The sequence below is a fragment of the Candidatus Blochmanniella pennsylvanica str. BPEN genome (genome assembly GCF_000011745.1).
GTDB classification, from domain to species: Bacteria; Pseudomonadota; Gammaproteobacteria; order Enterobacterales; family Enterobacteriaceae; genus Blochmanniella; species Blochmanniella pennsylvanica.
On record NC_007292.1, the window covers coordinates 230,685 to 346,027 of the forward strand.

108 protein-coding genes, 5 tRNA genes and 1 rRNA gene (2 of these 114 cut by a window edge) are annotated in these 115,343 nt (G+C 29.4%); 86 read left to right on the forward strand and 28 right to left on the reverse strand.

Going from position 1 to position 115,343, the window contains the following annotated elements; translation table 11 throughout:
• Positions 1-23 carry the end of a 3-deoxy-7-phosphoheptulonate synthase gene (locus BPEN_RS00900; RefSeq protein ID WP_011282728.1) on the forward strand. 1,063 nt of this gene lie to the left of the window's left edge, so only the last 23 of its 1,086 coding nucleotides appear in the window; its start codon lies off the left edge, out of view; its stop codon occupies positions 21-23.
• Entirely contained in the window at positions 20-1,147 is a 1,128-nt protein-coding gene (gene tyrA / locus BPEN_RS00905; protein ID WP_011282729.1) for a bifunctional chorismate mutase/prephenate dehydrogenase, read from the forward strand. The genes BPEN_RS00900 and tyrA overlap by 4 nt, the downstream gene beginning before the upstream one ends.
• Before the next feature lie 247 nt (positions 1,148-1,394).
• Here the strand turns inward: tyrA and BPEN_RS00910 are convergent, their stop codons facing one another.
• The gene (locus BPEN_RS00910; protein WP_148168675.1) at positions 1,395-2,273 is read right to left on the reverse strand and encodes a prephenate dehydratase domain-containing protein; all 879 of its coding nucleotides are present in this window, start codon (positions 2,271-2,273) and stop codon (positions 1,395-1,397) included.
• A gap of 233 nt (positions 2,274-2,506) precedes the next feature.
• Complete coding sequence (gene bamD, locus BPEN_RS00915; RefSeq protein WP_011282731.1) at positions 2,507-3,250, reverse strand: outer membrane protein assembly factor BamD; 744 nt, start codon at positions 3,248-3,250, stop codon at positions 2,507-2,509.
• Positions 3,251-3,374: 124 nt separating this feature from the next.
• Here bamD and rluD point away from each other — a divergent pair, with 124 nt between their 5' ends.
• The 4 genes from rluD (at position 3,375) to BPEN_RS00935 (ending at position 9,555) form a co-directional block, all read left to right on the forward strand.
• Complete coding sequence (rluD, locus tag BPEN_RS00920; protein WP_083754335.1) at positions 3,375-4,352, forward strand: 23S rRNA pseudouridine(1911/1915/1917) synthase RluD; 978 nt, start codon at positions 3,375-3,377, stop codon at positions 4,350-4,352.
• A gap of 288 nt (positions 4,353-4,640) precedes the next feature.
• The gene (gene clpB / locus BPEN_RS00925) at positions 4,641-7,217 is read left to right on the forward strand and encodes an ATP-dependent chaperone ClpB (RefSeq protein ID WP_011282733.1); all 2,577 of its coding nucleotides are present in this window, start codon (positions 4,641-4,643) and stop codon (positions 7,215-7,217) included.
• 328 nt (positions 7,218-7,545) lie between these two features.
• Positions 7,546-8,583, forward strand: coding sequence for a UDP-N-acetylmuramate dehydrogenase (gene murB / locus BPEN_RS00930; RefSeq protein ID WP_011282734.1), 1,038 nt, complete (start codon positions 7,546-7,548; stop codon positions 8,581-8,583).
• A 156-nt stretch (positions 8,584-8,739) separates the two neighbouring features.
• The gene (locus BPEN_RS00935; RefSeq protein ID WP_011282735.1) at positions 8,740-9,555 is read left to right on the forward strand and encodes a biotin--[acetyl-CoA-carboxylase] ligase; all 816 of its coding nucleotides are present in this window, start codon (positions 8,740-8,742) and stop codon (positions 9,553-9,555) included.
• A gap of 148 nt (positions 9,556-9,703) precedes the next feature.
• On the opposite strand, the gene coaA is transcribed toward BPEN_RS00935, so the two are convergent.
• A complete protein-coding gene (gene coaA, locus BPEN_RS00940) occupies positions 9,704-10,645 on the reverse strand; it encodes a type I pantothenate kinase (protein ID WP_011282736.1) in 942 nt (313 codons plus the stop codon).
• 267 nt (positions 10,646-10,912) lie between these two features.
• On the opposite strand from coaA, the gene BPEN_RS00945 reads away from it, so the two are divergent.
• The 32 genes from BPEN_RS00945 (at position 10,913) to rplQ (ending at position 26,134) form a co-directional block, all read left to right on the forward strand.
• Positions 10,913-10,985 (forward strand) — tRNA-Thr (locus BPEN_RS00945).
• A 13-nt stretch (positions 10,986-10,998) separates the two neighbouring features.
• A tRNA-Tyr gene (locus BPEN_RS00950) sits at positions 10,999-11,080 on the forward strand.
• A gap of 72 nt (positions 11,081-11,152) precedes the next feature.
• Positions 11,153-11,224, forward strand: a tRNA-Gly gene (locus BPEN_RS03340).
• Positions 11,225-11,245: 21 nt separating this feature from the next.
• Positions 11,246-11,322: transfer RNA gene (locus BPEN_RS00955), tRNA-Thr, on the forward strand.
• A gap of 148 nt (positions 11,323-11,470) precedes the next feature.
• Entirely contained in the window at positions 11,471-11,941 is a 471-nt protein-coding gene (gene bfr, locus BPEN_RS00960; protein ID WP_011282737.1) for a bacterioferritin, read from the forward strand.
• 319 nt (positions 11,942-12,260) lie between these two features.
• Positions 12,261-12,572, forward strand: coding sequence for a 30S ribosomal protein S10 (gene rpsJ, locus BPEN_RS00965; RefSeq protein WP_011282738.1), 312 nt, complete (start codon positions 12,261-12,263; stop codon positions 12,570-12,572).
• Positions 12,573-12,677: 105 nt separating this feature from the next.
• Positions 12,678-13,331: a 50S ribosomal protein L3 gene (gene rplC / locus BPEN_RS00970; protein WP_011282739.1), complete on the forward strand. Its 654-nt coding sequence runs from the start codon at positions 12,678-12,680 to the stop codon at positions 13,329-13,331.
• Complete coding sequence (gene rplD, locus BPEN_RS00975; protein ID WP_011282740.1) at positions 13,332-13,964, forward strand: 50S ribosomal protein L4; 633 nt, start codon at positions 13,332-13,334, stop codon at positions 13,962-13,964. It begins immediately after the preceding gene.
• Positions 13,961-14,263 (forward strand): 50S ribosomal protein L23, encoded by a 303-nt coding sequence (gene rplW, locus BPEN_RS00980; protein WP_011282741.1) that lies wholly within the window; start codon positions 13,961-13,963, stop codon positions 14,261-14,263. Before rplD ends, rplW begins: the two co-directional genes overlap by 4 nt.
• A gap of 23 nt (positions 14,264-14,286) precedes the next feature.
• Positions 14,287-15,114 (forward strand): 50S ribosomal protein L2, encoded by an 828-nt coding sequence (rplB, locus tag BPEN_RS00985; protein ID WP_011282742.1) that lies wholly within the window; start codon positions 14,287-14,289, stop codon positions 15,112-15,114.
• Between the two features lie 26 nt (positions 15,115-15,140).
• Positions 15,141-15,422 (forward strand): 30S ribosomal protein S19, encoded by a 282-nt coding sequence (gene rpsS, locus BPEN_RS00990; RefSeq protein ID WP_011282743.1) that lies wholly within the window; start codon positions 15,141-15,143, stop codon positions 15,420-15,422.
• A gap of 49 nt (positions 15,423-15,471) precedes the next feature.
• Positions 15,472-15,801 carry a 50S ribosomal protein L22 gene (rplV, locus tag BPEN_RS00995; RefSeq protein WP_011282744.1) on the forward strand — a complete coding sequence of 110 codons (330 nt, stop codon included), beginning with the start codon at positions 15,472-15,474 and terminating at the stop codon, positions 15,799-15,801.
• Positions 15,802-15,834: 33 nt separating this feature from the next.
• Positions 15,835-16,545 carry a 30S ribosomal protein S3 gene (gene rpsC, locus BPEN_RS01000; RefSeq protein WP_011282745.1) on the forward strand — a complete coding sequence of 237 codons (711 nt, stop codon included), beginning with the start codon at positions 15,835-15,837 and terminating at the stop codon, positions 16,543-16,545.
• 11 nt (positions 16,546-16,556) lie between these two features.
• Positions 16,557-16,961: a 50S ribosomal protein L16 gene (gene rplP, locus BPEN_RS01005; protein ID WP_011282746.1), complete on the forward strand. Its 405-nt coding sequence runs from the start codon at positions 16,557-16,559 to the stop codon at positions 16,959-16,961.
• The gene (rpmC, locus tag BPEN_RS01010) at positions 16,961-17,173 is read left to right on the forward strand and encodes a 50S ribosomal protein L29 (RefSeq protein ID WP_011282747.1); all 213 of its coding nucleotides are present in this window, start codon (positions 16,961-16,963) and stop codon (positions 17,171-17,173) included. The genes rplP and rpmC overlap by 1 nt, the downstream gene beginning before the upstream one ends.
• A 14-nt stretch (positions 17,174-17,187) precedes the next feature.
• Positions 17,188-17,442, forward strand: coding sequence for a 30S ribosomal protein S17 (rpsQ, locus tag BPEN_RS01015; protein WP_011282748.1), 255 nt, complete (start codon positions 17,188-17,190; stop codon positions 17,440-17,442).
• 122 nt (positions 17,443-17,564) lie between these two features.
• On the forward strand, positions 17,565-17,936 hold the full coding sequence (gene rplN, locus BPEN_RS01020; protein ID WP_011282749.1) for a 50S ribosomal protein L14: 372 nt from the start codon (positions 17,565-17,567) through the stop codon (positions 17,934-17,936).
• A gap of 15 nt (positions 17,937-17,951) precedes the next feature.
• Positions 17,952-18,272 (forward strand): 50S ribosomal protein L24, encoded by a 321-nt coding sequence (gene rplX, locus BPEN_RS01025; RefSeq protein WP_011282750.1) that lies wholly within the window; start codon positions 17,952-17,954, stop codon positions 18,270-18,272.
• 12 nt (positions 18,273-18,284) lie between these two features.
• Positions 18,285-18,824, forward strand: coding sequence for a 50S ribosomal protein L5 (rplE, locus tag BPEN_RS01030; protein ID WP_011282751.1), 540 nt, complete (start codon positions 18,285-18,287; stop codon positions 18,822-18,824).
• A gap of 32 nt (positions 18,825-18,856) precedes the next feature.
• Positions 18,857-19,162, forward strand: coding sequence for a 30S ribosomal protein S14 (gene rpsN / locus BPEN_RS01035; RefSeq protein ID WP_011282752.1), 306 nt, complete (start codon positions 18,857-18,859; stop codon positions 19,160-19,162).
• A 31-nt stretch (positions 19,163-19,193) separates the two neighbouring features.
• On the forward strand, positions 19,194-19,589 hold the full coding sequence (gene rpsH, locus BPEN_RS01040) for a 30S ribosomal protein S8 (RefSeq protein WP_011282753.1): 396 nt from the start codon (positions 19,194-19,196) through the stop codon (positions 19,587-19,589).
• Entirely contained in the window at positions 19,579-20,145 is a 567-nt protein-coding gene (gene rplF / locus BPEN_RS01045) for a 50S ribosomal protein L6 (protein WP_011282754.1), read from the forward strand. Before rpsH ends, rplF begins: the two co-directional genes overlap by 11 nt.
• Before the next feature lie 31 nt (positions 20,146-20,176).
• Positions 20,177-20,530 (forward strand): 50S ribosomal protein L18, encoded by a 354-nt coding sequence (gene rplR / locus BPEN_RS01050; protein WP_011282755.1) that lies wholly within the window; start codon positions 20,177-20,179, stop codon positions 20,528-20,530.
• 15 nt (positions 20,531-20,545) lie between these two features.
• The gene (rpsE, locus tag BPEN_RS01055) at positions 20,546-21,070 is read left to right on the forward strand and encodes a 30S ribosomal protein S5 (RefSeq protein WP_011282756.1); all 525 of its coding nucleotides are present in this window, start codon (positions 20,546-20,548) and stop codon (positions 21,068-21,070) included.
• 182 nt (positions 21,071-21,252) lie between these two features.
• On the forward strand, positions 21,253-21,687 hold the full coding sequence (gene rplO / locus BPEN_RS01060) for a 50S ribosomal protein L15 (RefSeq protein ID WP_011282757.1): 435 nt from the start codon (positions 21,253-21,255) through the stop codon (positions 21,685-21,687).
• Between the two features lie 13 nt (positions 21,688-21,700).
• Positions 21,701-23,035 carry a preprotein translocase subunit SecY gene (gene secY, locus BPEN_RS01065; RefSeq protein ID WP_187145672.1) on the forward strand — a complete coding sequence of 445 codons (1,335 nt, stop codon included), beginning with the start codon at positions 21,701-21,703 and terminating at the stop codon, positions 23,033-23,035.
• Between the two features lie 38 nt (positions 23,036-23,073).
• Positions 23,074-23,190 (forward strand): 50S ribosomal protein L36, encoded by a 117-nt coding sequence (rpmJ, locus tag BPEN_RS01070; RefSeq protein ID WP_011282759.1) that lies wholly within the window; start codon positions 23,074-23,076, stop codon positions 23,188-23,190.
• Between the two features lie 48 nt (positions 23,191-23,238).
• Entirely contained in the window at positions 23,239-23,604 is a 366-nt protein-coding gene (rpsM, locus tag BPEN_RS01075; RefSeq protein ID WP_011282760.1) for a 30S ribosomal protein S13, read from the forward strand.
• Between the two features lie 31 nt (positions 23,605-23,635).
• Complete coding sequence (gene rpsK / locus BPEN_RS01080) at positions 23,636-24,028, forward strand: 30S ribosomal protein S11 (protein ID WP_011282761.1); 393 nt, start codon at positions 23,636-23,638, stop codon at positions 24,026-24,028.
• A 37-nt stretch (positions 24,029-24,065) separates the two neighbouring features.
• A complete protein-coding gene (rpsD, locus tag BPEN_RS01085; RefSeq protein ID WP_011282762.1) occupies positions 24,066-24,689 on the forward strand; it encodes a 30S ribosomal protein S4 in 624 nt (207 codons plus the stop codon).
• Positions 24,690-24,723: 34 nt separating this feature from the next.
• The gene (locus tag BPEN_RS01090) at positions 24,724-25,716 is read left to right on the forward strand and encodes a DNA-directed RNA polymerase subunit alpha (protein WP_011282763.1); all 993 of its coding nucleotides are present in this window, start codon (positions 24,724-24,726) and stop codon (positions 25,714-25,716) included.
• A 40-nt stretch (positions 25,717-25,756) separates the two neighbouring features.
• Complete coding sequence (rplQ, locus tag BPEN_RS01095) at positions 25,757-26,134, forward strand: 50S ribosomal protein L17 (protein ID WP_011282764.1); 378 nt, start codon at positions 25,757-25,759, stop codon at positions 26,132-26,134.
• A 60-nt stretch (positions 26,135-26,194) separates the two neighbouring features.
• Here the strand turns inward: rplQ and fmt are convergent, their stop codons facing one another.
• Both fmt and def read right to left on the reverse strand, forming a co-directional pair.
• Complete coding sequence (gene fmt / locus BPEN_RS01100) at positions 26,195-27,163, reverse strand: methionyl-tRNA formyltransferase (RefSeq protein WP_011282765.1); 969 nt, start codon at positions 27,161-27,163, stop codon at positions 26,195-26,197.
• A gap of 10 nt (positions 27,164-27,173) precedes the next feature.
• Positions 27,174-27,695 (reverse strand): peptide deformylase, encoded by a 522-nt coding sequence (gene def, locus BPEN_RS01105; RefSeq protein WP_011282766.1) that lies wholly within the window; start codon positions 27,693-27,695, stop codon positions 27,174-27,176.
• A gap of 429 nt (positions 27,696-28,124) precedes the next feature.
• Here def and BPEN_RS01110 point away from each other — a divergent pair, with 429 nt between their 5' ends.
• The 3 genes from BPEN_RS01110 to rrf all read left to right on the forward strand — a co-directional run bounded on the left by BPEN_RS01110 (position 28,125) and on the right by rrf (position 29,878).
• Positions 28,125-28,667 carry a Sua5/YciO/YrdC/YwlC family protein gene (locus BPEN_RS01110; protein WP_041567534.1) on the forward strand — a complete coding sequence of 181 codons (543 nt, stop codon included), beginning with the start codon at positions 28,125-28,127 and terminating at the stop codon, positions 28,665-28,667.
• A 27-nt stretch (positions 28,668-28,694) separates the two neighbouring features.
• Positions 28,695-29,570 carry a shikimate dehydrogenase gene (gene aroE, locus BPEN_RS01115; protein ID WP_011282768.1) on the forward strand — a complete coding sequence of 292 codons (876 nt, stop codon included), beginning with the start codon at positions 28,695-28,697 and terminating at the stop codon, positions 29,568-29,570.
• A gap of 192 nt (positions 29,571-29,762) precedes the next feature.
• Positions 29,763-29,878 (forward strand): 5S ribosomal RNA (gene rrf, locus BPEN_RS01120).
• A 367-nt stretch (positions 29,879-30,245) separates the two neighbouring features.
• Here the strand turns inward: rrf and gloB are convergent.
• Positions 30,246-31,001, reverse strand: a complete 756-nt coding sequence (gene gloB, locus BPEN_RS01125; protein ID WP_011282769.1) for a hydroxyacylglutathione hydrolase — start codon at positions 30,999-31,001, stop codon at positions 30,246-30,248.
• Between the two features lie 300 nt (positions 31,002-31,301).
• Positions 31,302-31,757, reverse strand: a complete 456-nt coding sequence (gene rnhA, locus BPEN_RS01130; RefSeq protein WP_011282770.1) for a ribonuclease HI — start codon at positions 31,755-31,757, stop codon at positions 31,302-31,304.
• 58 nt (positions 31,758-31,815) lie between these two features.
• On the opposite strand from rnhA, the gene dnaQ reads away from it, so the two are divergent.
• From dnaQ to BPEN_RS01145, 3 genes are all read left to right on the forward strand, one after another.
• The gene (dnaQ, locus tag BPEN_RS01135; protein ID WP_011282771.1) at positions 31,816-32,565 is read left to right on the forward strand and encodes a DNA polymerase III subunit epsilon; all 750 of its coding nucleotides are present in this window, start codon (positions 31,816-31,818) and stop codon (positions 32,563-32,565) included.
• A gap of 217 nt (positions 32,566-32,782) precedes the next feature.
• Positions 32,783-33,370 (forward strand): D-sedoheptulose 7-phosphate isomerase, encoded by a 588-nt coding sequence (gene lpcA / locus BPEN_RS01140; protein ID WP_011282772.1) that lies wholly within the window; start codon positions 32,783-32,785, stop codon positions 33,368-33,370.
• Positions 33,371-33,574: 204 nt separating this feature from the next.
• Positions 33,575-33,648 (forward strand) — tRNA-Thr (locus tag BPEN_RS01145).
• A gap of 127 nt (positions 33,649-33,775) precedes the next feature.
• On the opposite strand, the gene BPEN_RS01150 is transcribed toward BPEN_RS01145, so the two are convergent.
• Positions 33,776-34,378 carry a peroxiredoxin C gene (locus BPEN_RS01150; RefSeq protein WP_011282773.1) on the reverse strand — a complete coding sequence of 201 codons (603 nt, stop codon included), beginning with the start codon at positions 34,376-34,378 and terminating at the stop codon, positions 33,776-33,778.
• Between the two features lie 1,479 nt (positions 34,379-35,857).
• Here BPEN_RS01150 and tgt point away from each other — a divergent pair.
• The 8 genes from tgt (at position 35,858) to BPEN_RS01190 (ending at position 43,484) form a co-directional block, all read left to right on the forward strand.
• Positions 35,858-36,964: a tRNA guanosine(34) transglycosylase Tgt gene (tgt, locus tag BPEN_RS01155; RefSeq protein WP_011282774.1), complete on the forward strand. Its 1,107-nt coding sequence runs from the start codon at positions 35,858-35,860 to the stop codon at positions 36,962-36,964.
• Between the two features lie 72 nt (positions 36,965-37,036).
• A complete protein-coding gene (gene yajC, locus BPEN_RS01160) occupies positions 37,037-37,384 on the forward strand; it encodes a preprotein translocase subunit YajC (protein WP_011282775.1) in 348 nt (115 codons plus the stop codon).
• 34 nt (positions 37,385-37,418) lie between these two features.
• Positions 37,419-39,278: a protein translocase subunit SecD gene (gene secD, locus BPEN_RS01165; protein WP_011282776.1), complete on the forward strand. Its 1,860-nt coding sequence runs from the start codon at positions 37,419-37,421 to the stop codon at positions 39,276-39,278.
• 61 nt (positions 39,279-39,339) lie between these two features.
• Positions 39,340-40,257: a protein translocase subunit SecF gene (secF, locus tag BPEN_RS01170; protein ID WP_011282777.1), complete on the forward strand. Its 918-nt coding sequence runs from the start codon at positions 39,340-39,342 to the stop codon at positions 40,255-40,257.
• A 465-nt stretch (positions 40,258-40,722) separates the two neighbouring features.
• Complete coding sequence (gene ribD, locus BPEN_RS01175) at positions 40,723-41,862, forward strand: bifunctional diaminohydroxyphosphoribosylaminopyrimidine deaminase/5-amino-6-(5-phosphoribosylamino)uracil reductase RibD (protein ID WP_011282778.1); 1,140 nt, start codon at positions 40,723-40,725, stop codon at positions 41,860-41,862.
• Positions 41,863-41,966: 104 nt separating this feature from the next.
• A complete protein-coding gene (gene ribE / locus BPEN_RS01180) occupies positions 41,967-42,443 on the forward strand; it encodes a 6,7-dimethyl-8-ribityllumazine synthase (RefSeq protein ID WP_011282779.1) in 477 nt (158 codons plus the stop codon).
• Positions 42,444-42,470: 27 nt separating this feature from the next.
• Positions 42,471-42,905 carry a transcription antitermination factor NusB gene (gene nusB / locus BPEN_RS01185; RefSeq protein WP_011282780.1) on the forward strand — a complete coding sequence of 145 codons (435 nt, stop codon included), beginning with the start codon at positions 42,471-42,473 and terminating at the stop codon, positions 42,903-42,905.
• 87 nt (positions 42,906-42,992) lie between these two features.
• Positions 42,993-43,484 (forward strand): phosphatidylglycerophosphatase A family protein, encoded by a 492-nt coding sequence (locus BPEN_RS01190; protein WP_011282781.1) that lies wholly within the window; start codon positions 42,993-42,995, stop codon positions 43,482-43,484.
• Positions 43,485-43,580: 96 nt separating this feature from the next.
• On the opposite strand, the gene dxs is transcribed toward BPEN_RS01190, so the two are convergent.
• Complete coding sequence (gene dxs, locus BPEN_RS01195; RefSeq protein ID WP_011282782.1) at positions 43,581-45,455, reverse strand: 1-deoxy-D-xylulose-5-phosphate synthase; 1,875 nt, start codon at positions 45,453-45,455, stop codon at positions 43,581-43,583.
• Positions 45,456-45,490: 35 nt separating this feature from the next.
• The gene (gene ispA / locus BPEN_RS01200) at positions 45,491-46,411 is read right to left on the reverse strand and encodes a (2E,6E)-farnesyl diphosphate synthase (protein WP_011282783.1); all 921 of its coding nucleotides are present in this window, start codon (positions 46,409-46,411) and stop codon (positions 45,491-45,493) included.
• A 287-nt stretch (positions 46,412-46,698) separates the two neighbouring features.
• Here ispA and thiI point away from each other — a divergent pair, with 287 nt between their 5' ends.
• Positions 46,699-48,159 carry a tRNA uracil 4-sulfurtransferase ThiI gene (gene thiI / locus BPEN_RS01205; protein ID WP_011282784.1) on the forward strand — a complete coding sequence of 487 codons (1,461 nt, stop codon included), beginning with the start codon at positions 46,699-46,701 and terminating at the stop codon, positions 48,157-48,159.
• Between the two features lie 329 nt (positions 48,160-48,488).
• Here thiI and BPEN_RS01210 read toward each other — a convergent pair whose 3' ends face one another.
• The 6 genes from BPEN_RS01210 to cyoA form a co-directional block, all read right to left on the reverse strand.
• Positions 48,489-49,610 carry an MFS transporter gene (locus BPEN_RS01210; protein WP_238374069.1) on the reverse strand — a complete coding sequence of 374 codons (1,122 nt, stop codon included), beginning with the start codon at positions 49,608-49,610 and terminating at the stop codon, positions 48,489-48,491.
• A gap of 199 nt (positions 49,611-49,809) precedes the next feature.
• Complete coding sequence (gene cyoE / locus BPEN_RS01215) at positions 49,810-50,694, reverse strand: heme o synthase (RefSeq protein ID WP_011282786.1); 885 nt, start codon at positions 50,692-50,694, stop codon at positions 49,810-49,812.
• Between the two features lie 19 nt (positions 50,695-50,713).
• Positions 50,714-51,016 carry a cytochrome o ubiquinol oxidase subunit IV gene (gene cyoD / locus BPEN_RS01220; RefSeq protein WP_011282787.1) on the reverse strand — a complete coding sequence of 101 codons (303 nt, stop codon included), beginning with the start codon at positions 51,014-51,016 and terminating at the stop codon, positions 50,714-50,716.
• A gap of 3 nt (positions 51,017-51,019) precedes the next feature.
• Positions 51,020-51,592 (reverse strand): cytochrome o ubiquinol oxidase subunit III, encoded by a 573-nt coding sequence (gene cyoC / locus BPEN_RS01225; protein ID WP_049749214.1) that lies wholly within the window; start codon positions 51,590-51,592, stop codon positions 51,020-51,022.
• Positions 51,585-53,546: a cytochrome o ubiquinol oxidase subunit I gene (cyoB, locus tag BPEN_RS01230; RefSeq protein WP_011282789.1), complete on the reverse strand. Its 1,962-nt coding sequence runs from the start codon at positions 53,544-53,546 to the stop codon at positions 51,585-51,587. The genes cyoC and cyoB overlap by 8 nt, the downstream gene beginning before the upstream one ends.
• A gap of 75 nt (positions 53,547-53,621) precedes the next feature.
• Positions 53,622-54,506 carry a ubiquinol oxidase subunit II gene (gene cyoA / locus BPEN_RS01235; RefSeq protein WP_011282790.1) on the reverse strand — a complete coding sequence of 295 codons (885 nt, stop codon included), beginning with the start codon at positions 54,504-54,506 and terminating at the stop codon, positions 53,622-53,624.
• Between the two features lie 1,044 nt (positions 54,507-55,550).
• On the opposite strand from cyoA, the gene BPEN_RS03345 reads away from it, so the two are divergent.
• The 3 genes from BPEN_RS03345 to clpX all read left to right on the forward strand — a co-directional run bounded on the left by BPEN_RS03345 (position 55,551) and on the right by clpX (position 58,758).
• A complete protein-coding gene (locus BPEN_RS03345) occupies positions 55,551-55,691 on the forward strand; it encodes a hypothetical protein (protein ID WP_187145671.1) in 141 nt (46 codons plus the stop codon).
• 1,042 nt (positions 55,692-56,733) lie between these two features.
• The gene (gene clpP / locus BPEN_RS01240) at positions 56,734-57,360 is read left to right on the forward strand and encodes an ATP-dependent Clp endopeptidase proteolytic subunit ClpP (protein ID WP_011282791.1); all 627 of its coding nucleotides are present in this window, start codon (positions 56,734-56,736) and stop codon (positions 57,358-57,360) included.
• Positions 57,361-57,498: 138 nt separating this feature from the next.
• Positions 57,499-58,758, forward strand: a complete 1,260-nt coding sequence (gene clpX / locus BPEN_RS01245) for an ATP-dependent Clp protease ATP-binding subunit ClpX (protein WP_011282792.1) — start codon at positions 57,499-57,501, stop codon at positions 58,756-58,758.
• Between the two features lie 180 nt (positions 58,759-58,938).
• Here the strand turns inward: clpX and BPEN_RS01250 are convergent, their stop codons facing one another.
• The 5 genes from BPEN_RS01250 to metK all read right to left on the reverse strand — a co-directional run bounded on the left by BPEN_RS01250 (position 58,939) and on the right by metK (position 64,225).
• A complete protein-coding gene (locus tag BPEN_RS01250; protein WP_011282793.1) occupies positions 58,939-59,193 on the reverse strand; it encodes an oxidative damage protection protein in 255 nt (84 codons plus the stop codon).
• Between the two features lie 71 nt (positions 59,194-59,264).
• A complete protein-coding gene (gene mutY / locus BPEN_RS01255) occupies positions 59,265-60,314 on the reverse strand; it encodes an A/G-specific adenine glycosylase (protein ID WP_011282794.1) in 1,050 nt (349 codons plus the stop codon).
• 942 nt (positions 60,315-61,256) lie between these two features.
• A complete protein-coding gene (gene ruvX, locus BPEN_RS01260) occupies positions 61,257-61,691 on the reverse strand; it encodes a Holliday junction resolvase RuvX (RefSeq protein ID WP_011282795.1) in 435 nt (144 codons plus the stop codon).
• On the reverse strand, positions 61,684-62,247 hold the full coding sequence (locus tag BPEN_RS01265) for a YqgE/AlgH family protein (RefSeq protein WP_041567557.1): 564 nt from the start codon (positions 62,245-62,247) through the stop codon (positions 61,684-61,686). The genes ruvX and BPEN_RS01265 overlap by 8 nt, the downstream gene beginning before the upstream one ends.
• A gap of 808 nt (positions 62,248-63,055) precedes the next feature.
• On the reverse strand, positions 63,056-64,225 hold the full coding sequence (metK, locus tag BPEN_RS01270) for a methionine adenosyltransferase (RefSeq protein WP_011282797.1): 1,170 nt from the start codon (positions 64,223-64,225) through the stop codon (positions 63,056-63,058).
• 752 nt (positions 64,226-64,977) lie between these two features.
• On the opposite strand from metK, the gene speB reads away from it, so the two are divergent.
• The 4 genes from speB to rpiA all read left to right on the forward strand — a co-directional run bounded on the left by speB (position 64,978) and on the right by rpiA (position 69,740).
• Complete coding sequence (gene speB, locus BPEN_RS01275) at positions 64,978-65,898, forward strand: agmatinase (RefSeq protein ID WP_011282798.1); 921 nt, start codon at positions 64,978-64,980, stop codon at positions 65,896-65,898.
• 495 nt (positions 65,899-66,393) lie between these two features.
• Positions 66,394-67,578 (forward strand): phosphoglycerate kinase, encoded by a 1,185-nt coding sequence (locus BPEN_RS01280; RefSeq protein WP_011282799.1) that lies wholly within the window; start codon positions 66,394-66,396, stop codon positions 67,576-67,578.
• A gap of 84 nt (positions 67,579-67,662) precedes the next feature.
• Entirely contained in the window at positions 67,663-68,745 is a 1,083-nt protein-coding gene (gene fbaA / locus BPEN_RS01285) for a class II fructose-bisphosphate aldolase (RefSeq protein WP_011282800.1), read from the forward strand.
• Between the two features lie 338 nt (positions 68,746-69,083).
• Positions 69,084-69,740, forward strand: a complete 657-nt coding sequence (gene rpiA, locus BPEN_RS01290) for a ribose-5-phosphate isomerase RpiA (RefSeq protein WP_011282801.1) — start codon at positions 69,084-69,086, stop codon at positions 69,738-69,740.
• 239 nt (positions 69,741-69,979) lie between these two features.
• Here rpiA and BPEN_RS01295 read toward each other — a convergent pair whose 3' ends face one another.
• Together BPEN_RS01295 and zapA are read right to left on the reverse strand one after the other, a co-directional pair.
• Complete coding sequence (locus BPEN_RS01295; RefSeq protein WP_011282802.1) at positions 69,980-70,591, reverse strand: 5-formyltetrahydrofolate cyclo-ligase; 612 nt, start codon at positions 70,589-70,591, stop codon at positions 69,980-69,982.
• A gap of 141 nt (positions 70,592-70,732) precedes the next feature.
• A complete protein-coding gene (gene zapA / locus BPEN_RS01300) occupies positions 70,733-71,077 on the reverse strand; it encodes a cell division protein ZapA (protein ID WP_011282803.1) in 345 nt (114 codons plus the stop codon).
• Between the two features lie 855 nt (positions 71,078-71,932).
• On the opposite strand from zapA, the gene ubiH reads away from it, so the two are divergent.
• Positions 71,933-73,123: a 2-octaprenyl-6-methoxyphenyl hydroxylase gene (gene ubiH / locus BPEN_RS01305; RefSeq protein WP_011282804.1), complete on the forward strand. Its 1,191-nt coding sequence runs from the start codon at positions 71,933-71,935 to the stop codon at positions 73,121-73,123.
• Positions 73,124-73,146: 23 nt separating this feature from the next.
• Positions 73,147-74,370 (forward strand): FAD-dependent monooxygenase, encoded by a 1,224-nt coding sequence (locus BPEN_RS01310; protein WP_011282805.1) that lies wholly within the window; start codon positions 73,147-73,149, stop codon positions 74,368-74,370.
• Positions 74,371-74,422: 52 nt separating this feature from the next.
• On the opposite strand, the gene ygfZ is transcribed toward BPEN_RS01310, so the two are convergent.
• Complete coding sequence (gene ygfZ / locus BPEN_RS01315) at positions 74,423-75,415, reverse strand: tRNA-modifying protein YgfZ (protein ID WP_011282806.1); 993 nt, start codon at positions 75,413-75,415, stop codon at positions 74,423-74,425.
• 496 nt (positions 75,416-75,911) lie between these two features.
• Here ygfZ and prfB point away from each other — a divergent pair.
• The 6 genes from prfB to recC all read left to right on the forward strand — a co-directional run bounded on the left by prfB (position 75,912) and on the right by recC (position 86,015).
• Positions 75,912-77,025 (forward strand): peptide chain release factor 2 gene (gene prfB, locus BPEN_RS01320; protein WP_238374070.1). Its coding sequence is split into 2 segments (ribosomal slippage): positions 75,912-75,968 and positions 75,970-77,025, totalling 1,113 coding nucleotides; the frame shifts between segments, so codons are not numbered across the junction.
• The gene (gene lysS / locus BPEN_RS01325) at positions 77,018-78,547 is read left to right on the forward strand and encodes a lysine--tRNA ligase (protein ID WP_011282808.1); all 1,530 of its coding nucleotides are present in this window, start codon (positions 77,018-77,020) and stop codon (positions 78,545-78,547) included. Before prfB ends, lysS begins: the two co-directional genes overlap by 8 nt.
• Before the next feature lie 179 nt (positions 78,548-78,726).
• The gene (lysA, locus tag BPEN_RS01330) at positions 78,727-80,016 is read left to right on the forward strand and encodes a diaminopimelate decarboxylase (protein ID WP_011282809.1); all 1,290 of its coding nucleotides are present in this window, start codon (positions 78,727-78,729) and stop codon (positions 80,014-80,016) included.
• Between the two features lie 629 nt (positions 80,017-80,645).
• Positions 80,646-81,122: an RNA pyrophosphohydrolase gene (gene rppH, locus BPEN_RS01335; protein ID WP_011282810.1), complete on the forward strand. Its 477-nt coding sequence runs from the start codon at positions 80,646-80,648 to the stop codon at positions 81,120-81,122.
• A 182-nt stretch (positions 81,123-81,304) separates the two neighbouring features.
• Positions 81,305-82,150 carry a prolipoprotein diacylglyceryl transferase gene (lgt, locus tag BPEN_RS01340; RefSeq protein ID WP_011282811.1) on the forward strand — a complete coding sequence of 282 codons (846 nt, stop codon included), beginning with the start codon at positions 81,305-81,307 and terminating at the stop codon, positions 82,148-82,150.
• A 463-nt stretch (positions 82,151-82,613) separates the two neighbouring features.
• Entirely contained in the window at positions 82,614-86,015 is a 3,402-nt protein-coding gene (gene recC, locus BPEN_RS01345) for an exodeoxyribonuclease V subunit gamma (RefSeq protein WP_011282812.1), read from the forward strand.
• Positions 86,016-86,139: 124 nt separating this feature from the next.
• On the opposite strand, the gene recD is transcribed toward recC, so the two are convergent.
• The 4 genes from recD to map all read right to left on the reverse strand — a co-directional run bounded on the left by recD (position 86,140) and on the right by map (position 94,175).
• On the reverse strand, positions 86,140-88,047 hold the full coding sequence (recD, locus tag BPEN_RS01350; RefSeq protein ID WP_011282813.1) for an exodeoxyribonuclease V subunit alpha: 1,908 nt from the start codon (positions 88,045-88,047) through the stop codon (positions 86,140-86,142).
• 283 nt (positions 88,048-88,330) lie between these two features.
• A complete protein-coding gene (gene recB / locus BPEN_RS01355) occupies positions 88,331-91,894 on the reverse strand; it encodes an exodeoxyribonuclease V subunit beta (protein WP_011282814.1) in 3,564 nt (1,187 codons plus the stop codon).
• Positions 91,895-92,119: 225 nt separating this feature from the next.
• Entirely contained in the window at positions 92,120-92,941 is an 822-nt protein-coding gene (gene dapD, locus BPEN_RS01360) for a 2,3,4,5-tetrahydropyridine-2,6-dicarboxylate N-succinyltransferase (RefSeq protein WP_011282815.1), read from the reverse strand.
• A 451-nt stretch (positions 92,942-93,392) separates the two neighbouring features.
• Positions 93,393-94,175: a type I methionyl aminopeptidase gene (gene map, locus BPEN_RS01365; RefSeq protein ID WP_011282816.1), complete on the reverse strand. Its 783-nt coding sequence runs from the start codon at positions 94,173-94,175 to the stop codon at positions 93,393-93,395.
• A 326-nt stretch (positions 94,176-94,501) separates the two neighbouring features.
• On the opposite strand from map, the gene rpsB reads away from it, so the two are divergent.
• The 18 genes from rpsB to tilS all read left to right on the forward strand — a co-directional run.
• Entirely contained in the window at positions 94,502-95,188 is a 687-nt protein-coding gene (rpsB, locus tag BPEN_RS01370) for a 30S ribosomal protein S2 (RefSeq protein WP_011282817.1), read from the forward strand.
• Positions 95,189-95,273: 85 nt separating this feature from the next.
• Complete coding sequence (gene tsf, locus BPEN_RS01375) at positions 95,274-96,092, forward strand: translation elongation factor Ts (protein WP_011282818.1); 819 nt, start codon at positions 95,274-95,276, stop codon at positions 96,090-96,092.
• 205 nt (positions 96,093-96,297) lie between these two features.
• A complete protein-coding gene (gene pyrH, locus BPEN_RS01380) occupies positions 96,298-97,023 on the forward strand; it encodes a UMP kinase (protein ID WP_011282819.1) in 726 nt (241 codons plus the stop codon).
• 85 nt (positions 97,024-97,108) lie between these two features.
• The gene (gene frr, locus BPEN_RS01385) at positions 97,109-97,675 is read left to right on the forward strand and encodes a ribosome recycling factor (RefSeq protein WP_011282820.1); all 567 of its coding nucleotides are present in this window, start codon (positions 97,109-97,111) and stop codon (positions 97,673-97,675) included.
• Positions 97,676-97,769: 94 nt separating this feature from the next.
• Positions 97,770-98,963: a 1-deoxy-D-xylulose-5-phosphate reductoisomerase gene (gene ispC, locus BPEN_RS01390; protein WP_011282821.1), complete on the forward strand. Its 1,194-nt coding sequence runs from the start codon at positions 97,770-97,772 to the stop codon at positions 98,961-98,963.
• Positions 98,964-99,119: 156 nt separating this feature from the next.
• Positions 99,120-99,872, forward strand: a complete 753-nt coding sequence (gene uppS / locus BPEN_RS01395; RefSeq protein WP_011282822.1) for a polyprenyl diphosphate synthase — start codon at positions 99,120-99,122, stop codon at positions 99,870-99,872.
• 31 nt (positions 99,873-99,903) lie between these two features.
• Positions 99,904-100,764, forward strand: coding sequence for a phosphatidate cytidylyltransferase (locus BPEN_RS01400; RefSeq protein ID WP_011282823.1), 861 nt, complete (start codon positions 99,904-99,906; stop codon positions 100,762-100,764).
• A gap of 35 nt (positions 100,765-100,799) precedes the next feature.
• Positions 100,800-102,173: a sigma E protease regulator RseP gene (gene rseP, locus BPEN_RS01405; protein WP_011282824.1), complete on the forward strand. Its 1,374-nt coding sequence runs from the start codon at positions 100,800-100,802 to the stop codon at positions 102,171-102,173.
• 71 nt (positions 102,174-102,244) lie between these two features.
• Complete coding sequence (bamA, locus tag BPEN_RS01410) at positions 102,245-104,641, forward strand: outer membrane protein assembly factor BamA (RefSeq protein WP_238374072.1); 2,397 nt, start codon at positions 102,245-102,247, stop codon at positions 104,639-104,641.
• A 79-nt stretch (positions 104,642-104,720) separates the two neighbouring features.
• A complete protein-coding gene (locus BPEN_RS01415) occupies positions 104,721-105,221 on the forward strand; it encodes an OmpH family outer membrane protein (RefSeq protein WP_011282826.1) in 501 nt (166 codons plus the stop codon).
• 3 nt (positions 105,222-105,224) lie between these two features.
• Positions 105,225-106,256 carry a UDP-3-O-(3-hydroxymyristoyl)glucosamine N-acyltransferase gene (gene lpxD / locus BPEN_RS01420; protein WP_011282827.1) on the forward strand — a complete coding sequence of 344 codons (1,032 nt, stop codon included), beginning with the start codon at positions 105,225-105,227 and terminating at the stop codon, positions 106,254-106,256.
• A 99-nt stretch (positions 106,257-106,355) separates the two neighbouring features.
• A complete protein-coding gene (fabZ, locus tag BPEN_RS01425) occupies positions 106,356-106,811 on the forward strand; it encodes a 3-hydroxyacyl-ACP dehydratase FabZ (protein WP_011282828.1) in 456 nt (151 codons plus the stop codon).
• 4 nt (positions 106,812-106,815) lie between these two features.
• Positions 106,816-107,604 carry an acyl-ACP--UDP-N-acetylglucosamine O-acyltransferase gene (lpxA, locus tag BPEN_RS01430; protein WP_011282829.1) on the forward strand — a complete coding sequence of 263 codons (789 nt, stop codon included), beginning with the start codon at positions 106,816-106,818 and terminating at the stop codon, positions 107,602-107,604.
• A 23-nt stretch (positions 107,605-107,627) separates the two neighbouring features.
• Positions 107,628-108,770: a lipid-A-disaccharide synthase gene (gene lpxB / locus BPEN_RS01435; RefSeq protein WP_041567559.1), complete on the forward strand. Its 1,143-nt coding sequence runs from the start codon at positions 107,628-107,630 to the stop codon at positions 108,768-108,770.
• Positions 108,767-109,420 carry a ribonuclease HII gene (gene rnhB, locus BPEN_RS01440; protein WP_011282831.1) on the forward strand — a complete coding sequence of 218 codons (654 nt, stop codon included), beginning with the start codon at positions 108,767-108,769 and terminating at the stop codon, positions 109,418-109,420. Before lpxB ends, rnhB begins: the two co-directional genes overlap by 4 nt.
• Positions 109,421-109,466: 46 nt before the next feature.
• A complete protein-coding gene (gene dnaE, locus BPEN_RS01445) occupies positions 109,467-112,958 on the forward strand; it encodes a DNA polymerase III subunit alpha (protein WP_011282832.1) in 3,492 nt (1,163 codons plus the stop codon).
• An 18-nt stretch (positions 112,959-112,976) separates the two neighbouring features.
• Entirely contained in the window at positions 112,977-113,936 is a 960-nt protein-coding gene (gene accA, locus BPEN_RS01450) for an acetyl-CoA carboxylase carboxyl transferase subunit alpha (RefSeq protein ID WP_011282833.1), read from the forward strand.
• Between the two features lie 155 nt (positions 113,937-114,091).
• Positions 114,092-115,343 carry the 5' portion of a tRNA lysidine(34) synthetase TilS gene (gene tilS / locus BPEN_RS01455; RefSeq protein ID WP_011282834.1) on the forward strand. Its footprint extends 281 nt past the window's final position, so only the first 1,252 of its 1,533 coding nucleotides appear in the window; the start codon lies at positions 114,092-114,094; its stop codon lies beyond the right edge, outside the window.

The following is a 115,343-nucleotide window of genomic DNA, read 5'->3' on the forward strand; positions in this document are numbered from 1 at the left end:
TATCAGGAGCTGGAATGGTATGACAAAGGAACTAAATATTTTGCGAAACAGCATCGATAAAATAGATCAGAATTTATTAAAGTTATTATCTAAACGACTTTCTTTAGTCTCTGAAGTAGGAGAAATAAAAAGTCGTTATGGATTATTTATTTATTCACCAGATAGAGAAGAAATGTTGGTTGCCTGTAGGAGGCGAGAAGCATTAGAATTGGGTATTTCTCCAGATTTAGTAGAAGATATATTGCGTCGTATTATAAGTGAATCTTATTATAATGAAAATGAAAAAGGATTTAAAACGTTGCATCCAAATTTAGGCCCAGTCGTTATAATTGGTGGAAAAGGGCGAATGGGGCAATTTTTTTCTAAAATGTTGACTTTATCTGGATATAAAATAAGAATTTTAGATAAAGATGACTGGGTACATGCAAAATCAATGCTGACAGATGCCGGTATGGTGATAATCAGCGTTCCTATTCATTCAGTTACTGATGTAGTTGGTAAATTATCATATTTACCTCCAAACTGCATTATAGTAGATTTATCATCTGTAAAAAAAATATCCTTAAATGCTATATTAGCTATGCATAGTGGTCCAGTATTAGGATTACAGCCTATGTTTAACCCAGACCATGGAAGTATGGTAAAACAAGTAGTAATTTACTGCGAAGGACGTTATCCAGAATCGTATCAATGGTTATTAGAACAAATACAATTGTGGGGCGCAAGGTTACATTTCTGCAATATAACAGAACATGATCAATATATGAGCATTATGCAAGGATTATGTTATTTTATTACTTTTGTAACTGGATATTATTTTTCAAAAGAAAACGTTAATTTAAAACAAATGCTGTCTATTTCTTCACCAACATTTCGATTAAAACTAATAACAATAGGGAGATTATTTGCTCAAGATCCTCAGTTATATGCAGACATCATCATGAATTCCAAAAACAATCTTATATTAATTAAACGTTATTATAGGAGATTAGGTAGGATTTTGACATTATTAGAACGGAATAAAAAACAAGAATTTATTGATCAATTTAAAAAAATTCAAAATTGGTATGGTTCATATACCGATCTTTTTTTTGAAGAAAGTCGTAAAATATTGCGTCAAATTAATAATTATAAAGATAATTTATAGCGTAAATAATAATTTTTAATAATTATTGTAATTATATTTAATAATTTTTGATTAAATCTATTTATTTAGATCCAAGAGTTTTCTATATAAGATAATTTTTTAATTTAAATATTATTTTGTATACTAATATGTGTATTTGTTTTTAATATTGTTGAAATAATACTATATGATCACATATTTATTATTTTCTGTATTTAGCTTTTGAATAATATAGTTAACAACATATAATTGTGATAATTTTTTTATTCTAATGGAAAACTACATTAGAAGGCGGCGTCACTTGATAACAACCTAATATTTTCAATGAATAGGCAATTTTTTGTAATTCTCTAAGAATATGTTGTATGTATACATTATTTATGTGTGCCATCATTTCAATAATAACTATGTTTCTCGGTCTCTCGTATGATAAAAGACGTGGTCTTAAATAAGTTATTTTAGTATTGTAAAAGTGTAATACTTTTAATATTTCGCATAATTTCTCTGATTGCTCTTGAACAGAAATAATAAGAATAGTTTTTGTGGTTATAGAATGATTAAAAATTGCAATATTTGTATTTTTTAAAATAATAAATCTAGTTGTATTTTTATGAGAATTAGAGAGATTATATGTCGATAGTGAATGCAATCCATAAAATTGGCCTCCTTGTTTATTTCCTAAAGCTCCTAAATTAGATTGATTTAATTTAGATACTATTTCCATGGCAACTGCGCTACTTTCACAGAATACAATTTTCCATGTCGAGAAATGTTTTAAAAATTCACTGCATTGTTGAACGGGTTGAGGATGACTGTATATAATTTGAATTTGATTTATATCAGTATGATTATTGACTAAAATACAATGCTTTATAGGAATAGTAATTTCATCTACTAACGACAATCGGGTGTTTAGTAATAAATCGCCTATTTCATCAATTAATCCAGAATTAGAATTCTCGATGGGAACTACACCATATTCTGCATGATCACATTCTACTAAATTAAAAATATCATCAAATCTTCGACAGCTATGTTCTACTACTTGATTAAAATGACGGCTACTAGCATATTGCATAGCGGCAATGTGAGAATATGATCCCTTAGGACCCAAAAATGCTATATGCACTGTAGATTTATAAATCATAATAAAACTCATTACCGTAATATTTAATATTCAAATATAACATTTTTAGATAATTGCAGTTGCCGTAGCGTCAACAGTATCATTATAAATTAATATTTATTTATATGGATGAATATTACATTCCTTATGTATATTATATTATTAATTTAATTAATACATGTTTTAAACATTGTATCAATCATATTGATATCTACAAAAATAGATATAGATATCATATTTATAAAAGTATATATTTAATATACTGGATTAGCAGCAATGATTTTTGCTACTTTGTTAGCTTGATCTGGCAAATATATATTTTGATAAGCTTGCTGCATATAATACAGTGCTTTACGAGTTGCTTGAGTATCTGGAAAGTGATATAACATTTTTTCTACACGAGCTATTACTGATATATAAGCATGTTTTTTAGAATAAAATTTCACAATGGAAAGTTCATATTCAGCTACTCTATTTTTTAAAAAAATTAAACGTTTGTAAGCGTCTAAAGAATATTGACTATCTGGATATTGGCGTATAAGTCTTACAAAGGTATGGAATGCTATACATGCATACATGGGATTACGATCAAACCAGTTTATATTTAAATATTTTATTAATTTTTTATTATCTTCATCTAAGCACATGTTGATTACGCCATGCATGTATAATACATAATCAAAATGTTTATGATTAGGATATAATTTAAAGAAATGTTCTATATAATTATTTGCAGATTTTAAATCGTTTAATTTGTAATAAGCATAAATTAAGTCTAAATAAATTTGTTGCGGACAAGGATCTAATAGATATAAATTTAGTAAATTTATCAAATCCTGTGTAGCTTCTTTATAATCAGCGTTATACAATTTGTTTTGAGCGGATTTGTAAAGATTATAAGTAGCATCATTTACAATGTTAACAGAAGCAGAGGCATAAGAAATCATAATGATACTAATAATTAATATTGTCATTATATAGTATTGAATACGTCTCATAAAACTTTTTATTAATACTCCTTAGTAGTATGTAAATATTAGCAAATAATATGTATGTACGTTTATTTAAATGAATGCAGCATACAACAATTTGGTTGAATTTAGTATTCAACCGCATATCAATATGATAGCACCTGAATCTTACATTATAAAACCTATGATTGTGCAGGAATCTCAATCTGGAAAACGATTAGATTGTATTCTTTCTGAATTACTACCAAATTATTCACGTTCTAAAATAAAATGTTGGATCCTTTCTAAAAAAGTAAACGTTAATAATCAGACGGTTATTATACCTAAAAAAAAAATGATGGGCGGTGAATTCATTGAAATAAAAGATATTGTTAATATCGATAATAATAATATAGTTCCTCAAGATATTCCTCTTGATATTGTATATGAAGACGATGATATTGTAGTAATAAACAAAGCAAAAAATATGGTAGTTCATCCTGGTGCTGGCAACCATTCAGGTACTATACTAAATGCTTTGTTATATAAATATCCAGCTATCACAGAAGTATTCCGATCAGGTATTGTTCAACGGTTAGATAAGGACACCACTGGTTTAATGGTCGTCGCTAAAAACATGATTGCATATCACAGTTTGTTACGATTATTCAAAAAAAGAAAAATTATTAGGGAATATGAAGCGGTAGTTCTAGGAAATTTTTTGCATAATGAAGGGACAATCAATCAACCTATTCGAAGACATGCTGTTCATCGTACTCGCATGACAGTTAATCCTATGGGAAAATCGGCCATAACTCACTATTCTATTATAGAATCATTTGGCATGTATACCAGAATTCGTGTACGTCTTGAAACTGGAAGAACTCATCAAATTCGTGTACATATGGCTTACATTAATCATCCATTGCTAGGAGATCATAAATATGGAAAATCAACTTATTTCATTAAAGGTATATCTGATACAGTCAATGACTGTTTACATGTTTTAAATCGCCAAGCATTACACGCAGCTACATTGCAATTATGTCATCCTATTACTAGAATAAAAATGAAATGGGATGTGCCTTTACCAAAGGATATTATAAAATTAATAAATATATTAAGAAAAAATGAAAGACATGTTAAATAGCATTATTATATATCTTATGATAGAGATTTTTTGTGTACAATCGTTACTGAATATAGTCCTGGACTTGTAATTTTTCGCTCGAAAATCACATCCTAAACTCACTGTAGTGAAATACCATATATTTATAAATTTATAGTTGTATTGCTCTTTAGGCAAATAAAAATATATTTTTATTCCAGTGGTTTAGATGCTTGAATTTTAAGTACCTAATCGCCATATCGATAGGCATATACTGGACTACAGGTATGAAATTGTTTTTATATTATTTATAAGAGGAAAATGAATATTATGCGGTTGGATCATTTTACTCATGATTTTCAATTAGCTATTTCTGATGCTCAATCCATAGCACTTAGAAAAGATAATCAATTTGTTGAACCCATTCATGTGATGCTCGCTTTCTTAAAAGAAAAAAATGGATCAGTATATCAGATACTGGAGCGTGCGGGGTTTAATATGTCTCAGTTCACTATATTAGTTGAAGAGGCATGTGATCGTGTGCCAAAGGTAGAAGGTATTGGGGGAGATATTCAATGTTCTCATGATTTAATTAGAATATTAAATTTATGTAATAAATTAGCACAAAAACATAATGATACTTTTATTGCGTCAGAAATGTTCGTTCTAGCAGCCATTGAATCTAATGGAACATTAAATGATTTATTAAAAAAATCCGGAGTATCTCCAGAAAATATAAAAAAATCAACAAGCTATATACGCAATAATCACTTAGTCGATAATCAACAATCAGAATCTCAACGTCAAGCATTACAAAAATTTACTGTAGATATAACTAAATTTGCAGAGCAAGGCAATCTTGATCCTGTTATTGGTCGAGATGAAGAAATTCGTCGTACTATTCAGGTGTTACAGAGACGTACCAAAAATAATCCTGTTCTTATCGGACAACCTGGAGTAGGAAAAACTGCTATTGTGGAAGGATTGGCGCAACGTATTATTAATGGTGAAGTTCCGGAAGGACTAAAACATAGTCGCATATTAGCTTTAGATATGGGAGGACTATTAGCAGGAACAAAATATAGGGGAGAGTTTGAAGAGCGTTTAAAAAGCGTATTAAGTGATGTATCTAAAGAAGATAGTAATATCATTTTATTCATTGATGAATTGCATACTATGGTTGGAGCAGGTAAAACTGATGGCGCAATGGATGCAAGTAATATGCTTAAACCAAGACTATCTAGAGGTGAGTTGCATTGCGTAGGAGCAACTACACTTGATGAATATAGTAAATATATTGAAAAAGATGCAGCTTTAGAAAGACGTTTTCAAAAAATATTCGTTTCTGAGCCTAGCGTGGAAGATACTATAGCTATTCTTCGTGGGTTAAAAGAACGTTACGAATTGCATCACAATGTTCATATTACTGATCCAGCAATAGTGGCTGCTGCAATTTTATCACATCGATATATTTCTGATCGTCAGTTACCTGATAAAGCCATTGATTTGATTGATGAAGCTGCTTCTAGCATTCGCATACAAATAGATTCTAAACCAGAAGAATTAGATAGATTAGAACGGCGTATTATACAGTTGAAATTAGAACAACAAGCATTAAAAAAAGAATCAGATGATGCTAGCATGAAACGATTAAATCTTTTAACTACTGAGTTAATTCAGAAAGAACAAAATTATATTAATCTTGAAAAAGAATGGAAAAAAGAAAAAGTTTCTTTATCTAACGCTCAAAGCATTAAATCGGATTTAGAACAAGCAAAAATTGCTATTGACCAAGCACGCCGTGTCGGTGATTTAGCTCGTATGTCTGAATTACAATATGGTAAGATTCCAGAATTAGAAAAAAAATTATCTACAATCTTGCAATCTAATTATAAAAAGATACGTCTTTTACGAAATCGTGTTACTGATATAGAAATTGCCGCAGTATTATCTCGTTGGACTGGTATTCCCGTGTCTCGCATGTTAGCAAGTGAAAAAGATAAATTATTAGATATGGAACATTCTTTGCATCAATTAGTTGTTGGGCAACACGAAGCAGTAAAGGCAATATCTCATGCTATTCGTCGGAGTCGTTCAGGGTTATCAGATCTTAAACGTCCAATTGGTTCGTTTATGTTTTTGGGGCCTACTGGAGTAGGAAAAACTGAATTGTGCAAGGCATTGTCTATCTTTCTTTTCGATACCAATAATGCAATGGTGCGTATTGACATGTCTGAATTTATGGAAAAGCATTCTGTATCAAAATTGTTAGGAGCTCCTCCTGGTTATATTGGATATGAATCAGGAGGATATTTGACTGAATCAATACGTCGTAGACCGTATTCTATTATTTTGTTAGATGAAATAGAAAAAGCGCATTCAGAAATTTTTAATGTACTATTACAAGTCTTAGATGATGGACGATTAACAGATGGACATGGACGTACGGTACATTTTAATAACACTGTCATCATTATGACATCTAATTTAGGGTCAGATTTCATTCAAAAACGTTTTGGGATTGTAGATTATCAAGAAGTTAAAGTTGCAGTATTAAACATAGTTAATCAACATTTTCGTCCAGAATTTGTTAATAGGATAGATGAAATAGTAGTGTTTCATCCACTTAGCACTGAACATCTTATGAAAATTGCTAGTATTCAACTACAGCGCTTATGTGATCGTTTAGAAGAAAAAGGATATCCGAATACTAATATTACTAACGCAGTCTTGGTATTTTTATCAAAAATTGGATTTGATCCAGTATACGGTGCACGCCCATTAAAGCGTGCTATACAACAACATATTGAAAATGCATTATCTCAAAAGATAATATCTGGGCAATTGCTGCCAGGTAAAAAAATTACTTTAGATATTGTAAATAATACAATCGTCTTTATTCAATGAAATTTTAAAAATTTCTAACATGAAATTATTTAAGAAATTTTAAATAATTTTAATAAGCAACCATATATACATTGATATATATATGCTCGTTTTTCATGTTTTCGTATATATAGTATATATCTTTATTCATAATTTATGTTGCAAACTATAAGTTAAATGATTATTTTTTTAATCATAAAAAGATAAGAATCAAGATTCTACAGCAACTGAAAAATAAAATAATACAATTATATTTTTAGTATAATTGAAATTATGGATCGATGTGTGAATAAAACTCAATAATTATTATAAAAATAATATATCAAATATTTTTGTTTAAAATAAATAAATGTATGAGCATCCTTTTCAATTAAAATCATTAAATACCTTTTCAGTTAACGCATTTGCTAAAAGTGTAGTAACAGCACATCATGAACATACGTTATTAAAGTTTTGGAGGAAAGCTTATCGAAAAGGAAAACCTGTTCTTATTTTAGGAGGCGGTAGTAATATTTTATTTTTAGAAAACTATTCTGGAACAATATTATTAAATAGGATAAAGGGTATTTTTATTACAGAAAATGAAACGGCATGGCAACTACATGTTGGAGCTGGAGAAAAATGGGACGAATTAGTAGTTCATACTATCAAAAAAAATATACCGGGGCTAGAAAATTTAGCATGTATTCCAGGGTATGTGGGGGCTGCTCCAATTCAAAATATTGGGGCTTACGGCGTTGAGTTATCTCAAATATGTGAGTATGTAGATGCTATAGATTTATATAGTGGAAAAAAAATTCGGTTTACTTGTTCTGAATGTGATTTCAAATATAGAGATAGTATTTTTAGAAATTGTTTGGAGAAATATGCTATTGTATCTGTAGGATTAAGATTATGTAAAAAGTGGAAACCCATATTAGATTATCATGAATTAGCTCATTTAGAAAAATTTCATATTACCCCCCGTCAAATTTTTAACTTTATTTATATAATTAGACATAAAAAATTACCAGATCCTGTTTTAGTGGGAAATGCTGGTAGTTTTTTTAAAAATCCAATAATAGATATTAAAACAGCACGCTGTTTATTTCAAATTTATCCAAATATGCCTTATTTTTATCAAAAAGATGGTAGAATAAAATTATCAGCAGGATGGTTAATAGAATATTGTCAACTAAAAGGTTATATTTTTGGGGAAGCAGCAATATATCCTAAACAGGCATTAGTATTAATTAATAGCAAAAAAATAGCTACTGGCACTGAAATTGCCGCATTAGCTCTTTACATATATAATAAGGTTGCAGATCAGTTTAATATTTATTTACAACCTGAAGTTAGATTAATTGGTAATTATGGAGAAATAAATCCAAAAAAATTGTTCATGTAGTAAATAATTGATATATAAATTTTATTTAATAAATTTGAAATTAAATATATTTCTAATAATTTTTATCTTAAAATAGAATTAAAAATATATTTACGTAGTATACTGCAATGGAATTAAATATAAATATTAATTTATTTTTTTGGAGATTTAAAAACCTTGTTAAGGGATAATGAAAATTATAGTTTTCCCGTATTTTACCCTTTCTTAAATGAATCTAAGATTTTAACACAATTATCCGAAGGCAGGGTAGTTGTGTTAAATAGAGTTAATTCAACCAATCAATATATAATCGACAACATTCCATATATAAAATCGGGTGATGCTTGTGTTACAGAACACCAAACCCAAGGCAGAGGAAGACGTGATAAAATTTGGGTGGCGCCTGTTGGAGAAGGTATTTGCTTATCTATTTATTGGAAATTGAATAAGATTCCTTCAACGATGATTGAATTTAGTTTAATGATAAGTATTGTTGTGGCAAAGATATTAAAGAATTTAGGCGCATCCCAGATTAAAATTAAATGGCCTAATGATTTGTATATTCATGGACGAAAATTAGCAGGAATTTTAATCGAAATTATAACAAGAACTGATAATATTACTCATATAATAATAGGTATTGGTATTAATTTATCTATACGCACGCATGCAACATTAAATACTAAAATTGGTAAGAATTGGATTAATTTAATGGATATTGGCATCATGATTGATCGTAATATTTTAGTCGCCACGCTTATTAATGTATTACGTAAGAAATTAAAAGATTTTATGCTTTTTGGGTTTACTCCATTTATTACATATTGGAAATTTTTTGATTGCTTATATAATAAACCAGTCACATTATTAGTTGGGAATCGTACAATATGCGGCACAGCTCTTGGGATAAATATACATGGAGCTTTAATAGTGGATCAAATAAGTTCAGTATGTTATTACTCGGGAAATAATATTTCTGTTTATACATCTTAAAAATTATATTAACTATAACAATAACCGTTTGATTAACGTAAATCCCATGCTTATTGTAATATAATATGATTAGCTCCAAACGTTTCAGTAATAAAAATCGATACTCATAATAACTGTAAAGAAAAAATTATTATTTTCATAATCGTTTTTATTTTCTTAATTGAATGTTGTTTATGATATGATTCACGTCTTTTTTCAAAATTAAATTTGCGCGTTCCCGGGTCGGTAAGATATTTTCTTGCAAATTCAGTCTATTTATTTTAGTCCATAATTGCGAAGCAATAGAAGTTATATTTTTTTTAGATAATTGAGTATAACGATAAAAATAAGAATCAGGATAGGAAAAAGTAGTGTAACAAAATTTCAAAAATCTATTGATATACCATTCTTGTAATAAATATTCTGGAGCATCAACATAAATAGAAAAATCAATAAAATCAGATACAAAAACACAAGGTAAGTTATGATGGTAATCGTGATTAGTTTGTAAAACATTTAATCCCTCCAAAATAAGAATATCTGGTTTATAAATTACCTGTTGAACATTAGGAATAATGTCATATATTATGTGAGAATATACAGGAATTGTCATCGATTGAACTCCAGATTTAACTTTGGAAACAAAATTTACTAAACTAGTCATATCATAAGATTGTGGAAAACCTTTTTTTTTCATTAAATGTCGTTTTTCTAATACTTTATTAGAATACAAAAATCCATCAGTTGTTACTAATTCTACAACACGGTGTTCAGTCCATCTACTGAGCAGTGCTTGTAAAACTTTAGCTGTAGTGCTTTTCCCTGCAGCAACACCACCAACGATACCAATAATATATGGTATATGTTGGTTTTGAATACTTAAAAATTGTTTTAAAGTATTTTGTCGTTTTATATGCGAACAAATATATAGATTAAGCAATCTAGATAATGGTAAATAAATTTCTATTACTTCATTCATAGAAAGATTATCATTTATTCCTCTTAAATTTAGGATTTCTCTTGAAGATAATGTTAATGATACCTTCTCTTGAAGAGATGACCATTCCTTGCGATTGAAAGTTAAAAATGGAACAGATGAAACATGTAGCATATTGTTCTATTATCATAGATAAATACTTATCTTATAGAATGAAATTTCATGTAAATACTTGATCAAAGTAAAAGATTTAATTATAATTATGTATTATAATGGAAGCTTACGAAATAACTAATAATTTTAGTTTTATTAAAGTAAATTTATTTTTACAAATGTTTTAAATAATTGTATTATCTCAAAAATATTAGTTTAATGAAGTTTGTTTCAAAAAATGTGTTTCTAAGAAAGAATCAATGATTATTTTAATAATATTAAAATGATGCCGGTGTAGCTCAATAGGAAGAGCAACTGATTTGTAATCAGTAGATCAAAGGTTCGAATCCTTTTACCGGCATCTGCAACTTTTTGATGGGGTTCCCGAGCGGCTAAAGGGAGCAGACTGTAAATCTGTCGTCGTAGACTTCGAAGGTTCAAATCCTTCCCCCATCATTTTAATTATACATAAACAACAAATACCATATATTCTTGTAATATCAGGAATACGGATTTTACTATGTAGTAGTGGGCATCGTATAATGGTTATTACCTCAACCTTCCAAGTTGATGATGTGGGTTCAATTCCCACTGTCCACTTATATAATGTAATTGAATTATGCTGATATAGCTCAGAAGGTAAGAGCGCGCCCTTGGTAAGGGTGAGGTCAGCAGTTCGAATCTGCTTATCAGCACCAGCGTACGTCGTATACCTATCTTCTTATTAAAAATAAGAAGATAGGTATAATCATGGATAGCTATACTAGCTATGATTTTTTAAATATTTAATTTATAATTTAAAGTTAAACAATACAATGTATGTGGATACATATCTAAGGAGATGTTATGAAAGGAGACGATCACATTATTACCCATCTTAATAATTTGTTGAGCGATGAGTTGGTCGCTGTAAACCAATATTTTTTACATTCTAAAATTTTTAATAATTGGGGATTAGAACGCCTTAACAAGATAGAATATCAAGAATGCGTGGATGAGTTAGATCATGCGGATCTTTATGCAAAACGTATTTTATTTTTAGAAGGTATGCCTACCTTGAGGAAATTTGATCCATTAAACATTAAAAAAAATGTTGAAGATATTTTACGTGCTGATCTTAGTTTAGAATTTCATAGTATTGAAAATTTACGCAAAGGCATCAAATACGCTGGTTCAATACAAGATTATGTATCTAGGGATATAATGATACAAATTCTTAAAGACGAAGAAAAGCACATTGATTTTTTAGAAACAGAGCTAAATCTCATGATAAAAGTTGGTATGCATAATTATATACAATCACAGTTGAAAAAATAATTTTATACTTATCAAAATGATATACATTGTTTATAATATTTTTAATATTAAAATTTTCTAGTAATAATTTGAATTTTATTCTTGTTAGCCTTGTTTTTTATTTGTTTATTGGTACACTAAGTTTATGTGATGTTTTATTGCAGAAAATAATAACAAAATTAATTGGCATGTTCGATAGGAATAAAAAACAGTTTTACATTTTGAATGTGTGTGATACGAAGATGTTTTAGATGTTCATTTAACGCTTTCGGGTGAAACATACAAAAGGTTTGTGTAGAGTTGTTTATGAATAACTAATTTTTAGGATCTATTTTAGGTTATGCAAAATCAAAGGATCCGCATTCGTTTGAAAGCATTTGATCATCGGTTGATAGATAAGTCGACCGTAGAAATTGTAGAGACTGCTAAACGTACTGGCGCTCAAGTACGAGGCCCTATTCCATTGCCTACTAGAAAAGAACGATTCACTGTTTTAATTTCTCCGCATGTAAATAAAGATGCGCGGGATCAGTATGAAATACGAACTCACAAACGGTTGATTGATATTGTTGAACCTACCGATAAAACGGTAGATGCTTTAATGCGTTTAGATTTAGCGGCAGGAGTAGACGTACAAATTAGTCTCGGTTAGCAAATAGAAGGATGCATCGTAATAGGCATTAATTTGTATTTTATGTGTAAAATACAAATTAATAATTTTTGTATTAAAGGTAATAGAGAGGTTATATCCATAATCATGAAAGGTCTGATTGGTCAAAAATTGGGTATGACTCGTTTGTTTGATAAAGATGGAGTATCTATCCCTGTAACTATGATTGAAATCACACCGCATCGTGTGACGCAAATAAAAAATATTGAAAACGATGGGTATTGCGCAGTTCAAGTAACTACTGGCATGAAAAACTTTAAACATATTAATAGACCAGAAACAGGGCATATGATAAAGTCAGGGGTTGATGCTGGCCGCGGTGTGTGGGAGTTTCGTTGTGAAGAAGCAGGGATGCCACAGTTATCATTAGGAGATATTATTACTATACAGATTTTTAAAAATGTTAAAAAAGTTGATATTACAGGCATTTCTAAAGGTAAAGGTTTTGCAGGTACAATAAAACGTTGGAATTTTCATATGCAAGATGCAAGTCATGGTAATTCACTGTCACACAGAGCACCTGGATCTATCGGTCAAAATCAAACTCCTGGTAGAGTATTTAAGGGCAAAAAAATGGCAGGGCAATTGGGAAATTATAAAGTTACGGTACAAAATTTAGATGTTGTTAATGTAGATGTAAAACTTAATTTATTATTAGTTAAAGGTGCTGTTCCAGGAACAATTGGCGGTAATTTATCTATTAAAAAGTCCGTTAAAATAAATATTAGAGAGAAAATGTAAATGGAATTAGAAGTCAGGGATTTTACAACAGAAATTAATATTCTAGATTCAGAGAAGTTTTCTGTATCTGATGAAATTTTTAAGTGTCCTTTTAATCAGGCATTAATACATCAAGTAATTTCTACTTACTTAACTAATTCTCGTCAAGGTACTCGATCGCAAAAAAGTCGATCAGAAGTTTCGGGTTCTAATAAAAAACCGTGGCGTCAAAAGGGTACCGGTCGCGCACGTTCTGGATCGGTAAAAAGTCCTATTTGGCGTTCTGGCGGAGTGACCTTCGCGGCTAAACCTAAATTATATGCTCAAAAAATAAATAAAAAAATGTACAGAGGGGCAATAAGAAGCATTTTATCTAAATTAGTTTGTGATAATCGTTTATTTTTAGTAAGAAATTTGTTTATAAAAGAACCAAAGACTAAATTATTATTAGAAAAATTAAGAACAATAACTTCAAAAAAAAGTATATTGATTTTTACTGATTTTTTGGATAAAAATTTGCTTTTAGCATCACGTAACGTTCATAAAATAGAGGTGCGTACCGCAACGCATATAGATCCAGTAAGTTTAATAAATTTCAACGTTACTTTAATTGCCGATAACGTGATCAAGAAAATTGAGAAACAGTTAGTATGATTTACCAAGAACGTTTATTAAAAATACTGAGATCTACACATATCTCTGAAAAAACGTCCATTATATTGGAACGCCACAATGCTTTTTCTTTTAAAGTAGCGAAATATGCAACTAAAACAGATATTAAAAATGCTATCAATATGTTGTTTTCTGTGAAAGTAAATACTATAAACACTATGATAGTAGCAGGAAAATCTAAAAGAAAGGCTAATAAAATTGGTCGCTGTAGCAACTGGAAAAAAGCATATGTTGTTTTAGATAAAGGCCAAAAAATTGATTTTATCAATACAGTAGAATAGATGAATACGGAAGATTAAAAGAGATGCCAATTATTAAATGCAACCCAACCTCACCGGGTAGACGGCATGTGACTAAATTAGTGAACCATGATTTATATAAAGGGAATCCTTTTTCTTCATTATTATCCAATAAAATTAATAATAGATCAGGAGGACGCAATAATTACGGTCGTATTACTGTGCGACATATAGGAGGGGGGCATAAAAAACGTTATAGAATCATTGATTTTAAGCGTAATAAGGATGGGATTTCCGCTGTAATTAAACGCTTAGAATATGATCCAAATCGTTCAGCAAATATAGCATTGCTTTCATATAGGGATGGGGAGTATCGTTATATTTTAGCTCCAAAAGATGTAAAAATAGGAGATTTTATAAGTTCTGGAGCGAATGTTCCAATAAAACCAGGCAATGCTTTACCTATGAGTAATATTCCGATAGGATCTATTATTCATAATGTAGAAATGAAACCAGGAAAAGGCGGGCAATTAGCCCGGTCTGCAGGATCTTACATACAAATTGTAGCTCGTGATGGGGAGTATATGATACTTCGTCTGCGATCTGGTGAAATACGAAAGATTCGCTGTGAGTGTCGCGCAACCGTAGGAGAGGTTGGTAATGCTGAACATATGTTACGTATGCTAGGTAAAGCTGGAGCCAATAGATGGCGTGGCAATCGTCCTACTGTACGTGGAACAGCCATGAATCCAATCGATCACCCTCACGGAGGCGGGGAAGGCAAAAATTTCGGAAAACATCCCGTGTCTCCTTGGGGAATACAAACCAAAGGCAAAAAAACTCGTAGTAATAAACGTACTAATAAGTTTATATTGTCTCATCGTAATAAATAAAATTTGAAGGATTAGGAATACAGTATATGTCGCGTTCTATTAAGAAAGGGCCATTTATTGACTTGCATCTTCTAAAAAAAGTGGAAAAAGCAATAGAAACAGGTGATAAAAAACCTATTAGGACTTGGTCACGGCGGTCAACAATATTTCCAAGAATGATCGGTTTAACTGTAGCAGTGCATAACGGACGTCAACATATACCCATATTCATATCAGATGAAATGGTTGGGCATAAATTAGGTGAATTTGCTCCAACTCGTACGTATCGTGGTCATTCAGTTGATAAGAAAATAAAAAAACATTATTAAAATATGATTATGATCTTAAAATAAGATGTGCTATAGAGGGAATTTTGGTATGAGAACAATTTCTAGATGCCGTTATATTCGTTCTTCTGCTCAAAAACTTCGTTTAGTAGTTAATACAATACGAGGAAAAAAAGTATCTCAGGCGCTTGATATCTTAAAGTATACCAACAAAAAATCCGCCGAATTAGTAAAAAAAACCTTAGAATCGGCTATTGCTAATGCGGAACATAACGATAATTCAGATATTAATAATTTAAAAATTATTAAAATTTTTGTCGATAGCGGTCCTATTATTAAAAGAATTATGCCACGTGCTAAAGGGCGATCAGATAAAATTATGAAACGAACAAGTCATCTTACTATAGTAGTGTCTAATTAAAAAATTATATTTAAACGGACGGAGTATTTAAAAATGGGTCAAAAGGTACATCCGAATGGTGTGCGTTTGGGTATTACTAAGACGTGGCATTCTACCTGGTACGCAAATAACAAAGATTTTTCTGACAATTTAGGGAATGATTTTAAAGTACGTCATTTTTTGATGCAAAAACTTTCGAAAGCTTTAGTATCCCGTATAATTATTGAGCGTCCTGCTAAAAGCATAAGAGTAACTGTTTATACAGCTAGACCTGGTCTTATAATTGGAAAAAAAGGGGAGGATATTGAAAAATTACGTAAAAATATAGCAAGGATTTCTGGGGTTCCAACGCAACTCAATATTGCTGAAGTGCGTAAACCGGAATTAGATGCCAAGCTGTTAGCTGATAATATCGCATCTCAATTAGAACGTAGGGTAGTATTCAGGAGGGCAATGAAACGCGTGGTACAAAACGCTATGCGTTTAGGAGCTAAAGGAATTAAAGTAGAAGTAAGCGGGAGACTAAGCGGAGCTGAGATTGCTCGTACTGAATGGTACAGAGAGGGACGAGTTCCATTACATACTTTACGTGCCGATATTGATTATAGTCTTTCAGAAGCACGTACTACATATGGTATAATTGGAATTAAGGTATGGGTTTTTAAAGGGGAAATTTTAGGAGATGTGTTACTACTGAATACAGGATATTCATCAGATCAAACGATTAATAATTCTAGCAAGAAAAAACATAAAACTCGCATATAAAGGATAATATGATGCTTCTGCAACCAAAGCGCACAAAATTTCGTAAAATGCATAAAGGGCGTAACCGGGGAACAAAAGTAAACGACAATATTAGTTTTGGGCAATTTGCTTTAAAAGCTATTAGCCGTGGGCGATTAAAATCTTGTCAAATTGAAGCAGCACGACGCGCCATCAGTCGTGCTATAAAACGTCAAGGAAAAATCTGGATTCGTGTGTTTCCAGATAAACCTATTACTAAAAAACCTCTCGAAGTACGCATGGGGAAAGGAAAAGGTAATGTAGAATATTGGGTAGCGCTAATACAACCAGGAAAAATATTATATGAAATAAATGGAGTACCAAAAGAACTAGCGTATAATGCTTTTAAATTAGGCGCATCAAAATTACCCGTTAAAACCACTTTAATAGGAAGATAATGAACAACATCGTCAAATTATTAAATCAAAAAAAAAATGACACTATTAGTGTTACATTGCTTCAGTCAGAATTAGTAAAGGTATTACGTGAACATTTTAATTTACGTATACAAGCAAAATCAGGTCAATTAAAACAATTGCATTTATTAAAAAAAGTACGTCGCAATATAGCATCTATTAAACATTATTTATCTAATAATAAAAAAGTATAAAAGGAGAATATTCCATGAGTGATAGGATTCGCATCCTACTAGGTCGTGTATGTAACAAAAAAATGAATAAATCTGTCGTTGTTTCTATAGAGAGATTAATTAAGCATTCAACATATGAAAAATTTATTAAACGTACTACTAAACTGCATGTACATGACCCTAATAACGAGACTAATGTTGGAGATCTTGTTGAAGTACAAGAATGCCGTCCTATTTCTAAAACAAAATCTTGGATACTAACTTCTATTATCAAAAAATCTAATTTTTAAAAAGATAATAATCATATGAATTAGTGGTAATCTATTTAATTAAAACTAATAAATCAAAATATATAACCATATATATATATCTTTTAAAGATTTAAATTCAATCATTACTTTGGAGTAATTGTGTGATTCAAGAACGCACTATTTTAAATGTTGCCGATAACTCTGGTGCACGATATGCAATGTGTATTAAAGTGTTAGGTGGCTCTGGTCGTCGTTATGCTAATATAGGCGACGTTATTAAAGTTGCTATTAAAGAAGCAGTACCACGCGCTAAAGTGAAAAAGGGCGATGTATTAAAAGCTGTTGTAGTACGTACGAAAAAAGGTGTACGTCGTTTAGATGGATCTATTATTAGATTTGATAATAATGCTTGTGTATTATTAAATGACACCAACGCCCAACCTATAGGTACTCGTATTTTTGGGCCGGTAACTCGCGAATTACGCAACGAAAAATTTATGAAGATTATTTCTTTAGCCCCTGAGGTACTTTAATGGAGAATATTATATATGGCAGCAGCTAAAATTAAACGTAACGATGAAGTTATTGTATTAAGTGGAAAGGATAAAGGAAAAAAGGGGAAAGTAAAGTGTGTTTTTTATAATAAAGGCAGGGTTATAGTAACAGGAATAAATTTAGTAAAAAAACATCAAAAACCTATCCCCAATAAAAATCAACCAGGAGGCATTATTGAAAAAGAAGCGTCCGTTGATTTATCTAATATTGCAATATTTAACCCTACTTTAAATAAAGCAGATCGTATAGGTTTTACAATACAAAATGGTAAAAAAATACGTATATTTAAGTCTAATGGGGATATAGTTAAATGATTGGAATAATATATGACTAAATTATATGATTATTATAAAAATAATATAATACAAAATTTAATGCATAAATTTAATTATCGATCTATTATGCAAGTGCCTAAAATTAAAAAAATTACTATTAATATGGGAGTAGGTAAATCTGTTACCAATAAAAAGCTTTTAGAAAAAGCAACAGAAGATTTAATGGTAATTTCAGGACAAAAACCAGTAATTACTACAGCACGCAAATCTATCTCGAGTTTCAAAATTCGTCAAGGTCAACCAATCGGCTGTAAGGTAACTTTACGAGGTTCGCGTATGTGGGAATTTCTGGAAAGATTTATTTTTATTGCTATGCCTCGTATTCGTGATTTTCGCGGGTTATCTATTAAATCTTTCGATGGGCATGGTAATTATAGTATTGGAATCCGCGAGCAAATTATCTTTCCAGAAATTGATTATGATACCGTGGATGATATGCGAGGAATGGATATTACTATTACTACTAGCGCCATTTCTGATAATGAAGCGTATGCTTTATTAACTGCATTTCGATTTCCATTTAGAAAATAATCGTATTACTTCAAATAGAAGGAGCGTTAATTATGACCAAGGAATCTATAAAGGCACGTGAAATAAAGCGTTTAAAATTAGTTAATAAATATTATACACAACGTATTTCTCTAAAAAAAATTATTATTGATCAACGCATTCCTAATGAGGAGCGTTGGAATGCGGTTTTAAAATTACAGACTTTACCACGTGATTCTAGCCCATCTAGACGACGTAATCGTTGCCGTCATACTGGACGTCCTCACGCTTTTTTAAGAAAATTTGGATTGAGCCGTATGAAGGTACGCGAAGCTGCCATGCGCGGCGAAATACCTGGTTTAAGGAAAGCTAGTTGGTAATTGTAACAATATTTTATTGCTTGGAGCTATAATGAGTATGCAAGATTCAATCGCGGATATGTTAACTACTATCCGTAATGGGCAAATTTCTAAAAAAGAAAAAGTTTGCACTCCATCTTCTGCAATGAAAGTAGCAATTGTTCATGTATTAGTAGAAGAAGGATTTATACAGAAATATAATATTAAAGATAGCATCAAACCAACTCTAGAAGTATTTTTAAAATATTATCAAAAAAGAAAACCCGTCATAGATATCATAAAACGTATTAGTCGGCCTGGATTACGTATCTATAAAAAGAGAAAGGAACTACCTCAGGTAATGTCTGGTATGGGTATTATTATAATTTCTACTTCTAAAGGTGTAATCACAGATAATAGAGCTCGTCAGCTTAATGTTGGTGGGGAGATTATATGTTATGTGTCTTAATACCAAGATATTTCCGCGTCATATATGTAAAACGATAATTTCTATTCCTAAAACAATAACCGTAAATATAATAGTAGAAAACCATAGCATTTCTATTACAGGTACACTTGGTGTATTGACTCTTATATTACACAAATTGGTTAATGTACAATTGCATGATGCATCAAAACTGATGGTCTATAGCAACAGTTTTGATGTTAAAAACAAAGCTTTGATAGGAACAACCTGTGCATTAATTAATGGAATGATTACTGGAGTTACAAGAGGGTTTACTAAGACACTGCAACTAGTAGGAATAGGTTATCGCGTATCTATTCAAGATAATATCATCAACCTAATCATAGGTTTATCTCATTCCATTGACTATATACTACCTACTGAAATCGCAGCAACGTGTCCAAGTCAAACCGAAATTATTCTAACAGGAATAAATAAACAACTTATCGGCCAAGTTGCTGCAGACCTGAGAGCACTTCGCCCTCCTGAACCTTTTAAGGGAAAAGGTATTCGTTATATCGATGAAATAGTGCATAACAAAGATACTAAGAAAAAATAATTATTATCAATTATATAGAGAATCATGTAACATGAATAAAAAAGATGCTCGTATCAAAAGAGCTGTGAAAACACGAAAAAAGTTGTATAAATTAGATGCTATAAGATTAGTGATACATCGAACTTGTCGGCATATTTATGCACAAATAATTGCAAAAGATAATTCTAACGTCTTAGTTGCAGCTTCTACTACGGAAAAATTAATTTCTAGTCAACTAACAACAACCAGTAATAAAAAAGCTGCAGCTATAGTAGGAAAAATTATTGCGGAACGGGCGATAAAAAAAGGTATTATAAATGTATCTTTTGATCGTTCTGGATTTAAATATCATGGGAGAGTGAAAATGTTGGCTGATCGCGCTAGGCAAACTGGGTTAAGCTTTTAAAACAAGGTAAATAATATGAAATATACTGATAAACAGCCTGGTGAATTGCAAGAAAAATTAATTACAGTAAATCGAGTATCCAAGACGGTTAAAGGTGGTCGTGTGTTTAGTTTTACAGCTCTAACTGTGGTAGGAGATGCAAATGGTCGGGTAGGGTTTGGTTACGGTAAAGCTCGTGAAGTTCCATCAGCAATTCAAAAGTCAATGGAAAAAGCTCGTCGTAACATGGTAATTATTTCCTTATATAAAGGTACTTTACAACACGCAGTTAAGGGGGTATACACAGGTTCTCGTATTTATATGCAACCTGCTTCTGAAGGAACTGGAATTATTGCCGGCACTACAATGCGTGCTATACTAGAAGTGGTTGGAATACATAATGTATTAGCAAAAGCTTATGGATCTACAAATCCTATTAATATAGTACGTGCGACTATAAATGCGTTACAAAGCATGAAATCTCCTGAAATGATTGCAGAAAAAAGAGGTAAATCTATTAGTGAAATTTTAGGTTATTATAATTATGTTAAACATTATTAATCTTATTCGGATTGGAGCTTTATCAGAGAAAGCTGATATCCCAAGCATAAGCACTCACTGTATATGGTGGTTTGAGAAGGGATTGCGCCGTTATTAAAAATGTTGTTGAAATCATTGATGTACCGCCATCCGTGGTATAATTAACTTAAATTAATTACACGGTCAAAGTGGAGTAGTAAATCATGTATCTTAATACCATTTCTCCGTCCAGAGGATCTAAACATTTAAGTAAACGAGTAGGTCGAGGCATAGGATCTGGATTGGGTAAAACAGGAGGTCGTGGACATAAAGGACAAAAATCACGTTCTGGAGGTAAGGTGCGTCTTGGATTTGAGGGAGGACAGACTCCTTTATATCGTAGATTACCAAAGTTTGGATTTATATCTCGAAAGGCTATGGTTACCCAGGAAATTAGGTTATCCGATTTATCTCGTGTTTCAGACAAAGTAATAGATTTAAATGTTTTAAAAACCTATAATATTATTAGTCGCAAAATTAAGTTTGTTAAGATTATAATGTCTGGAGAAATTAAACGTCCTATCACGATACGTAAATTACGCGTTAGTAAAGGAGCGCGTGCTGCAATTCAATCTATAGGCGGTCAAATAGAGGAGTAATTGAATTAAAATGATGACAATTACTAATAAACAACGATCTAGATCTACTTTTCAAAGTATCAAAGGAGGATTAGGTGACTTGAAACGTAGAATTATGTTTGTGATTGGCGCTTTAATCATTTTTCGTATGGGATCATTTATTCCAATTCCAGGAGTAGATTTGATTGTTTTGGCACAAATTATTGAACAACAACATGGCACTATTATTGAAATGTTTAATATGTTTTCTGGAGGATCTTTAAGTCGTGCTTCTATTTTTAGTTTAGGGATTATGCCATATATTTCAGCTTCAATTATTGTTCAGCTATTAACTGCGGTACACCCTGCTTTAATAGAAATTAAAAAAGAAGGAGAAAGTGGCAGGAGAATAATTAACCAGTATATTCGTTATGGAACTTTAATACTTGGAATACTACAATCAGTAGGCGTTGTCACTAGTTTACCTAATGTATCGGGGTTAGTGATTAATCCAGGATTTTCCTTTTATTGCATAGCAATTATCAGTCTTGTTTGTGGTACTGTTTTTTTAATGTGGTTAGGTGATCAAATCACTAGTAGAGGTATAGGAAATGGTATTTCAATTATTATTTTTTCAGGGATAATTGCCGGGTTGCCACTGGCTATAGGCCATACCATAGAACAAGTGAGACAAGATGAGTTACATTTTTTTATATTAATTTTAATTATTTTCTTGGTATTGAGCGTTACTTTTTTTGTTGTATTTATGGAGCGGGGACAACGTCGCATTCTAGTACATTATGCTCAACGTCAACAAGGTCGTCGTATTTATGCTGCTCAAAGCACACATTTACCACTGAAAGTAAATATGGCTGGTGTCATTCCTGCTATTTTTGCTTCTAGTGTCATCTTGTTTCCGGGTACTGTAATTTCTTGGTTCGGCAGTAGTACTAATTGGCAATGGTTAGCTATTATTTCTTTATATCTACAACCAGGTCAGCCATTATATATTTTACTTTATGCGGCAGCTATTATGTTTTTTTGTTTTTTTTACACATCTTTAATTTTTAATCCTCGCGAAACAGCTGAAAATTTAAAAAAATCGGGAGCATTTGTTCCTGGAATTAGACCGGGAGAACAAACTGCAAAATATATTAATACAATTATGATTCGTTTGACTTTCATTGGTGCAATGTACGTTACATTTATTTGTTTAGTACCAGAGTTTATGAGAATTGCTATGAAAGTTCCTTTCTATTTTGGAGGAACATCTTTACTTATTGTAGTTGTAGTAATTATGGATTTTATGGCGCAAATACAAACTTTAATGATGTCTAGTAAATATGAATCTGTGCTTAAAAAAGCAAACCTGAAACATTTTAATCATTGATTAAAAAAAATCATATACATATGATTATAGGAAACATTATGAAAGTACGTACGTCAGTGAAAAAATTATGTCGTTATTGTGAAATTGTGAAGAGACATAACGTTATTCGTGTAGTTTGTCGTGCGGATCCAAAGCATAAGCAACGACAAGGATAATGGTTGTTCAGTATAGGATAATTAATTAACTTTTAGGAGTGAAAAATAGTGGTACGTATAGCAGGCGTCAATGTTCCTGATAGAAAACATGCCGTTGTTGCTTTAATGTCTATTTATGGCATTGGAAAGTCCCGTGCTCGCTCAATTTGTTTGAATACAGGTATAGATGAGCATGTACAACTTTGTAAATTGTCTGAAATTCATATAGATAAATTACGTGATGCGGTTGATGAATATATCGTAGAAGGGGATTTACGCCGAGAAGTAACTCTAAATATCAAACGTTTAATTGATCTTGGTACTTACCGAGGATTACGTCATCGTCGTAATTTACCAGTACGGGGGCAAAGGACTAGAACAAATGCTAGAACTTGTAAAGGTCCTCGTAAGTCAATGAACAAACAATTTAAATAAGTATTAATAAATAAAAAAGCACAAATATAAAATGATTAAATCATCCAATCTTCGAGCGCGCAAGCGGCTCAAAAAACAAATTTTAGACGGTGTAGCTCATATACATGCATCTTTTAATAACACTATTATCACTATTAGTGATAAGCAAGGTAATACTTTAGGATGGGCTACAGCTGGGGGCTCTGGATTTAGAGGATCTCGAAAATCTACACCGTTTGCCGCGCAAATAGCAGCAGAGCGTTGCGCTGAAATAGTTCAAGAATATGGGGTAAAAAATTTAGAAGTTATGGTTAAAGGGCCAGGACCAGGACGTGAATCAGCGGTACGAGCTTTAAATGCAGCAGGATTTCATATTACCAGTATTACTGATGTCACCCCAATTCCTCATAATGGTTGCCGTCCTTCTAAAAAACGCCGTGTCTAAAGAAGATTTATTAGTTTATTTTCAAGGAATAAAAAATATGGCTAAATATTTAGGACCTAAACTTAAATTAAGTCGTCGTGAGGGTACAGATCTTTTTTTAAAATCTGGAATTCGTGCTATTGATTCTAAATGTAAACTTGATCAACCTCCCGGGCAACATAATATGCGTAAATCTCGTTTTTCAGATTACGGAATACAGTTAAGAGAAAAACAAAAAGTTAGACGTATATATGGTATCTTAGAGCGTCAGTTCTCTAATTATTATAAGAGAGCTGCACGTATTAAAGGTAACACTGGTGAAAATTTATTAAAATTATTAGAAAGCAGATTAGATAATACTGTGTATCGTATGGGATTTGGAGCAACACGTGCTGAGGCCCGTCAGTTAGTAAGTCATAAATCCATTATGGTTGAAAACCGTATTGTTAATATAGCTTCATATCAAGTTGTTCCCAATACTGTTATTAAAATACATAAAAAATCACATAAGCAATCTAGGATTCGCGCTTCTTTAGAGCTTTCTGAGCAGCAAAGAGAAAAACTAGCATGGATTGAAGTAGATCCCATTAAACTACAAGGTCTATTTAAACGTTATCCAGAGCGTAGTGAATTATCCGCAAATATCGATGAACATTTGATTATTGAATTATATTCAAAATAAGTAAAATTTGTGAAATAGTAAAAAGAGAGGAAACATGCAGAATTCTGTAATAGAATTTTTAAAACCACGCTTAGTAGATATTGAACAAATTACTGAAACACGTGCTAAAGTTACTCTGGAGCCGTTAGAACGAGGGTTTGGCCATACTTTAGGAAACGCTCTACGTCGTATCTTACTTTCTTCAATGCCTGGATATGCTATAACAGAGGTTGAAATTGACGGGGTATTACATGAATATAGTACAAAAGAAGGTATACAAGAAGATGTTCTAGAGATTTTACTCAATTTAAAGAAATTAGCTATTAGAATTGAAGGAAAAGATAGCGTTACTTTAACTTTAAAAAAATCCGGTATTGGTCCTGTAATCGCAAATGATATTTTGTATGATAGTAATAGCGTAAAAATTGTTACCCCTAATCATATTATATGTCATATAACTGACAAGAATACATCTATTAGTATGAGTATTAAAGTGCAGCGCGGACGAGGTTACGTTCCAGCTTCTTCTAGGTTTCATTCTGAATCAGATATCTTACCAATTGGTCGGTTATTATTGGATGCATGTTATAGCCCGGTAGAAAGGATTTCTTATAATGTAGAAGCTGCTCGCGTTGAGCAACGTACAGATTTAGATAAACTAATTATTGATATGGAAACGGATGGAACTATAGAACCTGAAGAAGCGATTAGGCGGGCAGCAACAATTTTATCTGAACAACTTGAAGCATTTATTGATTTAAGAGATATACATCAACCAGAACATAAAGAAGAAAAACCAGAATTTGATCCAATCTTATTACGTCTTGTTGATGACTTAGAACTGACTGTACGTTCTGCTAATTGTCTAAAAGCAGAATCTATTCACTATATTGGAGATTTAGTACAACGAACAGAAATAGAATTATTAAAAACCCCTAATTTAGGAAAAAAATCTTTGACAGAGATAAAAGATGTATTAGCATCTCGCGGATTGTCTTTAGGAACACGTTTAGAAAATTGGCCTCCTACGAATATTTTAGATAATTAATCATAGATAATTTAATATTTAAAACAAAGGATAATTTATTATGCGTCATCGAAAAAGCGGTTCTAAACTAAACAGAACTAGCGCACATCGTAAAGCTATGTTTAAAAACATGGTTGTTTCATTGGTAATGCATAAAATAATAAAAACTACTTTATCTAAAGCTAAGGCATTGCGTCGTATTATTGAACCGTTGATTACGCGTAGCAAAGTGGATACGATTGCAAATCGTCGTCTAATTTTTTCTAAAACTAGAAATAATGATGTTGTTACAAAATTGTTTACACAAATTAGTCCATATTTTTATAATAGACCTGGAGGATATACTCGTATACTAAAATGTGGATTACGTAAGGGAGATAACGCTCCAATGGCATATATAGAACTAGTGGAACGATCTAAAATAAAACAAAAAATATAAAAAATAATATAGAGATATATAATTAAGTTTAGTAATGAATACAAACATATCTCGATCTTGCTACTCTAACACAGAGTTAGGTTTGAACCATTCTTTGTATGCATTGAGAAGATCGCGCACAGATGTTATTTTTTTTCCTGAAATTTGTAACATAGTAAGTATTAATATTCCAGAACCAGTGACAACATAAATACCGTTTGGATGAGCTGCTAGTATGGTACCAGGTAATATAGATGTCGACGACGAGTAGTTATTGATGTTTTGATTGCTTACTTCGGCATCCCATACTCTAATGCGGTCATTTTTTATTTGAAAAAAACTAATTGGCCATGGATTAAAAGCTCGGATACATCGTTCCAATTGGATTGCTGATAAATTCCAATTGATACGTGCTTCTTGTTTATTTAATTTATGCGCATATGTAGCATAAGTTGAGTCTTGAGGTATCAAAGTAAATGTACCCAATATAAACTGATCCAGTACTTGGGATAACATGGCAGATCCAATATTCACTAATCTATTAGAAAGAGTGCAACTAGTGTCTTTTGGAAAAATTTTGCAAGGCATAATATGCAAAATATCTCCAGTATCTATTCCTAAATCCATTTGAATAATGGTTATTCCTGTAATGGAGTCACCATATTCTAATGCACGTTGAATGGGTGCTGGTCCGCGCCAACGAGGCAATAATGAACCATGTACATTAATACAGCCTAGTCGTGGTATATTTAATATTTCTTGCGGTAAAATTAATCCATAAGATACAACTACTATCAAATCCACGTTAATTTTTTTAATAATATAAATAATATCAGAAATAGATAAAGTACGAGACTGGAATAATGATATATTATATTTTTTCGCTATTTTATGTAAAGATAAAAAGGATTTACATGTGGATATCTGTATCTCTTGAGTAAACACTGCTATTATCTGATGCGTAGATAAGTGAGCCAGTGTATGTAAATGCCACGCTGCAAAACTTGTAGTTCCAAAAAAAGCAATACGCAATGATTTTGAGTGTACCATAATATATATATCAAAGAGGAAATTGATTCTTTTTAAATGTTTTAGATAATTTTTTTATTTTCTTATGAATTTTTTTAATTTTTAATGGAGACAAATGATCAATAAAAAGTTTTCCAAACAAATGATCTACTTCGTGTTGAATGCAAATTGCTAATAAATTATTAGCTTCCATTTCAAATTTATTGCCGTATTGATCTAATGATTGAATGGTTATTTTTTCTGAACGTGGAACAATTTCGTATATTTGAGGAATAGATAAACAACTTTCAGGAATACTAATAATACCTGTTTTTTTTGTAATAGAAGGATTAATAAAAACTAAACGTTGTTTATTCTTTTTATAAAGATCAATAACAATAATTTGTTGGTGAATATTAACTTGTGTTGCAGCTAAACCAATACCTTTTTTAAAATACATAGTATCAAACATATCATTTATAATTTGATTAGTATCATCAGATACCGCAACAACAGGATCAGCGATTGTTCTAAGACGTTTATCTGGATAATACAGTATTTCTAATATCGACATAAAATAAAAAATTATTACATTAAATTTTTAATTCCATATATTATCTAGTGACTTACGAATATAATCAAGATATGATATAGATATTTTATATTCATAATGATAATATACGGAAATAAAAATTTATTACTTAATTAAGTAATTGAATAAATATTCAACGCGTACTAAATACATACAGAAACCGCGTACACTGCACTACAAAATGCTTAATAAAAATATATAACTAAAATATTTTGTTAATAAAAAATCATTGATATATAAGAATCTTAAATTGTTATAGATATTACATATAGATTTTGAAGTTACCCAATTAATACTTGAAAATTTATTATTTTTAAATATCGATTTAAATAAAAGAATATTATATGTTAATTTTTAATAAATAATTAATTGGAATTATTATCTACAATAAGGATATTTTCTTCACCAAATATGAAAGATTTACTTATACAGCTAAGTCAAGGGAAAGTAATTATTTATCCAACAGAATCAGTGTTTGGTTTAGGGTGTGATCCTGATAATAAAAACGCAATATCTACTTTACTAAAAATAAAAAATAGATCTTGGAAAAAAGGTTTAATTTTAGTTGCTGCCAATTATACACAATTACTTAAGTATATTGATGATAGTTGCTTAAATGAAACCCAACGATCACGAGTTTTTTCTACTTGGCCTGGACCGATGACATGGGTATTTCCGGCACAAGCTAATAGATCATATTGGTTAACAGGTCAATTTTCTTCCGTAGCAGTACGAGTCAGTCATTTTGAACCAATTCAACGTCTTTGCTTGGCTTTTGGAAAACCCTTGGTATCCACTAGCGCGAATTTATCTGGACAGCTTCCTGCGCGTACTATTGAAGAAGTACATGATCAACTCGGGTATAAGATACCTATCATGCATGAAGATATACTTGGGAGACCCAATCCTTCAAAAATTAGAGATGTTATGACTGGTAAACTAATTCGTGAATAATTTTTTATTATTCAAGGAGATAAATAGATGAATTCTTTTGCTGTTTTTGGTAATCCGATTAGACATAGCAAATCAGCAGAGATTTACGCATTATTTGCACATGAAATTGGAATATCAAAAGAATACAACCTTAAATTGGCAGTACAAGATAATTTCAATTATTTATTACATAATTTTTTTAAGTTAGGTGGATTAGGAGCAAATATTACTTCTCCATTTAAAGAAAATGCATATTTTTTGTGTAATCAATTAACTGAACGAGCTGAAAAAGCTCGTTCAGTTAATACGATAAAAAAATTAAAAAATGGTACTTTGCTGGGAGATAATACAGATGGTATAGGATTTATTAGCGATTTAAAACGGCTTAATTGGTTAGATAATAATAATCAAATCATTTCTAACGACGCACCTATACCCATGGTAACGAACATTCTGTTAATTGGCGCTGGGGGCGCTGCAAAAGGAATTGTTCCTATATTATTAACGACTATAACAACATGTCACATAAATATAGTAAATAGAACGTTTTCTAGGGCACAGGAACTGACATCTTATTATCAGGAAATAGGATATAAAAATATATCATGCTTACCTTTATACAAATTACGTTATGACACCAATAAATATAGTTTAATTATTAATGCTACAACCAGCAATATACATAATACTATTCCAAAAATACCATATTTTCTTATTACTCCTGACACTAAATGTTATGATTTATTTTATACAAAACAAGACACGTTGTTCATAACATGGTGTAAAAAAAACGGGGCAAATTATTGTGCAGACGGATTAGGTATGTTAGTAGGACAAGCGGCTCATTCATTTTTATTATGGCATAATACATTTCCTACTATTAATCCTGTGATAGATCATTTAAGATCTGCATTTTATATGTAAAATTGTATTGATTTGATAACGAAATAAATATAGGGTATAATTCTTTCATAAAATATTTGCTATTATTAAAAAGTATATTGCGCAATTGAAGTCTATAATTTTTAGAATTTATTTTGATTTTTAAAAAAATCATATATAATATGAAATATTGCTTTGATTTATTGATATTTGCTTGATTATGAAAAAATAATACTTGGTGGCATTAGCGCGATAGTACCACCTGATTCCATTTCGAACTCAGAAGTGAAATGTCGTAGTACCGATGGTAGTGTGGGGTGTCCTCATGCGAGAGTAGGGGGCTGCCAAGTATTTAAATGCAATGGGAATCTAATCATCGAAGCTATAAAACAATTAAAAACAATACAGATGAATTTATTTTTTTATGTTTTTCTGATAGAAAAGAAAAAATAATTAGCGAGTTTTTATCTGTTTATAGAAAATAAAAATATAACTCAACATCAATATAATACTGCGATTTGAATTTTTTTAAATATTCTATTATTTGTTGTTTCAATAGTATTGAAAAGCAATTATCACCACAATGAGAACTAATGTGCGTGTGAGATTGAAATTCAAAAAAGTTTTAATTAGAAATGTAATAATTAATTGTTAAAATAAAAAATTTATAATAGAAGGTAATGACTGAAATTCGGTAATTATACTTTATAATAAAGACTAAAATGAATCTTTTTTCTTACGTAATTCAGAAAAAACTTGCCACTCTTCTTTAAGGTCACAGGGTAAATTTAATGATTTTTTTATATTTGAGTTACCACAACGAAAGAAAGGATTAACCTTTAGTTCTAAATTTAGTGTTGTTGGCACAGTGGGTTGTTTTTTTTTATATAATTTAATAATCTTATTGCGATAGTTGATAATGGATTGATCTTGAGGTAAAATAGAAATAGCGAAGTTAACATTAGATAGAGTATATTCATGGCCGCTGAAAATTAAGGTATTACGAGGAAGATATCTAATTTTTAAAAAGGATTCATACATATATTGAGCGAATCCTATACAGATTTTACCACAACCTGCTGAAAATACAGTATCTCCGCAAAATAACCAGGGTGCGCTATAAAACCCGATATGCCCCGGTGTATGCCCAGGTAAATTGAGAACTTTAAATTTTTTTTGTAATAATACAAAATCATCTCCTTCTGATACCAAAAAATGAGAGCCATTATTTTTAGTTTCCGTAGGACCATAAACAATTGTTTTTGGAAAATATTGAATTAAAGGGGCTACTCCATTGACATGATCAATATGATTATGAGTCAATAAAATTGCTCGTAATCTAAATTGAAATTTTTTTAAAATATCTAGTACCTTTGTTGCTTCTCCGGGATCAATAATTATGCATTCATTTTTATAATTATACAAACACCAAATATAATTAGTGCTTAATACCGGGACTCTAATGATATTCATCATGGATCGTAGTGATACAAATTTAAAATAAGTATTTTAAAATTTTTTCAGAAATATTCAATGGGTAAAAATATTATTTTTAGTACTTAGATTAATTGTTTTAAATATAAAAATAAATACAATAGAAATTTCGTAAATTACGAGTAAATAGTGTTGTGTCGTCGTTAAATCAGAAGATATATAAGTTTAATTCATAAGAATTAAGAATTTCGATACGTAAGAGCCTTATATATGAAAATTATATTTCTATAATTATTATATGATTAATTATGTAATAATACTGATTCCAAATAATAATCATTAATAAAAATCTTCATTTATAGGGCATTTCGCAGCTAATCGAGCTAATTGATCGCATCGTTCATTATCTGGATGTCCAGTATGGCTTTTTAACCAATTCCAATGTATAATGCTATGAATTTGTATCGCTACATCTAGACGTTGCCATAAATCAATATTTTTTACTAATTTTTCTTCAGAGGTTTTCCAGTGATGTTTTTTCCATATATGAATCCATTGAGTAATACCGTGTAATAAATATTGGCTGTCAGTATTTAAAATGATTTGACAGGGATTTTTAAGCGATTCTAATGCGATAATAGCCGCCATTAATTCCATACGATTATTAGTAGTTAATCGGTACCCAATACTAAATTCTTTCTTATGTTGTTTATACCGTAATATCGCAGCACAACCACCTGGACCTGGATTACCAAGACATGACCCATCCGTAAAAATTTCTATTTTTTTATACATATTATAGGATATATTATCATTTCAATTTAAATAACTAGTGTGACACAAATGAAAAGCTATGAGCACTAATATTATACGACAAATCGTTTTAGATACTGAAACCACTGGCATGAATAAGTTTGGACCACATTATGAAGGACATAGGGTTATTGAAATAGGTGCAGTAGAGATAATAAACCGTCATCTAACTGATAACACATTCCATGTTTATTTGAAACCAAATCGTATGATTGACATTGAGGCCATTCAGGTACATGGAATTAGCGATCAATTTCTGAAAAATAAACCAATTTTTTCAGAAATAATAAATGAATTTTTAACATTCATTCGCGGGAGTGAATTAATTATTCATAATGCTTCTTTTGATCTAGGATTTCTTAATCAAGAATTACGAATTTGCAAGGCAAACTCAAAAAAAATAGAATCTTACTGCACTGTAATTGATAGCTTAAAATTAGCTCGAAAAAAATTTCCAGGACAACGTAACAGTTTAGATGCATTATGCGAACGTTATTCTATTAATAATGGTAATCGACGAAATTTACATAGCGCATTACTTGATGCGCGACTTCTAGCTAATGTATTTTTATCTATGAGTGGAGGTCAAATAAAAATGAAATTTATGGAAATAATGAATACAAATATATCAAATAATAAAATCAATAATATAATAGGACTAAACAATACAAAATGTATAAATAAAAGATCATTAAGAATCATTTATGCTAACGAACAAGAAAAATTAGCTCACGAAGAATATTTAGATAGCATACAGCAGTTAAATAAATTCTGTATATGGCGACAATAATAATGATGTAACAAAATAATAATTTTCAGATTATTTTTTTATAATAAAATAAAACAGTAGATACGTTTGTAAGCAGTATAAATATACTCTATATTGCAGATAAGTTTTAAACTGAAATAAATATATTATGAATGTTTATTTAAAATCTAATGTCTTTAATTTGTTAGTTAGGCACAATACATAATATCATAACATATTATTTTTTGAAGGAGTAATCATGTATCATGATATAATTTATAACGAATTTAATGAAACTATAAAAATGATGCAGATATTTTCTGGTGAAAAACATAACATTCAAACAATAGAATCATCTGCAAAACTTATTGCTAATACTTTTAAAAAAGGAGGAAAAATATTATCCTGTGGAAATGGTGGTTCACACTGTAATGCTATGCACTTTTCAGAAGAACTGACCGGACGTTATAGAAGCAATCGCGCAGGTTATGCAGCAATAGCTATTTCTGATCCCTCATATTTATCGTGTGTTAGTAATGATTTTGGGTACAAATATGTTTTTTCCCGTTATGTTGAATCTATTGGAAATGAGAAAGACGTACTATTTGCTATCTCTACTTCCGGAAAATCGACCAATATTCTATATGCTATAGAAGCAGCGTACAAACAAGGTATGAAAATAATTTTCTTGACCGGAGAAAAAAAAGAAAACAAATTATCTAACTATATAGATATAGAAATTTGTGTGCCATATGCAAGTTATCTTGATTATATTCAAGAAATTCATATTAAAATAATCCATTTACTTATCCTGCTTATAGAAAAAGAAATGGTGTCCATTTCGTGAGAAATGATGAAAATTGATGCCAATGCGCAACCCGTTCATAAGGACATTATACAAATAGAAACAAAAAATGTATTTATTTGTTTTTTCTGTACAAACTTGATACACTTAGGTCTGGAAGTGTTCTAGAGGGCTGGATTTTTTGTTGGCATAAAAAGTAGAAGATATTCTATTACATTACGCGTTAAACGTTTTTGGTAAGCAAATGCCGATATAGCTCAGAATGGCAGAGCAGCGCATTCGTAATGCGAAGGATATAGGTTCAAATCCTATTATCGGCATAATGATGTAATGTCAACATTTTATTATTGATTTAAATAATTTTGATTTATGATCAAACGCCTGTATTTGTCAAGCAACACCGAACCTATTACTTTACTAACTTATAATGCAAGGATATTTACTTACTTACAATTGAGAGAAATTTTCAGAAAGATAATCAACTACCCCTTTCTGTGATGCTTCTAGTCCCTTTTTATTTTTGTTCCATTGAGCGGGACATAGTAAACCATGAACCTCATGAAACTTCAAGGCATCTACCATGCGAATCATTTCATCAAAATTTCTACCAAAAGGTAAATCATTAACTACTTGATGACGTATTACTCCCGATTTGTCAATTAAGAAAGAAGCGCGTAAAGCCACGCCTTTATTCGAGTGTTCAATACCATATTTTTTAATAATTTCACGTTTTATATCAGAAACCATAGCATATTTTAACAATCCAATCCCGCCCTGACTTACAGGAATTTGTCTCCAAGCATTGTGGACGAAAACTGAATCTATAGAAACCCCAATAACCTCTACGTTTCGTTTCTGAAACTCAACATAACGCTTGTCGCAAGCAATCAATTCCGATGGACACACAAAAGTGAAATCCATGGGCCAAAAAAACACTATTGCTTCTTTTTTATTAATATAATTTAATAAATTAAAATTATCTACAATTTCACCGTTTCCTAATACTGCGGAAGAAGTAAAATCTGGAGCACAATGACTAACTAATACCATATTGATTCCTTATAATTTTTGTTGTAATATATTCAATATTTTTACGACATTAAATATATAAATATTGATGCTGACGATCAATATTTATTCTACTGTTTCAACTATCTTTATACAAACAATACTATATAAAAAAATTTTTAAAATAAAAAATTCCTTATCTGTTTAAATATTTTTTATAAAATCTCATTCTTTTTTATAAATTACTAATCTGATGATTTAGTATTATTTCATGTAGATACTATATCTACAATAACATGATTCGGCAATAAAATTTATTGTTTATTAATAATAATAATAATAATAATCGATTATTACTGTATAATTTATCTTAAATCCTTATTTTCAAGATAAAACTATTAATAAAAATTTAATATTTCGCGATAATAAATACAGAGAACCACAATAATTACTTTATATTGAAAGTATAGTAGTATTTGTCAATCAAAAGTCAGTATATAAAAAATTATAAAAACCTGAAGATTTTTTATTTATTTTTATTAAAAACCAAATCTTTGTATCTAAATTGAAAGATTTAGAGTCAATCTCGACCACTTAATTGAAAAATAACTTAATCAATTCAATTAGATCATTTGATATCTTCTTAAAAAAAATTAAATTCAGGAAATTTATGATACTTGATATCATCAATAATAATAGTAATTGACAACATACACATTCAATTATGTCAATTGATATTTTCATGACCAACATCTACGTATTCTAGCTATTAAATAAATAATCATGTGTAGTCTCTGACTTAATAAAATTAATATTTCATTTAACAATCGGTAAATAATAAGGATACATAGGATGATATAAAATGTAGTCGATAATGATTAAATAATCGTGTGAATAATATTAGATAATATTAATTGTAAAATTTGTCACCATATTTTCATTCGTAAATCAAAATCGATCCAAATAATATATCAAATAATTAATATTACACTCATATATAATAAATTATTTTTAATAGTAGATATAACATTTCCTTGAAAATACTTTATTAACAAAATTATATACTATAATATAGTAACAATTTTAGCAATTTTACGTATGAAATCAATTAATTTTAATTAATACAACTTATCTGAATAAAAATCTATATTGAAATTCAAAAAATAGTTATTAAATAATTGATGATAATAATCCCATTAAACTATTGAATATTTTTATATATGCAACAAATCTTTTGTTCTATCAATTTTATTTGATAGATTTTAAACGATATTATTATTTAATTTATATTTTTTAAAATCAATATTAATTAAGTCAGAAAAAATATAAAAAATTGTTATTATATTTATTAAGGATTATAAATTATGGCATATACATATAACTTTTTAAGTTATGAATATATTACGTTTATTATGCATAATATATATAAATACAGATTATTATAATAAATACAGTTTATAATTAGTACTTACTATATTTATATAGTAATTAATAAACATTTCTTTAATTAGGATAACATTTATGCCATTTCAACTATTACAAACAGATGGTCACGCACGTCTTGGTAGACTGATTTGTAACCAAGGAATAGTAGATACACCTGCTTTTATGCCAGTAGGGACCTATGGATCCATAAAAACATTAACTGCAAAGGAAGTTGAAGCCAGTGGAACACAAATTATTTTAAGTAATACTTTTCATTTATGGTTACGTCCTGGTTTAGACATTATAAAACTACACGGCAGCTTACATAAATTCATGAGTTGGAATGGCCCTATAATTACAGATTCTGGAGGATTCCAAGTATTTAGTCTAAGTAAAACTCGTACAATCACAAGAAAAGGAGTAGGCTTTAAAAGCCCTATTGACGGTCATCTTGTGTTTTTAACTCCAGAAAAATCCATAGAAATTCAGCATGATTTGCAATCCGATATAGTTATGATATTTGATGAATGCATATCTTACCCCAACACTTGGGATTATGTAAAAAAATCAGTAAACATATCTTTAAATTGGGCTGAACGCAGCCGTTTACGTTTCGATACATTACATAATTCAAATATGTTATTTGCTATTATTCAAGGAGGTATGTATGAAAATTTAAGGGATATGTCAGCAAAAGAATTAATAAATATTGGTTTTGATGGATACGCAATAGGAGGTTTATCAGTAGGTGAGCCGAAAAAAGAAATGTATCGTATTTTATCTCATATATGCAAATTAATTCCTACAAATAAACCACGCTATTTAATGGGTGCTGGGAAACCAGAGGATTTGCTGGAGGCTGTACAGAAAGGTATTGATATGTTTGATTGCGTTATACCAACGCGTAACGCTCGTAATGGATATTTGTTTGTTTCTGATGGAACAATTAAAATTCGTAATGCGCAATACAAAAAGGACACTTCTCCGTTAGATGGAAACTGCGATTGTTATACTTGTCAACATTACAGTCGTTCGTATTTGCATCATTTAGATTGTTGCAAAGAAATTCTTGGTGTGCGTTTAAATACCATTCATAATTTAAGATATTACCAGCGTTTAATGGAGGAATTACGTCAAGCTATAAAAACAAAATCATTGCAAAACTTTATCGATATTTTTTATAAGCGTGTTAATCGTATTTAATGTTGAATTTATATTCAGTATTTTTTTAATTAGACCCAATGATTCAAATTATTTATAAAACAGGAAATATACATGAACATATTTACTAATGCTGCTTGGGCAAGTGTCAATGCTAATTCTCAGGGTAATCCGTATTCCTTAGTGATCATGTTAACAGTATTTGCTGGAATTTTTTATTTTATGATCTTTAGGCCACAACAAAAACGTAATAAAATTCATAAAGAATTATTAAGCTCCATCTCTAAAGGAGACGAAATCCTAACTAATGGAGGATTAGTCGGGCGTGTGGTCAAAGTTACAGAAACAGGCTATATCTTTGTTATTCTCAATGACAAAAATGACACTAATGGCAATGAAATATTGATTAAGCGTGACTGTATTACTGCTATTTTGCCTAAAGGCACTATGAAAGCATTATAATTTATAATTTCAATATAGATTGAGATAAGATTTTGTGTTAAATAATTACCCGTTATGGAAGTATCTTACGGTTATCTTAGTATTTGTTACTGGTATAATCTACACATTACCGAGTTTATATAGGGATTATCCTACAATATATATTGCTCAATGTGCTCTAGAACAAAACTATCAAGAGATGGATGATATTTTATTATGTCAAATAAAAAAAATACTAGCATACGAAAAAATAATTAATAAATCTATTGTATCGCAAGCAAATAAAATTCGAATACAATTTTTTCATGAACAGGATCAACTTCAAGCTTACCAAAAACTATCAACTATTTTTTCAAAGAAATATCAGATATTACTTTGTAATACTCGAAACATACCACATTGGTTATCTGCAATAAAAGCTAAGCCTATAAAATTAGGATTAGATTTATGCGGTGGAATATATTTTGTAATACATGCAAATACGAAAACTGTACTAGATAAATTCCAAGAACAATATATTAATTCTTTAAGAGTTATCTTATTTGAAAAAAACATTCCCTATTTACAAATATACAAAATTAAAAATAATGATATTGAAATTAATTTCAAAAATTCTAATTATAGAAATAAAGCAATTTTACCTCTATCTAAAATAGATAATGAGCTAATATTGTATGCCATAGGAACAAACAAATTACATGTGATTTTTTCTGAAAGAAAAAAAAATGCAATTCGTGAGCACGCAATACATCAAAATTGTACTATTTTACATCATCGTATCCACCAGTTAGGTATTACTGAGCCATTAGTACAACGTCATGGAAGTGATCGTATTATTATAGAATTACCCGGTTTTCAAGATATTGAAAAAATTAGAGAGATGCTTGGTACCACGGCAAGCCTGGAGTTTCGACTGGTTAATTCAACAATAAGTGAATTTAAAATAAATAATAATTTAATTCCAGAAGATTCTGAGATAAAATTGAGCAATAATGGTTATTTAGTGCCGTTATATAAACAAATAGTGTTATCTGGAGACAACATTATTAATTCTAATGTTGGTTTAGATGAGTATAATCGACCTCAAGTGAATATTTCTTTAGATAAAACAGGTAGTATCTCAATTTCTAATTTTACCAAAAATAATATTGGCAAAGCAATAGCTACTTTATTCGTAGAATACAAAGATAGCGGAAAAAAAGATTCTAAAGGACATGCTATTTTAATTAAACATGAAAAAGTTATTAACATTGCTACTATTCAATCTCAATTAAGTGATAATTTCCGTATTTCCGGAATCAACAATTTAAATGAAGCACGTCATCTTTCGTTATTGTTACGTATGGGGAATTTAGCAGCACCTATTCATATTGAAGAAGAACGCATGATTGGTCCTACACTTGGCAAACAAAACATTGTACGGGGATTTATTGCATGTTCTTTAGGATTATTAACTTCTATATGCTTTATGATTTTATGGTATCATTACTTTGGATTAATCGCTAGTGTTGCTTTAATTGCTAATTTAATACTCATGATAAGTACGATGTCTATAGTCCCAGGAATAGTGTTAACTATGCCAAGTATAGTGGGCATAGTATTGACTTTATCCGTAGCTGTAGATGCAAATGTATTAATTAACGAAAGAATCAAAGAAGAAATAAAAAAAGGTAAACCAGTACAATACGCTATATACACGGGATATCGTAAAGCGTTTACTAGTATTGTAGACGCAAACATTACAACTATTATTACTTCTATTATACTATATTTAATCGGTACAGGACCAATTAAAGGATTCGCTATTACTACTATTATTGGAGTAGGCACATCAATGTTTACATCTATTGTTGGTACTCGTGCTGTTGTTAATTTAGTCTACGGGAAAAGACGTATTAATAAGCTATCCATTTAACTTTTTACGTTTTTAGATCATATATACCGGTTTTATACATTTTAATTGAATTTTTTTTAAAATGAGTGAAAGTTATTATAAAATTTATGATTTTCTTGCATGGAAACGTTTAATATTTTTTTTATCGATATTTTTATTCTTTATTTCATGCTGTACTATGATAACGCGTGGTTTTAACTGGGGTCTAGATTTTACTGGAGGTATGTTAGTTGAAATTAGTTCAGAAAAAGATGTAAATCTCATTAATATTCAAAATATTTTAGTTCAATCAGGATTCAAAAATCCTATCGTGCAACATTTTGGTTCTCAGAAAGATATTATGATACGATTACCATTGGATCCTAATGAAAATAAGATTAATCAACATACTATAAGCAAAGTACTATATGCCTTACGGCAAGGTATTGTTCAAAATTTTTTCGTTAAACAAGTAAATTGGATTGGTCCTAGCGTCCATAGTCAACTGATAAATACAGGAATAATAGCGTTATTAGTCGCATTAATATGTATCTTAGTATATATAACTTTTCGTTTTGAATGGAGATTAGCAACTGGAGTAGTCATATCTTTAATATATGATATGATAGTTATTTTAGGTATATTATCTTTATTTGCTATTAAAATAGATTCCACCATTATTGCTGCCCTAATGTCAGCAATTGGTTATTCTATTAATGATAAAATTGTCATTTTTGATAGAATTAGAGAAAATTTCTATTATACACCTGTATCAAAATCTATAGATATATTTAATATCTCATTGAGTCAAGTATTAAGTAGAACTATTATAACTTCAGTTACAACTATTATGGTACTACTGATACTACTAATTTGGGGGGGGGATATATTACACGGATTTGCGGTTACTTTATTACTTGGAACTATTATTGGCACAGTATCATCTATATATATAGCTTCTGCGTTAGCATTTAAATTTGGTACTGCACGTAATCATTTTATAAAAATTAACAAAAAATAAAATTTTTCACTACTGATTTTATATTTTTGCTTAACAAACATCAAAAATGTAATAGTATTTTTGCTACTATATCAACACTGATTGATATTACTGTTAAACATAAGTGTTTTGGAATACAGTTTATATATGATGTATGATTTATATTTTGAACAAAATTAAATTTATAACAACAATACGTATGCGTTATACATTAACGCATACGTATTTAATTATCAATAAACATTACTACAATTAATATATAAACAAATGAAATCTAATACATTATTATGTAATAAAATATTAGCTGTGATACTCGTATCTCATGTCTGATTATAACTTCAACATTTACTGAATAATTTATTAATATCATGACATGGTCGAGAGACCCAAAACAATAGCACTCTCGTAATATCGGATTTAAATTATTTTTTATTAATAAAATTGATCATTATAAAAATATATTTAGTTTCACGATCTCATGATACTATGACAGACAATATTATACTACATGATAAAAGATTTTTAACACGAGCACTTCAATTGGCATGGAAAGGACGATTTACTACGATGCCTAATCCTAATGTAGGATGTGTTATCGTTCGCAACAATAAAATTATAGGAGAGGGATATCACATACGAGCAGGAGAAGCACATGCTGAAATACATGCGTTACGTATTGCTGGAAATTTAGCACAAGGAGCAACTGCTTATATCACTCTGGAACCATGTAGTCATTACGGACGTACTCCTCCTTGCACTACTGCATTAATTAATGCAGGAATTAAACGCGTTGTTGTAGCTATGTTAGATCCTCATTTTTACGCAAGAGGACGTGGTTTGCATTTGCTGCAACAAGCAGGTATTGAAGTACAGCATAGTCTGATGTTACCTGAAGCTGAATCAATAAATCGAGGATTTCTCAAACGTATACGTACCGGATTTCCATGGGTTAAATTAAAATTAGCTGCATCTCTAGATGGTAGGACTGCTATGTCTTCTGGAGAAAGTAAATGGATTACATCTATTCAGGCGCGCCAAGATGTACCACGTTTCCGTGCAGAAAGTGATGTCATTCTTTCTACTGCTGGCACTGTTTTAGCAGATGATCCAAAATTAAATGTACGTTGGGAATGCTTTTCAGACGAAATGAAACGTATTTATGCCAACAATCAAATTAGGCAACCACTAAGAGTCATTATTGATAGCGCAAATAGAGTACTTCCAACACATCGTGTTATACGATATGAGGGAAAAATTCTACTCGTGCGTTTAAAAAAAGACCATCGAAATTGGCCCTCATCAGTAGAACAACTATTATTATCATCAATTAATTGTCATGGCCATCATCGAATAAACTTAACAGAATTAATGCAACATCTTGGATATCGTGAAATTAATAATATTTGGGTAGAAGCAGGAGCTACTTTTTCAGGAGTATTATTAGATATTGGATTGGTAGACGAACTTATTCTGTATCAAGCTATAAAATTTTTAGGATCTGACGCGCGGCCTTTATGTTTATTACCAAATATCAAATGTCTGAATGACATTAAATCTTTTAAATTACTTGACATAAAAAATATAGGACCAGATCTTCGTTTAAGGTTAATCCCAAAGGGTATGTAATATATTTTTATTAGTTATACTAATTATGCTATCTATGCTATAACATGTTTATTTGTAAATAAGAACAAGTAATGATTTTAGTAGCCTGAATAATAAGGATTATTATGAATATTATTGAAAGTGATACTATAGCAAATAAAGCTAAGATTGCTATCGCGGTTGTTCGATTTAATCGTTTCGTTAATAATAATTTACTTGAAGGAGCTTTAGATGTTTTAAAAAGAATTGGACACGTAAAAGATGAAAATATAACCATAATTTGGGTTCCAGGCTCCTATGAATTACCATTAATCGCAAAAGCATTGGCTATTAGTCATAAGTATGATGGAATAATAGCTTTGGGTACAGTAATTCGTGGATTTACCATACATTTTGAATTTGTTGCAAAAGAATGTAGCTCTGGATTATCCAGAATTTCCATGGAAAACACATTGCCTATTGGATTTGGATTACTTACTACGGATAATATTAGTCAAGCTATAGAACGTTCAGGTATTAAAGCTAATAACAAAGGATCAGAAGCTGCTTTGGCTGTTTTAGAAATGATTAATATACTAAAAATAATTAAAAATAGTTCTTAATACATATAAATATATCAAAGGAATTACGTGAAAGCAATTAGTAGAAGGCGTGCTCGTGAATGTACATTGCAGGCATTGTATTCTTGGCAAGTATCTAAAAATGATGTTAAAGAAATAGAACGTTATGTTGTAACAGAGCAAGATATTCAAGATTGCAATATCTCTTACTTTCATGAATTATATATTGGAGTAATAAGTTGCGCTGAAGAATTGGATAAATTAATGATACCGCATTTATCCCGCAATTTAGAGAAATTAGGTTATATTGAACATTCAGTGTTACGTATCGCATTATTTGAGCTTACCAAATGTAATGATATACCATATAAAGTTGCCATTAATGAAGCAATTGAGCTTGTAAAAATTTTTGGAGCTGAAAAAAGTCATAAATTTATTAATGGAGTATTAGATAAAATAGCCAATCAGCTTTGTGTTAGTACAAACAATCATATTATTAAATAATATGATTGTTTGTATAATGAAAAATAAATTTGAAAGAATAATAATTGTTTTTATTCATCCCGAACCGAATAGACATGTGCTACTGATATGTTTTTAAATATGATTAGTGATTTGAAATTATCTAAAATATGGTGTTTATTTGCTACTGGTTTTGGTTTAGGTACAATTTCTTGGCTACCAGTAGGAACTGCAGCGTCATTATTAGCAATACCAATATGGTGGATTTTGAATTATTTATTTTCATTTCAGTTTTACTTTTTGTTCTTGATTATTGGAACAGGAGTAGGCATATATTTTTGCGATCATACTAGCAAAATACTTGGCGTTCATGATCCTAAATCAATCGTTTGGGACGAATTTGTTGGTATGTGGATGACATTAATTATAGTACCAATACATAGTTGGTTATGGACGATTATCGCATTTTTATTATTTAGAATATTTGATATAGTAAAACCCTGGCCAATTTCATGGTGTGATCGTGAAATAAAAGGTGGATTTGGCATTATTATTGATGACATATTAGCGAGTATTATATCAGTTTGCATCATTTTATTACTAATGAATTTATATCATTAAAATGTTTTATAAAACATATATATGTCAATAATATTGAAAGTTAAATTTATGCGCGTTAGATTATTCAAACGTCATACTACATTGAATATAACCTTGTTAATGTATCCATTTTATAATTTTTTTATAAATGCCTATGCTATCTAATCCCAATTCAGAAAGTATCTCTGATTGTGAACCTTGAGAAATAAAAAAATCAGGCAAACCAATATTTAAAACAGGAATTGATAGCTTATTTTGCATAATAAATTCATTTACCCCGCTTCCGGCTCCACCCATTACTGTATTTTCCTCTAATGTTATTAATACTTGATGATTTTTAGCAAGAGTTTTTATTAAGTTTTCATCTAATGGCTTAACAAATCTCATATCTACTAGGGTCGCATTTAATTTAGATGCAACATTATAGGCTGATTGCAATAAAGTTCCGAAATTAAGAATTGCAATGCAATTTCCTTGGCGACGTATCACACCTTTACTTAATGGTAAAGTATACAATTTTGTTGTATCTGCTAAATTACCGGGTACAGCATATCCCTTAGGATAACGTACAACACTAGGTCCATATCGATAACGATATCCTGTATATAACATCAACTTACATTCACACGCATCACTTGGGGTCATTATTATCATATTCGGAATACAACGTAAATACGATAAATCAAAAGCGCCTTGGTGAGTTTGCCCATCTGCTCCGACAATACCTCCTCGATCGACAGCAAATAACACAGGCAAATTCTGAATTGCTACGTCATGGATTACTTGATCATATGCGCGTTGTAAAAATGTTGAATAAATAGCGACAATAGGTTTATAACCCGCTATAGCTAATCCAGCAGCAAATGTCACAGCATGTTGTTCAGCAATTGCAACATCAAAATACTGTTTTGGATATTTCTGAGAGAAGATACTCATTCCAGAACCTTCTCTCATCGCGGGCGTAATTCCTATAATCTTATTATCTCGAGCCGCAACTTGGCATAACCAATCACCAAAAATTGCAGAATAAGTTATATTTTTAGAATGCTCTACAGGTAACGATCCGCTTTCAGGATTAAATTTTGGTACTGCGTGCCACTTAATAGGATCTTTTTCTGCAGGTTCATAGCCGCAACCTTTTTTGGTAATAATATGTAAGAATTGTGGACCTTTCATATCACGTATATTTCTCAAAATATATACTAATTCTAATACATCGTGTCCATTAACGGGGCCAATATAATTAAAACCAAGTTGTGAAAATAATGAACTTGATGTGCCATTAAAATTTTTGATTTGGTTACCAATATGTTTAATCAATGTATTAGTTGAAAGAACGTCAGATAATATTTTATTATTGTCTACTTTTAAATTGGAATATACTTTTTTTGATAAAATATGAGTATGATGATTGTTTAATGCTCCTACGTTTTCTGAAATAGACATTTCGTTATCATTTAAAATAATCAATAAATCAGATTTTGTAAATCCAGCATGGTTCATTGCTTCAAAGGCCATCCCAGCAGTTATTGCTCCGTCTCCTATCACGCATACTGTGCGACGTCCTAGCATTTCTCGTTCTGCCGCTATTGCTAGACCTAACCCCGCGCTAATTGAAGTAGAGGAATGTCCCACTGATAAAACATCATATTCGCTTTCATCACGACAAGGAAATGGATGTAATCCGTTCTTCCTTCTAATACTAAAAATACGTTCGCGCCGCCCCGTAAGAATTTTATGTGGATATGCCTGATGCCCTACATCCCAAATTAAATAATCAAATGGAGTATTATATACGTAATGTAATGCTACGGTAAGTTCAATAGTCCCTAATCCAGATGCAAAATGTCCGCTAGATTTGCTAACACTAGTTAAAAGAAATTGACGTAACTCATTACACAACTTTGCTAAATGATCTTCAGATAATTGTCTTAATTCTTTAGGAGTATTGATTAAACCTAATATGGGGTATTTATTTGAATTACAGTTCATATTAAATTTATTTAATATTGTTTATTTATGTAATTTTAGTTGTTACGTTTAATAATATAACGCGAAAATGCAGATAAAATATTAACGTTATAGCCTAATTTCGCAATGTATTTTAAAGATGTTAATGACTCACAATATAAATCTTGAGCTTTAGTGCGAGCTGTGCTTAATCCTAATATTTTTGGATAAGTGTTGTTGACATCGTTATGTTGCGATTGCATACTGTGTTTTTTTTTCTGATCATATGCATGTGAAATATCTATAATGTCGTCTTGTATTTGAAAAGCTAAACCTATAGTTGTAGCATAGTGGTCTAGAAATGACAATACGTCGTCGCAGCTTTTGTTGCCTGCTGCTAACGCTCCAATGCGAACTGCAGCTCGAATTAACGATCCTGTTTTGTACTGATATATGGTTTCTAACTGTGTGGCTGATATATTTTTATTATTTTTATTAATTAAATCTAAAGACTGACCTAAGCACATTCCATTAGCTCCGCTGGCAGAAGCTAATGTAGCAATCATTTTTAAACGATCTTGATCTGTGATAGTTGGCATATGTGCTTCTGAAAGAATGGTAAAAGCCAATGTATGTAGAGCATCACCTGCTAAAACAGCAATAGATTCTCCAAATTTGACATGACATGTTGGATGCCCTCTACGCAGTTTATCATTATCCATAATAGGTAAATCATCATGAATTAAAGAATAAGCATGTATGCATTCAATGGCTGCTGCTGGAGCATTAAGATTTGACGATCTAATACCAAATAATTTACCTGTTTGATAAACTAAAAAAGGACGTAACCGTTTTCCTCCTAACAGAACACTATAACGTATTGCTTGCATAAGGAGAGATACATCTTGTTTAAGAAACATAATCAAATAACGACTAATAGCTTCGTCTACTCGTTGATGGCTTTCACGTAACTCATTAGCAAAATCAATCATAAGCATAGTATTGTACTAATACCATAAAATCATAAAATAAACACTATTAGATATGTGTATTTAAATGACATACACAGTATATAATAATATTACATAATAAAAATATCTATATATTAGTATAATTATTTTCATCAATTCATATATTGATTACGCATATGATAGCCTATCATCATTTTTGATGCGATAATCCAAAAGAAGAGCACATTATTATATAAATAATTATAATTTATATAGTATAAGATTACTATATCTAATATATTATGCTTATGTATTTTAATGTTTAAAATATTTATATGAAAATAGTTATTAAATTATCACCAGAAATTACAATAAAAAGCCGTGCTATACGAATTTTTTTTATAAAAATCCTCATTACAAATATTAAAACTATTTTAAAAAAGAATAATGAATCAGCATCAATTATACGTAATTGGGATTATCTTGAGGTAATATGTAATCATAGTAAGTATCAAAAGATATGCGCTATGTTAATAAACATTCCTGGAATTCATCATTTGTTATTAATTAAAAAACATATGTTTCGTTCTTTACAAGATATTTATGAAAAAATTATACTCAGTCTGAATTATGAGATTCAATTATCAGGAAAAAGTTTTTGTGTTCGAGTGAAACGTTGTGGTAAACATAATTTCACTTCTCAAGAAGTTGAACATTATTTAGGGAATAAATTGTGTCAAAACATAGGTAATATTAGAGTTAACTTAACAAAACCTGAAAAAACTATATATTTGGAAATTAAAGATAATCAACTTTTTATAATTATCAAGCGTTACGAAGGATTAGGAGGTTTTCCGATAGGTACGCAACAAGAAATGTTGTCATTAATTTCAGGAGGATTTGATTCAGCTGTTGCTAGTTATATGTTAATTCGGAGAGGATGTAAAGTGAATTATTGTTTTTTTAATTTAGGCGGAGATATGCATACTGTTGAAGTATGTAGAGTAATATATTTTCTATGGAACAAATTTAGTAGTTCTCATAAAATAAAATTTATTTCTATTGATTTTTCAGAAGTCATTAAAGAAATTACTGCTAAAATAAAAGACAACCAAATAGGAGTAGTGTTAAAACGTATGATGATACGTTCTGCATCATTGGTAGCTAATCGTTATAAAATTACCGCGTTAATAACAGGAGAAGTGTTAGGACAAGTATCGAGCCAAACTTTGAGCAACCTAACACTTATTGACAGTGTTTCTGATCATGTAATATTTCGTCCTTTAATTGCTTATGACAAAGAAAAAATTATCGATTTAGCTAGAAAGATAGGCACAGAAATACTTTCAAAATCTGTTCCAGAATATTGTGGAATAATATCAAAAAAATCAACTGCAAAAACAACAAAACAACTTATCGAATTTGAAGAAAATAATTTTGATTTCACCGTGCTAAACCGTGCAGTGTCTCAATCTTATGTAATAGACGTACAAAACATTCCTGATCAAATCATTAATCAACATGTATTTCAAGTAGAAACTAAAAAAATATTGGATTCTACTGATGTAGTATTGGATATACGAACAGAAATTGAACAAGAAAAAAATCCTCTTTATTTAAATAATATAGAAATAAAAAAAATACCTTTTTATAATTTAATTGATCAATTTTCTAAATTAGATCCCAATAAAATATATTTATTATATTGTGATCATGGTATAATGAGTCGATTGCAAGTAATGTACTTGCATAGACAAGGATTTAGTAATGTAAAGATATACAGGCCACCTAGATAGCATATTAGGTAAAATAAGTAAGTCTTGGACAAATACTTCAATTTTAAAAAATTGATTAATAACGAGAGCATTGTTTACTTACTAATTAAGTAAACTAGAAATTGTTTTATAGAAAACGTCCCGTTATTAGTTTAAGTGTTACTGAATTACAATAAATTTTTATTGATAAATTACAATAACCATACTACAAGAATTACGGTTTTACATTTTAAAAAACATAATTTTTTATTCAGTATTTATTGAAATATTCTGCATGTTAATGAAGCAATGGATTTATGTATTTCATTGTACTATTTATTAGCTGTAAAATTTTACCGTATTATAGATAATTAATGTAGTGTGTTAATTACTATAACACATAATAAGGATATAGTTAATGAAAAAAACAATACCAACCATACTCCTTTCATTTCTAATAAAAATCCACCTAAAATCCCACCAAATCCTATTCCTAAAAATTGACCAATAGAATAAATACTGATGGTAGTTACTTTATATTTTTTTTGTGCTGCTTTGTTTATCAAAGCAGGTAATATTGTCTCTATTAAACTAAATGCTATAAAAAATAACTGCATTCCAAATAAAAACATTTTACTATATAACGTATTCATTGACATAATTAGTTCAGATAAAAATAAAATATTCATACAAGCAATTAATATCTTTTTTGTACAATTTTTACCTTCAAAATAGAAAATACATGTCAATACTGCGATCGCAGATATTATCATAATAATGCTATAAATTTTCCAATGTATACTAAGAGGAAATCCTAAATTTATCATTATTTTGGGTAAAACAATAAAGTTTAACATTAAAATAGTATGTGTAAAAAATATGCTGATATTTAGTTTCATTAATTGTGACTGAATTAGTATATGTTTAATTTTATTAAACATAATAAATAAATTTTCATTATTTTTCACGGGATGAGAAGAAATAGGTGGTTTTATAATGTAAATTAAAATAATAGCTAATACTATTAATATAGTAATACAATGAAATAATCCGTTCAACCCAAACCTATTAGTAATAATTGGCCCAAAAACCATGGAAGCAGCAAAAGCTATCCCAACACTCATGCCAACTGACGCCATTGCTTTTATATGATGTTGTTCTTGTACTGAGTCTAATAACAATGCTATAAGTGAGCTGCCAATAGCTCCTGATCCTTGTAGTGCTCTTCCAATAATAAGCCCCCAAATATTATTAGTAGTTGCTGCTATTTCACTACCCAAAATAAATAACACTAATCCTCCTATAATAACAGATTTACGTCCAATTTTGTCAGACATTAATCCAAAAGGTAATTGGAAGATTATTTGCATTAAGCCATATATTCCAATAGCTACACCTAGCGAACTTCCATTTGCTCCTTGTAAGGAAACAGCATGAACAGTTAAAACGGGCAGAATCATAAATACTCCCGCCATACGTAATGCAAATATCATGCTCAATCCCAATATAATGTACAATTCTTTTTTAGTCATTATAGTATTAACAATAGATGGATATCGAAATATCTTAAATTTATATATTTTAAAAATATCAATATATTATATGAAATATTCAAAATAAAAATTTTATAAATATTGAGAAATATTATATTATTTATTCATTTAAATTAATAATATTTTGCATATGTCATAATTACAGTAATATATTTTTTGTAGAGAATAAAATATGATCTAAGGATAAAAGCAAATTTAATGATATTATAATGATAAGAGATAATAAAAACATTTTTTTTGCCCACAAACTATCGTGATTAATTATTCTATAACCATAAAATCCCATATGTAACCACCATAAATTCATAATGCTAATTATTATTAAAAATATATAACTAGTGTACCCCATAACAGTAAATAATATAGTTGCTATAATAAATCCAATTATATAAACAACCATATGATTCTTAGTTGACTCCACTCCCTTTTTAATAGGGAAAGTTGGAATAAAAGCTACTTTATAATCATTTAATCGTAAAATAGCAATGGAATGAGAATGTGGGATTTGCCATAAACTAAAAATTATTAATAACATCAAAGCCCCTGCATCAAATTGATTTGCAGCAGCACAATATCCAATGACTGGCGGCATCGCTCCTGATATACTACCCACCATTATACTATAAATAGATCTACGTTTCATCCATAAACTATACACACCGACATATATAAATAAACCTATTGCCGATAAATATATTGTCAAAACATTCTTAGTAAAACTTAAAAACAAAAATCCAAATATACTTAATATTACTGCATAAAAGATACTTTGATTTAAAAAAATTTGACCGTGTTGCACCAAGACTCTATGTTTAGTTCTTTCCATAACTGCATCAATATCTCGATCAATAATGTTATTTAACACACAGCCAGAAGCTATTACTAAGGCTGTTCCTACAATCATTGTGATAAATAAAGAATAAGATATAGCACCTCGCGATGCGATTAAAAATCCTCCTGCAGATGACATTAAATTACCTAAAACAATTCCTGGTTTTGTTAAGTATAAATAATATTTAATCATAACAATTAAACTATCTTATTTAAATCATCAAATTATGATGTAAATGTGTCATAATCCATACACTTCCTAACACAAGGATAAAAACAATAAATATTGTGAATATTAAAGATATTAAATTCCATGCTTGATTAGATACATTTCCTAAATGTAAAAAGAAAATTAAATGAATAATAATCTGCATTATTGAGCAAAATACAATAATATTTATTAATATTTTTTTATTTATTGTGTCATGTGTAACCATAAAAAATGGAACGATTGTCAAAACCAAAGACAATACAAACCCAATTAAATATGACTTCTGTGTATAACCATTCTTCATTAATTATAGTACTCCCAGTAAATATACCTCAGTAAATACACATATCCATATAACATCAAGAAAATGCCAAAATAAACTTAAACATTGCATTCGTATATAGTTGGTGTATGTCAATCCTTGATACACAATATGTATAATCATTACCGCAATCCAAATAAGGCCCGCCATCACATGTAGACCATGGGTCCCAACTAAAGTAAAAAAAGAAGAAAGAAATGCACTGCGACATGGATTGTTTCCTAATTTAATTAAATGATAAAATTCATAGATCTCCATACTAATAAAACATAGTCCTAATAAAAAAGTTATTCCCATCCAAATATTTATTTGTTTCGTACATGATTTTTCTACGTATATCATAACTTTACAATGAGTAAGACTACTCAATAATAAACAACAAGTTTCTATAAACACAAAAGGTAATGAAAATATATCTTTACCTGAAGAACAATCTGCTGTGTTATTACATAACACAGAGTATATTGCAAATAAACTTGCGAATAGAATACAATCACTCATTATGTATAACCAGAAACCAAATATTGTCTTTATATTTAAATTATTATGTTTATACATTATTAACACATTCAATTTCTTTAATTTTCTCTACTGGTACGTAATATTCTGTATCATCATTAAATGTATGAAGAATCCAAGTTGCTATTATTCCAAACATACTAAAAACAACGAGCCACCATATATACCAAATCATACCAAATCCAAATGTTAAAGCGAAAAAAGATATAACAATGCCAGAATACGTATTCTTGGGCATATGTATGGATTGAAATTGATCAGGACAAGAGTATATGTTTCTATTATTTTGTACATACCAAAAAACATCACGATCATTGTTTATTATAGGAATAATTGCAAAATTATAAAATGGCGGGGGAGAAGAAACAGCCCATTCTAAAGTAGATCCATTCCATGGATTTCCATTTATATCTTTATGTTTATCGCGATTTACAATACTGACTATTATTTGGATACATTGACACATAATACCTAATCCAATCAATATAGTACCCATTGATGCGGTTATTAACATCGATGAAAATATTGGATCAATGTGTTGGCTTAATCGACGAGTCATACCCATAAACCCTAAAATATATAACGGCATAAACGCTATATAAAATCCAATAATCCAAAACCAAAAAGCTCGTTTCCCCCATTTTTCATTTAAAACATAACCAAAAGCCTTAGGAAACCAATAGGTGGTTCCTGCAAAACAACCGAACAATACTCCTCCAATAATAACATTATGAAAATGTGCGATTAAAAATAAACTGTTATGCAATACAAAATCAGCCCCTGGCACAGACAATAACACCCCAGTCATTCCTCCTATGGCAAATGTAATGATAAATCCAATAGTCCACATCATTGGGGAGGAAAAAACAATTTTTCCTCGATACATAGTGAATAACCAGTTAAATACCTTTACTCCAGTTGGAATGGCAATTATCATGGTCATAATACCGAAAAATGCATTAACGTTAGCACCCGCACCCATAGTAAAAAAATGGTGTAACCATACACAAAAAGATAACACAGTAATAGCTATAGTAGCCCATATTAATGAAGTATATCCAAACAATTTCTTTTGTGAAAAAGTGGAAACAATTTCTGAAAATACACCAAATACGGGCAACACTAAAATATATACTTCTGGATGACCCCAAGCCCAAAATAAATTGATATACATCATCATATTTCCGCCTAAATCATTAGTAAAAAAATGGGTTCCTAGGTAACGGTCTAGTGTTAATAAAGCGATAGTAATAGTCAAAATTGGAAAAGCCGCAATGATTAATGTATTTGTACATAAAGCAGTCCAAGTAAAAACTGGCATTTTCATCATCGACAATCCTGGAGCTCGCATGTATAAAATTGTAGTGAAAAAATTTATACCAGTCAAAGTAGTTCCTATTCCAGAAATTTGTATACTCCATATCCAATAATCGACACCAACACCAGGACTATATTCTTTGCTTGATAATGGCGGGTAACCTGACCATCCTGTTTGCGCAAATTCTCCTATTCCTAAGGAAAGATTCATCAAAATTACACCCACCATAAACAACCAAAAACTCAATGAGTTTAAAAAAGGAAAAGCAACATCTCGTGCTCCAATTTGTAATGGAACTACCAAGTTCATTAATCCTATTACGAAAGGAGTAGCCATAAATATGATCATGATTACGCCATGAGCAGTAATTACTTGGTTGTAATGATAGGCTGAAAGAAATTCATACGATCCAGAAGAAGATAAAGCTTGTTGCGCTCTCATCATGATGGCATCGGCAAAACCACGTACAAACATAATACATGAGACTATAATATACATAATCCCAATTTTTTTATGATCTACAGAAGTAAACCACTCATTCCAAAGATATCGCCATTTATTGTAATATGTAATGATACCAGAAAGAATTATTCCAATGAAAAGAATGATAATAACTGTCGACATAATAACTGGATCTTCATATGGAATAGAATGTGTTGTTAATTTTCCAAACATTATTTTATTATCCTCATATATTTGCAACATTTCCCAAAACAATCATGCTTTATATTAAGGAAACATGAATTATAGCTAAAAATATTCTTTCTTTTGATGTGTAAATTTATTGATTACATTGTAAAACAAGTTGGGTTGTACATTGGAGAAATAAATTATCGGATGGTATTCGCTGGGTTTAGCTAATTCTTCATAAATTGACATATTATTAATTTGATGAGATGATTTTCGAGCTTTTTGTATCCATTGTTCAAATTCTTGTTTAGTCTGTGTAGCAACAACAGTAAATTTCATACCAGAAAATCCTTGACCACTAAAATTTGATGAAATACCTTTATATCGCCCCGCTGCATTAGCTATTAAATATAGTTCCGTACGCATTCCAGCCATCGCATAAATTTGTCCTCCTAATTGAGGAATAAAAAAAGAATTCATAACCGAATTAGAAGTAACATTGAATTTTATTGGTATATGCGCTGGAAAAACAAGCTCATTCACAACTGCTATATTTTGTTTTGGATAAATAAAAAGCCATTTCCAATCTAATGATATGACATTAATAATAATTGGTTGCTCAGTAGACGATACAATAGGATTTTTAGGATCTAGTTTATGAGTAGATTTCCAAGTTACAGTCCCTAAAAAGATAATAATTAAAATTGGTACAGCCCAAACTATAAATTCTATTTCTTTAGAATTTACCCAATTAGGACTATATTGCGTATTTCTGAGATTAGATGCTCTATATTTTATAGTAAAAAAAATTGTCATCACGATTACTGGGACAACTATACTAAGCATTAATCCGAATGCGGTCAATATCAGTGAACGTTCTTCCATCCCAATTTGGCCTCTAGGATGTAATAAAACCAAATCGCTGCATCCATTTAATACTGTTATTAAACTATACAGTAACAATGAAATATATATCTTTCTATGTTTGCATATTCCGAATTTCATTCAACGATTCTAATGCGAATATATATTTTAAGTCCTCAAGTTAAATATCCTACCGCAAACCTGCATTAATGTAAATAGATTATATATGTCGAAAAATTTTTATAATTACCATTTATTAGAAAGTTTTAAATATAGTCAGTATATTTATTTGAAATTAACTTCATTCTATGACGTAAAGATAACATTAAATACTCCATTATTTTAATAAATTTACAGCAATACTTGTATTGTTAGGTATAATTGAGCTATTTTTTTACTGAATAACTTAATGTAAATTAATTTAATTTAGATATTTTACATATCTATTCAAGTATCAATATCATCGTAATGTTAACACATATAACATTATTAAAAATTTAGTGCATGGATAATGTTGAGAATATGAGTTATATGATAATTATTTATTAGATATAAATATGAATTAAAGATCTGTTACATTTATAATTTTTATGTTATGTGATGTCACATAGTATCGTATACTTTTATTGTTATTTTTGATTTATAAAATAAAAAGGAATGAATTAGATACGCGTAATGATTGAAAATATTAAATCTTAATGGAAACGCATTACTGTTAATTTATTTTATAAATATTGCGAATAAAGAATATTGTGAAAGATCGACACATGTTTCTAAAAACATATATATTCATGGGTTCCGTGTTGAGAAAGTACCTATTTGTTTTTTAAGAAAAATTATGGAATAATTATTCATCATAAAATCATGATAAAATTAATGTAATAAAAATTATATTAATCTTATCATCAAAAAAAACAATTTAATTAGTGAACCTACATGTAATAATTTATACATTTTTGTAATAATAGTAAAAATTTTGTGTCTACTGTCACAGTAGAAGTATATCCGCATATAAAACTGAAAGGATTTATTAACATTGAAATGAAAAACCAATTTTTATCAGACATTATAAAAAATGGATATTGGTTGTAGTTTTAAAAATGTAAAAATACATATACTTAGAAATGTAGTAATAAGAAAATTAGTATTGGAATCAGGTTACTTGTAACATCGTTATACTATCTTATGGTAACAGATGGAGACGACAACATCGGAGGTGTCGTTATGATAATTAATAAAAAAATAATTAGTTTTTCCTTAATTCATCAGGATAAGATGTTTGATTATAATGTAGAAGATGTTTTCAATATAAAAATTAATATTTAACATGAATATTATTTCAAATATTCTTTAAGGAAAGATGCATGAATGTATTGTTATTTTTTTAAAAAATGAAAATTTAAAGTTTTTAAAGTCAAATCAGAATGACGTAAATAGGTCTATTTCACAGAATAGATACTAAAAAAATAAATGTATGTATGTAAAAACTCAGGAATATGTGAAAGTTTATTTAAACTATATTATTAGAATAAAATAAAAAATTAAATATAAAAAAATATATCATATATAATGTATTGAATTTATTTCTATGGTTAATAACATATGCATCAATAGTTCATAGTAATAAGATAATTAAGTATATTTATGTCAATGAACTTAAAAAAAATAAAATAATTACACATTTTATTGTTAAGCAGATTTAACTTCGAAGATCAAGATAAACATCGCGTAAAATTGCATTGCCATGTGATGATATTACCTCAAGAATTGGAGTTAACTATGCTTCTAATTTACAACATTATCAATAGTGTATTAGATACACTCGATGTTTCAAAAAATGTGATCATGAAACAACAATACGACAACGCTAACAATGTATTCGCGTTCTCTTTTATAGAGAAAAATAACTGATTTTACTCTTAATCAGACAAAATTATTGCAAAAAATTACATATAGCGATTTAATAAGTTATGATTAAATTAGCTGATCATTAGAAACATTAGACTATAAGAAATATCATTTTAAATAATAAATGCTTTTATTATAATTAGTTGATTAAATCATAAACAATCAGTTTTTATCCATGCGCAATGTCTTTAACTATTTATTACATGCGACCGTAATCTTACACATAAGATACGATAAGAACAAATAATATATATGTGAATATATAAATATTTTCTATTTTAATCCTTAAACATTTTGATTAATAATAAATTAACAGAACGCTATATGCTCAACAATTACTTCTTAATAAAATATGATTATTAAATTTAGTTTGAAATTTTTCATAAATTGTATTATATCAAGGTTTAAATAAAACTTTTATATAACAGATATACAATACAAGAGGATTATAATACATGCTATGCAATGTTCACATAACTTTAAAACGCCTTATTGTCATCGTATGGTAGTAGTTCCAACAGTAATAGAGCATACTATTCGAGGAGATCGTGTATACGATATATTTTCTTTATTATTAAAAGAAAGAATTATTTTTATGACAGGAACTATCGAAGATAGTGTAGCCAATTTAATTGTTGCTCAAATGATGTTCTTAGAATCAGAGAATTCAGAAAAAGACATCCATTTGTATATTAACTCTCCAGGAGGAGTAATAACCGCGGGAATGTCAATATACGATACTATACAATTTGTAAGACCTGATGTTAGTACGTTTTGCATGGGACAAGCTGCATCCATGAGCGCTTTCCTATTAGCTTCTGGTACCAAAGGTAAACGATTTTGTTTACCGAATGCTCGAATAATGATTCACCAACCATTAGGATCTTTCCAAGGACAAGCTACTGATATTGCTATTCATACCAGAGAAATATTAAAAATTAAAAATAATATCAACAAGCTTATGGCAAAACATACCGGACAATCTATTGATATCATCAATAAAGATACAGAACGAGATTGTTTTTTATCTGCTGATGAAGCAATGAAGTATGGATTGGTAGATTGTGTGTTATCTCAACGAATATAAATTTAAATTATTACTTAATTTACGTTTCATTATCATCATGATCTGTAATAAAATTTATGTCTGAATTTGTTATTTATATCTCAAGTAATTTATAGATTGCTTTAAATGAATTAAACGTAAACGGAAGGATATCAGACTGTGAGCGATGATCATCAAAATCATTCAAAAAATAGTACATTATGTTGTTCATTTTGCGGGAAAGACCAAAATCAAGTATTAAAATTAATTGCTGGATTATCAGCACATATTTGCGATACATGTGTTGGTTTATGTAAAGATATAATTAGTCAAGAAAATAAAGGTAAAATAATTAACGAAAAATTGACCAAATATCCTACCCCTTGTGAAATTAAGAATTACTTGGACGATTATGTGATTGGACAAGAATACACTAAAAAAGTACTTGCAGTAGCAGTATATAATCATTACAAACGTTTACGTAATGAAAAGACGTGTATAAACAGCAATGGTACAAAATTGTTTAAAAGTAACATTTTATTGATCGGCCCTACAGGGAGTGGCAAAACATTATTAGCAGAAACATTAGCTCGGTTTCTTAATGTACCATTTTCTATATCAGATGCTACTACTTTGACAGAAGCGGGGTATGTAGGTGAAGATGTAGAAAACGTTGTACAAAAGTTATTACAACGATGTAATTATGATGTAAATAAAGCGCAACAAGGAATCATTTATATAGATGAAATAGACAAAATTTCTAGAAAATCAGAAAATCCTTCTATTACTCGAGATGTTTCCGGAGAAGGAGTACAACAAGCTTTATTAAAATTGATTGAAGGGACTACAGCTGCGGTACCACCACAAGGAGGTCGTAAACATCCTCAGCAAGAATTTATACAAGTGGATACTACTAATATTCTTTTTATTTGTGGTGGTGCTTTTTTTGGTTTGAATCAAATTATCCAGCAACGCACTACTAACAAACGTACAATTGGGTTTCGAGTTTTAGAAAACAACGATACAACAAAAAACATTGAGCATTCATTATTAACACAAATTGAGCCAGAAGATTTAATTAAATTTGGTTTAATTCCAGAATTTGTTGGTCGACTTCCCATAGTTTCTACTTTAGATGAACTGAAGGAAAAAGAATTAATTAAAATCTTAAAAGAACCAAAGAATGCTTTAATAAAACAATATGAAATGTTATTTCATATTGATGGAGTAAAATTGGAATTTTCCGAAACATCATTGACTGCTATTGCTAAAAATGCTATGAAAAAAAAAATTGGTGCTCGTGGACTTAGAGCTATTTTAGAGAATATATTGCTAGATGTAATGTATGAATTACCTTCAAAAAACAATATAGATAAAATAATAATTGACGAATCAGTAGTATTTGGGCTCTCAAAACCATTGTTAATCCACAGTCAGTAACCATAAAAACTAATTAAACGTAAATGCGCGTTCATTGAATAATGGCTACATGTGATATTGTCGTAAATTGAGAATAAAAATTTGTTATTGTCATAACAAATCATCGCTCTACTTTAAACACGAAGTTCGAAAAAATTTACGTGTAATTACATTACAATTGAAAGAGAAAAACTCTAGTAATTAATTATTTTTTATTGAAAAATTTTTTCCGAATAGAAAAATTTTCATTTCTTTTTCAAGTATTGTACGATCTGCAATATTCATCATATTGAGTTTATTTTCATTGATTAAAATAGTTTGTTTATCTTGCCACTGCATCCATGCGATATTAGAAATATGTTCATAAATATATTTGCCTAATGCTCCTGGATAACATGGAGCGTCTAGTCCTTCAGCATATTTTTTTAAAAAAACACAATAAATTATTTTGGACATTATTAGAAGTCTCACATTGCAACAATCATTTGTATGAGAATTGGAAATTCAATATCTTTACTGCGTTATGATTACAATTTCTGCAGTATTATAGAAATTGGTTTAGGTAATCCAATGACTGGAGGATGCATCAAATCATACCAAATCCCATCTTTTTTATAATTTAATTTTTTATGTGTATTAAGCAATATTGGTTTTATTTCTAAATCAATATTGCTTAATTTGTGTTTTAGAATATCCAGATTCATACGTTGATTATTATGAAGATTATAGTGTAACAACCACGTATTTAATATTTTAAGGGTGGAAAATTCAGGAAAACAAAATAATCCTCCCCATATTCCTTGATATGATCGCTTTTCGAGCCATATCATTTTCATTTGATACTGTTGTGACAATAACAATAAAAACCAGATAGTTTTCTTAATTAATTTTTTTTTAAGTTTCTTTCTGGGATATTGATCAACACAGTGATTTAGAAAAGATCGACAACCTTCTCGAAGAGGGCAATCATTGCAAAGTGGATACGTACTAGTACATATTAATCTCCCGAGATCCATCATGGCTTGATTAAAATCTGCAACTCCTATATTAGGAAGTAATTGCTTAATTAACAACCATAGTTTATTATTTACTTCAGAGCTATTTCTTGATAAAGAATAATCGAGAGCATAATATCTAATTAGTATTCGTTTTACATTACTATCAAGAATAGGATAATGCTGATCTAATGTTAACGATAATATAGCTCCTGCGGTAGATTTTCCGATACCAGGAAAAGAAACAAGCGTGTCGAAATCTTTTGGAAAATTGCCGTGATAATGATTAACAATAATTTTAGCTGTTTTATGTAAATTCCTAGCTCGCACATAATACCCTAATCCGCTCCATAAAAATAATACTTCATCTAATTCTGCTGTCGCCAATTGTTTAATAGTTGGAAATTTTGAAATAAATCGTTCATAATAAAAAATTACAGTTTTCACTTGTGTTTGTTGCAGCATGATTTCAGATAACCAAGTCTTATACATTGTTTTATTCAATTGCCATGGAAAATCCTGCGTTCTATATTTATGATACCACAGTAACATTTTTTTTGAAAAAATAATATCTTGAGCCATACGTTTTTGTGCTATATAAAAATCAAATGTAATCACATGCTTACGCAATCAACTAAAACTTTTATTAAAAGGTATTGTTAAAAATTTAAAACAATTTTGCTGAATAGAAATACCTGATTAATGTGTTGTTAAAGTAACTATAGATATTTCAGTCAACTAACAAAATATAAAATTTAATTTTAATAATTAGTAATATAATTTAATAATTATTTATTTTTAAACATGTTAATGTCACTTTACAATAAACTACTTTTTGAGGAAAGTGATTTAACAATCATATTTCTAATTATTATTAGAAAACAGTGTCCATATATTAGTGCACATGCATTTGTTCATAACAGACGCATGTGCATATTTTTATTAAAATTTATAGATTTTTATCATCTAATTTTTATTAGAAATAAAAAAATAATATCACAAACATTATTAATGTAGCACTGTACGTTGATTTGTCTCAATTAACACAACCGATTTTTTATCCATTATTACAATTCCTAATTTATTTCGTTTGTACTGACACTCTATCTCAAAAAAAATATAAATAAAAACAAAGAAAATATTTTTAAATACCCTTATTCACTTGAAATTTAAAATTTATAAAATATGTATAATTACATCATCTATCAAAATTTAAAATTATCTTTTAATTGTAATCAAATTATACAAAACTAATAAAATTGAGTAAATTTCTTATTGTTATGCTCATTAAAAATTAATATGTATTCTTACATATAAAATAAAACTTTTTATATATAAATTAATATGATTAATTTAAATATTTGATGTATTATCATTTTTTTTTACATTATTAAAAAATTTTTAAAATAACAAATAATAAAAACAATTTTAAAATTTGAACATTATTATCATAATTAATATTATTTCTAATACTTAGTTATTATTTTTTATCCTATTTATATAGGAAATATTATTTTTTTGTACTTAAGATTTGTTTAACCAACTTTTTAAAATTACTCCAGCTGCAATTGCATTGATTTTAATATTCGATCTAGCACATAAATCATCATGATAATATTTAAAATAGTTTAAACGTGCTTCACTTGTACTAAAACGCTCATCATGCATTTTTACTGGAACTGGAAACAGTTCTTTGAGTTGAATGGCAAATATCTTTGCTAAAATTGTAATAGGTTGTTCGCTACCATCTATTTTTAAAGGTAATCCTACTACAAAAATCATTGGTTTCCACGTATTATAAATATCTCGGATACGCTTCCAATTAGGAACACCAGATTGCGACTGCAATACAGTCAGAGGTTGTGCAGTACAAGTCAATTTCTGACCAATAGCTACTCCTATGTGCTTAGTACCAAAATCAAAACCCATAACTATGCCGACACAATTGACATCACGCATGACCTGTCTGATCAGCAATATTATAAATATCAATTCCTAATATTTTTGCAGCTGCGCGCCAACGATCAATAATAGGAGTATGAAATAAAATTGTTTCATTAGCCGGAGCAGTAAGCCAAGTATTTTCCATTAATTCATGTTCTAATTGACCTTTATCCCATCCAGAATAGCCAAGCGCCACCAATACATCCTTTGGTTGATTAGGGGTTCCTAAAGTTTCTAAAATATCTTTAGAAGTAGTAATCATAGCTTTTGAAGAAATGTTAACACTAGAACCAAAACCTTTTATAGGAGTATGTAAAATAAAACCTCGATCATCTAATAAGGGGCCTCCTGCAAATACTGGATTATCTAATCGAACAGACGGATCGCGCGTGGGGGATACAATCTTTAGATTGTTTAATATAGTCTCTACCGTACATCGTGTCACTAGTTTATTAATGACAATTCCCATAGCACCTGCGTCATTATGTTCACAAATATATACCACTGATTGTTTAAATAATGGATCTTGCAGTGCCGGCATAGCTATTAAAAAATGATTTTGTAAATTTATTATCTTATGTGGTGTTAACATAAATTATTTATAAATTTATTTGTTAAAAATATAAAGTTTAAAAATTTAAATCAATTATTTTTTCTTAAATAATACACATCCTTGTTATCAATTATAATTGATTGATTTCTGTGCAAACCGCTTTTCAATTTAAGTATTTTTTAATTGTTATGAACACATGGATTTGTGTTTTTTGTTAACACAATATTTATAATGAGAATATTTAAATAAAATTTAAATTAAACTAATAACATTTTAAATGCAAAAAAATCAACAATTAATTATACAACATATAAGAATGTAGATTCTCAAATAACACATGCTGTAATTTTATTTTTACATTAAAATTAATCAAAATTACTACATATCAAAATATCTAAAAAAATATTTATATATACTTATATTTTAATATAGTTTTTTATAAAGACTAATAAAAATTACTGAAGTTAATTCAGCATATAAAATCTCATTATATTTTATTATATTTAAAAAATTTATTTATTGTGTACTATATATTTCATAAAAATTTTTTAAAAATTAACTAACCTTAAATCATTATACTTGCATACATTGCAATTTTGTTTATACATAAAATTAAGTATTAATTTTATGTATAAACAACATGTATTTAAATTTTAATCTTTATCAAAAACTGACTACATAATTTTAATTATTATCTAAACATATATATATTATATACAAGACCAATATCAATCTTCTTATTGTATGATCATTGATCAACACATTGTATATTCCCATATTAATAAAATCATTACAAATCAACTTAAAAATAAGTATGTGAATACTATTAAGGTGTACATTTCAAACCAGCCGCATCACGAAGAAGGTCTGCTTTATCAATTTTTTCCCAAGGGAAACATTCACGACCAAAATGTCCATAAACAGCTGTTTCTTTGTAAATTGGTCTTAATAAATCTAACATGGCAATTAAACCATAAGGACGAAAATCAAAAAAATTTTTTATTAATTGCATTAAAATGTCATGTGATATTTTTTCTGTTCCAAAAGTTTCAATACTCATAGAAATTGGATGTGGAACACCAATTGCATAGGATACTTGCAGCTCGCAGCGATCTGCTAATCCAGCCGCTACAATATTTTTAGCTACATATCTTGCTCCGTAAGCAGCCGAACGATCTACTTTTGAAGGATCTTTTCCAGAAAAAGATCCGCCCCCATGCCGACCTATACCTCCATAGGTATCTACAATGATTTTTCTTCCAGTTAAACCACAATCACTAATAGGACCTCCGATAACAAAACGCCCGCCAGGATTAATAAGAAATATAGTGTTATTAGTTAACCATTTGTTAGGTAACACTGGTTTAATAATTTCTTCCATAGCAGCTTCTTTCAAATCTGTTAACTTTATATCACAAGCATGTTGAATAGACAAGACAACAGCAGTGATGCCAATGATCTTGCCATGCTCATAAGCAACAGTTACTTGACTTTTAGCATCTAATCCCAACCAAGGCAACACTCCACTTTTTCTCACTTGAGATTTTCTTTTAATCAAACGATGCGCATATGTTATCGGAGCAGGCATGAAAACACTAGTTTCATTAGTAGCATATCCAAACATTAATCCCTGATCACCTGCTCCTCGTTGTAATGTACTTGTATTACCATGATCAATACTATATTGAATATCTGAAGATTGTTTATTAATTACACTCAATATTACGCAAGAATTTGCATCAAACCCCATATCTGAATGAACATAACCAATATCACGAATAGTGTTTCTAGCGATTTCTTCCATATTTACCCAAGCAGTAGTAGTAATTTCCCCGCCCATTATTACTATACCTGTCTTAACATAAGTTTCACACGCAACACGAGCTCTTGGATCCTGCGCTAAGATAGAATCCAATATAGCATCAGAAATCTGATCTGCAATTTTATCCGGATGTCCTTCTGATACGGACTCAGATGTAAACGAATATTGCGACATTTTTTATATCCTTTTTAGTATCAAGTTCGTGACTTACATTAGTATGACCCAACATAGGTATAGTAAATTTATTTGAATTAATCATACGCATAAAATTATTTTATGTAAATTACCAACATATCATACTTCCTTTTTGTATTTAATAGTAAAAAATATTATTAAATTTATATATCAAATATTGATAAAGTAGCTATATTAATAATTATTAATAGATTATGATCAAAATTTGCTGTAAATATGCCTGTTTCTAATACTTTTCATCTGATACTTATATAAGTATCATGATTAACTTAATTTTTTATGCGTTTATTCACTTATATTATTGAATCATGTTTTTAATTAATTTATTAAAAAGTAAAGTTATATTATTCAATATCATTGTGTATATAAATTTAAAATTCTAACGATATTCAATACTTATACAAACCAAATATCTTATGTAATCATTTTATAATAAAATGTTTGCATCTTGTGTTGTAGAAAATAATTAAATTAAAAAATAAATAAAAATAAGTCTTGTTTGTAATTCATTTACTATATAGATGTCATCATACATTTAAGTACAGGTTTATTTGAACATATTTATAGAAATTTTTTAAATTTGAGAAACTTGTTGAACTGCAACTGTGTCGACAGAGCATATAAAAAATTTTTAGAAATATTAATTTATACAAATATTCTATTTAATTTTACTCAAACTGTATTTTACATATAATAGACTGTTTATAAAATTAATTAAATAAAGGAAACACATGAACACTTTGAATTATAAAAATGATAGCTCCTTATTTTCAAATTCCTTTGGATTTTTACGATTTCCATTAGAATTCGATCCTTATAATAGTAATAGTGATTGGGTAATTACTGGAGTTCCTTTTGATTTGGCTACGTCTGGTCGCTCAGGAAGTAGATTTGGACCAACCGCTATTAGACAGGCATCTATTAATTTAGCCTGGGAACATTTTCGTTGGCCTTGGAACGTGAATATACGCAAGAATTTACACATAATTGACTGCGGAGATTTAATATATAAATCTGGAGACATACAAGATTTCACCAGTTCTCTACAAAACCATGCTGAAAATTTACTAATGTCTGGAAAAAAAATGTTATCATTTGGAGGCGATCATTATATCACATTACCTATATTACGTGCGTATGCAAAATTTTTTGGAAAATTAGCAATAATACATTTTGACGCACATGCAGATTATTATGATAACGATAGTAAATATGATCACGGTGTTGTAATATTACATGCTCTTAATGAAAAATTAATAGATCCTGTACATTCAATACAAATTGGTATTCGTACCGAATACAAAAAATGTTTCGGATTTACAGTGCTAGATGTAGAGTATATTAATGATACTAACATTGATGTTATCATAAATAAAATAACATCAATCGCTCAATCCTTTCCAGTATATTTAACTTTCGATATTGATTGTTTGGATCCAGCTATAGCACCTGGTACTGGGACTCCAGTAATTGGAGGATTAACAAGTTACCGTGTATTAAAATTAATACGAGGTTTTCAACATTTAAATATTATAGGTATTGATTTAGTAGAGGTAGCTCCAGCTTATGATTGCGCACAAATTACTGCTTTAGCAGCAGCTACAATAGGGTTGGAAATGCTTTATACTCAAGTGAAATCAAAGAAGAATTAAAAATTAATTTAATATGTTATTCATTAATTAAACACTGTAATTAATCACACGAAAAAATAACATCGCATGATAAAATTGGTACTATATTTCAATGCTTAATACTGACATCAAATCAATAATACTTATAATATTAATTATGTAACATATTAAATGATTATATGATTACAACACTAAATTTATAAATGATTTATAAATCAGATTGTTATTAAGTAATCAGCACATTATGCTCTCATAAGATATTGCATGTTTCCTAATGCAGGTTAATACTGTTCAGTATATAGTAGTTGTTTACAATACATTAATTTTTTAGAGTTTCTATGTTATTAATTAATTATTTTGAAAAATTAAATTTATTTTAAGTTATATATTATTTATTTTATTCAGTCGCTAACTAATAAACTAAACTAAAAATAGTGATATATAGATAAATAAAAATATTTTTCATCATCAATATATGACCATCTATATTGCTTCACATTTAAAAGGTTACCTATCATGACTATGATCAAAATAACTGATTTAGACCTAACGGGTAAACGTGTTTTAATTCGTTCTGATTTAAACGTACCTGTTAAAAATGGAGTTATTACTTCTAATAGAAAAATTCATGCATCATTACCTACTATTAAATTGGCTTTAAAGAAAAGTAAACATGTTATGGTAACTTCTCATCTGGGTCGACCAATAGAAGGAGAATATAATGCTCAATTTTCCTTACAGCCCGTGGTTGAATATTTAAAGAAACAATTGATTAATCGATATGTTAAAGAAGTGCGTCTGGTTAAAGATTATTTAGAGGGAGTAAACTTTATGGAAGGAGAGCTTTTAATTTTAGAAAATGTGCGCTTTAATAAAGGAGAAAAAAAAGATGATGAGATATTATCAAAGAAATACGCCATGTTATGTGATGTATTTATTATGGATGCGTTTGGTAGTGCTCATCGTACACAGGCGTCTACACATGGTATAGGTAAATTTGTTTCTTTAGCTTGTTCTGGGCTTTTATTGCAAAAAGAGCTAGAAGCTTTAGGAAAGGCCTTATGTAATCCTATGAGACCAATGGTTGCAATAGTTGGGGGATCTAAAGTATCTACTAAATTGATTGTTTTAGATTCTTTATCAAAAGTTGCAGATTATTTGATAGTAGGAGGAGGTATTGCAAATACCTTTTTAGCAGCTCAAGGCAAAAAAGTAGGTAAATCCTTATATGAAGAAGAACTTATACCTACAGCAAAACGTCTTTTAGAAAATTGCGATATACCTATTCTTACTGATGTACGAGTAAGTACAGAATTTTCTGAAACTGCTCCAGTCACTATGAAAGCTATAATTGATATTAAAGATAATGAGCAAATTCTTGACTTAGGTGATGAATCTATTACTCGAATATTAGATATTTTAAATTGTGCTAAAACTATTCTTTGGAACGGTCCTATTGGAGTATTTGAATTTCCAAATTTCAGAAAAGGCACGGAGATGATATCTCATGCTATTGCTAAAAGTAATGCTTTTTCTATCGTTGGAGGCGGTGATACTCTAATGGCTATTGATTTATTTGATATTTCTAATCAAATTTCTTATATTTCTACTGGAGGTGGTGCTTTTTTAGAATTCATTGAAGGTAAAACATTTCCATCAGTAAAAATGCTTGAAAAACATGCTTTAAATAACATGAATTAACCAGTATTATATATGAAAAATATATACGACTATATTTAAATAGTCTTGTCGATGTATTCTTTCATTAACAACAGAAGAAAATAAATGACTAAGATCCTCGATTTTACAAAACCAGGTGTAGTTACTGGAAACAATGTACAGAAAATATTTGATTTTGCAAAAAAAAACAATTTTGCTTTACCAGCGGTAAACTGTATAGGAATGGATTCAATTAATGCTGCATTAGAATCTGCAGCTAATATGCAGTCTCCTATTATTTTACAGTTTTCTAAAAAAGGATCTGCTTTCATGGCAGGATATGGTTTAAATAGTGATAAAAATGATCATAATACAGCAGTATTAGGAGCTGTCTCTGGTAGTCTACATGTACATCATATTTCTAAACATTATGGTATTCCTGTTATTTTGCATACTGATCATTGTACTAAAAAAAATTTGCCTTGGATTAATACTCTATTGGATTTAGGTGCAAAGCATTTTTATGAAACTGGTAGTCCATTATTTTCGTCTCATATGATTGATTTATCTGAAGAATCTTTAAAAGAAAATATAGAAATTAGCTCACAGTATTTAAGTCGTATGCACAAATTAAATATGACTTTAGAAATAGAATTAGGTTGCACCGGAGGAGAAGAAGATGGCATAGATCACCATCATTTGGATCGTTCACTTTTATATACAAACCCAGAAGATATAACTTATGCTTATGAAAAATTACATATTATCAGTCCTCGATTTATTATAGCTGCATCATTTGGCAATGTACATGGTGTATACAAACCAGGCAACATACGATTGGATCCAAAAATTCTTCAAAAATCACAAAAATACGTTTCGAATAAATTTGGATTACCTGACAATTTTTTAAATTTAGTATTTCACGGAGGATCTGGATCTACAGAAGAAGAAATTAAAGAAGCTATCAGTTACGGTGTTGTAAAAATGAATATTGATACTGATATACAGTGGGCTACTTGGGAAGGTATTTTAAAATACTACCAACATAATAAAAGCTTTCTTCAAACTCAATTAGGTAATCCATATGGAAATGATCAACCAAATAAAAAATTTTATGATCCACGTATTTGGATTCGTGCAGGACAAAAATCAATGGTTAAGTATTTAGAAAAAATATTTTACACCTTAAATGCTGTTAATATTTTGTAAAATAATTTTTTAATAACAAATTATAATATACTAGATTAGATTCGTGTATCGAATAAAATTCAAATTATATGAAGTTAAATTTGATGAATATTATTAATATTACGATTACGACAAATAAGATTTAATGAAATTTCAATACAAATAAATCATAAAACCTGTTTTTTGTTTATGGAGTGCAATGCCTACATGAATCATAAAAATATCTAATGTATGGTTTTAATTCCCATTGAATATCGTTTTTTGATCTATATAAAACGAAAATTATTATCAAACATCAATAATAATAGATCAAATTAGTACATGCTAATTACATAATATACGTCTTGTATGGGTGTTGTATGGTACAAAATAAATTAAAAAAATCAGTAGGTTGGGCGGCTTTAAAATATGTTCAATCTAGCAGAATTATAGGAGTAGGAACAGGTTCTACTGTTACATATTTTATTGAAGCACTAAACAGTATAAAAGAAAAAATAGAAGGCGTGGTTTCCAGTTCAAATTACTCATCTAATCAATTAAAAAAAATAGGTATTCCTCTATGTAATCTTAATAGCTTGCACGAATTAGATGTATATGTTGACAGTGCAGATGAAATTGATTCACATATGCAAATGATTAAAGGTAAGGGTGGGGCTTTGACAAAAGAAAAAATTATTGCTGCTGCAGCTAAAAAATTTATTTGTATCGTTGACAGCAGTAAACAAGTAAATATATTAGGACGAGGTCCCTTGCCAATAGAAGTCATTCCTATGGCTCGCTCATTAGTAGCAAGAGAATTAGTGCGTTTAGGTGGTTTACCAGAATATCGGCATAATGTAATTACTGATAATGGCAATAATATCTTAGACGTATATAACATGAAGATTGTAAATGCGTCGTTATTAGAAACCAAAATTAATAATATTCCAGGAGTAGTGAGTGTTGGTATATTCGCGAAAAGACGAGCAGATATAGTATTAATTGGAACAAGAGAAGGTATAAAAATAATTGAATAAATATTTTTATGCTAATAAAAAATCATATTTGAACAATATAAAACTAAAAATTATTGACAATTTATATGTCAGTATAAATTCAATATATTTTTAATATGATCATTATCAAGATTTCTTGATAATAAATGCAAATTAATTAATATTAATTGTTGAGAATATATAAAACTTTTATCCGTATTCAAAAAATGTGATTATCACAAAACTAAATATTACAAACAACAATATTTCTCAAAGTATTTTTAATGAGTATCTACAATCAAATGATAAGATGGAGTGATAATTTCTGGTAACATTATATCCCATGTTTCCATAGGAAGCAATTGGGTAGGTATTTTTTGAAAATCATGTGCTAATCCTATAGGTATATAATTACTTTGATGTTTCCAGTTTTGTAAAGTTCTATCATAAAAACCACCACCCATTCCTAATCGATTTCCACTACTATCAAATGCGACTAATGGAACAAATACAACATCTATTTTTTCTATAGGAATAACAGAACGAACATTCCATTTCGGTTCATATATATTTAAATGATTGCATATAAGAGGTGTTGCAAATGTATATCTTGAAAACAACAAGCATTTAGACCCTGAATCAATCAGAATTGGTAAATATATCTGTTTATGCATCAATAACAAAGCTTTAATGAGCAAAGTAGTATTTATTTCTCCATCAAAAGCAATAAACGCCGCTATACGTGTTGATCTACGTATATGATTTATAGTCATAATTTTGTTAGTTATTAACTGTGCCGCTGTATATTGTTCTTGAAACGTTAAAGTTCTACGTATTCTTCGTATATACATACGAAGAAATTTTCTGTGTGATTTTTTATCATCAAGATACATATTAGATTGAATTCATTGATATAAATACAGCATATTTATACGCTGTTTGTCCTGAAAATAGTGTTAACTATGTTTGCTTATCTACATTCGTTATTCTGACGATCTTATTATGTCTACACACAAAATATATAATATAATAATTCATGTGTGTTCAGAGCATTCCAGTGATCTATTAGCATGCTCAGTAATATGAGTATGTGAAATTAAGGCTTTTTCGATAGTTTGTTGTAATAAAAGAATATGTTTCTCAATGTTATCTGCATATTCACGTGTTTTTAATTTTTCTTGAGCTAATTCATGACATATATTTAAAGCGGCTATAAATACTAATTGTTCAGCATTAGTTACTCTTGTTCTAATTTTTAAATCCTGCAAACGTTTAGTTAAATCCTCTACTGCCTTGTTTAAAGCATCCTGTTGTTGAGGCGGACAATTGATACGTAGTGTTCGACCGAAAATTTGAATGTCTATTGGTTGTTCAGGCATATTTCTTTCCTGGAAATTATAATCTATTTATATTTTTCAATGACTATACAATACAATAACAATTACTGTAATGGTTATACACATATACAAAAATTTTGTTTTATATATGAATATTTGATTAAAAAAAATCATTATTTTATTTTGAACACATCCAATAGCTAATAATTATTTAATTTTTAAAAATATTTAAACGTAAAAAATATTTTGCATAAAAAATATAATTAATCTGCAATTTAAATGCAGTTCAATTAAAAATAGGATATTTCAATCAGTTTATAGAACATCTTTGTAGCCATACGCATACTACACATCATCTGTATGATTAAATTATTTTAAAATTATATGAATTTTACAGTAGTATATTGAATATGCATATTTAATATACTAAAAAACTACTTAATTTTATTATAAAAATAGATTTGTTTGCCATAAATACTAACAATACTGAAATGATATTATAGTAAATGCTTATATCTTTATAAGCGTCATATAACAGCATAAACATATCTTGCATTTTATAATAAACAAGAATTATTGCAATTAGATTTAATGTAATTATTCCTAATAAATAGCAAATGTAAAAATATTTTGACACTCATATCAAATTCATATTTAAGTTAACTGTAAATATACTTTATTTAATCGGTGCGTTAATTCTTACAAAAGATGTTTGCATATTGCGTTTTTTATTGTTATATAGTTATCTAAATTATGTTTTATTAAACTAAAATAAATTAAATTATAAAAATATATAATACTGATATTTGAAAAAATATAGTCTGATTATATATAATTCATATACTATATTTTTGTTTGATATTAAAATTTTTATATTCATACGTTAGATAATAATCGATGTCTATTGTTATAAATGGCGGAGGGATGACGGGCGCAATACTAGCCTTAATGTTATCTAAATTGACAAAAGGAGATTTAGAAATTTCCTTAATAGAGCAACATTCTCCTTATTGTTATAATACAAAATTATCCTCAAATGCATACCCACCTCATGTAATAGCTTTATCGCGAGGCGCTTATTTTGAATTAATACGAATTAATATGGCTCCAATTTTATCTTCTTGCTCCACCATTATAAAACAAGTAGAGGTTAGTGAATATCATCGGTTGAATAAAATATTTATTGATGCTCAAGACTATCAATTACCAGAATTAGGTTATGTTATCGAATTAGATATATTTAGAAAGAAATTGTTTGATTTTTTACATAATAAATCTACTGTAACTGTATATTGCCCAGCAACTTTAAAAAAAATTAAACGTGAAAAAAAAAATAACATAATTGTTTTAAATAATGATCATCAAATAGTTTCAAAATTAATGGTCGCGGCAGATGGTGCAGATTCAACACTAGCTGCCAATTGTGGTATGCAATGGTTCAGATGGAATTATCAACAAATTGCTGTAGTTTCTAAAATTACTACTGAAATACCTCATTTTGGAAGAGCTTTTGAAAAATTTACAGAGTATGGACCATTAGCCATATTGCCTATGGCTAACGATTCTAGTTTTTTAATTTGGTGTATTTCTGATAAACAAAAAAAAGAGGTATCTACATGGAATAGAGATAAATTTGCTCAAGAATTACAAAATGTATTCGGATGGAAATTAGGAAAAATTTTGAATATAGGAAAGAGATATTTTTATGATCTTTGGTTAACGCGGGCTAATAGCCATATTAGTCATAGATTAGCATTAGTCGGAAATGCGGCACAAAATTTACACCCTATTGCTGGACAAGGATTCAATCTTGGATTGCGTGACATTGTAGTGTTATCAAAAATAGTAACACAAGCATTATATCAGAATCTAGATATTGGAGACTATTCTGTGTTAAATAGATACCAAAAACATAGGCATTTAGATCAATGTAGGACCATTAAAATTACCGATGGATTAGTGCGTCTATTTAGCAATCATTACTTGCCCTTGATTATTGCTCGAAATATGGGTTTATTTTTTGTTAACTATAATGTCTTTCTAAGACGTCTTTTAGTAAGTTCAATATTAAATTGGAAAACAGATTAATTTTTATTTAAATAAACAATAATGTGGACAGTTTCGATCTATTAATTGTAAATCAAGGAATTGCCGGATTGGCATTAGCCTGCGGTTTAGGTGATTGTTTTCGCATTGCAATTATAGAACATAAAACCCATCTTCATATATATGAAGCAGATCAATGTAATCTGGAAACATCATTAGTTAATATAACTAGCATGAGAATACTGCAGTATTTAAAAATTTGGCATCAAAACATATCACATTTTTCCGTTTTATTAGATAAATTAGAAATTATTAAAAAGAATAGTATAAGTAAAATTGTTTTCGATTCTGGTTACTTAGGATATCTTGAGTTAGGATATGTTATTAATAAATATTATATATACCAAGCTTTAGTTGATCGCGCACGACAATTAAAAAATATTATATTTATAGATTCATACGCACCTGAATCAATAAATTACCGTGAAGATGCAGCATTTATTACAATAACTAATAATTATACATTTAAAGCTAAATTAGTAATAGGCGCAGATGGCATTGATTCTTGGGTAAGAAACACCGCAAATATCTCGTTAATATTTAAAGATACTAAATATTATGGATTCACTACCATTATTCATACCGAGAAAACTCACAATAACACTCTTCGGTGTATCGTTCATAACGATGGGTTAGTAATATTATTGCCATTAAAAAACGTGCATCTTTCCGTTGTTTTTTGGCTGTTACCTCCGTATACCGCTAAAAAATATCTGTATGTATCTGCTTCCGATCAATCTATTAATTATGCGTTAATTAAAATCTGCAACATATTCGGTCATTGTGTTATATGTGACAGTAAAAATTGTAACATTTTACTATTGAGAATGCAATATGCACATAACTTTACAAATCATCGTTTGGTGTTATTAGGAAAAGCTGCGTACAGCATGTGTCCTTTATTTTTTCAAAATATTAATTCAGAACTGATAGATGCAGCAGTTTTATTACATCATCTGCAGAATCTGAAAGAAAATGATCAAGACATTGGACACTATACTTATTTAAAGTATTACGAACGCAATAGAAAATACAGAATAATTAAAGATTCCATAAATATTCCATACATTTACACGTTTCTTCATGATAAAAATTATCTTTTAAAATACATGCAATATTTTATTTTTTATCTCATAAACACGGTTCCCAACTTAAAAATACATGTTTTACATCGCATTATGGGATTAAATAATATGCCAAAATGGTTGCTACGAGATCATTACGACTAAAAATAAATATTGTGATATTAAAATAATAAGAAATATTTAAATACATCAAATATCAATAATAAAACATGAGATTATCATGAGTTTGTGTATTTGTAATTCTCAATTCTGAAGGTTCTAAAATAGATCTATTTAATACCACTTGTACCCATATATTATCTTTTTTAATTTGACAAGATTGTAAAACAATTCCAACATTTTTCCAGTGTTGGTTATTTATTTTTAATTCTACCTGATCACCAGCAGCAGGCAAGTTATAATTTTTTTTATAATCCATGACACCGTTTAACCTATATAAAGTTTGTTTGTTATATCCACGATACTTAATACGCGCAATAGATTCTTGTCCAATATAACAACCCTTATTAAAACTAATTCCATCTAATATATCCATATTAACAGCTTGAGGAATAAATAATTCACTAGTTATTGGCTCAATAATTGGATAACCCGCTTCCATATCTAATGATACCCATTGACGACTATCATTAAATTGTATCTGAGACTGTGATTCATTTAACAAATAATCTAATACTGATTTTTTATTAATAATCAACAAAAATCGTTCTGATGGAGAACTCAAATAAAGTAAGGTCACATCTTGAGTATGAATTATTGTGTGTGTCTTATTTGGTAAAACTGAAAAAAACATGCTTAAATGATTTCTTGCATTTGTTCCAGCTATTCCAATAAGTATTGCATTATAATCAGGAATAACAGTAACATTAGAAAATACCATATATTTTTTCATTTCTTCTATTTGTTTTTTGCATATATTTAGACGTTCAATAAATGCCATTTCTTGATTTTTAAGATGAAAAACATATAGATTGCTAATCATTTTTCCTTTTGGATTACAATGTGCTGCAAAACTATATTTATGTTTATTCAAATTTTGAATATCACAAGTAAATTGATTGTGTAAACATTGTATAACATCTGGTCCATGTAATCTCACTAACGTCCATTCTTCTAAGGAGATGAATGTTAGCGGCAAATCTTTTGAGGGTACAGGATACTGTCCCAAAAAAGCCACACGAGGAAACATTATATTTTTCCTTATGAATAAAAATAACTTCAAATAAATATCATATAATATATACTAATTAATCCTACTCATTAAATATCTACAACCGAAAGATAACAAAAAAATTACATTATCATTAACCATATAATATTATAACGTTTATAATTAAACAATTATTGATTTTTAACTATATGTATGATTAAGATGATAATATAAGCGTATGACCATAATTGATAGGATGCTATTCTCTCGTCATGTATGATTATTTACGGCATTAATTGAAATCAAATAAATAAAAACATATATAACAGTTTCATATTTGCATACGACTTATTACACATTTGATTAATAACGATCAAAGATCAAAATCACACTATATAACTGATATCATAAGAAAATACATATTCTTTGCATTATTATATAGAGAGTCTTTGTCGAATTGTATTATAGTACATTAATATATACGATTACGTGAAATTATATGAATAAAAATATATATCTTAAGGAATAAAATTTTATGATAGATATCGATTTTACTAAACAACATATTCAAGTTATGTTAAATAGAATATCGAAGTTTAAGGATGATTTTTGATTACGATCTCAAAATCAAACATTTTAAAATAATTAGCAACGAACTAAAATCACCCGGTATTTGGAAAAATCCTAAAACAGCAAAAATTCTTAGACAAAAATCATCTTCTTTAAAAATTTTTATCAATATTGTTGATCAGCTGTATAAAAATTTAGTGGATTTAAATGATTTGTTAGAATTGACGGAAGAATACGACAACATCTTACTTTCCGAAATTCATGATCAATCAATTGATTTAGAACGTACATTATCTCAATTAGAGATTAGTCGTATGTTTATAGGAAAGTATGATAATTCTAATTGTTATATCGATATTCAATCAGGATCCGGCGGAATAGAAGCACAGGATTGGGCCAGTATGTTGTTACGCATGTATTTACGTTGGATTGATCACAAAGGTTTTATGGCTGACGTTATTGAAGAATCGACAGGAGAGGTCACGGGGATAAAATCTGCTACTATTCAGGTTATTGGGCCTTATGCATATGGTTGGTTACGTACTGAATCTGGTGTACACAGACTAGTGCGCAAAAGTCCTTTTGACTCTGCTAAGAAACGCCATACTTCATTTGCTTCAGTATTTGTATATCCAGAATTAGATGATAGTATAAATATTCATATTCGTCCAGAAGATCTACGTTGTGATGTTTACCGAGCTTCTGGAGCAGGAGGTCAACATGTTAACCGTACAGAATCTGCAGTACGCATCACTCATATACCAACAAATATTGTTACCCAATGTCAAAGTGATCGTTCACAACATAAAAATAAAAATCAAGCTATGAAGCAACTAAGAGCTAAATTATATGAGCTTGAATTACAAAAAAAAAATTATGAAAAAAAAATGAGAGAAAGTAATAAAGTAAATATTACTTGGGGTAATCAAATACGATCTTATATTTTAGATAATTCTAGAGTTAAAGATTTACGTACTGGTTTTGAAAAACGTAATGTTAAAGCTGTTTTAAATGGAGATCTAGATGATTTTATAAGAATTAGCATTAAAAACACTTTAAGTGAGATTCATAATGACTAAATACGTATATTCAAAGGATCAGTCATATCAAAAATTTAATGTCGATGATGAATTAAATATTCGTCGAAAAAAACTATCAAAACTCCGTGAAAAAGGCGTAGCATTTCCAAATAATTTTCGTCGTAATTCTATTTCTAATCAATTACATAAAAAATACGCTCATACATCCAATGTAGAATTGATACAATTAAATATTGAAGTAACTATAGCAGGCCGTATAATAAGTCAACGTATCATGGGGAAAGCATCTTTTATAACTATACGCGATGCTGAAGGTTGCATACAATTGTATATTACTTCTAATTCATTAGCAACAAATTTATATGATGAAAATATAAAACAATGGGATTTAGGAGATATCTTAGGAGCACGCGGTATATTGTTTAGAACGCGTACCGGGGAACTATCAATATACTGTAAAGAAATTCGATTATTAACTAAATCATTGCGCCCATTACCAGATAAGTTTCATGGTTTAAATAATCAAGAAACAAAATATCGTCAAAGATATTTAGATTTAATTATTAATGAAAATACAAGAAAAACATTTAAAATACGTTCTCTAGTGATCTCTGAAATACGTCAATTCATGAAAAAAAATAATTTCATGGAAGTAGAGACACCAATGATGCACACAATTGCAGGAGGAGCTATAGCGCATCCTTTCATTACACATCATAATAAATTAGGAATAGATATGTATCTACGAATCGCTCCAGAATTATATCTAAAAAAATTAGTGATAGGTGGTTTTGAGCGAATATTCGAAATAAATCGTAGTTTTCGTAATGAAGGTATATCTTCTTATCATAACCCTGAGTTTACAATGATGGAAATATATATGGCTTATGCTGATTATCGCGATATAATCATCTTAGTGCAAAATTTATTAAGATCGGTAACACAGAAAATACTAGGTAGTAATATAATAAATTATGGAGATTATGAATTAGATTTTAAGCATCCTTTTACGCAAATCAGCATAAAAGAAGCTATATTGTATTATCTACCAGAAACTAGATCCCAAAATATAGACGATATATGTACTGCTGTGTCTATCGCAAAATCACTTGGCATTAAAGTTAAGAGTTGTTGGACGTTACACAGAATACATATGGTTATTTTTGAAGAAGTAATAGAAAAAAAAATAATTCAACCGACTTGTGTTACTTCTTATCCAATAGAAATATCTCCATTAGCACGTCGTAATGATAACAATCCAGAGTTTGCTGATCGTTTTGAACTTTTCATTGCCGGAAGAGAAATAGGAAATGGCTTTTCAGAATTAAACGATCCAGAAGATCAAAAGGAACGTTTTTTAAAACAAGCATATGGGAAAAAAAATAAAATAAATAATAATAATGTTCACATACATTATGACGAAGATTATTTAATTGCATTAGAATATGGATTACCTCCTACAGCAGGTATTGGGATAGGAATTGATCGTTTGATTATGTTGCTCACCGACAGCCATACTATTCGTGATGTAATTTTATTTCCTACACTTCGTCCAAAATAAAATTTGTTTATGTTTTTTTAGTGTACTTAAAAGTAGTTATATATTTATGATTTTATCTGATTAATTTTTTTAATAATACAAACCTATTTTTTACGATTTTCGACTATATATTCAAAATATAATTTCGAAATATTTTGATATTTAAAATATATATCAAAAAAAGATAATGGGAATATAGCGTGACATATAATATCTTTGCGCGAACAAGTGCTCTTACCTATGAAAGCTTAAAAAAATTACATAAAAAATATAAAGGTCCAGTATGGGTATACGATGCATCGATTATAATTAATCGTATCACACAATTAAAACAATTTGATGTTATACGGTACGCTCAAAAATCTTGTTCTAATATTCATATTTTACGATTAATGCATAATTATGAAGTTAAAGTAGATGCTGTTTCTTTAGGCGAGATCGAACGAGCATTATTAGCTGGTTTTAAAGCGGGAAAACAAAGCAATGAAATAGTTTTCACTGCTGATATTTTAGAAGAAGAAACATTATTAAGAATATCAGAACTAAATATTGTTGTTAATGCAGGATCGATAGATATGTTAGCACAATTAGGAGCTTGTTCTCCTGGACATAAAATATGGTTACGTATTAATCCTGGATTTGGACATGGACATAATCAAAAAACTAATACTGGAGGAGAAAATAGCAAGCATGGAATTTGGCATGAAGATATACCAATAGCTTTATCTTATATTCATCATTATGATCTACAGTTAATCGGACTGCATATGCATATTGGTTCTGGAGTACGGTACGATCATTTATCTAAAGTATGTAATGCGATGGTCCAGCAGATTTTGAAATATAAAATAGATGTAGATGTTATTTCTGCTGGAGGAGGATTAACAATACCATATGAACATAATGATATGGTTTTAGATGTAAATCATTATTTTCGATTATGGAATAACGCGAGAAAATACATTAGCCAATATTTAAATCACACAGTAACATTAGAAATAGAACCTGGTCGTTTTCTTGTGGCTGAATCAGGAATATTAATTACACAGATTAGAGCGGTAAAAAACATGGGTAATCGTCATTTTGTATTAATAGACGCAGGGTATAATGATTTAATGCGCCCAGTTATGTATGGTAGTTATCATCATATTTCATTAGTACCTGGAGATAATCGCAGCGTTATTTTAGAAACATTATGCGATACCGTTGTTGGTGGTCCACTATGTGAATCTGGAGATATTTTTACACAAAATATGAATGGAACAATATTAGCACGTAAATTACCTTGTTCAGCAAAAGTAGGAGATTATTTAATATTTCATGACACTGGTGCATACGGCGCTTCTATGTCTTCTAATTATAATACACGTCCGTTACTACCAGAAGTTTTATTTGAAAATGGACAAATTCGTCAAATTCGCCGAAAACAAAAACTAGAAGATTTATTTATGTTGGAAACAATGGAAAAATTTAATAAGGAAAATTGTTGAAATTATCGAATATCATAAATATGACACTATATAAAATTATTTATTAAAAACTTATTATTTAGTATATGGTAAAATACCAGATTAAATGATTTAAATATACTAATAATTTTTTCAATTTTATTTTATAGTCTTATTTATTTGACAATTATTCACTATAGTGTTGTTAACAAAAACAAACGTATTATGAATCGTGAGATATAGATTAAAATGTATTCTTACACATTTACTTTTAATTTATATTGTATCGGTTATTATTCAGCATGTTTCTATAAAAAACATCATATCTCCATTTTTATAAAAATACTTAATAACATCGATTCTAAGTAGAAAAATTTATACAAATTAAAATTAAATTTTTTAATTAAAAAATTTCTGCGCAAGCTATTGTTTAAGAACGTCAAACCATAATAAAATTCCTTGAGTTGAGTATAATTATAATATAAAATATAAAGAGTATGTAAATACTATAATTTTACTCTGTTATGTGCAATAACAGAGATATACAGGATCATATATATTTTGGGTAATCTACCGTTTCTTCATTTTTATAAAATATGATAGGAATAGTTATATTTATTATAAATATTTAAGAATTTAATGAAATATCTCAATAAAACTGAGGCAATCTGGTGATTGATGATAACGGTTACCGATTAAATGTAGGAATTGTGCTATGTAATACTCATCAGCAAGTATTATGGGCCAGAAAATATAAGCAGCATTACTGCTGGCAATTTCCTCAAGGTGGAATTAACATTGGAGAGACCCCAGAACAAGCCATGTATAGAGAATTATTTGAAGAAATAGGATTGAATTATCAAGATGTTCGTATTCTATCTTCAACGCAATATTGGATGCATTATAAGTTACCTAAGAAATTAATTCGTTGGAAAATTAGGCCTATCTGCTTTGGGCAAAAACAAAAGTGGTTTTTATTAAAGCTTTTATCTAAAGATACACGAATTAACATAAAAAGTAATAAAGACTACACATTTGACAGATGGAAGTGGGTTAGCTTATGGTATCCCATACGCCGAGTCGTATTCTTTAAAAGAGATGTATATAGAAAAGTTATGCAAGAATTTGTTGATGTGATAATATCATAGTTTAACACTATGCGTCTTTATAAAGAAGAAAATCAGATACAGTATAATCAATAAAAAGAGTTTTAATATTCCATTGAAGATGCACACGATAATGTCTCTCACATTGAGACGTATTTGTTTAAAATAACTACATTTGGTAGTTAAAACTGATTGTAAAAATCATATTAAATAGCATAATTAATATGCAGAGTCTTTATTATCATACATGTAATCCGATAATTTTTACAATAGGACCTATTTCATTACATTGGTATGGCGTAATGTATGGATTAGGTTTTATATATGCTATGTGGTCATTATCGTACCGTATGCGTCATTTCAATAATGCTTCATGGACTCATCCAGATGTAGAACATTTATTATGTTTGTGTTTTTTTGGTGTTTTATTAGGCGGCCGCATTGGATACGTATTATTTTATCAGTGGTCTTTTTTTTCTAACAATTTACTGTGGATCTTTAAAATATGGGAAGGAGGTATGTCTTTTCATGGTGGTTTAATAGGTGTAATTATATCGATCGCATGGTTTTCTCACAAAAAAAATCGTCCTTTTTTTCAAATATCAGATTTTGTCGTTCCAGCAGTTCCGTTTGGATTAGGGCTCGGTAGATTAGGAAATTTTATTAACGGAGAATTATGGGGGCGAATAGCCATTGATATTCCATGGGCTATGTTATTCCCCAATTCCGTGTATCAAGATGTATTAATACTACTAGATCATCCTGAATGGGAACCACTATTTGATAATTACGGTGTGCTGCCTCGTCATCCATCTCAATTATATGAGATGTTTTTGGAGGGAGTAATATTATTTGTTATCATAAGCAAATTTATTCGTCAACCACATCCCGTGGGTAGTGTGTCTGGTTTGTTTCTGATTTGTTATGGGGTGTTTCGTATTATAGCGGAAATTTTTCGTCAACCTGATAGTCAGTTAGGATTAATTAACAATATAGTCACCATGGGACAAATTTTGTCATGCCCTATGATTATATTAGGAGCTATTATAATTTATTTTGCTTATAGATAATCGATGTATCAAAGTTATTAATATAATTAAAAATCTATGTCAATTAATTTTTGATACGTCATTGTTTGTTAAAATAATTCTCATGCTTTAAATCAAATTTGATTTTTATTAATTGTTTATATATCTGTTTTAAACATTAAAATTTATCTATATCTATATCTATATTTGCGATCTGCCATATTTATATAATAAATAAATATAAAAAAATCAGTGCTAATTGAAAAAATTTAATTTTTTAAATAGTTTCATTTCATGAAAAACAATTTATTTATTTTTTCTATTTTTTAAAATATGTGAACTAATAAAATTTTTTTTGTTTGAAATAACAATTAAAAAAGCATATATAATATATTTTTCGTTATAATTATAACAAATACAACCTATCCTCTATATATACAGAGGATATATGGATATCAGATTAATAAAAATACACTCCATTTAAATTAAATAATTTTATTACACAATGTTTACTATTTATCATTCTAATCAATCAAATTCATTCAGAAATCTATTAATTAATACTATGTCAGATAAATCATTACCTGATCCCATGCAATCTGAAATAATATTAACAGAACACAGCATTATGGATCAATGGATACAGATAGAAATAGCCAATCATTTTGGTATCGCATGTAATATCAAATTTATGACTTTAATGTCTTTCATGCAATATATGTCTAATAAAATAGAACCTAATAATTTTATAGCGAATAACTTTTCCCGGTCTATCATGTATTGGAAATTTATGAAAATATTATCTCAAACGCAAATATCAAAAAAGTGTTCTATTATACACAAATACTTATGTGGTGATGTAAATCAGCAAAAAATAGGTCAATTTTCCGAACAACTTTCCAATTTATTTATTCAATATTTAATATATCGCCCAGATTGGTTGAACAATTGGGAATCCAATAAAATAATAAATTATTTAGATGACACACATCAAACCTGGCAATCAAAAATATGGCGTATGTTCTTAGAGAATATACGTTGTAATCAGAAAGAATTGAAGGGTAATATATATCCTTTACAGCGTTGTATTGATTTCCTAAAAAATACTCAGAAGATAATTTTTAATTATCTTCCAAGTAGAATATTTATTTTTGGAATATCATCCATACCGCCTATATATTGGAATATATTAAAATTATTAAGTTACCATATTGATATTTATTTATGGTTTATAAATCCCTGTTCTCATAATTTGATTTATATATCTGATCAAAATTCGTATGACGTAACACAAAAAGAAAATCAATTGTACAATAAGAATGTATTGCGCTCATCTTCATCTGTTGCTGTTCATTTTTCCAATCATAATGATTATTCTAATATCAATCATCCTTTATTAGATGCATGGGGCGATGTTGCTTATGATACTTTATCTTTGTTTACTCAATTAAAAGATAAAATTGAACTAAAATCTTTTATTATTCCTAAACAAAATTCTTTGCTTCACATTGTACAAAAAAACATTTTAGAATTTCAAAATCATATAAAAAATATAAAAAAACAACCTGATACTACAACATCTACAAATAATCAACGACATATATTATTATTAGAAGATCAATCAATTACTTGTCATGTTTGTCATAGTATTCAACGAGAAGTAGAAGTGTTACATGATAATTTATTATCAATGATGACAGATGATCCATCATTGTCTCCGGGAGACATCATAGTTATGGCTTATGATATACGCTGTTATAAATCAGCTATTCAAACTATATTTGATAATATACAAGATCGACATTTACCGTTTAATATCGCAATAGATAATTATAAAAAAAATACACATCCCATTATATCAACTTTTATTAATATACTTAATATACCGTACAGTCGATTTACTGCTGAAGAAATTTTTTCGTTTTTAACAGTACCATCTATCGCATCTCGGTTTAAAATGAACAAAGAAGAAGTAAAATTATTACACCAATGGATCATTAAATCTGGTATTAGGTGGGGACTTGATGATTACACCATGTATAATTTTAGTTTACCTATTATTAATCAAAATACCTGGAATTTTGGATTAAATAGAATGTTATTAGGTTACGCTATAAAAAATCAACATGACACCTGGGAAAAAATTTTCCCGTATGATGATATAATAATCAGGGATCATATCAATATTATTGGTCAATTAGGAGAATTTTTAAAAACATTAAAAAAATGGAGAGACCGATTCGGTCATTCTTATACATTGGTAGAATGGATTTCCTATTTCAAAGAAATAATTGACGATTTTTTTCATTGTGATCATATGGATTCAGAAAACAAAACAGTTTTACTTTTCTTAAAAAACTGCTACAGAGATATATTAGAATCAGGCATACAAGCGGAATATACTCAAACTATAAGTATAACAGCATTACGCGATAAATTATGTCGCAAATTAACACAAGATACTGTAATCCCCCGATTTATACCAAATGTAATTAATTTTTGCAATATTACTCCAACTTTCTGTATTCCTCATAAAGTAGTGTGTTTTTTAGGTATGAATGATAATAAGTTTCCTCGCAATAAAATATCTCCAGACTTTAATTTAATGGTTAAAAATCCGCGTAGAAATGACGATAACATACACGAAAAAGATTGTTATTCATTTTTGATAGCATTTTTATTAGCTCAAGAAAAGATATATATTAGTTTTATCGGGCACTCAATTTATGATAATAGCATGAGTTACCCTTCTGTATTGGTCAATGAACTGTTAGAATATATTGCTTTAAATTTTTATTCAAAAGAACATGAAAATATAGACATAGATATTAATATCAAACATATACGTCAGCGTTTATGTCAATGGTATCCTCCGTTTCCTTTTTCTCCTGAAAATTTCAATCCTAACAATAATAAACGAAGTTTTGCTAAAGAATGGCTACCTACAAAAAATATTAATGTAAATCATTCTCTATTAATCTATCCGAATTTTAATGCCCCGTTTTCTCATGACCTCGCAAAAACAATAATTTTTCAAGATTTATACAATTTTTATCGCCATCCAGTACGCATATGGTTTCAAAAACGCTTAAATGTGTATTTTGATCAAAATATATTGAAATTATCAAATGACGAACCTTTTTCCGTAGATGGACTCAATCGTTATGAATTAAATATGCAATTGATTGATTATCTAATTCATAGTAAAAATACTGATGAACTATATCATAGTATGCGTGCTTCTGGAATTCTACCTTATGGCGTATTTGGAAAATTGTATTGGACTAAACAACAAAAAAAAATGACAATATTAGCGAATCAAATAAAAACGTATCATTGTATTGAAAAACATAATCTAGATATTTCTTTAACATTTGATACGACTAGATTAGTCGGTCAATTAACTGCAGTTCAAGAAAATGGATTGACGCGTTGGAAATCTCGCTATCTTTCTATGAAAGATGTATTATTGTTGTGGCTAGAACATATAACTTATTGTGCTATAGGTGGAAAAGGTGATAGTCGGTTGTTTGGTATTAATGATGCGTGGCATTTTCCTAATTTATCAAAACTGCATGCAAAGAAGTTATTATTCACGCTAATATCAGATTATCACAAAGGTACAAATACACCCATATTGTTGCTATATCAGTCTGGAGGAGCTTGGATGAATCATGTATTTGACTGGAATACTCGAACAATATCTTCAAATCCATATTGTCAAAAAGAAGCACATCGAAAACTAATACAAGTTTGGCAAGGTACCAAATATTCTCTTTTTAGAGAAAGTCACGATCCATATTTACGCAAACTTATTTCATTTGATTTAAGTGAAGAAAATATTTCAAAAATTATTAAAACCGCAGAACATTACTTTTTTAACCCAATGAAATATAGAATAATATAATAATTTACAAATTTTATATCAAAAAATAATAAATACTTTATAATTAAAAATTGCATATATTACACAAACACATAACACTACATTTTCAAACAATATATATAATAAAACACAAACTTTTCATTCATTAAGCCATGGGAATTATATGGTTTTTTATTTTTTCATATAATCCACTATAACGTTGTGTGATAGAATTAACACTGCGTATTATTACATGATCTGTCGCGTACAAATAAAGGCATTGGCGAGCTCTAGTGACAGCAGTATAGAGTAATTCTCGTGTCAATAATGGTATATATTTATTGGGCAATACTATTGCGGTATGTTGAAATTCAGATCCTTGCGCTTTATGTATAGTCATAGCAAAACAAGTTTCATGCTCCGGTAATTGATTTATTTGTATAACTTTTATACTTCCTCGTGGCAAAATAAAATATGCAGACAATTTATTTTGATCATTTAATAACAATACACCAACATCTCCATTATATAATTCTAATGATGGTTTATTACGTAATATAATAATAGGTCTACCTAAATAATTCCTAGAATTATTTAATTGAATTAATCCTTTCTCATTTAATATTTGTTCAATATAATAATTAAGTCTTATTACTCCGAACGGGCCATCACGTAATGCACATAATATTCGATAATGATTGAAAATCTTTAAAATATTTTCTGTCAGGATTTTAGTGTATTTCAATTTTTGTAAATAGTTAGAATATGCCATTGCACAATTAAGAATCATAGTTATATAGCTTTTTTTGTCTACAAAATAAATATAACATAAATCCTTATATATGCTTGATTTTAACAATGATAACGCATGATTATAATCTCCTGAATTTATAGCACCAGATAATTTATTAATTCCTGAACTTTCACTAAATCGATAATTTTTCTTTAGTATACATGTGCCATCAATAATACTATTATAATTGTAATGCATAGATGATTTAGAAGGAGATATAATAGGCAATATGTAACCTGTAAGATCTATAAGTTCTTGATAACGTTTACGAGAATAATAAAAATTAGAAAATTGACACACATCTTTAAATACGGATCCGGGTTCTACTGAACATAATTGATATTGATCACCCAAAAAAATAACTTTCGTTTGAGGAGAAAGCATCAAAATTAGCTGAGCTAACATAGATAGACTAACCATAGAAGCTTCATCAATAATTAAAAGATCTAAGCGCGTGAGATTAAAGCAGTTATATTGAATATTTTCTTTATATAATCGTGTTCTAAGCAAACTATGTAGAGTAGTAGCTTTTTCTGGTAAGTTACATAAGAGAAGCTTTTCTAATTGTGGAATATTGTGTATTGTTGTTCTGAAAGATTCAGTTAAAAGAGCTGTTGCTTTTCCTGTGGGAGCGGTTATTTGAATATTTAGATCATTATTCTTGCTACATAACAATAATGTCGCTACTATCTTCGCTATAATAGATGTTTTTCCAGTTCCAGGTCCTCCAGAAATTAGCACTCTGTGATGTGTTACGCCAATAGCAGTAGCTATTTTATGCCAATCAACTTCTGTATAAGTTATAGGAAATAATTGATTTAATGCATAAATTATTTTTTCTTTTTGAAAAACATTTGATGGATATTTATGATTAAAAAATTGCGCGACTATGCATTCATCTTGCCACATGTGATGTAAATACAAACGTTTATTTTCCAATATTAATGGGGTAACCCGTGATCCATCACTAACTGCGGGACAAGAAAACAATAATTCCTGCCAGGAGGATATCGATAATTTTCCTAATTTTCTATATATCGCATACGTTAATTCAGGATAATTTCCTTGAAATAATTTATCGGGAGTAAGACACCGCAAAGGTAAACAAACATGGCCATCCCTAACTTTAGAGCTTAGAGTTGCGCTAGCTAAAATTAATGCTTCCTTTATATTATTATGTCGATTCCCATCATAAATGGGAAGAGCTAATACATCGGCAAATTGTACATCTAGTGAATGCCACAACCCTAATTTTAAAATATTGTTAATAACATCTTTCATGAGACTATTTTTACGGTCTACAATATTAGATTGTATATTTTAAACGACAGAAAAACTGTATTTTTTGGTTAAAAACGGATAATTACAATTTTAAATTTTACTTAAATAATTTATACTTTTTTTAGATATAAGTCATCTATTTGAATTAATAATTATATGTAAGTTTGTATGTGTGCTTATTAAGATAGATAGGTATACTCTAATCGTTAATACATTAGATCGCATCTATATTATTTGATTTAAAATATAATGTTCTTATTATGAGATAAAATCTAAACATTATTCATTTAATAATGTTTAGATTATTTTTAGAGAATAAATTATCTAATTTATTAATAAATGTCGATAATGGACGAAAAAAATAAATTCCATTGCTCAATGGTGTTCCATCCATACCACGTATAAACAAATAATATACTCCTCCAAAATCTTTCTCATAGTTATAAGAAACAAGTCTATTACGTAAAAACCGATGCAGCGCTAAAGTATAAAGTTGATATTGCAATGCATAATGATGTTTAATCATTTCTTGTCTTATTTTAGAACCAACATAATCCTTATTGTTGTCTCCTAACCAATTGGTTTTATAATCTAACAAATAATACCGATGATTCCAACGAAAAATTAAATCAATGAATCCTTTTAACATTCCTGTTATATCCAAAAAAGTAAGCGATGAAGATTTACGTGATACAGGATCATACTTTTTGCATAAATGGTCTAATTCTTCCGATGTTAAATACGTATTAATAGATAAATAAAATTTAAGCTCAGTTTTTTTATTCTCAGGAATTATTTGCGCAAGAGTTAAATTATTATTAAGGGGAGTATTGAGTACTATATATATCCATTCTCGAACAACAAATCCCCAAATTGGGTCAATATTATATCTTTCCATATGTGCGTATAACCATTTCATATCTACAAGTTTTCTAAAGTCCAAAACTTGAAAGATACTATGAAAAAAGCTACCACATACTTTTCCTTTAGGAAAAGTATGTGGTGTCAATGGAATCTCATTTTCTTGAGACTGAATGTGTTCACTGATATCTAATTGTTTTTCTAAATTTAAATACGTTGTAACACCAACATCAGTATGTTGTAGAGCGCTAAAACTTGTTATACTCCACGGAATAACATTTGGTGATGTCTTCCACTTTTTTCCGCATAACAATTGATTAGATGCAACAGACGATGCATGAGAAAATAGTTCTTGCGATTTTGAAATAATACGGAAGGAAATATCACCATTCGAATAAACACTGAGCTTTTTTAAATGTTTCTTCAATGTTGCTGCGTTTCCAGAAGTTTTTTTTTGGATTAAATATCCTAAGGCGCTGTGATGTAAGTCATTATTGGTATTAGATTTTTTTTTGTATCGTCGTACTATTGGGCCAATACCTATAGAACAATGATAAATACTACGAGTTACTGCTACATATAATAGTCTTAAATCTTCTGATAAACGTTCTTCATCTGCTAATGTTAAATGTGATTTTGATGTATTGAAATTTAAATGGGTTTTATATGACTTTCTATCATGAAAAAAAGGATTTTTTACATAATTAAAGTCTGCTATAAATGGCAAAAATATTAATGGAAATTCTAATCCTTTAGATTTATGTATTGTACTAATTTTTATCAATTGATGATCACTGCCTAATCGTAAATTTTGATCAGATGTTTTTTTATTTTTTGGTTGTGTTATTTTTAATATTAACCATTCCATAAGTGCGTGCTCATCTTGCAATTGTCTTGCAGCATCTTGCAATAATTCACCTAAATGCAAAATATTTATTAAACTACTTTCACCTACTCGCGTAGATAATAACTTTTCTGGTACTTTATGATCAAAAATTACTTTCTGTATCATCAAATACACACCTTTTTTTTTCCAAACGGAATAATACTCAAAAAATTTCTCAAATATTCGTTCTTGTTTAGATTCATTATTATTAATACTTTCAATATCAGTGGCATTTAATCCAAAAAAAACAGTTGTTAAAGCAGTACAAATTGTATGGCTCTCTGGAAATAAGATTGCTCGTAATAATAATGATAATTCATAAGATTCCATTGTTTCAAAAATATTTTTATGATTGGATAGAAATACTGTTGATATATTTACTTTTGATAAAGCAGAACAAATAAGTGATGCTTCTTCATGATTTCGTACTAATACAGTTATATCTGATATTTCTAATTTTCTTTTATACTTATCATTTTCTAACCAAGCTGTCCCATTACGTATTTCATGTAATAAATTGTATAAAATAGTGGCACACTCTTGTGCCATTGATCGTTTATAGTCACCTATTGTAACTATCTCGTCAGGATGTAACCAAAAACACATAGCTGTTTGCGATTGATTGTTTATCAAAAACCGATACATGCTATTTCGGCTAGCAGTCACTGAAGGAATAAAAGGAATATCTTCAAAAATAAACGGATTAGAAACCAATTGGAATAATTGGTTAACAGCATTAACTATATTTAACGACGAACGCCAATTAATATTAAGATTGTATTTGTTACATACCGTTCGACGTATTTTCATGTACGAAAATATATCAGCCCCACGAAAGGCGTAAATTGATTGTTTGGGATCTCCTATTAAAATAAGACCATTTTCTGAATCAGAATTATATAATGTGCTAAAAATTTTAAATTGCTGACAATCTGTATCTTGAAACTCATCAATAAGCGTTACCGGATAACGCGTACGCAGTATATGTGCTAATTTATTGTCTTTATCTTTAACTAAATGATGAGCTAACACATCAACAAGATCGTTTAAAGTAATTTCTGACCTATAATGTTGAGTATTATTTAAATCGTTATGTATCTCATTTATTGCAATTTTAAATATTGATGTTTTAAATGATGATAATTGGCTATATAGTTTTTCTACTGAATCAAATAAAGTACATATATAATCAGATTTATTGCTATTATTATGTATCTTTAATTCGGTTGTTCTAAAACGTTGTAAATCATTAGGTGTCGTATGATCAATTGTTGGTCGTTTGACCCATTGATTAATTCTATCTATCCAACGTATTAAATTACTTTTATTGTATATTCTACGATTAATGTCATAAGAATTGAGGATAGTAATTATATTATGTTTATTTTTAAGCCATTCCTTTTTAACATGATTGACATGATCCAATATTTTTTCATAATAAGTTATTATACTTTTTTTATCTTCATGTACGTTATGATTGTAACAATCAAGATTAGACCTAGCTCTATATATATAAGGAATAATATCGTTTAAAAGAGAATTTGGATCTTTCCAATATTCTTGAATTAATCTAGCTATATTCAATGGCAGTGAATAAAAATTCCGTCTCCAAAAATCAGTGCACGCTTGTTGGTACAATATTGTTTCATTATCAACAATATTCGTATTAAACAGCATGTTTAATTCGATTGTATTGTGATTTAAGATATTTTGACAAAAACTATGGATGGTAAAAATAGATGCTTGATTTATTTTTTTTTCTGCTTCAGATAATTGATTTATGGCTAATTCTACATTATGTATTTGTAATAATAATTTAGAAAATAAAAAATTATGACTATATCCACGCATACAATCTAATCTAAATTGATGAATATTTTCTCTTATGCGATGACGCAGTTCTCGTACTGCAGATTTAGTAAAAGTTACTACAAGTATTTCTTTTACCGTTAAAGGACGGGAAAAATCTGATCTATTCCCTAAACATAACAACAATCTAATATAGATTATTATGAGAGTATATGTCTTGCCAGTACCTGCCGAAGCTTCAATTAAATTGATGCCATACAGAGGTAATTCTAAAACATTTAAATTACGCATGATTATTGTTTATATTTACTTAGAATAAGTAAAAGTTATCTTAAATTTTATTACAACTATATTATTTATAAAATTAACTATTATTAGTCAAATTTAAACAGATAAATCAAACAAATAAAAATGAATTACTTCACACCAATAAATATAAACAACATTTATGCTAATATTTAAACAATATACTTAAAATACCATAGAATACAGTACTTCAAGTAAGAAAAATATATTTTATATGTCGCGTAATAAATTATTTATCTTAACTTTATTTTTAGTTTTAGAATCGACTGTTTTTACGATTACGGCACAGTAAGTATTAACACGACCATCTTTAGAAGGCAGACTACCTGGAATGACAACTGAACCAGCTGGCACACGTCCATAGTATATATTTCCGCTAGCGCGATCATATATTTTAGTGCTTTGACCTATAAATACCCCCATAGAGATCACTGCGCCTTTTTCAACAATTACCCCTTCTACAATTTCAGAACGAGACCCAATGAAACAATTATCTTCAATGATGGTTGGATTAGTTTGAATGGGTTCTAAAACTCCTCCAATTCCCACACCTCCAGATAAATGCACATATTTTCCAATCTGAGCACAAGATCCAACTGTAGCCCAAGTATCAATCATTGTTCCTACATCAATATAAGCACCAAGATTGATGTAGGAAGGCATGATTACTGTGTTATCAGCAATATAAGCCCCGTAGCGTACAGTAGCCGGTGGAATTATACGCAATTTTTTATTTTCAAAACGTGTGTGATCCCATCCGGAAAATTTCATAGGAAATTTGTCAAAAAAAACACCACCCCCCCACGTTATCAATTGATTGTCCATAGTATGAAATGCAAGCATAATTGCTTTTTTTAGCCATTGATGCGTAATCCATGTACCATTGATTTTTTCTGATATACGTAACGTCCCGTTATCTAATCTATCCATAATTTCTCGAACAGCATTATTGACGGTAGAATCAATGTTATTATTTGAAATATATTCTTTTTTTTCAAAAGCACTTTCTATTATTTTTCGTAACTGATTCATATGTTTTATATTCCATAATATCAAATTCATTTGAGAGTATTGTTTCTAATTGACCGTGAAAATAACATCTTTATTAAAGTAAATATTAGAAATTTACATCAACACGATACGATGTATTGCTATGTTTTTGAGTTATATAGTGATATTTGTTTAAGGATATTATGTTGATATCCTTAACAAAATTTATTCATATTTAACAAATCTACTCTAATAAAGAATGATTAGCATTTAACATATTATCACTCAGATTATACTCATTGAATAACGTACACATTAAATAATACTGTTTGTTCAATAACAAGAATTGATTTATTTATTTTCATAAAAACAATATATATCACCCCATAATCATATTTTTGTACTTATTCAAAGTCATTTATTAATATAAATGCAAGTATCTCTAAAAATGATTGGCAATAAAACACATACCTTTTTTATTAATTATAATGATTTAAATAATTGATGATAAAGACTCATCGGAACGTAACGTTAATACATCGCACCCATTTTCTGTAACAACAATAGTGTGTTCATACTGCGCTGACAAATTATGATCTTTTGTTTTTACTGTCCATCCGTCATTTTCAGTATAAATATGGCGAGTACCTGCATTTACCATAGGTTCTATTGTTAATGTCATGCCTGATTTTAATATCACACCTTCATCATCAGCATCATAATGCAATACATGGGGAGCTTCGTGAAAAAATTTTCCAATTCCATGCCCACAATACTCTCTTACTATTGAAAAATTTTGACTTTCAACAAATCTTTGGATAGATTGACCTATTTTTTTTAAACGTATGCCTGGTCTAATCATACGAATTGCTAAATAAAGACTTTCTTGAGTGATCTTACATAATCGATACCCCAACTTTGTTGGTCGACCAACAATAAACATTCTAGAAGTATCAGCATATAATCCGTCTTTAATTACTGTAATATCAATATTTATTATATCACCTTCTTTTAATTTATGTGAATTATTTGGAATACCATGACAAACTACCTCATTAATTGAGGTACAAATAGATTTAGGAAATCCATGATAACCAAGAGGAGCAGAAATAGCATGTTGTATTTGTGTAATATAATTATGGCAAATAGTATCTAATTCTCCAGTACTAATACCAGGTTGCACGTAAGCTTCAATCATTTCTAACACTTCTGCAGCTAACTTCCCAGAGACGCGCATCTTTGCTATATCTGTAAGCGTTTTAATAATAATTTTCATAATATATATATTATTAATTTTATTAACAAATACATAATATTTTTGCCTTTACATCATATGATTTACATACACAAATCATTGCACTAATGGAGATAAATTACATCCAGGTATATTTTAAAACTCTGCACTTATTGCTATCAAATAAGCATGTTTTATTTGAAAATAAATGTTAATTATTTCTTGTTTTAGACCATCGTAAACACTATTCTTCGTATTTAACTTATTAAAAAATTATTATAACATGTATTATGTAATCTATCTATATTTAAATACCGATAACTACTAACATTATAAATAATCTACTCAATAACCAATAGAGGTATATAATGGAAAACATTTCTATACGCGACATGCTTCAAGCTGGTGTTCATTTTGGGCACCAAACCCGTTATTGGAATCCTAAAATGAAACCCTTTATTTTCGGGGTTCGCAATAAAATACATATTATTGACTTAGAAACAACTAGTGTAATGTTTAGACAAGCTTTAATTGAGCTGAATAAAATCGCTGCACTCAAGGGTAAAATTTTATTTGTAGGTACTAAACGCGCAGCTAGTGAATCAGTAAAAAAAACAGCACTGGCTTGCAATCAATTTTTTGTTAATCATCGTTGGCTAGGTGGAATGCTAACTAATTGGAAAACAGTACGCCAATCTATAAAACGTTTAAAAGATTTAGAAATTCAATCTCAGGATGGTACTTTTAAGAAATTAACTAAAAAAGAAGCATTGATCTTGAATCGAGAACTTATTAATCTAGAAAATAGTTTAGGAGGTATTAAAAATATGGGTGGGCTTCCAGACGCAATTTTTGCTGTTGGCGCAACACATGAACATATTGCTATAAAAGAAGCAAATAGCTTAGGGATTCCAGTTTTTGCAATAGTTGATACCAACTCTAACCCAGATGGAATAGATTTCGTTATTCCAGGGAACGATGATGCTGTACGCGCGATTAACCTATATTTAAATATAATATCTAATATGATACATATAAATGCATGCAATACTTAAGATAATTAATACTACACATAAATTTGTTAATAATTAAATGTGTAATAATATTTTCTATATATATTCTTAATACGATGATATTACTATGAAAGAAAAAATAATTAATATTAATAGCGATTTAATTAAAGAATTACGTAAACGTACTAGCATTGGTGTTGTAGAATGTAAGCAAGCTTTAATTAAAGCTAATGGAGATCTTGAATTAGCTATAGATAACATGAGAAGATCCGGTTTAAAAACTGCTTGCAAAAAATCTGGACACATCACATCATCAGGTCTCATTGCAGTAGAAATAACATCCAATAAGCAATATGGTATTATGATAGAAATAAATTGTGAAACTGATTTCGTGGCTAAAGATAGTACTTTTCAAGAATTCGCTAAAACTGTTATTATTACAGCATTAAATGAAAAAATTCATGATATTAATATACTACAAACTAGATTTAAAGAACAACGAACTAATTTAATTGCACAAGTTGGAGAAAATATAAATATTCGTAGGTTTGTTGTGTTGACGGGTGATTTTTTGGGGTGTTATGTACACGGATTTAAAATAGGGGTAATAGTTGCTGCTAGCGGAAATGTAACTGCAGATTTAATGAAGCATATTTCCATGCACATCGCGGCTAAAAACCCTAAATATATTAATGTAAATGATGTTCCTAGAAATGTAATAATTCGTGAAAATAATATTCAAATGGACATTGCTATGAAATCTGGAAAATCATACAAAATTTCAGAAAAAATAACCGCAGGACGTATGAGTAAATTTTTCAATGACATTGTATTAACAAAACAAAACTTCATAATGGATATTAACAAAACAGTGGAAGAGCTATTGATTGAGTATCATATAAAAATTAATAATTTTGCTCGCTTTGAATTAGGTGAAGATATGTAAATTAATATTTTATATTATTTCTAAAATTTTAATTAATTAACACAGATCATCATTGGTTTTTAAAGTAATATATTCAATCCTTTTAACAATAAAAAACTATTAATTAAATTGGTTAAAATCGGAATAATTGTTGACATGCATATTATACTTTAAATAAGTTAGTGTTTGCTTCTGTTTATGCCATTTTTTGTGAGGAATATAATTAATGGTAACTCACACGAAACCAATTTATCGGCGTATCGTACTTAAAATGAGTGGAGAAGCTCTACAAGGCGCCGAAGGTTTTGGAATCGATACTACTATATTAAACCGAATGGTTACAGAAGTTAAAGAGTTAGTTAAAATAGGTATTCAAATAGGTATAGTTATGGGAGGCGGCAACTTGTTCCGTGGCGCCGAATTAGTTAAATCCGGTATGAATCGTATAGTAGGAGACCATATAGGGATGTTAGCTACTATAATGAATGGATTAGCCATGAGAAGTGCATTAAATCATGCTTATGTTCATTCCCATTTAATGTCAGCTATTCCATTAAATGGAGTATGCGATCATTATAATTGGATGAAAGCTATTAACTTACTGTCTAATAATTGGGTGGTAATTTTTGCAGCTGGGACCGGAAACCCTTTATTTACTACCGATTCTGCTGCCTGTTTGCGTGGTATTGAAATTAAAGCAGATGTAGTACTTAAAGCAACTAAAGTAGATGGTGTATTTTCTACTGATCCAATTCAACACCCTGATGCTACACTATATGAACAATTGAGTTATCAGGACGTACTAGAGCGTGAATTAAAAGTTATGGATTTGACAGCATTTACATTGGCACGAGAACACAATTTACCAATACGCATATTTAATATAAATAAACTTGGAGCATTAAAAAGAATAATAATGGGATATAAAGAAGGGACTTTAATAACCAAATAATTTAAAGATGTGCGACATTCAAATAAATACTTAAATTTATATAAATTGATTTTTAATTTAGAAATATAAATCAGAGGTATATGATGTGATTAATAAAATTGATAATATTCAGACAGATTCGGAAATACATATGAAAAAATGTATTAAAAACTTTAAAACAAATATCAATAATATTCATATAGGACGTATTTCTCCAAATATATTAAATAACATCCGAGTAGACTACTATGGAATATCCACTCCATTATCTCAAGTAGCAAATGCCATAGTAGAAGATTCACGTACTTTAGCTATTACAGTGTTTGACCATCAGTTGATCAAATCAACTGAAAAAGCTATTTTTATGTCTGATTTGGAATTAATTCCTATTTCTTATGGAAATACTATTCGAGTAACATTACCTGCATTAACTGAAGAACGTCGTCATACTTTAATAAAAATGGTACGAACTGAAGCAGAAAAAAGTAAAATAGCTGTAAGAAGTGTGCGTCGTATTGCTAATGATAAAACCAAAATTTTACTTAAAAACAAAGAAATTAATGAAGACGAAGAGCATTTTTTTCAAAATGAAATTCAAAAGTTAACTAATATTTGGATTAAAGAAATTGATATTATTCTCGCGGAAAAAGAATCAGAATTAATGAAATTTTAAGTATTAAATTGTGCGTTGATAGATATTTATATATGTACTAACATAAATAATAGATTTTTATCTTTACACCCAATGAGTAATTTAATTTATACATATGCAATCTTTAACAATTTTAGGTAGTACTGGATCTATTGGAAAAGCTACCCTATCTGTAATACAACAACACACCGATAAGTTCTTTGTGCATGCATTAGTCGCGAAAAATAACGTTGCTATCATGACAGAACAGTGCATAGCGATGTCTCCCAAATATGCATGTATGATATCTGAAGATGCAGCACGAATATTGAAAAAAAATTTAATCACCGCTGGGAAATATGATATTGAAGTATTATCTGGGGTGATGCATGCCTGTGAATTAGCATCAACTAATGATGTGGATATGGTGATGTCTGCCATAGTTGGAATTGCTGGATTAAAGCCTACTTTTTCCGCGTTGCGTGCTGGTAAAAAAATATTATTGGCAAATAAAGAAACTTTAGTTACTGGCGGAAAATTGTTTATGAAAGAAGCCAATCGATACCGTGCCTGTATACTGCCTATAGATAGCGAACATAACGCAATTTTTCAAAATCTACCAGAGATATGTCAGAAGAGTTTAGGAAATACATCTTTATCTGAATGCGGTATATCTCGTATTGTGCTAACTGCATCTGGAGGAATTTTCTTCAAAACGCCACAAAAACAATTAACCAAAATAACACCAGAGCAGGCTTGTGTGCATCCTAATTGGTCCATGGGGCGTAAGATATCAGTAGATTCTGCTACTATGATGAATAAGGGATTAGAATATATTGAAGCACGTCATTTATTTAATGCTAAACCAAGTGAAATAGAAATTTTATTACATCCTCAGTCTATTGTCCATGCTATGGTATACTATTCCGACGGAAATGTATTGGCGCATTTAGCACCTCCAGATATGAGAATTCCTATTGCGTACGCAATGGCATATCCTAAAAGAATAGGACTAAAAATCTCATCTAATATAGACATATATTATCTTAATAAATTACATTTTGATCAATTAGATAATTGCAGTTATCCTTGTTTTCAATTAGCAATAGATGCTGATAATTGTAGTCAATCGGCTACTATTATCCTGAACGCAGCAAATGAAATCGCCGTAGAAGCATTTTTACGTAAAATGATTTCTTTTACTGACATTCCTGACGTCATTCGTCGTGTACTTGATGCAATAAATTTAAATGATCCTAATGATATAGAAGATATTTTATATATTGATCAAAAAGCTCGTGAGAAAGCAATATCTATATGTGTCATATAATAAATAATGTTGTCTTTAATAAATTTATCATAATTACTACATATATATATCGCGAAAATGATAAGTAATTTTATTAATCTATAATTATAATGTTAATTATTATAAACGAGTATTTTTACTTAACACAAAGGTATTTAATTTGGAAAATAAATAAATGTGATATTATCTCAACGTAATCAAGATCTTAGCACTTTTTCATCTAATTTATTACCACGCCATGTTGCTATTATCATGGATGGTAATGGGCGTTGGGCAAGAAGACGAGGAAAATTACGTATTGTTGGGCATCAAGCTGGATTTAATGCGGTACGGCGTGCTGTTCATTTCGCTGTTAATTATAGATTCGATGCATTAACTTTATATGCGTTTAGCAGTGAAAACTGGAAACGTCCTGACAAAGAGATTGATTCTTTAATGCAATTGTTTTCTCATGCTTTAAATAATGAAATAGATGTTCTACATAAGAATAATATCAAACTAAGAATCATTGGAGATATTAATCGATTTTCCGGTGAATTACAAAAAAATATACACCGCTCTGAAAAATTAACTTCCAACAATAGTGGACTTACGCTTAATATTGCTGCAAATTATGGAGGACGATGGGATATTATCCAAGGAGTAAAACAACTTGCCACGCAAGTGCAGCAAGGAATATTAACCCCTAATCAAATTGACGAAGATGCTCTATGTAAATGTATCTGTATGCATGAATTAGCTCCAGTAGATTTGGTGATTCGAACAGGAGGTGAACATCGCATTAGTAATTTTTTGCTTTGGCAAATAGCATATGCTGAATTATTTTTTACAGATGTATTATGGCCTGATTTTAATGACGTCATATTTAAAAGAGCAGTAAATACTTTTATGAAACGAGAGCGCCGATTTGGAAACAGCGCATCTATTTAATTTTCAATACACATGTAATCAAGGAAAAAATGTGTTAAAAACCCGTTTAATTAGCATGTTGCTCCTTATCCCCATAACTATTTTGATGGTATTTTTATTGCCTATTGTATCATTCTCGATTGTTGTATCTATCATTTGTTTGATTAGTGCATGGGAATGGGGGAAAATGCATCATTTTTCTGATTATGCACACCGAATGTGGATATGCGCTATATTTGGATTATTGTGTATTACAATGATCATTGTACTAAAAAAAATATATTTATATTTCAATAATTGGCATATTTTTTGGTATATTTTCGGTAACATTAGTATAGTATGGTGGGTATTAGCGTTTGTATTAATATTATCTTATCCTGATTCTGCTATTTTTTGGAAAAAATCTAATGTACTACGTTTTTTTTTCGGAATATTAACAATATTACCATTTTTTTGGGGGATATTAACGTTGCGCCAATTTCATCATATCAACGATAGCACTATCGGAGCATGGTGTTTACTGTATATTGTAATATTAATTTGGATTAATGATTCAAGTGCATATCTCATCGGTAAAACATTAGGGCGCCGTAAATTATTAGAAAGCGTATCTCCTAAAAAAACTTGGGAAGGATTTATTGGAGGTATATTAATTTCAACAGGAATTTCATGGTTATTCAGTAAATATATGCCAATCACGGTGATAAATCCATCTCTTATATTCATTTATTCTATCATTGCAATTATAGCCTCTATAATAGGAGATTTAACTGAAAGTATGTTTAAGAGAGAAGCTGGTATTAAAGATAGCGGAAGTTTAATTCCTGGGCATGGGGGAATGTTAGATCGCATAGACAGCTTATTTGCTGCAGTGCCTATTTTCGTTTACCTAATATTATTAAGTTTATATTAATATCATCATCAAAAAATAGAGAATTCATTAACATCATGTTATTACATTTTTTTTGGAACTTAATCGCATTTATCCTTGCATTAAGTATACTCATCACGGTCCATGAATATGGACATTTTGTAGCAGCACGTTTTTTAAAGGTAAAAGTAGAGCGATTTTCTATAGGATTTGGTCCTGTTTTATGGAGTTGGCGAGATTCAAATGATACCGAATACGTAATTTCCGCTGTTCTTTTTGGTGGATACGTTAAATTATTTAATACTCGAAAAAAAATAGCATCTTGCGATGAAGAACGTAATCAATCATTCAATTGTAAACGTATTTGGAAAAAAAGTATTATTGTAGTTTCAGGACCCATGTTTAACTTTCTTTTTTCTATTGTGTTATACACATTAGTTTTTATGATAGGCGTGCCTATTTATAAACCAATAATCCATTCTGTTATACCTAACTCTATTATTGCTCAATCACATGTACCATCTGGTGTAGAAATTAAATCAATTAACAATGTTCTGACTCGGGATTGGGATGCAGTACGTTTGGAAATTCTTAATAGCATAGGTAAGGAAAAAATTATTATTTCTGCAACACCAATAAATAGTACGCATATTAAAACTTATACCATTAATTTACCTTGCAACTGGTTCAATAAACCTACCAATAATAAAGATCCTATAATAACATTGGGTATTCTTCCTTTTAATACACATGTATTACCAATCTTGTCAGGAATACAACCTGATTCTGCCGCACAACGAGCTGGTTTAAAAATTGGAGACAAAATAATCTCAATTGACGATCAATTAATACATAATTGGGAGTCATTTATTACAATTATTAAAAATAATCCAGAAAAAACTTTTAAAATTATAGTAGAACGGAAAAATAAAATATTAAACTTCAACTTAGCGCCAGATAAAAAACATCTGGTTCCTTCCGATAAAGCAGAAGGAGTTATAGGTGTTTTTCCGCAAATTACTTGTATTCCAATAAAACATCATGCAATCCATCAATATGGATTGCATCTATCTATACTGGAAGCTTTCGAAAAAACATGGAAATTGATATGCCTAACAACTAACACATTATTTAAATTAATTACTGGAGATGTTAGGGTAACCCACCTCAGCGGCCCAATTGCAATAGCGCAAGGAGCAGGTGCATCCGCTCAATCTGGAGTAATTTACTATCTTATGTTTTTATCTTTAATCAGTATCAATTTAGGTATTATTAATTTACTACCGTTTCCAACACTAGATGGAGGGCATTTATTTTTTTTTATAATAGAAAAAATAAAAGGGAAATCAATATCGAAAGAAACACAGAGTTTTGGTTATATCATTGGATCCATTATACTTACGTTTATGATGTGCTTAGCAATTTTCAACGATATATCTAGATTATGGTAATTAATAAAAATTAAAACTAAAAAGATTAAAATAAATAATAATAGATGAAAATAATATTTATAGCATTCTTATTGATAATTATCAATGTAGCACATAGCGATGATACAATCATAAACAAAATTTTTTTTAACGGATTAAAAAGAATTTCTTTAGATACAGTACTATTTAATTTACCTTTAAAAATTGGAACTATTATTAATGATGAAGATATTGCTAATAGTATTAAAGTGTTGTTTTCTACAGGATATTTTGAAGAAATCACAATATCTAATAATGAAAAAGGAATTATTATAATCCAAGTAAAAGAACGTCCAGTTATTGATAATGTTAATTTTCAAGGGAATAAAATAATTACAGAAGATGTAATAAAAAAAATATTAAATGTAAAAAAAATACAATCAGGTGAACCATTTAATGAATGTTCTATTTTTGAATTAAAACGAGAATTAGATAATTTGTATCATAACTTTGGTAAATTTACAGCTACAACTAAGATAGTAGTTATTCCTCTATCAAGAAATCGTGTTAATTTGAAAATAATGTTTACCGAAGGTAAAACCGCCAAAGTACAACAAATCAATATTTTTGGTAATCATGCATTCCATACAAAAAAATTGTTATCACAATTTAAATTATATAGAAAAATTAAATGGAGACCCATATTACCCAATCGACAATATCAACAACAAAAATTATTCTATGACTTAGATAAATTACGTAATTTTTACTTAAACCATGGTTACGCTAAATTTCATATTGATGAAACACAAATTGATTTAACGCCAAATAAAAAATATATTTACCTTTCTTTATATATTAAAGAAGGCATGCAATATACATTTGATTCTGTAAAATTACATGGAAATATATTAGATTATTTTCCTAATATTAAGGAATACATGATAATCTCTCCTGGAGAATTATATAGTAACAATAAAATTCAAGAAATAGAACGTAACATACGATATGTGTTAAGCAAAAATGGCTACATGCAACCTATTATATTAATAGAACCAGATATAAATGACAACAATAAAACAATAACATTATATGTATATGTTGATATAGGGCCTCATTTTTATGTACGCGAAATACGCTTTGAAGGTAATAATATTACTAAAGATGAAGTAATTCGTAGAGAAATACATCAAACAGAACAAATGCAATTAGATTATACTCGTATTATTCAAGATCAAGATCGACTTAAACGTCTTTGTTATTTTAAAACTGTAAACACTCGCATTGAATATGTATCGAATACTTTAAACCAAATCGACGTTATTTACAAAGTTGAAGAACGTAATACTGGTAATTTAAATTTGAGCGTCGGATTTGGAACAGAAAGTGGTATAAATTTACAATTTGGAATGTATCAAGAAAATGTATTAGGTTCAGGAAACTCTATAGCTGTTGCCAGTACTAAAAATAATTACCAAACTTATGCTGAAATATCATCTGTAAAACCTTACTGCGGCATTAATAATATTAACGTAGGAGGGAAAATATTTTATAATGATTTAAATACTAACAAAACGGGTTTGTCAGATTATAATTTGAAAAATTATGGTATTAATATTAATTGTTCATACCCAATTGTTGAATACACCACGTTCAATATAGGATTAAATTATGTATCTAATTATTTAAGTAAAGTAGCTCCTCAACTAGCAATATGGCGTTATCTAAAATCTGCAAATATTTATCCAAAAATATCGATTAACAATAAATTTTTGGATAATGCTATTAATTTTCATACAAATGATTTTTTATTAGTTTCAGGATGGACTTTTGATAACTCGAATCATGCTTATTTTCCTACATATGGTGTGCGCGCTAATGTATCAAGTACATTAACACTACCTGGGTCTAATAATCAATATTATAAAATACTAATTCATTGCAATAGCTATATGCCTTTGGACCAATATTATAATTGGATAATGATGAATTCTATATATGCTGGTTATTCTGGAAGAATACATAAAAAAGAAAATCCTTTTTATGATAACTTCTACGCCGGAGGTATTGGAACAATACGTGGATTTAGATTAAATAGTATAGGACCAAAAGCTGCCTATTATCATTGCAATGACTCAAGCCAAAACTATACTACATGTGCAATAAAAAATTCTCAAGATGCTGTTGGTGGAAATGCAATAACTCTTTTTAAAACTGAGTTAATTATTCCTATCACATATTTTAATAAACAACATTCTGATATTGCACGTATTTCTCTGTTTTTAGACACAGGTACTGTATGGGATACTTTTTGGAAAAATACTGAAGCAACACAACAAGCTGGTATCGTAGATTATAGCATTCCAAGTAATATTCGTATATCCAGTGGTGTAGCTTTGAAGTGGATATCTCCAGTTGGACCAGTGATTTTTTCTTATTCAAAATTGATAAAAAAATATCTTGGAGATATAGAAGAACCATTTCAATTTAGTATCGGAAAAACATGGTAAAATTTAGGTGCAGTATAGAAATAACAAATATCTTATCAAAGTATAAACTTTTATATTTTATTAAACTAAGAGGTTTACAGTGAAAAAGTGGACATATATATTAAGTATGGTGATTTGGATAACACAAATTAGCCCTGTTGATGCTGAGGATAAAATTGCGATAGTTAATATTTCTAATATTTTCCAACAATCTTCACAACGCGCGAAAATCATTAAACAACTTGAATATGAATTTAAAGATCGTGCTACCGAATTAGAAAAGATGGAGCACGATTTACAAATGAAAATACAAACATTACAACGAGATGGTGCTACCATGAAAACAATCGAGCGTAGTGAATTAGAAAAATCGTTAATAAATCAACGTGAAATTTTCTCTAACAAAGCTAAAGAATTTCAACAAGAAAATCATTCACGTCAGACGGAAGAAAGAGATAAAATTCTGAATATGATTCAGAATGTGGTAACGAATGTTGCTAAAAAAGAAAATTACGATATAGTAATCGACACTAATGCTGTACTGTATCACAGTATTCGTGTTACGGATATTACCAATTCTGTAATGAAACAAGTTGGATAAGTTATGATCGAAATGCGATTATCTGATCTAGCACAACAGTTAAATGCTAAATTACATGGAGATGAAAATATTATTATTACTGGTGTTGCTTCTATAAATAACGCACAAGTAGGACATATTACTTTTTTAAAAGATCAGCGATTTCTAAGTCAACTAAGCTCCTGTCGAGCCTCAGCAGTCATATTGTCTAAAAACAACTTAATTTTTTGTAAGATTGCTGCATTAGTAGTAGAAGATCCTTATATTGCGTATGTTAAAATAGCACGATTGATGGATACTACCCCTAAACCATCAAAAAACATTGCATCTGGAGCTATAATTGCTTCAGATGCAATTTTAGGTCAAAGAGTAGGGATTGGCGCTAATGCAGTTATAGAATCTGAAGTAATTTTAGGTGATGATGTAATCATTGGTCCCGGTAGTTTCGTAGGAAAAAAAACAAGAATAGGAACAGGTACACGTTTATGGGCTAATGTTACTATATATCATGAAGTAGAAATTGGTGAATGCTGCTTAATACAATCTGGAGCTATAATTGGTTCTGATGGATTTGGGTATATTAATGACCATGGTGTGTGGATTAAAATTCCTCATTTAGGAACAGTAAAAATTGGAAATAATGTGGAAATAGGTGCTTGTACTACTATTGACCGTGGAACATTAGATGATACTAAAATTGAAAACGGAGTAATTATTGATAATCAGTGCCAAATTGCACATAATGTCATAATAGGCGCGCGCACTGCAATAGCAGGGGGTGTCATTATGGCTGGGAGTTTAACAATCGGAAGAGATTGCATGATAGGCGGAGCTAGTGTAATTAATGGGCACATAAATATTTGTGATAAAGTCACGATAACCGGAATGGGTATGGTAATAAAAGCAATAACACAACCTGGTATTTACTCATCAGGTATTCCTGTCCAACTAAACACAGTATGGTGGAAAACTGCCGCGTTAATTATGCGGATTAGTAATATGAATAAACGTATAAAAACTATAGAAGAAAAATTAAAAAAACTATTGTTCCTATAAATTTTAAGATAATTAGGACAGCTTATTCTTCATCTTGTTAGAATGAACGGGATAGTATTGTTAATACGATTTATTACCTTTAGACAGGAATAGAAAACCTTGATTACTGATACTTGCGTTTTGCATATTGAGGAAGTTTTAGAACTTTTGCCGCATCGATTTCCATTTTTGCTAGTTGATCGTGTACTAAATTTTGAAAAAGGAAAATTTTTAAGAGCGGTAAAAAATGTTTCCTTTAATGAACCATTTTTTCAAGGTCATTTTCCGGGAAAACCCATTTTTCCTGGAGTATTAATTTTAGAGGCTATGGCTCAAGCCACAGGCATCTTAGCCTTTAAAAGTACAGGTAAATTAGCTCCGGGAGAATTATATTATTTTGCTGCAATTGATGCAGCTCGATTCAAGCGCCCAGTACAACCTGGTGATCAAATGATACTTGATGTGGAATTTATTAAAGAAAGACGTGGTATTGCACGCTTTAAAGGAATCGCTACAGTAAACGAAGAAATGGCTTGTGAAGCATCAATGATGTGCGCTCGTAGAAAGGAAATTTAAACTGATGATTCATCAATCTGCCATCATACATCCTAGTTCTATAATAGAAGAAGGAGCTATAATACACGATAACGTACATATCGGTCCATTTTGTTTTATTGGAGCGCAAGTTGAAATAGGGGCGCGAACTTTACTGAAATCTCATATTGTAATTAATGGCATTACTCAAATTGGAGAAGATAATCAAATTTATCAATTTGCTTCTCTTGGGGAAGTGAACCAAGATTTAAAATACGCAAAAGAATCTACGCGCATAGAGATTGGTCATTATAATCAGATTAGAGAAAGTGTCACTATTCACCGAGGCACTATACAAGGCAAAAAAGTTACCAAAATAGGAAATAGCAATTTATTTATGATTAACGTACATATTGCTCATGATTGCATAATAGGAGATCATTGTGTCATGGCTAACAACGTTACCCTAGGAGGGCACGTAAGAGTAGATAATCACACTATTATTGGAGGAATGACCGCGATCCATCAATTTTGTATTATTGGAACACATGTTATGATTGGAGGATGTTCTGGTGTAGTTCAAGATATCCCGCCATTCATAATAGCCCAAGGAAATCACGCAACACCTTTTGGATTAAACATTGAAGGTTTAAAACGGCGCGGTTTTAGTCGTTCCTCCGTACACGCTATTCGAGATGCTTATAAAATTTTATATCGTAGCAGTAAAACTGTTGAATCAGCTAAAGAGGCTTTAAAAGCCTTAGCAGCAGAACATCCAATTATCAATGAATTTGTAGATTTTTTAATACGCTCTCAACGAGGAATTATTCGTTAACAATGTCATCTATCGTCCCGTCCATGCATAATAATCGCACTATTATTATAGGTATAGTAGCAGGAGAAGCTTCTGGAGATATTTTAGGAGCAGGACTAATCCGTACATTAAAAAAATACTTAAAAAAAGTACGTTTTTTTGGTATTGGCGGTCCCTGTATGCAATCTGAAGATATGAAATCTTGGTATAATATAGAAGAATTATCAGTTATGGGTTTTGCTGAAATCGTTATGAAATTACCACGACTATTATATATTCGTAGAAATTTAGCTCGTAGATTTATTAACTTAAAACCTGATGTTTTCATTGGTATCGATTCTCCAGATTTTAATATTTCGTTAGAAAATCGTTTGAAAAAACGTGGAATTCGTACAATTCATTATGTTAGCCCATCAGTATGGGCATGGAGGAAAAAACGTATTTTTGCGCTTAAAAAAGCTACCGATAATATTTTGGTTATTTTGCCTTTTGAAAAAAAAATATACGATCACTTCAATATACCATGTCAATTTATTGGGCATTCATTAGCAGATCAAATACCACTTAATCCAAATAAAGTTTCTGCTCGTCAAAAATTAGGTATTCCTCATGACGTATATTGTTTAGCAGTATTACCAGGCAGCAGAATTAGGGAAATTAAAATGTTAGCTCATGATTTTTTAGTATGCGCTAAATTATTAAAAAATAATTTTCCTAATCTTGAAATTTTAGTGCCATTAACTAATCAGACATCTATAAAAAAATTTATTAGTGTTGCATCAACATCGGTTAAATATCGTGTTCTAAGCAACCAATCAGCATGGGAGATAATGATGGCAGCAGATGCTTCTTTAGTAACCGCTGGAACAGCAACTTTAGAATGTATGTTGGTCAAATGCCCCATGGTTGTAGCTTATCGCATGCATCCCTTAACATTCATGTTAGCCAAGCATTTTATAAATATTCCCTGGATATCACTACCTAATTTATTAGCAGGTCATGAATTGGTAAAAGAATTTATTCAAAATAACTGTCGTCCTGAAAATTTAGCACAGACATTAATTAATTTATTAAATAATAATAATCAACATATAGTATTGAAAAAAAAATTTAGACAATTACATCACAGCATTAGATGTAATGCAGATGAACAAGCAGCCTATGCGGTTTTGAGATTAATCAAATGACAACAATGTTATCTATTGTGCAAGTAAAAAATAATGAAATACCAAAAACACTATCTATCAAAAAATTTAAATTAATTGCAGGAGTAGATGAATCAGGATGTGGATCATTAGTTGGGTCAGTAATAGCTGCTGCAGTGATATTGCATTCAATACAACCAATTTCTGGATTAGCTGATTCCAAGACATTAAATAAAAATAAAAGACTCAATTTATATAAAAATATTATTAAAAATGCATTAGCCTGGAGCATCGGATATGCTGATGTTACAGAAATTGATCGTTCTAATATTTTAGAAGCTCGTTTATTAGCAATGAAACGAGCAGTGCATAATTTATCTGTTAAACCAGATTTAATTTTAATAGATGGAAATCGTTCTCCAGGATTTACAGAAATACCTTATCAATGTTTTAACAAAGGAGATGCTCGGATAGCAATTATAAGCGCAGCTTCCATTATAGCTAAAGTTACGCGTGATCAAGATATGATCATATTAGATAAGCAATATCCAAAATATGGATTTGCTCAAAACAAAGGATATCCTACTTTTTTTCACTTAAAACAACTAGCGCTATACGGTCCTATATCACAGCATCGAAAAAGCTTTGCTCCTGTAAAACATGTGATTTCTGATATTAATAGGAAACTCTAGGTTTAATATAATGAGATATACATTATTGCTTATGATCTTTTAAATTATGATAAAACCACGTTTTATTCACTTGCACGTACATAGCGATTACTCCATGATTGATGGGTTAGCTACGGTAAATAAATTAATAACAAAAGCAGCATATCTTAAAATGCCCGCGTTAGCTCTTACTGATTTTAACAATTTATTTGGGTTTATTAAATTCTATGATGTTGCTTATAAATCAGGAATCAAACCAATTATTGGAGCAGATTTTTTAGTACAAGATCTTATCATGGACAACAAACCCAGCAAATTAACATGCTTGGTTACTGATAAACAGGGTTATTATCATTTAATTATGCTAATTTCAAAAGCATATAAAAATAAATGCAATAATGTTGCTCTTATGATTCAACGCCATTGGCTTAAAGAATATAACAAAGGTTTAATTCTACTTTCTGGAGGGCGCAACGGAGATATCGGCAGATATTTATTAAGAAATGAAAAATCAAAGATAGAACAATGTTTATATTTTTATTCCAAGTATTTTCCAAATAGATATTATCTGGAATTAATACGTACTGGTCGTCAACATGAAGAATCTTATTTACAATTAGCGATAGAATTATCAATAGCCAAAGGATTACCGGTAGTAGCTACCAACGATGTACGTTTTATTAATGAAAAAGATTTTTTAGCGCATGAGGTTCGCGTAGCGATATATGCTGGTACTACATTAAATAATGTTCAACAATTACGTAAATATAGTTCACAACAATTTATGAAAAGTGAACAAGAAATGTGTGAATTATTTTCTGATGTACCAGAATCTTTAGTAAATAGTGTAGAAATTGCTTACAGATGTAATTTCACCATCGATTTAGGTGGATATTTTTTACCACAATTTCCCACTGGGTGTAAGTCTGCTAAAGATTTTCTTACTACACACGCAAAAAAAGGATTGGAAGAACGTTTAATTTTGTTATTTCCAAAGACTAAAGAACGTCTTGTTCAGAGAAAACCGTATGATTTACGATTAAAAAATGAGTTACAAGTAATTAATAATATGAATTTTCCTAGTTATTTTCTCATCGTTATGGAATTTATTAAATGGGCTAAAAATAACGATATTCCAGTTGGACCTGGAAGAGGTTCTGGAGCTAGTTCACTAGTAGCTTATGTTTTAAAAATTACAGAACTTGATCCATTACAATTTGATTTGTTGTTTGAACGTTTTCTTAATCCAGAGCGTATATCTATGCCTGATCTAGATATTGATTTTTGCATGGATCATCGTGATTTAGTAATTGAACATGTCTCTAAAACTTACGGATCAGAAGCTGTATCTCAAATTATTACGTTTGGGACTATGGCAGCTAAAGCAGTGATTCGAGATGTAGGACGCGTACTAGGGCATCCTTATGCGTTGATTAATCGTATCGCTAAATTAATTCCATTAGAATCGGGAATAACATTGAAAAAAGCGTTTTCTATCGAGCCTCAACTTAAATTACTTTATGAAAACGACGAAGATATTACAGAGCTCATCGATATGGCCCTGCAATTAGAAGGTATCGTGAGAAATGTAAGCAAACATGCAGGAGGAGTAGTAATTGCGCCTATAAAAATTACTGATTTTTCTCCCTTGTATTATGATAACGACAGTATTCATCCAATGACTCAATTTGATAAAGATGACATTGAACGTATTGGCTTAATAAAATTTGATTTTCTTGGTTTGCGTACATTGACCATTATTAATCATGCATTAAAAATGATTAACAATACGCGCCTGAAACAGGGTCTCACTATTATTGATATACACTCCATATCGTTACATGACCAAAAAAGCTTTCATGTACTTCAATCTTCAGAAACTACTGCAATATTTCAATTAGAATCACGCGGTATAAAAGAATTAATTAAACGTTTAAAACCAGATTGTTTTGAAGATTTGATAGCATTGATTGCGTTATTTCGTCCAGGACCGCTACAGTCAGGTATGGTGGATAATTTCATCAATAGAAAACACGGTTATGAAACTATTTCTTATCCTGATGCTAAATGGCAACATGAATCTCTACGTCCAGTATTGGAATCAACTTATGGAATTATTTTGTATCAAGAACAAGTTATGCAAATAGCACAAGTACTTGCAGGTTATACACTTGGACAAGCCGATATATTAAGACGTGCTATTGGTAAAAAAAAACCAGAAGATATGGCTAAACAACGCTCTTTTTTTAATTTAGGTGCTGCAAAAAATGGTATCGATAATACACTATCAATGAAGATATTTGATCTTGTAGAAAAATTCGCTGGTTATGGTTTCAATAAATCTCATTCTGCAGCATATGCATTAATATCTTATCAAACATTGTGGTTAAAAACACATTATCCTGCTGAATTTATGGCGGCAGCATTAAGTTCTGATATGGATAATTTAAATAAAGTAGTATACCTAATAGGTGAATGTCAAAAAATGAAACTTATAATTTCACCCCCAAATATTAACACTAGTCAATATCATTTTTATGTTAATGCAAATAAAGAAATTGTTTATGGATTTGGAGCTATAAAAGGAATAGGAAAAACCTCTATAGAATCTATAATAACATCTCGTAATAAAGGTGGTAATTTTAAAGAATTATTTGACTTCTGCATTCGTATCGACAGTACAAAAATAAATCATCGTATGATTGAAAAATTAATTCTTTCCGGAGCCTGTGATTCGTTTGGAATACATCGTTCAAAATTAATGGCATCACTTAATGATGTACTAAAACGTGCTAATCAACATATTAAAAACAAATATAGTAAACAAACAGATATATTCGAAATGCGTTTAGATGAATCTAATACTATTGCGATATCTGATCGCGACGACAACACACCACAATGGTCTAATCAGTTATTATTAGAAAAAGAAAAAGAAGCTCTTGGATTATATTTAACCAGTCATCCTACTATTCAATATATAAAAACAATAAAACGTTGTGCGTCTAACATCGTTAATATAAAAGATGTTCTGTTAGAAACAGATAATAAAATATTGCATATTTTTGGTTTAATTGTATCAATCCGAACAAAATTAAGTAAGAAAGGAAAACGTGTTGTATTTTTTATTTTAGAAGATTATTCTGGTCGATTAGAAATAATGATATTTGAAACACTGATTCATAAATATCAACATTGTTTAAAAGAAAATAATTTATTGCTTGTTACAGGCGTGATCAATATTGATAAGATACATGGTCATTACAAAATGATTGCACAGAAATTAGAAGATATTAACGACATTCATAAAAAACATACACGTAGTTTATCTATCACATTAAAGAGTAAACAAGTTGACAATCAATTGTTAACCAATATTCATTTTTTTTTAGAAAAAAATAAACTTGGAACTTTACCAGTATATTTTTTTTATCAAAAAAATGGCATTCAAATCAAATTATATTGTGGAAAAAAATGGTATATTACCCTAACTGATCAGTTACTGAGTAATCTACGTAGTCTTGTTGGGGATGAACAAATCAAATTAGAATTACATTAATTTAATAACAGGAATTTTATGGGTTTAAATGTTCTTGATTTTGAAAAACCTATCTTAGATTTAGAAGAAAAAATTAATTCTTTAACATCGATAGTACACTCAGATAAAAAATCAAAAAAAAATGTTAATGCAGAAATTAATCGTCTTCGTTCTAAAAGTATTGAACTTACCCAAAAAATATTTTCTAACTTAAATGCCTGGCAAGTTGCTCAATTAGCACGACATCCTAGACGTCCATACACTTTGGATTATATAGAGCGTATATTTAACGATTTCGATGAATTATCTGGTGATCGAGTATATGCTGATGACAAAGCTATTGTAGGTGGCATAGCGAGACTCAATTCCCGACCAGTCATGATTATTGGGCATCAGAAAGGTCGTGACACTAAAGAAAAAATTAAACGAAATTTTGGTATGTCCGCGCCGGAAGGGTATCGAAAAGCATTACGTTTGATGAAAATGGCAGAACGATTCAAAATACCACTGATTACTTTTATAGATACTCCAGGCGCTTATCCTGGAGTGGGCGCAGAAAAACGTGGACAATCTGCAGCAATCGCTAAAAATTTACGTACAATGTCAATATTAAAAATACCGATTATATGTACCGTAATCGGAGAAGGGGGTTCCGGAGGGGCTTTAGCAATCAGCGTTGGCGATAAAGTTAATATGTTGGAATATAGTACATATTCTGTAATTTCTCCAGAAGGATGTGCGTCCATTTTATGGAAAAATGTTAAAAAAGCTCCTATAGCTGCCGAAGCAATGGGTATTACTGCTTATCGATTGAAAGAACTGAATCTAATTGATAGTGTGATTTCTGAACCATTAGGCGGAGCACATAGAGATATATTAACTACATCTATTTCATTAAAAACACAATTATTATTAGATTTGACCGAATTAGATTCTTTTGATGAAAAAGAATTGTTAAATCGACGATATCAAAGATTGATGCATTATGGATATTGTTAATCTTGAATTAATATATATATATATTCTTTTTTTAAAATAATTGATTTATTATATAAATAATGTAAGTTCATTAATAATATATTAAATATTAATATAATCATTATTATTTAATATTTAAATCGTCATGACTTTATATTTACTACATTAGTAAAAATATGATCACAACCAATACATCGTCAGAAAATTGGGATTTATATCGTAAAGTAACACATTGTCTTGTCGGACATACAAGATTAGTGTTGTCTTATAGTGGAGGACTGGATTCCACAGTACTTTTAGATATTTTAACAAGATTAAAAAATAATTCTGATCATTTCACATCATCTCCGTTCATGTTGCGCGCAATCTATGTACACCATGGTATTAGTAATTATTCGGATGAATGGGCTAGTCATTGTTTTAATCAATGTAAAATACGGGGCATACCTTTTTCAGTAATTCATATCAATTGCTATAATGCAGAAAATAAACAACGCAATATAGAAGCATTAGCACGAAATCTTCGTTATAAAAAATTATACAATCGTTTAAATTCAAAAGAAATACTTTTGACCGCGCATCACATGAATGATCAAGTAGAAAGTTTATTCCTTGCACTAAAGAGAGGGAGTGGTCCATCTGGACTATCTGGAATGAGTAAAAATGCATTATATGCTAATAAATACAGGTTATTAAGACCTTTATTGGATTGCTCTCGTGAACAATTAGAAATGTATGCTTATAAAAAAAAACTTGTTTGGATAGAAGACGATACGAATACAGATACACGTTTTGATCGTAATTTTTTACGCATAAAAATTTTGCCATCAATATATCAACGTTGGCCTTGTTTTAATCAAGTAGTTGCGCGTACTGCGCAACTATGCAGAGATCAAGAAAATTTATTAAATGAATTGTTGTCAGAATCTTTTCAAAAATTAATTGATGAATCAGATGGTTCTTTACTATTTATCCCATTATTTCAATACAGCATACCAAAAAGACAAGCTTTACTACGTCGTTGGCTATTGCATTTTTCTATGAAGATGCCTTCCTATCAACTTATAAATCGTATTTGGAAAGAAGTAGTATTAAGTCGGAAAGATGCAACCCCAATACTACAATTAGATAAATACCTATGTCGTCGTTTTCGTGAAAAGTTGTATATTTTACCTGTAAATATGAGATGTTCTTTAAATAGAATTGAATTATCATGGAACATCATACATAATGTATTTATACTACCATATAATTTAGGTAAATTAATATACCAACCATTAAGTATTAACGAACATGTTCCTAAAAATCCATTTGATCTGCATTTAAACATAAATTCTTCATTAAACACGTCTCATGATGTTTTTGAAAAATATAAAAAAGTTTTAACGCATTGTTTTGTTCGATCCCCAAAATCTGATGAAAAAATAT

Coding starts and splice junctions, on each gene's coding strand:
- lpxD (WP_011282827.1), top strand. CDS start 105,225: ATGATCGAAATGCGATTATCTGATCTAGCACAACAGTTAAATGCTAAA.
- rpsD (WP_011282762.1), top strand. CDS start 24,066: ATGGCTAAATATTTAGGACCTAAACTTAAATTAAGTCGTCGTGAGGGT.
- lpxA (WP_011282829.1), top strand. CDS start 106,816: ATGATTCATCAATCTGCCATCATACATCCTAGTTCTATAATAGAAGAA.
- rpsC (WP_011282745.1), top strand. CDS start 15,835: ATGGGTCAAAAGGTACATCCGAATGGTGTGCGTTTGGGTATTACTAAG.
- coaA (WP_011282736.1), bottom strand. CDS start 10,645: ATGCTACATGTTTCATCTGTTCCATTTTTAACTTTCAATCGCAAGGAA.
- ygfZ (WP_011282806.1), bottom strand. CDS start 75,415: ATGTTTCCTCGTGTGGCTTTTTTGGGACAGTATCCTGTACCCTCAAAA.
- ribD (WP_011282778.1), top strand. CDS start 40,723: ATGACAGACAATATTATACTACATGATAAAAGATTTTTAACACGAGCA.
- ubiH (WP_011282804.1), top strand. CDS start 71,933: ATGTCTATTGTTATAAATGGCGGAGGGATGACGGGCGCAATACTAGCC.
- ispA (WP_011282783.1), bottom strand. CDS start 46,411: ATGCTTATGATTGATTTTGCTAATGAGTTACGTGAAAGCCATCAACGA.
- rluD (WP_083754335.1), top strand. CDS start 3,375: ATGATAGCACCTGAATCTTACATTATAAAACCTATGATTGTGCAGGAA.
- BPEN_RS01250 (WP_011282793.1), bottom strand. CDS start 59,193: ATGTCCAAAATAATTTATTGTGTTTTTTTAAAAAAATATGCTGAAGGA.
- zapA (WP_011282803.1), bottom strand. CDS start 71,077: ATGCCTGAACAACCAATAGACATTCAAATTTTCGGTCGAACACTACGT.
- def (WP_011282766.1), bottom strand. CDS start 27,695: ATGTCGATATTAGAAATACTGTATTATCCAGATAAACGTCTTAGAACA.
- cyoD (WP_011282787.1), bottom strand. CDS start 51,016: ATGAAGAATGGTTATACACAGAAGTCATATTTAATTGGGTTTGTATTG.
- rplQ (WP_011282764.1), top strand. CDS start 25,757: ATGCGTCATCGAAAAAGCGGTTCTAAACTAAACAGAACTAGCGCACAT.
- clpB (WP_011282733.1), top strand. CDS start 4,641: ATGCGGTTGGATCATTTTACTCATGATTTTCAATTAGCTATTTCTGAT.
- rpsH (WP_011282753.1), top strand. CDS start 19,194: ATGAGTATGCAAGATTCAATCGCGGATATGTTAACTACTATCCGTAAT.
- accA (WP_011282833.1), top strand. CDS start 112,977: ATGGGTTTAAATGTTCTTGATTTTGAAAAACCTATCTTAGATTTAGAA.
- rplV (WP_011282744.1), top strand. CDS start 15,472: ATGAGAACAATTTCTAGATGCCGTTATATTCGTTCTTCTGCTCAAAAA.
- ribE (WP_011282779.1), top strand. CDS start 41,967: ATGAATATTATTGAAAGTGATACTATAGCAAATAAAGCTAAGATTGCT.
- dxs (WP_011282782.1), bottom strand. CDS start 45,455: ATGAACTGTAATTCAAATAAATACCCCATATTAGGTTTAATCAATACT.
- fbaA (WP_011282800.1), top strand. CDS start 67,663: ATGACTAAGATCCTCGATTTTACAAAACCAGGTGTAGTTACTGGAAAC.
- rpsK (WP_011282761.1), top strand. CDS start 23,636: ATGATTAAATCATCCAATCTTCGAGCGCGCAAGCGGCTCAAAAAACAA.
- rpsJ (WP_011282738.1), top strand. CDS start 12,261: ATGCAAAATCAAAGGATCCGCATTCGTTTGAAAGCATTTGATCATCGG.
- tsf (WP_011282818.1), top strand. CDS start 95,274: ATGAAAGAAAAAATAATTAATATTAATAGCGATTTAATTAAAGAATTA.
- rplD (WP_011282740.1), top strand. CDS start 13,332: ATGGAATTAGAAGTCAGGGATTTTACAACAGAAATTAATATTCTAGAT.
- BPEN_RS01190 (WP_011282781.1), top strand. CDS start 42,993: ATGTTTTTAAATATGATTAGTGATTTGAAATTATCTAAAATATGGTGT.
- pyrH (WP_011282819.1), top strand. CDS start 96,298: ATGGTAACTCACACGAAACCAATTTATCGGCGTATCGTACTTAAAATG.
- rpmC (WP_011282747.1), top strand. CDS start 16,961: ATGAACAACATCGTCAAATTATTAAATCAAAAAAAAAATGACACTATT.
- BPEN_RS00910 (WP_148168675.1), bottom strand. CDS start 2,273: ATGATTTATAAATCTACAGTGCATATAGCATTTTTGGGTCCTAAGGGA.
- lpcA (WP_011282772.1), top strand. CDS start 32,783: ATGTATCATGATATAATTTATAACGAATTTAATGAAACTATAAAAATG.
- secY (WP_187145672.1), top strand. CDS start 21,701: ATGACAATTACTAATAAACAACGATCTAGATCTACTTTTCAAAGTATC.
- recB (WP_011282814.1), bottom strand. CDS start 91,894: ATGCGTAATTTAAATGTTTTAGAATTACCTCTGTATGGCATCAATTTA.
- rnhB (WP_011282831.1), top strand. CDS start 108,767: ATGACAACAATGTTATCTATTGTGCAAGTAAAAAATAATGAAATACCA.
- rpsN (WP_011282752.1), top strand. CDS start 18,857: ATGACCAAGGAATCTATAAAGGCACGTGAAATAAAGCGTTTAAAATTA.
- cyoC (WP_049749214.1), bottom strand. CDS start 51,592: ATGTATAAACATAATAATTTAAATATAAAGACAATATTTGGTTTCTGG.
- clpP (WP_011282791.1), top strand. CDS start 56,734: ATGCAATGTTCACATAACTTTAAAACGCCTTATTGTCATCGTATGGTA.
- dnaE (WP_011282832.1), top strand. CDS start 109,467: ATGATAAAACCACGTTTTATTCACTTGCACGTACATAGCGATTACTCC.
- rpiA (WP_011282801.1), top strand. CDS start 69,084: ATGGTACAAAATAAATTAAAAAAATCAGTAGGTTGGGCGGCTTTAAAA.
- rplO (WP_011282757.1), top strand. CDS start 21,253: ATGTATCTTAATACCATTTCTCCGTCCAGAGGATCTAAACATTTAAGT.
- rplW (WP_011282741.1), top strand. CDS start 13,961: ATGATTTACCAAGAACGTTTATTAAAAATACTGAGATCTACACATATC.
- recC (WP_011282812.1), top strand. CDS start 82,614: ATGTTTACTATTTATCATTCTAATCAATCAAATTCATTCAGAAATCTA.
- BPEN_RS01150 (WP_011282773.1), bottom strand. CDS start 34,378: ATGGTATTAGTTAGTCATTGTGCTCCAGATTTTACTTCTTCCGCAGTA.
- speB (WP_011282798.1), top strand. CDS start 64,978: ATGAACACTTTGAATTATAAAAATGATAGCTCCTTATTTTCAAATTCC.
- gloB (WP_011282769.1), bottom strand. CDS start 31,001: ATGAATATCATTAGAGTCCCGGTATTAAGCACTAATTATATTTGGTGT.
- rpsQ (WP_011282748.1), top strand. CDS start 17,188: ATGAGTGATAGGATTCGCATCCTACTAGGTCGTGTATGTAACAAAAAA.
- tgt (WP_011282774.1), top strand. CDS start 35,858: ATGCCATTTCAACTATTACAAACAGATGGTCACGCACGTCTTGGTAGA.
- rplC (WP_011282739.1), top strand. CDS start 12,678: ATGAAAGGTCTGATTGGTCAAAAATTGGGTATGACTCGTTTGTTTGAT.
- BPEN_RS01090 (WP_011282763.1), top strand. CDS start 24,724: ATGCAGAATTCTGTAATAGAATTTTTAAAACCACGCTTAGTAGATATT.
- rplE (WP_011282751.1), top strand. CDS start 18,285: ATGACTAAATTATATGATTATTATAAAAATAATATAATACAAAATTTA.
- BPEN_RS03345 (WP_187145671.1), top strand. CDS start 55,551: ATGGTAACAGATGGAGACGACAACATCGGAGGTGTCGTTATGATAATT.
- rplF (WP_011282754.1), top strand. CDS start 19,579: ATGTGTCTTAATACCAAGATATTTCCGCGTCATATATGTAAAACGATA.
- rpmJ (WP_011282759.1), top strand. CDS start 23,074: ATGAAAGTACGTACGTCAGTGAAAAAATTATGTCGTTATTGTGAAATT.
- rplB (WP_011282742.1), top strand. CDS start 14,287: ATGCCAATTATTAAATGCAACCCAACCTCACCGGGTAGACGGCATGTG.
- rpsS (WP_011282743.1), top strand. CDS start 15,141: ATGTCGCGTTCTATTAAGAAAGGGCCATTTATTGACTTGCATCTTCTA.
- BPEN_RS01280 (WP_011282799.1), top strand. CDS start 66,394: ATGACTATGATCAAAATAACTGATTTAGACCTAACGGGTAAACGTGTT.
- ispC (WP_011282821.1), top strand. CDS start 97,770: ATGCAATCTTTAACAATTTTAGGTAGTACTGGATCTATTGGAAAAGCT.
- metK (WP_011282797.1), bottom strand. CDS start 64,225: ATGTCGCAATATTCGTTTACATCTGAGTCCGTATCAGAAGGACATCCG.
- rnhA (WP_011282770.1), bottom strand. CDS start 31,757: ATGTATAAAAAAATAGAAATTTTTACGGATGGGTCATGTCTTGGTAAT.
- BPEN_RS01110 (WP_041567534.1), top strand. CDS start 28,125: ATGAAAGATTTACTTATACAGCTAAGTCAAGGGAAAGTAATTATTTAT.
- lgt (WP_011282811.1), top strand. CDS start 81,305: ATGCAGAGTCTTTATTATCATACATGTAATCCGATAATTTTTACAATA.
- rplR (WP_011282755.1), top strand. CDS start 20,177: ATGAATAAAAAAGATGCTCGTATCAAAAGAGCTGTGAAAACACGAAAA.
- tyrA (WP_011282729.1), top strand. CDS start 20: ATGACAAAGGAACTAAATATTTTGCGAAACAGCATCGATAAAATAGAT.
- cyoA (WP_011282790.1), bottom strand. CDS start 54,506: ATGAAATTCGGAATATGCAAACATAGAAAGATATATATTTCATTGTTA.
- map (WP_011282816.1), bottom strand. CDS start 94,175: ATGAAAATTATTATTAAAACGCTTACAGATATAGCAAAGATGCGCGTC.
- mutY (WP_011282794.1), bottom strand. CDS start 60,314: ATGGCTCAAGATATTATTTTTTCAAAAAAAATGTTACTGTGGTATCAT.
- rseP (WP_011282824.1), top strand. CDS start 100,800: ATGTTATTACATTTTTTTTGGAACTTAATCGCATTTATCCTTGCATTA.
- lpxB (WP_041567559.1), top strand. CDS start 107,628: ATGCATAATAATCGCACTATTATTATAGGTATAGTAGCAGGAGAAGCT.
- ruvX (WP_011282795.1), bottom strand. CDS start 61,691: ATGCGTGATGTCAATTGTGTCGGCATAGTTATGGGTTTTGATTTTGGT.
- dnaQ (WP_011282771.1), top strand. CDS start 31,816: ATGAGCACTAATATTATACGACAAATCGTTTTAGATACTGAAACCACT.
- cyoE (WP_011282786.1), bottom strand. CDS start 50,694: ATGATTAAATATTATTTATACTTAACAAAACCAGGAATTGTTTTAGGT.
- rplX (WP_011282750.1), top strand. CDS start 17,952: ATGGCAGCAGCTAAAATTAAACGTAACGATGAAGTTATTGTATTAAGT.
- BPEN_RS01295 (WP_011282802.1), bottom strand. CDS start 70,591: ATGTATCTTGATGATAAAAAATCACACAGAAAATTTCTTCGTATGTAT.
- BPEN_RS01210 (WP_238374069.1), bottom strand. CDS start 49,610: ATGATATTTGCATTACGTATGGCGGGAGTATTTATGATTCTGCCCGTT.
- rpsE (WP_011282756.1), top strand. CDS start 20,546: ATGAAATATACTGATAAACAGCCTGGTGAATTGCAAGAAAAATTAATT.
- bfr (WP_011282737.1), top strand. CDS start 11,471: ATGAAAGGAGACGATCACATTATTACCCATCTTAATAATTTGTTGAGC.
- fmt (WP_011282765.1), bottom strand. CDS start 27,163: ATGGTACACTCAAAATCATTGCGTATTGCTTTTTTTGGAACTACAAGT.
- yajC (WP_011282775.1), top strand. CDS start 37,037: ATGAACATATTTACTAATGCTGCTTGGGCAAGTGTCAATGCTAATTCT.
- murB (WP_011282734.1), top strand. CDS start 7,546: ATGTATGAGCATCCTTTTCAATTAAAATCATTAAATACCTTTTCAGTT.
- bamD (WP_011282731.1), bottom strand. CDS start 3,250: ATGAGACGTATTCAATACTATATAATGACAATATTAATTATTAGTATC.
- recD (WP_011282813.1), bottom strand. CDS start 88,047: ATGAAAGATGTTATTAACAATATTTTAAAATTAGGGTTGTGGCATTCA.
- dapD (WP_011282815.1), bottom strand. CDS start 92,941: ATGAATCAGTTACGAAAAATAATAGAAAGTGCTTTTGAAAAAAAAGAA.
- rplP (WP_011282746.1), top strand. CDS start 16,557: ATGCTTCTGCAACCAAAGCGCACAAAATTTCGTAAAATGCATAAAGGG.
- cyoB (WP_011282789.1), bottom strand. CDS start 53,546: ATGTTTGGAAAATTAACAACACATTCTATTCCATATGAAGATCCAGTT.
- secF (WP_011282777.1), top strand. CDS start 39,340: ATGAGTGAAAGTTATTATAAAATTTATGATTTTCTTGCATGGAAACGT.
- aroE (WP_011282768.1), top strand. CDS start 28,695: ATGAATTCTTTTGCTGTTTTTGGTAATCCGATTAGACATAGCAAATCA.
- thiI (WP_011282784.1), top strand. CDS start 46,699: ATGAAAATAGTTATTAAATTATCACCAGAAATTACAATAAAAAGCCGT.
- rpsB (WP_011282817.1), top strand. CDS start 94,502: ATGGAAAACATTTCTATACGCGACATGCTTCAAGCTGGTGTTCATTTT.
- lysS (WP_011282808.1), top strand. CDS start 77,018: ATGACTAAATACGTATATTCAAAGGATCAGTCATATCAAAAATTTAAT.